This window comes from Actinophytocola oryzae (assembly GCF_004364325.1).
GTDB classification, from domain to species: domain Bacteria; phylum Actinomycetota; class Actinomycetes; order Mycobacteriales; family Pseudonocardiaceae; genus Actinophytocola; species Actinophytocola oryzae.
On sequence record NZ_SOCP01000013.1, the window covers coordinates 115344 to 227842 of the forward strand.

The window sequence follows — 112499 nt, forward strand, 5'->3', positions numbered from 1 at the left end:
CTCGCGCTGGGCTTCGGCACGACCCGTTCGGAGGCGGTGCGGACGGCACGTGCCTCGCTGTCCACCGGCTTCAGGTCGACGTCCGCGCTGTACGCGAAGGGGTGGCAGGAGTACGTCTCCGGCCTGCGCAAGCCGCCGTCGTCGGTGGCGTCGGCCAAGGAGCGTGCGGTGTACCGCAGCTCGCTGCTGGTGCTGGCCGCGTCGGAGGACAAGCGCCACCGCGGCGCGTACATCGCGGCGCCGGGCTTCCCGTGGGCGTTCGGGTTCGACCGGCAGATCGCGCCGGAGTTCGGCTCGTACGCGCTGGTGTGGCCGAGGGACCTGTACCAGATCGCGACGGGGCTGCTCGCCGCCGGCGACAAGGCCGGCGCGAACCGGGCACTGGACTTCATGCTGACGGTGCAGCAGCAGCCGGACGGCCACCTGGCGCAGAACACCCGTGTGACAGGCGAACCGTACTGGACGAGCGTACAGCTGGACGAGTCGGCGGCCCCAATGTTGTTGGCGTGGCAGCTGAAGCGCACCGACAGGTCCACGTTGGACGGACTGCGGCGCGCGGCGGACTTCATGGTGTCGTACCCGAACGCCCCGTTCACCGAACAGGAACGGTGGGAGAACCAGAGCGGCTACTCCCCCGGCACGATCGCCGCGGAGATCGCGGGCCTGGTGTGCCTGGCGGATCTGCTGAACCGCGCGGGTGACCCGGCGTCGGCGAACCGCTATCTGCGGGTCGCGGACGACTGGGAGTCCAAGGTGGAGTCGTGGACGGCGACGAGCACCGGCCCTTTGTCCCCGTCGCCGTACTACCTGCGCCTGACCAAGGACGGCAACCCGAACGCGGGCACGACGTACAACCTCGGCGACAACAACGTCGGCGAGGTGGACCAGCGCGCGGTCGTGGACCCGAGCTTCCTGGAGCTGGTGCGCCTGGGCATCCGCCCGGCGAACGACCCGGTGGTCGAGAACACCGTCGAGGTGGTGGACGAGACGCTGGGCGAGCGGACGCCGGTAGGCCAGCTGTGGCACCGTTTCACGGGTGACGGCTACGGCGAACAGGCCGACGGCGGCCCGTGGAACGTGAACTGGCCGACGCCGACCCGCACGTACGGCCGCCTGTGGCCGATCTTCGCGGGCGAACGCGGCGAGTACGAGCTGCTGGCCGGCGAACCGTCAGCGGCGAACAGCCGCCTGAGGACCATCGCGGCGACGGCCAACAGCGGTTTGATGCTGCCGGAACAGGTGTGGGACGAGCGGGCGCCACAACGCGCCGGCACCCCCACGACGTCGGCGACCCCGCTCGCGTGGACACACGCCCAGTACGTCCGCCTGGCCTGGTCGCTGACGGCAGGCCACCCGGTGGAACAGCCGTCCGTGGTGGCCTGCCGCTACGTCGACGCCTGCTGAGGTGTCAGGACCCGGCCGTCAGAAGCCGCAGTAGTAGCCGCTGCCGAAGTTGTCCAGGAGGTTGTCGCGGCTCCAGCCACGCACGCCGGTGCGGGTGTTCTGCAGGTAGGTCCACGTGAAGCCGTCGTTGCCGACGGTGTAGCAGTAGTAGCGCGCGTCGTCGGTCGCCTGGAGCTGCCCGACGATCGTGCAGTTCGTCGGCGAGCTCGCGATCGTGCCGCTGCGCTGGTTGACCGCGCCGCTCACCGGCGCGTCGGCGTCGATCGAGCCGTCGAGCAGTGGACCCGCGGTGCCACACGGCGCGTGCCTCGGCGTGACGTCGACCGGTTCGTTCTTGGGTGCCGCACTCGCCGGCGACGCGAGGGCGAGCCCGGAAGCGGCGAACGCACATGTCGCCACGGCGACCAGTACCTTTTTCATGATTTCCCCAGTTTTGTGATCGACTGCTGAATGATCGAAATTGCGTCGTCTCCGACACGGGGAAATGCTGCATATGAAGTATCGGTGGGACAAGTATTTCGGGTACGGTGGGACGCTGGGTCGTCCCGTACAGGCCGATCTGCGCGTATCGCGGGCTGGTGGGACGGCGACGGGATGGTGGCCGGGGCGGGGGCCCGGGTCTTGGGGGAAGTGGGGAATTCGTGTCGCGATCCGCGGAGGTACAGCAACTGGCCGCATTTCTGCGAACGTTCAAGAATCGGGCGGACCGAAGTTATGCGGCGTTGGCGAGACGCACGGGCATGAGCAGCTCGACACTGCACCGCTACTGCACGGGAACGCACGTGCCGACCGACTACGGCACGCTGGCACGCTTCGCCGGTGCGTGTGGGGCCACGCCGCCGGAGCTGCGTGAGCTGCACCGGTTGTGGGCGCTCGCCGACGCCGGTCGCGGGCGGGAGGAGCTGCCCGTCGGGCCACCCGTGGCGCGGCGGGGGCCCGCGTTCGTCTGGGCGGTGGGGGTCGCTCTCGTGGCGGGGACCGCCTGGTGGTTCTCAGGCAAGCAGCGTCAGCAGGTGTGACAGCACCTCGCCGTCGCTCACGCGCAGGCCGTCGTGCTGGTGGTCTGCCGTGTGCCACAGGCGGAGGTCACCGATCGCCGCGGCGGTTCGCAGGGACAGGTCGCGACTGACGTACAGGTCTGTGTCGTAGACCGCCGCGGCGACCGGGACCCTGTTGGCGCCCAACCGGTTCACGTCGTACAGCGGCGGCCACTCGATGCGTTCCGCCAGCTCGTCCGCCACCGGACGCAGTGGCGCCATCAGCGGGTCGTCGTCGAACATCCAGGGGTAGATCATCTCGCCGGTGAACAAGACCGGGTCGTCGCCCGCCAGGGACCGGTGGGCGTCGAACGCCGGGAACTCCGCACGAACCCGTTGCGCCGCCCAGGATGTCGCGCCGAACCCCTGGGCGTAGGAGGGCTCGTGCAGCAGGTAGTACAGCGGGCTCGCCGCCGACGACCACGACAGTGCCTCCTGCGTCGCCAGCAGGAACGCGTCCGACAGCTGGTCACCGTCGAACGGCGACTCCAGCAGGTAGTGCAGCTTCGCGTGGCCGTCCCGCCCGCCCAGCAGGGTGCCGACCGACTGGAACGCCGCCACGCTCAGCAGACGGCCGTTCGGCAGCCGCACGTCCGTCGACGCCAGGTGCGCGGCCACCCGCCGCGCCATCACGACATCCTCCGGGTACGCCACGTAGTGCGCCTCGTTCTTCGCCGCCACCACGGGGTACAGCGACCGGTACACGTCGGCCGCGTCCGTCGTCAGTCCCGGCAGGCCACCCGTCACGAGCGCGGACCGCAGTCCGTCCCCGAAGAACGACAGGTACGTCACCGTGCAGAAACCGCCGAAGCTCTGCCCCAGCACCGTCCACGGTGGAGACCGCAGCGCGGCGCGGATCATCTCCGCGTCACGCACGATCGAGTCCGCGCGGAAATACGTCAGGTACGACGCGCCCCTCGCCAGCGCCACCCGGCGCGTCACCGGCGTCGACCGGCCGGTGCCACGCTGGTCGAGCAGGAGCACGCGGTACTCCCGCGACGCACGCCGCAGCCACCCCTCGTCGCCCAGGGGCCGCGGGGACGGGAACCCGGGGCCGCCGTTGAGGAACAGCAGCCACGGCAGCGAGTCGTCGGCCGTGACCTCCCGCGCGTAGAGCGTGATGCGCTCGCCGTCGGGCCGGTCGTGGTCCAGCGGCACGTCGAACGTGTGATCCTCGAACCTCATGCTCCACTTCTCAGGGCCAGGGCCGCGGTGTCCGCCACGGCGGTCGCGACCGTCGACAACGCCGGCAGATCAAGTCTCCACTGCTGCCAGTACAGCGGCACGTCCACCGGCCTGTCCGGCGCGAGCGACTCGAACCTCCCCGGTCGCGACGCGGCCTGCACCTCCGGCACCATCCCCCAGCCCAGGCCCGCGGCCACCGCCTCGACGAACACCTCCGAGGCCGGGACGAAGTGCCGCGCCGCACTCGCCCCTCGACCGCCTAACGACCGCACGAACGCGTCCTGCAGGTCGTCGCGCCGGTCGAACACCACCACGGGTGCCCGCGCCAGGTCCTCGCGCAGCGACCCGGTCAGCCACCGCGCCGCGAAGGCCGGGCTCGCCAGCGGCAGGTACCGCAGCAGGCCAAGCAGTCGGACCGAACACCCCTGCACCGGGGCCGACGACGACGTCACCGCCGCCATCACCCGGCCGTCACGCAGGAGCGTCGTGGTGTGGTCCTGGTCCTCCCGGTGCAGCTCGAAGCACACGTCCGGCACGTTGGCGAGCGCCGGAAGGAACCAGGTGGCGAGCGAGTCGGCGTTGACGGCGATCGGGACGCGGACCGGCTCGTCGGTCATGCCCAACTCGGCACGCGCCTCGTGCTCCAGCGCGGCGAGCCTGCGGGCGAACCGCACCACCACCTGCCCGGACTCGGTCAGCCGCACGGGTTTGGCGCGGGTCACCAGCACGCTGCCCGACCGCTGCTCGAGTGCCTTCACCCGCTGGCTCACCGCCGACGGCGTCACGTGCAGGACTGCGGCCGCCGCGTCGAACGTGCCCTCGTCGGCGACCGCGAGCAGCGTGCGGACCTGGTCGAGCGGCAGATCTGTCATCACGGCCGCTAATGTTACGTAAGAATCCTTAGCTGTACTGTCGACACGTCCGGACCTAGCCTCGGGGACGTGAGAGATGTCCTGCTCGCGGCCATCGCTGGGTTCGGCACCGGCCTGTCCCTGATCGTCGCCATCGGCGCGCAGAACGCGTTCGTCCTGCGGCAGGGCATCCGGCGCCACGGCGTGCTCGTCGTCGTGGCGATCTGCGCGCTCTCGGACGCGGTTCTCATCGCGCTCGGCGTCGGTGGCGTGGGTGCCGTCGTGCTCGCGTTCCCCACCATCCTCACGGTCGTCGGCATCGCGGGCGGCGCCTTCCTGCTGTGTTACGGGTTCCTGGCCGCGCGCCGGGCGTTCCGGCCGTCGGCCATGGACGTCACCACCGCGCCGGGCGGCAACCGGGTCGTGCTCACGTGCCTGGCGCTGACCTGGCTGAACCCCCACGTCTACCTGGACACGGTGCTGCTGCTCGGCACGGTCGCGGCCCACCGGGGCGACCTGCGGTGGGCGTTCGGGGCGGGTGCCGCGGTCGCCAGCCTGTGCTGGTTCGCCGCGCTGGGGTTCGGTGCGCGCCTCCTCACCGGCTTCTTCGCCCGCCCGTCCTCGTGGCGGCTGCTCGACGGCCTGGTCGCCGCCACGATGGTCACCATCGGGGTGACCCTCGTGGCGGGTGCCGCCTGATCGCCGCACCGGGCGCGCGCGTTCACGGCGGTTGGGGTAGGAAACCGGTGTGCAGGTGCCGACGGACCCGGATGTCGATCTCCACGACCCGCGACAGCGGCGGGAGCTGACGCCCACGCTGCTGGCCGTGATCGCGTTGGGCGGCGCGCTGGGGGCGGTGACGCGTTACGGGCTCGCCGAGGCCATCCCGGACGGGCCGTTCGCGATCTGGGTCGTCAACGTCAGCGGCTGCCTGCTGATCGGCGTGCTGATGGTGTTCGTGACCGACGTGTGGCCGGCCCAGCGGTACGTGCGGCCCTTCCTCGGGGTGGGCTTCCTCGGCGGCTACACGACGTTCTCGACGGCCATGGTGGACGTGCGGGACCTGACCGAGGCGGGTCGCGCGGGCCTCGGCCTGCTGTACCTGGGCGGCACGGTCCTCGCGGCGGTGGTCGCCGTGGCCGTCGGCTGGTACGCCACACGCGCGCTCGTGGTCCGGCGGCAGGCGGCCGCCCGATGACCGTGCTCCTCGTGGCCGCCGGCGCGGCGGTCGGCGCGCCGCTGCGCTACCTGCTCGACCGCGCCGTCCAGCGCCGACACGAGTCGGGCTTCCCGTGGGGCACGCTGACCGTGAACGTCCTCGGCTGCCTCGTCCTCGGCGTCCTGGTCGGCCTGCCCGTGGCCGCGCCGCTGTCCTCGCTGCTGGGTGTCGGGTTCTGCGGGGCGCTCACCACGTACTCGACGTTCGCCTACGAGACGCTGCGGCTGCTGCAGAACCGGACCTACCTGCTGGCGGTGCTCAACGTGGTCGTGAGCCTGCTCGCCGGTCTCGGTGCGGCGTTCCTGGGCACCACGGTCGCCGCCGCGCTATAGGGTGTCCTGCCGTGGAACCGATGCCGCTGCTCAGCGACCCGACCGACGCACTCTCGTCCGTGCCAGCCGCGGGCTCACGGCGGGCCACGCCCGTCGTGGGGCACCTGCGCTTCTACTACGGGCCGATGGACTGCGGGAAGTCCACGCTCGCTCTGCAGGTCGACCACAACCAGGCGCGGCAGGGCCGCAAGGGCCTCCTGCTGGTGCACCACGACCGGTCGGGGAAGCCGCAGATCAGCAGCCGGATCGGGATCACGCGCCAGGCGCTGGAGGTGCACGGCGAGGTCGACCTGCGCGACCTCGTGCGAGCGAGGTGGGCCGAGGGCACGCGCGTGGACTACCTGATCGTCGACGAGGCGCAGTTCCTCACGCCCGCGCAGGTGGACCAGCTGGCGGAGCTGGCCGACGACGTGCAGGTCGACGTGTACTGCTTCGGCATCGCCACGGACTTCCGCAGCAGGATGTTCCCCGGTTCGCGGCGGCTGTTCGAGCTGGCCGACGACCTGGAGCCGGTGCAGGTGGACGTGCTGTGCTGGTGCGGGCTGCCCGCAAGGTTCAACGCGCGCGTGGCCGACGGCGTGGTCATGAGGGCAGGCGACACGGTGCTCGTCGCGGACACGGACCGTGAACTACCCGATTCCGCTCCCCCGGCTACCGTCCGTTACCAAGTGCTGTGTCGGCGCCACTTCCGCGTCGGTGATCTCGGTCCGGCGGTGGCAGGCCGCGGCCAGCTCAGCTTCGCCTGAGGGCCATCCTGGGGAACCCTTTCCCCCAAGTGGGGGACGTCCTAGAGCAATACGCGGAGTCGCGCGTCACGAACATGTTTGAGTCATGTCTCTACGGTGGAAGCTATAGAAGCAGGGGTTGCCGCGGGTCACCGTGCGCGACGGAGTGTGGCGGGTGGGAACGTTTTGACGCGCTCTGACGTTGCACATGGTGAGCACCACCCTGGCTCCAGTGTGGGCACTGTGAGCCGAACGAAAGGACGTCGCCATGGCCGACCGTGTACTCCGTGGAAGCCGACTTGGCGCGGTCAGCTACGAGACAGATCGTAACCACGACCTCGCCCCACGGCGGACGATCCGCTACGCATGCCCCAAGGACCACGAGTTCGAGGTCCCCTTCTCCGATGACGCCGAGGTGCCGTCGATGTGGGAGTGCCGGCTGCACGGTACCCCATCGAAGCTCATCGACGGGACAGAACCCGAGACCAAGAAGGTCAAGCCCCCACGGACTCACTGGGACATGCTGCTCGAACGCCGGACCATTCCGGAGCTCGAGGACCTGCTCACCGAACGGCTGCAGGAACTGAAGGTGCGCCGCAGCCGCTCCGCCTAGACCAGCCCTCCCGCGGGCACACACGTCGGATGCCACACCGGTTCGCCCGGTGTGGCATCCGACGTTTTCGGGCCCTTCCCGCAACCACGACTTATCTGGTCTAGACCTATGTCTTGACTGGTATGGACCAATGCTGGGATGGTTGGTGACACTCCGAAGCGACCCTGCCCCGAGGAGTGACCATGAGGAAGACCAAACTGCTGGTGACGCTCGCGTTGCTGGCCTCCCTGTTCGCCGCGAGCACCACCGTCCCGGTGGCCGCCGCGCCGAGACGCGCGTTCGTGGTGTCGCAGGCGCAGTTCAACCAGATGTTCCCCAACAGGAACTCCTTCTACACCTACAGCGGCCTGACCTCGGCGCTGGACAGTTTCGCCGCGTTCGCCGGGACCGGCAGTGACACGATCCGCAAACAGGAGGCGGCGGCGTTCCTCGCGAACGTGCACCACGAGACCGGCGGCCTGGTGTACGTCGTGGAGCAGAACCAGGCCAACTACCCGCACTACTGCGACTGGAGCCAGTCCTACGGCTGCCCCGCGGGCCAGTCGGCCTACTACGGCCGAGGACCCATCCAGCTCAGCTGGAACTTCAACTACAAGGCGGCAGGCGACTACCTGGGCATCAACCTGCTGAACGACCCGTGGCAGGTGCAGAACAACGCGGCCGTCTCCTGGAAGACGGCCCTGTGGTACTGGATGACCCAGCGCGGACCGGGCACCATGACGCCCCACGACGCCATGGTCAACCAGCGCGGCTTCGGCGAGACCATCCGCAGCATCAACGGCTCGCTGGAGTGCAACGGCGGCAACCCCGGCCAGGTCCAGAGCCGGGTGAACAACTACACCCGGTTCGTCGGCATCCTGGGTGTCCCGGCGGGCGGCAACCTGTCCTGCTGAGCGGCGCGGTGCACGGGGGCGGCGTCCGAGTCGCCCCCGTGGCGTCGTGATCAGCGCTTGAAGACGGCCTTCACCTGGTCGCGGCGGCGACGCAGGCCCCACTTCGTGACGCGGATGAGGGCCTCGCGGATCACGTCGACGCCCATCTTCGAGACGCCGAACTCGCGTTCGGTGAAGGTGATCGGGACCTCCACCACCGTGAAGCCCGCCTCGATGGTGCGCCAGCCCAGGTCGATCTGGAAGCAGTAGCCGCGGGAGGCCACGTTGTCGAGGCGGAGCTTCTGCAGGGCCTCGCGGCGGTAGGCGCGGAAGCCCGCCGTCATGTCCTTGACCCGAGCGCCGAGCGCGAGACGCGTGTAGGTGTTGGCACCCCACGAGAACAGGTACCGGTGCTTGGGCCAGTTCACGACCCGGCCGCCGGGGACGTAACGGGAGCCGATCGCCAGGTCGGCGTCGTCCAGCGCGTCCAGCATCCTCGGGAGGTCCTCCGGCGCGTGCGAGCCGTCGGCGTCCATCTCGACCAGGACCGCGTAGTCGCGCTCCATGCCCCATGCGAAGCCCGCGACGTAGGCTGCGCCGAGGCCGTTCTTCTCCGTGCGGTGCATGACGTGGATGAGCTCGTCCGCCGAGGCGAGCCGGTCGGCGATCTCACCGGTGCCGTCGGGGCTGCCGTCGTCCACGATCAGGGCGTGTGCCTTCGGCAGTGCGGCACGTAGCCGGCTCACTATCCGCTCGATGTTGTCCCGCTCGTTGTACGTCGGGATCACCACGAGCACCGGCTCGAGCTGCTCCGCCATTCGTCACCCTCCTCGCCGGCACGCCTTTCGCGCCGGTCACTTCCTGTCGGTCAGTTGCTTGCCCTGCCACGCCGCCGCACGACGATCCCGATGGCGAGCGCGACGAGTCCCACGGCTGCCATGGCCCACTCCGGGGCGGGCCCCAGTTGGTCCGACAGCGTAGTCGTCGACCGTAGCGGTACCCGCTCGACCAGTGCCGCGTCGGTGAACATGCCCGTGGACTGGGTCACAGAACCGTCGGGGCGGATGAACGCGCTCACCCCGCTGGTCGCCGCGACGGCCACCGTCCTGCCGTGCTCGACGGCGCGCACGCGGTCCATCGCGAGCTGCTGGTAGGTCATCTCGGTGTAGCCGAAGGTCGCGTTGTTCGTCGGCACGGCGAGGATGTTCGCACCCTTCACCGACTCGCGCACCACGTCGTCGAACGCCACCTCGTAGCAGGTCGCGAGGCCGACGCGGGCGTTCGCCATACTGAAGTCGACGGCCTTGTCGCCCGGCACGAACTGCCCGGCACGGTCCACTTCCGAGGTGAAGATCCGGAAGAACGACCGCCACGGCATCGTCTCGCCGAATGGCTGCAGTTTGCGCTTGGTGTACTGCTCGACGGGTCCGTTCTGCGGCGTCCACAGCAGCATCGTGTTGCGGGGCAGCCCGTCGTCGCCGACGAGCACCGAACCGACCGCGATGGGTGCCTTGATCGCCCGGGCGGCGTCGTCGATGCGCGACCAGGCGTCCGGGTTGCGGTAGGGGTCGATGTCGGAGGAGTTCTCGGGCCAGATCACCAGGTCGGGCTGCTCGGCGCGGCCTGCCTTGATGTCCCGGGCGAGCCGCTCGGTGCGTGCGACGTGGTTGTCGAGCACCGCGCGCCGTTGGGAGTTGAAGTCGAGCCCGGCCCTCGGCACGTTGCCCTGCACCACGGCCACGACCGCGGTGCCGTCGTTGGCGTCGGTCCCCACCAGCGGCAACGCCCCGAACGCGGCGACCACGGGGAGCAGGAAGGCCAGCGCGGGCGCCACCAACCGTCGAGGCTGCCGGTCCAGGACGAGCGTGCGGACCAGGGAGGCGAGCCCGAACCCACACATGGCGACGGCGAGCCCGATCAGCGGTGTGCCGGCCACCGCGGCGAGGGGAAGGAAGATGCCGTCGGGCTGGGAGAAGGCGAGGCGGCCCCAGGGGAACCCGCCGAAGGGGAAGAGCGACCGCAGGTACTCCCCCGCCGTCCAGACGAAGGCCGCCCACACCGGCCAGGCGGGCAGCACACTGACGACGGCGATCCCGGCGCCGGCGAGGCCCAGGAGCGCGGCCTCGGCGAGAGCGAGCGGCAGCCAGGCGACGACGCCCACGAACTCGCCGGTCCACGCGAGCAGGGGGACGAAGTAGCCGAGGCCGGCACACAGCGTGTAACCGAACCCGGCGCGGGCACGGCGGCCGTAGATGACGGCGCCGAGGATCGCGATCCCGACGGGGGCGAGCCACCAGAGCGTGCGGGGCGGGTTGCCGAGGTAGATCAGGACACCCGCGCCCACGGAGAGAAGGACACGCAGAAGGACGTTTCGCCAGGCAGGCGCACGAACGTCCGTTTTGTCGGACACTGCCGGCTCGTCCGACGAGACTGCGGGTGCGATCACCCGACAAGCGTACGGCGTCGGTTGTTCACTGCGTGTTTCAGCCGGACTCAGCGGGTGGGGGGTTCGGCCGGCGGCCGGTCGGCGCGGCGTTGTCAGGACGGTGGCCAGTTGCGGAGGGTGGTGTCGGCCATTTCCTGGAGTTGGTCGCGACCCACACCATTGGCGGCCTGCACGGCGATACCGGAGGTCAGGACGGTGACGTAGCGGCGAGTAGCGCCGGGTTGGTACACGAGGGCGGGCCGCCGTCGTCGACGGCGCGCTGGAACCGCGCCCGGATGGCGGACAGCCGTTGTCACGGAAGGCGACGGGGAGGTCGCGGACGCCGTGCCCGGAGTCGCTGGTGGCGAGAGTCCAAGCAGGCGCCGGGGCCTGTCGGGCGGGTGGTGGTTAGAGCAGTGTCGGCGAGGATCGGTGGCGACGCCGAGGGCGGTCGCTCGTCGAGGGCGGTCGGCTCGCCGAGAGCGTCCAGGTGAGGTAGGCGCCGGGCCTCCGGTGCAGCGCTCCAGGGCCTTGCGGAACAACGCCTCTCAACCCGCGACGGCCTGTCGCGAGTAGCCACGTCGTCGACGGGATCGACCGAGTGATGGGCTGGCACGCGGATACCGAAAGTCGCCGTTCCGGCGCTCGCAGGGCCCGCGACAGCGAGGAACGCCGGCAGGTCTGCGCGCCACCCGCTGCCGGGCCGTGCCTCAGCAGTTCGCGCGGACGGAGCCCCGCGGTCCGTCCGTTCGGTCAGTCCTGCGGCACGCCGCGGTGGGATGACACTCTGGCAGCGCGTGATGAGGACCAGCAGCGTGCCGATCCCCAATGGCCCGTTCTGGGGTCAGGGGTTCGGGGTGCGGAAGTTGGCGGCGTAGCGGGCGCGTTCCTCGGCGTCGCGGTCGGCGTTTCGGGATTCTCGGGTGGCTCTTGCTATGCCGTGGGCGTAGCCGTGTTTGGCTGCTCTCAGTTCGCAGCTTTCGTCCACGTACGACAGGGAGAAGTAGACGCCCACGATGGCTACCAGCAGGATCATCGCCAGTTTCAGGCCGAGGGGGCCTGGGACCAGCAGGCAGCCTGCCGCTATCGGGGCGAGCACCACACAGCCGCGCGCCGCGTGGCGTAGGGCCCAGGTCTTGGCTGTCACGTCGTGCAGTACCCAGGGCGCCAGGTTGGCGGGCAGTCTGCCGCCGACCGCGTACCACAACCACTGGGCTGGGTTTGGTCGCTTCATGCTTCGTAGCCTAACATTTAGTACACTAACTGTTGAGGTGATCTGAGCCATGCCATCCGTTGATCTCGGACCTGACCCGCTGGCGTTGGACCGGCAGGTCTGCTTCGCCCTGTCGCTTGCCTCGCGGAGTGTCATCGCCATCTACCGGCCGCTCCTCGAGCCCCACGGGCTGACCCATCCCCAGTACCTCGTGCTGCTCGCGCTCTGGGATCGAGCACCCCGCACCGTTCGCGACATCGGTGAGACGCTTCGGCACGAGCCCGCCACGCTCTCGCCCATGCTCAAGCGGCTCGAGGCCCTCGGGTACATCTCTCGGGCCCGGGACCCCCGGGACGAGCGGGCGCTGTCCGTCGACCTCACCGACAAGGGGGTCGAGCTGCGGCGCGAGGCCGAGAAGATTCCCTATCGGGTGGTCGAGGCCCTGGGAATGGAGCTGTCCGAGCTGGAGCAGCTGCACGCCGCCCTGTCGCGGGTGCTCGCCGCCACTCAGAAGACGCCCGGCGACACCAGGCCCGTCTCGTAGGCGACCATCACCGCCTGCGCCCTGTCGCGGATGCCCAGTTTCAGGAAGATGCGGCTGACGTGGGTCTTGATGGTCTGTTCGGCCAGGGTCAACCTGGTCGCTATCTCCGTGTTCGACTCTCCTCTCGCCACCCACACGAGCACCTCTCGCTCGCGTGGGGTCAGTACCTCCAGTGACGGTGGTGTGCTCGCCAGCGCGGGCCTGCTGGCGAAGTGGGCTATCAACCTGCTGGTCACCACCGGGTCCAGCAGCGACTCCCCTGCCGCCACGACTCGCACCGCCGCCACCAGCTCCTCCGGCGTCGCGTCCTTGAGCAGGAAGCCCGACGCACCCGCTCGCAGTGCCGCGTACACGTAGTCGTCGATGTCGAACGTGGTCAGCATCAGTACCCGGGCCCTGGTGTTCGCCAGGCGTCTCGTTGCCTCCACGCCGTCCATCACCGGCATGCGGACGTCCATCAGGACCACGTCCGGGGCGGTCCTCACACATACCTCCAGCGCGGCCTGGCCGTCGGCGGCCTGACCGACCACCTCGAGGTCGGCCTGCGCGTTCAGCAGCGCGGCGAAGCCGGCTCGCACCATGTCCTGGTCGTCGACCACGACGACCTTGGTCGCGTGTTCGAGGGTCATCGGTGCACCCCGCGATACCAGTCATGCCGAACGTGCTCAAGACCTGGGGTGACCTGGTCAAGGCACGGGTGGCCGCCACCAACCAGCTCGCGGCGCACGACCGTCCGGACGCGACAGCCGCGTCGGCCGGGGTCGCCCCAGTCACTGAGCCTTCCGGCGTGGACCGTCCACGTGCCAGTCGCGACCTGGGCCGCGCCTGGATCCGCGTCGTGGGGCGCTGTCGGCAGAACCACCCGTCCTACGACCCCGCCCTGCACGGCGACGCCGAACGCCTCGTCACACAGCCCACCGCCACACGGCCTCGGCCGTTGCCCTGGCCACGACTTCGACCTCGGCCACGGGGGTGGTACGCGGGGTGTCACAGCGGTAGCTCCGCCCTTACTCGCCAGCCTTCGGCCGGTTGGTCCACTTCGAACTTTCCTCCCAGCAGTGTCGCTCGTTCTCGCAGGCCCACCAGACCGTGGCCGCCCCGGGGGGCGGGTTTCGGCGGTACGGGCGGGCGTTCGTTCGTCACCTCTATGTGCAGGGTGTCGTTCGCTCTGGTGATGTCCACGGTCGTCTTCGCGTTGCCGGCGTGGCGGACCACGTTGCTCAGGCCCTCCTGCACGATCCGGTACACGGCCAGCTGCGTGACCTGCGGCAGGTCCTCTGTGTCCGTCTCCACTCTCAGGGTCACCGGGGTGCCTGCCGTCGTGATGCGGTCGACCAGCGCCGGTAGGTCCGCGAGTGTCGGTTGTGGGGTTCGGTTCGGGTCCTCGCTCTCGTCGCGTAGGGCGGACAACAGGCCTCGCAGCTCGGACAGGGACGCCCTCGCCACCTTCGCTATCTCGGTGAACTCGGTCGCCACCGGCTCCGGGAGGTCCTGGTGCCGGAAACGGGCCGACTCGGCCTGGACGGTGATCATGGACATGTGATGGGCCACCACGTCGTGCAGTTCGCGGGCTATGCGGGCGCGCTCCTCCACCACCGAGCGCAGCTCGCGCTCGGCCGCACTGACCTGGCGTTCCTCCGCCAGCTCGACGACCATCGCGCGGCGGCCGTGCACGAAGTCGCCGATGATGATCGCCAGGCCGCACGCCGCCGTGGCCACCGCCGCGGACTGCCAGTCGCTGTGCTCATTGCTCATGAGCAGCAACGACACGACGAGCTGGATGCCGAACATGACACTCGACAGCGTCCGGCGGCCCAGTGTGGCGACCAGTCCGGCCGTCGCCGCCAGGGACCCGATGCTGCTCACCGCCCACGGCCACGGCTCGGATGACGACACCGGGATCGTGATCGACGCCGTCATGAACACGGCGACCAGCTCGATGACCCACGCGGCGACCGGCCACCGGTAGATCACCAGCGGGACCACCCGGAGGTAGGCCAGCACGATCGCCATATCGGTGTGCGTCGCGTAGTGCTGGACCAGGTCGAGGAACCCGAGCACCAGCAGCGCGGCCACGGTCACCCACAGGCCGAGGCGGCGGATCGTCACGGCGCCCATTAGACCGCTTCGACGGGCGCCCTGCCGTTCAGGCGGCGGATCACGGCCATACAGATGACCTGCATCCCGAGCGCGGCCATGGCGTGGATGAACCAGGCGCCGATCAGCGTCGGGCCACCCCAGGCGTTGTGTAAGAGCGGGTCCGAGGTGAACGGGTGGCCGAGTGCGCCGATCGCGTCGGGGCGCAGGGGGTACAGCCAGCTGAACCACACCAGGAACACGATGAGTGCCGCGAACGGGAACGCGGCCAGCGACCAGGCGCGGGGCCGGAAGCCGAGGCGGGCAGCCAGTCGGCCGCGGCCGGGGAGGATGTCGAGGGCGTAGAGGAGGTGGGATGCGGTGTTGTTCATGGCGACTACGTTATGCAGGGGAGGGCTACGAAGCGTCACACTGTGGAGCCAACCTGCACGTAGTACTGGGGTACTACGACAATGGCCGACATGCTACGAGTGGGGTCCACGGTGCTGGGGGTGTCCGACGTCCGGCGCGCCGTCGAGTTCTGGGGCCGAGCCATCGGCTACGTGCCGAGGGACAAGGAGATCGACGAGACCTGGGTGGTCCTCGTCCCGGCGGACGGCGTCGGCCAGAACATCTCCCTGATGCGCAGCGACACCCCGGTCCAGGAGAGACCACGCGTCCACCTGGACCTCTACGCCTCGGAACCCGACAGGGAGATCGACCGGCTGATCGAGCTGGGGGCGTCGAGGGTCGACTGGCCCGACTACCCGCCGAACGCCGACTTCACCGTGCTCGCCGACACCGAGGGCAACCGGTTCTGCGTGATCGACAAGAGCGCCTAGCTCTCCGTCATGAGGTGGCGCCGGACGACCTTCCCGGTCGCGTTGCGCGGCAGGGCACTCACGAAGATCACGTCACGCGGCACGGCGAACCTCGGCAGGTGCGCGTGCACGTAGTCCCTGACCACGCCGGGAGTGATCGCCGCCCCCGGCCGGGGCACGACGTAGGCCGCGAAGCGCTGCCCGAACTCGCGGTCCGGCACCCCCACCACGGCGGCGTCCATGACCTGCGGCAACGTCAGGATCAGCTCCTCGACCGGACGCGGGAAGACGTTCTCGCCACCCGAGATGATCATGTCGTCGTCCCGGCCGGACACGAACAGCCTGCCGTCGGCGTCGAGGTAGCCGCGGTCGCCGGTCACCATCATGTCGGCGTAGACCAGGTTCGTCCCGCCACCCGTGTAGCCCTCGAACAGCATGTCGTTGCCGACGCAGATCCGGCCGACGACCCCGGGCGGCACCGGCAGACCGGTGGCGTCGACGATGCCGACCTTGGTGCCGACCGGACACCGGCCCGCGGTCGTCGGTGCCGCCTTGAGGTCCTCCGGGTCCGCGATGCTCGCCCAGGAGACCTCGGTCGACCCGTACAGGTTGTAGAGGACGTCGCCGAACTCCGCCATGAACGCGTTGACCAGCGACGACGACAGAGAAGCACCGCTGGAGGCCACGATCCGCAGCGACGACGTGTCGTAGTTGCGGATCACCTGGCGCGGCAGGTCGAGGATGCGCCGCAGCATGATCGGCACCACGATCAGCGAGGTGCAGCGGTGCTCCTCGATCGCGGCGAGCGTGGCCTCCGGGTCGAACTTGCGGTGCAGCACCAGCTTCGCGTGCAGCGGCATGCCGATCTGCAGCGCGCCGAGGCCCCACGTGTGGAACAGCGGCGCCGCGATCATCATCCGTTCGCCCGCCTGGAACGGGATCCGCGACAGCAGGGCGGCGGCCGTGCGCATGCCGTGCGGGTTGCGCCGCCGCGCGCCCTTCGGGTTGCTGGTGGTGCCCGACGTCAACACGATGATCTTGCCGGGTGCGGAGGGTGCCTTGATCCGTTCCGGCGACGAGTCCTCGACCAGCCCGTCGATGGTGATGTCGCCCGGCTCGTGCCCCCAGGTCAGTACCCTGACCAGCGACGCGGGCAGGTAGTGCATCAGTGGCAGGAACTCCTCGTCGACGAGGACCGCCGCGGGCCGGTGCGTCATCACCGTGTCGCGAACCTGGTTGGCCGACAGGCTCGTGTTCAGCAGCAGCACGCTCGCGCCGAGCTTCCCGCACGCCACGGTCGACTCGATCATGCCTGCGTGGTTGCGGCACATGACCGCGACACGCCTGCCCTGCCGGACTCCCAGCTCCGCGAGACCGTTCGCGAGGCGGGTCGTGCGCTGGTCGACCTCCTCGAAGGTGAGCGTGCCGAGCTCGTCGGAGATCGCCGCCAGCTTCGGGAACCGCATGCGCATGGCGCGGTAGCCGCCCGCGACGGTCGCACCCCACTTGGCCAGCACGTTCAGCTGCCGCAGCATCTTGTCCGGACGGCCGGGCGTCAGCACCCCGGCCCTGGTCAGGATCCGTGCGACCGTCAGCTGCGACTGACTCTGCGCGGCCTGGTCGATCCCCTTGCGGGACGAGGTGATCGCGATGCCCGCGAGGTGGTGGTGGAACAAGAGGAACGCCTTGCGGACGCGCTTGCGCAGCCAGGTCGCGGAGATCCCGGCGTCCACGTTGGGCAGCGACACGGACAGCTGCACCTCCGTGCGCTCGCCGTCGAGGGAGGTGAACCGCAGGGACACGTGCCCGCCCGGCCAGCGGTCGCTGACGATCACGAAGTGCTCCTGCGGCCGTTTGACCAGCACCTCGATCTCGTGGCGCACGACCGGTCCCCGGTCGACGCTGAACCGCACCTCGTAGCGACCGGCGTCGGTGGGTCCGATGTGCTCACACCAGGCCACCTCCGCGACGAACCGTGGATAGCTCTCCAGGTCCGTCAGCAGCGTCCACACCTCATCGAGAGGGTGGTCGAGGACTTCTGTCACCTCAACGAGATCGGTCGCCATGCTCCTCCGTCCGCGGGGCGAACGCCCGGAGCTAGTGTTACTAGCAGCATGCTCCATTCGGAGCAAGACCCGGTTCCGTGACGTGGACCTTATAGTGCGCGAACGAGCATTTCGGTGAGCACCCCGGGGTCGCTCTCGAGCGGCTCCCTGCGTCCCGTCGGCGCGAACCCGTGGCGCAGGAACAGTCCCCGGGCCGCGTCGTTGCCGTCCGCGACCCGGAGCACCACGCTGGACCAGCGGTTCTCCTTCGCCCACCGGAACACTTCGGTGACCAGGGCGTCGCCGACGCCGAGACCGCGGTGGTCGGGACTCACCCACACGGAGATCAGCATCGGTGTGTCCGGCTCGGACAGGTACAGGCCCGCGAGCCCGGCGGGGCCTCCGGCGTGGACGGCCACGACCCACAGCGCGGTGTCGAGCCTGCGCCGCCAGTCGGCCTCGTCGGACGCAGCCTCGCCCGCCAGCGTCGAGCCGTAGGCGTGGGGGGCGTCGGCGAGGGCCGCCAGCCGCACCTCGCACAACGTCCGCCAGTCGTCGCCAGTCAGTCGTATGACTTCCATGCCGGTCGACGATAAGTCAGGAGCCGGCCGCGTCGCCCCCGGTTTTCGCCGGGACCACGATCGTGGCGGTCGCCCTGGTCGCGACGACGGGCGGGTCGAGCACGTCCGCGGCGGACGGTCCGCGTTCCGGTGCCGCGCGGCAGAGGACGCGGGCCTCGAACGACAGGTCCCGGGAGCGGGTCCCAATACGAGTGACCGACGCGGTCACCTCGACCACGTCACCGGCCTGGATCGGCGCCAGGAATTCCACTTTCGAGTACCCGGCGAGCAGGCTCTCGTCACCGTCGGTGTGGATGGCGAGGTCCGTCGCGACGTCGCCGAACATCGCCAGCCCGTACGCGCCGTCCACGAGGTTCCCGCCGTAGTGAGCGTGCGCGTAGGGCACATATCGCCGGTGTGTCACCGAGAACCCGACCTCGAGACTCACTTGACCTCCTTCATCGCGTGCACCAGGTACGAGGCCACCTCACCAGGCGTGGTGCCCCGGCCGAACACCCGGTCCACGCCGAGTTGGCCGGCCATCATCGGGTCGAACCGAGGGCCGCCCGCGATCAGGACCGGCCGCCGGTCCCCCATGGCCTCGCGGAAGGCGGCCGACATCTCCTGCGTGTTGAGGATGTGCGCGTCCCGCTGGGTGACGACCTGGGACACCAGCACCGCGTCGGCCTTCTCCGTGCGGGCCCGTTTCACCAGCTCGGGGACGGTCACCTGGGCGCCGAGGTTGACCACGCGCAGCTCGCGGTAGTACTCGAGGCCCTTCTCGCCCGCGAAGCCCTTGATGTTGAGGATCGCGTCGATGCCGACCGTGTGCGCGTCGGTGCCGATGCAGCCGCCGACCACGACGAGCTTGCGGCGCAACGACTTCCGGACCTCGCCGTTGACCTCGGACGGTGAGAGCAGCGGGTACTCGCGTTCCACGACCGTGACCGCGTCCAGGTCGACGACGTGCTTCACCGAGCCGTAGACCACGAAGAAGGTGAAGTCGGTGCCGATGCCGTGGGAGTGCACGACCATCGCGGGCTCGATGCCCATCTTGTTGGCGAGCTGCAGGGCCGCGCCCTCGGCCTTCGGGCCGGGTGGTACCGGAAGGGTGAACGACGTCTGGACCATGCCGTCACCGGTAGTGTCGCCATACGGCCGTACGGAATTGGTCATGTCGTCGCCCCGGACTCGAGGAGTTCCGACGCGGGGTTGCGGTAGGCGTCGGCCTTCTCGATCACTCCGTCGGCGCCCTTTCCCTTGTCCGGCGGGCGTTTCATGAGGCCGAAGGTGCCGTCGGCGATGGCGTCGAGCAGGCCGTCGCGGACGATGCGGTCCAGCAGGTCGACCGCCTCGCCGAGCACCTGGTGGGCACGCTTGGCGATGAAGCCGCCGGGTGCCGGGTGGAAGTCCTCCCGCAGGCCCGCTGCCGCGTTGAGCACGTACTTGACGTTGCGGATCGCGAGGTCCCGGTCGGACAGGAACGGCGTCACGACCGCCTCGGTCATCATGCCGACGAGCAGGATGGACTGTCCGGTGAGAACACCCGCGAGGTTGAAGAACCCGTCCAGCAGGTGGCCGAAGAACACGTCGCCGGTCATGTGCTTGGTGGGTGGCATCCACTTGAGCGGCGCGTCCGGGAACAGCTCCCTGGCCAGCAGCGCGTGCGCCAGCTCGAGGCGGAACGACTCGGGGACCGTCGGGTTGATCTCGAAGGCGTGGCCGAGGCCGAGTAACTCGTCCGGCAGGCCCGCCTCGTGCGCGAAGTGCTCGTTGAGCAGCTGTGACACGGTGACGGTGTGCGCGGCGTCCACCGCGTCGGCCGTGGTGAGGTAGTTGTCCTCGCCGGTGTTGATGATGATGCCCGCCCGGGCGTGGACCTGTCGGGAGAACCGCTGGTCGACGAAGGTGCGGATGGGGTTGATGTCGCGGAACAGGATGCCGTACATGGAGTCGTTGAGCATCATGTCCAGGCGCTGCAACCCCCCGAGCACGGCGATCTCCGGCATGCACAGGCCGGACGCGTAGTTGGTGACGCGGATGTAGCGGCCGACCTCCCTGGACACGTCGTCCATGGCGCCGCGCATGATGCGGAAGTTCTCCTGGGTGGCGTAGGTGCCCGCGAAACCGTGGTGTGTCGCGCCTTCGGGCACGTAGTCCAGCAGGGACTGTCCTGTCGAGCGGATGACCGCGATGATGTCGGCGCCGGCACGGGCGGCGCTCGCGGCCTGGACGACGTCCTCGTCGATGTCGCCGGTCGCGACGATCAGGTAGATCCACGGCCGCTGCGGCGGGTCGCCGAGCCTGGCGACGAGCTTGTCGCGCTGGGCGCGGTTGCGGTCGACCGTGCGCAGTCCCTTCGCGACCGCGGTGCGCGCCGCCTTGGCGGCACGGTCGGCGGCGCGGCGGTCGGGGATCCGGTACTGGATCTGGCCCGCTGCGGTGGCCTCCGCCAACTCGGTCAGCGAGCCGAGGTCGTGTTCCCGCATGGCGTGGAAGGCCGGGACGACGACGCCGTGCTCGAGGCCGCAGTGCTCGCGGACGGTGTCGACGACGCGGTTCACCCACGGCACGTCACCCGCGCGGTGGCCGGAGTCGGCGCCGGTGATGCCCGCGAGGCGCAGGGTCGCGCGCTCGACGGCGACGGTGGTGTGCGCTTTGGCAATACGCACGACTGGTTCCGCGGCGCGGGCAGCAAGCTCACGCGCGGTCGCGACGACGTCGGGATCCAGGTCGAGCATCACGGCACCTCGTAGATCGTGTGGCCGGCAAGGACTGTGCGCAGGCAGGTCTCGTCCCGCCAGACGGCGAAGGTCGCGGGCGCGCCCACGTCGAGCATGCCGCCGGTCTCGCGGGCCGCCGCCCAGCCGCCGACCGTGTGCGCGGCGAACGCGCGGTCGCGGTCGAGGCCCTGGCGGGGCGTGCGGTGCTCGACCGCGGCACGGACGGCGGCCCACGGGTCGAGCGGGGTGACGGGTGTGTCCGAGCCGAACGCGAGGGTCACGCCCTCCTCGACGAGCGTCGCGAGGGGGTTGAGGGCGCTGCCCCGGTCCGGGCCCAGCCGCTCGGCGTACATGCGGTCGCGCCCGCCCCAGGTGGCGTCGAACAGCGGCTGCACGGACGCGACCACGCCGAACCCGGCCAGCACGCCCGCCTGCTCGGCCGTGACCATCTCCAGGTGCTCCAGGCGGTGGCGGGCTGCGGCGAGTGTCGACTCCCCCACGACCTCCGCCGCCAGCGTGAACCCGGCCACGACCTCGGCGACGGCGGCGTCGCCGATCACGTGGAAGCCGGCCTGCGTGCCCGCCTCGGTGCAGGCGACCACGTGCTCGGCGATGCGTCTCGCGTCGTGGTAGAGGGCGCCCCTGGTGTCCGGGCGGTCGGTGTAGGGCTCGCGGAGCGCGGCGGTGCGGGAGCCGAGCGCGCCGTCGACGAACAGGTCGCCCGCGAGGCCGGCGACGCCGGCGGGCGCGGCGCCGAACGCACCCCAGTAGCCGATCACCCTTGGCAGGTCACCTGACCTGCCAAGCAGAGCCGCCAGGTCGTCGGCGCCGGAGATGTCGGGGCCCGCGCACTCGTGGACGCAGGCGACGCCCATCGCGGCGGCGTGGCGGAGGAACGCCAGCTGCGCGGCCTCCCGCTGGTCCGGGGTGATCGACGCGAGGGCCGCGCGGCGGACGTCGTGGTGGGCGTCCCTGGCGAGCGGGCCGTCGTCGGTCCAGCCCGGCCGCGTGCGGGCACTCGGGGCGAGGTCCACGAGCGCGGTGGACACGAGCGCGGAGTGCACGTCGATCCTGGACAGGTACACGGGCGTGCCGCCTGCCACGGCGTCCAGCTCGGCGCGGCTGGGTGGGCGGTTCTCCGGCCAGCGGGTCTCGTCCCAGCCGTGGCCCCACAGCAGTACGTCCGTACCGGCCCGTTCGCGGACGCCGTCGAGGAGGTCGGACAGCGACTCGGCCGCCGTGAGGTCGAGGCCGGTGCGCAGCAGGCCCGCCGAGGTGGCGTGCACGTGGGCGTCCACGAACGCGGGCGCCACGTCGGCACCACGCAGGTCGACCGTATTGGTGGCCTGACCGGGGAAGTCGCGGCCGAGCCAGGTGACCCGGCCGTCCTCGACGGCCATGGCGGTCGCGTCGCCGCCACGGATCGCGGCGTTCGTGTACAGCGTGGTCATGGTGTCGCAGTCTGCCGTTCGCGCTGCTCGAACAGCTCGCGCACGCCTGGCGTGGCGCGGAACAGGTCGAGTGCGAAGTCCGCGTGGCCCGGCACGAAGCCGTTGCCGACGATCATGCGGACGTCGGCGGCCAGGCCCTCCGCGCCGAGGGCCGCTGCCGAGAACGACGTGGCCATCGAGAAGAACACGATCGTGCCACCGTCGGCGGTGGCCAGGACCGCGCCGTGTTCGCAGCCGGGCACGTCGACGCACACGATCGTCACGTCGACCGGCGTGCCGACCGCCTCGGCCACCGCGACCGGGTTCCGCGCGTCGGCGACCACCACCTCGTCGGCGAGCCCGGCGGCACGCACGGCTGCCGCCTCGGACTCGGTCGGCACCAGCGCGACCAGCCTGCCCGCACCCGCACGGCGGGCCGAGGCCAGCGACAGGCTGCCCGACTTGCCGCCCCCGCCGAGTACCAGTACGGATGACCCGGAACGGGCCTCGCGGACGACCCGGTCGGTGAGCGCGGGTGCCCCGCACACGTCGAACACGGACAGCGCCAGCTCGTCGGGCAGGTCAGTGGGCAGTACAGCCGCGATGGAGCGGCCGAACAGGATCGCGGTGCCCCGGCACGGCACCTGCTCGCTCTCCCCCGACCAGTCGGCGAGCCCGTCGTCGATCCGCAGCGGGGTGAGCGTGAGCGACACGAGCGTAGCGACGCGGTCACCGACGGTCAGCCCCAACGGGGATTCCGACCCGACCGAGCGAACCGTGCCGAGCAGCATTCCCCCTGATCCGGTGACCGGGTTGTGCATCTTGCCGCGCTCCTCGACGATCCCGGCCACCGCGCGGCGGACCGCGTCGGGTGAGCCGTGCTCCTCGCGTAGCTGACGGAAGGACGCCGCGTCCAGGTTGAGCCGCTCGACGTCGATCAGGACTTCATCAGGCCACAAGCGTGCCTCTGCCGACAGTCGCCACGCTTGCTGGGGCAGGACCCCGGCGGGCTCTAGCACGCGATGCAGTCCGTAGGGGGAGGACGACACGACACCTCTTCCGTAGGATTTACGTCAGCACTACATTCTGGCAGCATATCTTTAGGTCAACTCGGCGACCAGGAGGACGTATGACGGCGTTGCACGATGGGATTGCGGCCGACACGTCGATCTCGGACGCGGTGGACAACTACGCGAGGCAACCGTACGAGTACGTCAGGCGAGAACTGGTGGAGCCGGACTGGCGCCGGTTCCCCGGCTGGCGTGAGGTGACGGACGCGCAGTGGCGGGACGCGCAGTGGCAGCGGGTGCACTGCGTCAAGAACGTCAAGCAGCTGCGCGCGGTGATGGGCGACCGGCTCGCCGAGACGTTCTACGAGGACCTCGTCGCCGACCAGGAGCGGCTGGCGACGATGTCGATGCTGCTGCCGCCGCAGATGCTCAACACGATGGCGCCCGACGTCACGGACAGTGACCTCACGAAGGCGTTCCTGTCCGACCCGGTCCGCCGCTACATGATGCCGGTGGCGAGCGACCGCGACCCGCTGTGGCCGAACCACCCGCACTCGTCGCGGGACTCGCTGCACGAGGCGGAGATGTGGGTCGTCGAGGGGCTGACCCACCGCTACCCCACGAAGGTCCTCGCGGAGCTGCTGTCCACGTGCCCGCAGTACTGCGGCCACTGCACGCGGATGGACCTGGTCGGCAACTCGACGCCGTCGGTCGACAAGCACAAGCTGTCGCTGAAGCCGGTCGACCGCCAGGACCAGATGATCGACTACCTCAAGCGGACGCCCGGCGTGCGGGACGTGGTGGTCTCCGGCGGTGACGTCGCGAACGTGCCGTGGCCCCAGCTCGAGTCGTTCCTGATGCGCCTGCTGGACATCGAGACCGTGCGTGACATCCGGCTCGCGACCAAGGCGCTCGCGGGCCTGCCGCAGCACTGGCTGCAGCCGAAGGTCGTCGAGGGCATGGAGCGGGTCGCCCGCACCGCGCACCGACGCGGGGTCAACCTGGCGATACACACGCACGTGAACCACGCGCAGTCGGTGACGCCGCTGGTGGCGGAGGCCGCGCGGACGGCGCTCGACGTCGGCGTGCGGGACGTGCGCAACCAGGGCGTGCTGATGCGGGGTGTGAACGCGACGCCGGACGACCTGCTCGACCTGTGCTTCGCGCTGCAGGGCGAGGCGAACATCCTGCCGTACTACTTCTACATGTGCGACATGATCCCGAACGCCGAGCACTGGCGGGTCGCCGTGTGGGAGGCGCAGCAGCTACAGCACGCGATCATGGGTTACCTGCCCGGCTACGCGACACCACGCATCATCTGCGACGTGCCCTACGTCGGGAAGCGCTGGGTCCACCAGGTGACGGAGTACGACCGCGACCGCGGCATCTCCTACTGGACGAAGAACTACCGGACCGGCATCGAACGACGCGACAACGACGCACTGACCAGGCAGTATCCCTACTACGACCCGATCGCGACGCTGCCGGAGGCCGGCAGGCGCTGGTGGCGGGACCACTCGGCCGACGAGGAGGCGTGAGCGTGGGGCACAGACTCGGCTGATCGGCGGCTGGTGCTCGGCCGGTTACTCAGCGAGAATCCGGCCTGGTTGACCCTGCGACCGGGAGTTCTCGTACATGCGCATCGGGAGAAGCACGCTGGTGGCCACCATCGCCACCACAGTCCTCAGTCTCGTCCCCTCGGCTCCGGCGCAGGCCGCGCCCGTCGACATCGCGGACCAGCTCGCCGCGATCCCGGGCATGACGGTGGTGTCAGAGCAACCGGCGCCCGGGGCGGGGTTCCGGTTCTTCTTCCTCACCTACCGCCAGCCCGCCGACCACACGAACCCCCGAGGTGGGACGTTCGAGCAGCGGCTGCAGCTGCTGCACCGCGACGTGAACAGGCCGATGATCCTGCACACGACCGGCTACGACATGCCGGAGTTCGCCTTCCGCAGCGAGCCGACCCAGCTCGTCGACGGGAACCAGATCTCGGTGGAGGAGCGGTTCTTCACGCCGTCGCGGCCCAACCCGGCGAACTGGAAGAAGCTCGACATCTGGCAGGCGGCGACCGACCACCACCGGATCACCGAGGCCCTCAAGACCATCTACACCAGGAAGTGGATCGCGACCGGCGCCAGCAAGGGCGGCATGACCTCGGTCTACCACCGCCGTTTCTACCCGCGTGACCTCGACGGCGTGGTCGCGTACGTGGCACCCAACGACGTGGACAACGCCGACGACCACGCGTACGACGACTTCTTCGACTCCGTCGGCAGCACCCCCGCGTGCCAGGACTCGCTGGAGGCCATCCAACGCGAGGCGCTGACGCGGCGCACGGACATGGTGAACCGCCTGCAGGCTCAGGCAGACGCCAACGGCTGGACCTTCGACCAGGTCTTCGGGACCGCGGACAAGGCGTTCGAGATGTCCGTGCTCGACCTCGCGTGGACGTTCTGGCAGTACTCGCTGGAGTCCGACTGCGGCCAGGTGCCGTCGGTGACCGCGTCGAGCGACGAGATCTACACCTTCTTCGACAGCGTCATCGGGATGGGCTTCTACGCCGACCAGGGGATCCTGTCGTACGCGCCGTACTTCTACCAGGCGGCGACCCAGCTCGGCTGGCCGCAGCCGAAGTTCCGGGAGCTGAAGGACCTGCTCCACTACCCGAACCTCTACGTCGCGAACTCGAGCCTCCCGGTCGAGCTGCGGTCGAAGTTCGACGAGTGGCCGATCTCCGACGTGGACAACTGGGTCCGCACGAGCGCCAGCCAGATGCTGTTCGTCTACGGCTCGAACGACCCGTGGGGCGCGGAACCGTTCCACCCCAGCAACAAGGACTCCTACACCTACACCGCACCTGGCTGGAACCACGGCTCGAACATCGCGCGTCTGAACCCCGCCGACGCGGCGGCCGCCAGGGCGACGGTCCAGCGCTGGGCAGGCGTGCCCGCGACGGCGCCCTCGCCGAGGTCCGCGCTCGACTCCCGCAACCCGGACCTGGAGCGCCGCCCGATCTAGTGCGAACGCCCGTGGTGCCGCCCGACGTGATCGACCTCGGGCGGGACCACGGAGCGCGTTCCCTAGAATCATCCCCGATGCGACCGTCGGGATGGCTTGTCCTCTTCCTCGTTCTTGTGGTGGCCACCCTCGGGTTGGGCGGTGACCACGTGTTTCCCGCGCCGAAACCCCTGCCCGGCCCGCCGGAGGACGCGCCGCGCGTCATCGTGGGCATGGGCGACAGCACGATGTCCGGCGAGGGCGCCGGCGACTACGAGCGTGGCACCGACGGCGAGAAGGGCGACTGGTGCCACCGCTCCCCCAACGCCTCGATCAACCAGGTACGGCTGCCGGACGTCACGCGGGCCTACAACCTCGCCTGCTCCGGCGCGCCCTCCGCACAGGTCGGGCTCGGGAAGGTCAAGCAGTACACGGAGAAGTCGCAGTCAGAGCAGCTGGCGCGGATCGCGACCCGCAACCGGGTCGTGGCCATCGCGGTCGCGTCGGGGGCGAACGACGACCCGGCGTTCTCCCACGTGCTGAACTCGTGCGTGCAGGCGTGGGTCGGCAAGGAACGGCCGTGCAGCGCCACGATCGGCCCGCAGTGGGAGCGGCGGATCGACAGGATGATCCCGAAGCTGACGAAGGCGTTGCGGGACATCCAGACGGTGATGAGGAACGCCGGCTACCAACGCGGGGACTACCAGCTGGTCGTCCAGTCCTACGCCGCGCCGGTCGGCCCGGACGTGGCGCGGGACCTGCAGGACCTGTCGGGGTGCCCGCTGCTGTCGACCGACCTGAGGTGGGTCGAGAAGGACGCGGTGCCGGTGCTCACCGCCGGGGTGCGGACCGCGGCGGCCAGGGCGGGTGTCCGCTTCCTGGACCTGTCCCGGGCGGGGGTCGGGCGCGAGGCGTGCTCGTCGGAGCGCGATCCGGACCGGGAGTGGTTCCGCCGCCTAGCGGTGCAGTGGACCGACCTCCAGCACGACGATCGTGCGACACACGCGCTGCAGGAGTCGTTCCACCCGAATGCCGCCGGGCACAAGGAGTTCGGCGAGTGCCTCACCGAGTTCCTCGCGACGACCGACCGCGCAGGCGCGTGTCTGCCCGCCAAGGACGGCAACCTGCACGCGGCCGCGAGCCCGGACTAGGTGACAGCGCAGACCATCCAGCGGGCGCGGCCTTCGAGGTGCCCCAACCGAGTTGGCCCGCGAACGCGCGGACGTCGGTGCGGACGTCGACCATGCACGGCGGCGGGGTCTCCGCGCGGCGGACCAGTCCGATCACGCCCGGCGGTCGGTCAGTCGGTCGACCGCGAGCCATGCCTCGGCGGTGGTGGGGTGGTCGTGGCCGAGCACTCGTTCGGTGTTCTGGGCCAGCTGTCCGGCCAGCTCAAGTGCGTCGTCCACGCGGTTGTCGGCGTCGAGCGCCCTGAGGTAGGTCAGTTGTATCTCGAAGGTGGCGACGTGGTCGGGGCCGTTGAGCAGCAGTGCGTTCTCGACAGCGACCTCGAGCACCGCCGCGGCACCGCGCGCCTCGCCCGCCGACAGCAGTGAGCCGCCGAGGTTCCACTGGGCGTCCACGTACAGGCCCGGCGCCACGGTCGTGTTGTCCGCGTCGTCGAGCAAGGCCTGGTACAGCCCCGCCGCCTCTTCCGGGCCCTCGACCTCGCGTACCCAGACGGCCTCCTCGAACCGCGCCTGGAACGTGATGCCGTGTCCGGCGCCGAGGTGCCGGGTCGCGTCCGCCATCACCGCCCTCGACTCGCGGAGAGCCTCCTCAGGGTCGGACGTGTTGCGAGCCATGATCAACCTGGCCTGCAAGGTGTCCACCGCGGTGGCGCCGTACAGCTCGATGCACTCGGCCACCAGCTCCCTGGCCATGGCGAAGGCGCGTTCCGGCTCACCGCGCCCGCCGAAGACCTGTCCCGTCAGCCAGATCCGCATATGGCCGATCCGCAGCCGCTGCTCGTCGGTGATCGCGTCGCCCGCCGCCGCCACGAGCGCGCCGAGCAGCTCGACCGCCTCCTCGTCGAAACCGACGGAGCCCAGTTCCTCCGCGAGTTGTGCGGCGACCATGAAGTCCTCGTGTGCCAACGCTTTCGCGTACCCGGCGCGCAGGAAGTCGTGCTTGCCGACGAACGCGGCCTCCGCGGCGACCTCCAGCAGTTCCACCGGTGAGGCGAACTCGACGATCGCGGTCCATACCGCGTCGGGGATGGGGTCGGTGCGGTCCAGGAGGTAGTCGAAGGCCAGGTAGCCGTCCGGTACGGGCTCCAGGAGGCTGCTCGTCGCGTGGAGTGGCTCGGTGGCCCACGCCAACGCCGCCTCCCACGGTTCCGGGCGGACGCCCGGCCGCAGGTACGACTCGTGGAGGGTGCGCAGGACCTCGAGCGGGACCGGGCGGTGGCACCCGGCACGCCGGAGGTCGATCGCGGCAGTGACCAGCGCGGCGCCTCGCGCGCGGGTGTCCAGGGCATCCCGCAGCTCCCTGGCCAGCTCCGGCCCGGCCGCCAGCTGTTCGGCGATGCCGTGGCGCTCGGCCGCGACGACGGCGCGCGCGATGCGGGGGTCGCCGTTGTCTGCCGCAGCCGACAGCTCCCGCTCGGTCCACATGCGGTCCAGGTGGATTTCCGTGGTCACGACGTCGAGCAGTTCCCTGCCCGCGCGGGCGAGGCGTCTGTCGAGGTGGTTGCGGGCGGCGTCGTTGCGATGGCTCAGCCGTTCGCGTTCGTGCGTGCGCATCGTCGCCAGCACGAGCGTGTTGGGCATGTCGGTCCGCGTCAGACCGCCGACGCCGAGGTAGCGGTCCAGGTCGTCGAGCCACAACACGCTGGGGCGGTTCACCTTCGCGGCGCCGAGGGCGGCGCGCAGTGTATCCGGGCCGTCCGGGGCGACACAGACGTGGCGCGGGAGGCACAGCCTCATGGCCTCGTAGGCGAGACGGGTCTTGCCAGCCGTCGAGTCGCCGACGACCAGCACGAAGCCGCCCCTGCCCAGTGCGGCGACGAACTCCGGCAGGAGGTCACGCGGGACGAACGGGGGAACCTGGTCGCCTTCCAGCGCCGCGGCGCGGTGTACACCGAGGCGCAACGGGTCGGTGAGCCGGTCGACACGCGTGATCAGCAGACCGGGGGCCGGTCGGCTGGCACTCAGCTGCGTGCGGCCCCGGTCGGCGAGCACACCGACGACCGCGAGCCCGACCGCGATCGCGACGGCGGCGGTCGTACCGGTGTAGAGCCGGGCCACTGCCGACAGGACCGCGGCGGCCGCGGCCGCGGCCGTCAGCACCCACCAGCCGCGCAGCCGGGACCACCACCGGCGCAGGAACCGCATCGGACAATGCTATGGCGACGCTCATCGGTGGTTCATCCCCGGTTCGCCCCCGTGGCCTAGCGTGACGACTCCCTGCTACCACGGAGGTTGCCAGTGCGGCGTTCCCTGCTGCTGCTCACCGTTGTCCTCGGGCTCGTCGGCGGTGCCCTGCCCGCCGGGGCCACGACGCACGAGCGGGTCCGACCACTCGCGCAAGCCCACGCGCACAACGACTACGACCATCCCCGCCCCCTGTTCGACGCGCTCGACCAGGGTTTCACCAGCGTCGAGGCCGACATCTACCTCGTTGGCACCGAACTGCTCGTCGCGCACGACCCGGAGGACCTCGACCCGGCCCGCACGCTGTCCACGCTGTACCTGGATCCCCTGCGGGACAGGGTGGTCCGCAACCACGGCGCGGTCTACCTCGGCCACCGGGACTTCCAGCTGCTGATCGACATCAAGACCGAGGGCGAGTCCACCTACGCCGCACTCGACACGCTGCTGCGAGCCCCGAGGTACGCGTTCCTGTGGACCGCCTTCCGGCACGGGCGGGTTCGGCACGGGGCCGTCACCGCCGTGGTCTCCGGCAACCGGCCGAGGGCCACGATGGAGGCCCAGCCGACACGGGTCGCGTTCTACGACGGGCGCATCGCCAACCCGACCGACCTGGGTCCCGGCTCGGACGCGCGGCTCACGCCACTGGTCTCCGACAACTGGACGACCCTGTTCACCTGGCGCGGCGTCGGCGCCATGCCCGCAGCCGAGCGGGCGAGGCTGCGAGCCATCGTCCGGACCGCACACCGGGCCGGGCAGCGGGTTCGCTTCTGGGAGACCCCGGACGCGTCGGGTGCTGCGCGTGACGCGGTTTGGCGCGAACTGGTCGCCGCCCACGTCGACCACCTCAATACGGACGACCTGGCCGGGCTCGCCGAGTTCCTGCGTCAGTCCGTGAGGTAGCGGTCGACGCCTTCCGCGCTCACGGGGCTGCCCTGCGGGCGCGGAAGGCCGCCGCCTTGACCCGGTTCTGGCAGGCCGTCGAGCAGAAGCGGCGGGTGCCGTTGCGGGAGAGGTCGATGTAGACGCGGTCGCACGCGGGTGCGTTGCACAGGCCCAGCCGTTCGACGGCCGCGTTGCCGAGCACCACCGCGAGCCCGGTCGCCATCGAGGCGGCCCAGCTGATCGCCCACGCGGCGTCCGCGCTGTGGAAGTGCAGGTGCCACGGCTCCCCGCCGTGCCGGGACAGGGTCGGGACGGCGTTCGACTCCCGCATGATCCGGTTCAGCTCGGTGCACGCCGTATCCAGGTCACCCGTATCGACGAGCTCGACCACGTGACGCAGGCGGGCCGCCCACTCGGCCAGCTCGGCCGCCTGTGCCTGTGTCGGCACGTCGGACGGCCGGAACTCGGGCACGGCCTGGCGCACGGCCGCGAGCAGCGCGTCCCCGGTCGGCGCCGCGAACGGGCGACCGTGCCGCTCGCCGGGCGTCACCTCGTTGAGCAGGGCGACGGCCCACTCGACCACACCGCTCGTGTGACTGTCGAAGTCCACTTGACCAGTTACTCCCTTCTCCACTAGCGTCACTGCCATAGAGCCTAACGCCAGTTACGGAGGACCGACATGCAGGTGGAGACCGCGACCAGGTGGCTCGAGCGGTGGGACGCGCAGCAGGAACGGTACGTGCCTGACCGGGAGGAGCGGTTCCGTGTGGTGATCGACGTGGTCCGGGAGGTCGCGGGCACGGGCCCGGCGAGCGTGGTCGACCTGGGCTGCGGGCCCGGCTCGCTGTCGCGGCGACTCGCCGACGCGCTGCCCGGGGTACGGGTCGTCGGTGTCGACGCCGACCCGCTGCTGCTCGGCCTCGGCCGGGCGGACATGAACCCGAGGGTGCGGCTCGTCGAGGCGGATCTCGCCAACCCGGGCTGGCCGGACGCGACCGGCCTGCCCGGCCCCTGGGACGCGGCCGTGTCCAGCACCGCGCTGCACTGGCTGGCGCCCGCGGATCTCGGTCAGCTGTACCGGATCCTCGCGGAGAACCTGCGGCCCGGCGGCGTGTTCGTCAACGCCGACCACATGGGCCTCGGGCATCCCCGGCTCGACGCGCTCGCCGACGCGGTCCGCGAGGCCCGCACGCGCAGGGTCGGCACCGACGCCAACGAGGAGTGGAGCTCCTGGTGGCAGGCGCTGCGGGAGGACGACGACCTCGCGCCGCTGCTCGACGAGCGCTCCGGCGCCGCCATCGCGCACAGCGGCGAGAACGGCCTGACCGTGTGGCAGCACGCCGACCTGCTCCGCGAGGCCGGGTTCGCCGAGGCGGGACCGGTGTGGCAGTTCGGCGACGATCACGTGCTGGTCGCCGTTCGCTAGATGGCGGGGATGCGGCCCTCGTACGGGGTCGACAGCACCACCGTGGTCCGGGTGGACACCTTCGCGGCCTCGCGGATCTGCCGCAGGAGGTCCTCCAGTCCCGCCGGGGAGGTCACCCGGACCAGCAGGATGTAGGACTCGTCGCCCGCCACCGAGTAGCACGCCTCGATCTCGCGGATGTGCTCGAGCCGGTGCGGGTAGTCGTCGGGCGACGCGGGGTCGATCGGCGTCAGCGAGATGAACGCGGTCAGCGGCAGGCCGATCACCTCGGCGTTGAGCTGCGCGTGGTACCCGCGGATCACGCCCCGCTGTTCGAGGCGGCGCACCCGCTGGTGCACGGCCGAGACCGACAGCCCGACCCGTTCGGCCAGGTCCGTGAAGCTGCACCGGCCGTCCGCGGCCAGCTCGCGCGCGATCGCCTGGTCGATCGGCTCCAGCTCCGAGACCGCGCTCATGCCGGCAGCGACACGAGGTCGTGCGGCCGGGTGTTCAGCGGCTCGACGCCGCTCTCGGTGACCACCACGATGTCCTCGATCCGCGCGCCCCACCGGCCCGGCTGGTAGATGCCCGGCTCGACCGAGAAGGCCATCCCCGGCTCGAGCGGCATGTCGTTGCCGCCCACGATGTAGGGGTGCTCGTGCACGTCGAGGCCGATGCCGTGGCCGGTGCGGTGGATGAAGTACTCGCCGAACCCGGCGTCGGCGATCACCTGGCGGGCGGCGGCGTCGACGTCCTGGGCCGCGACACCGGGCCGCACCGCGTCGACGGCGGCCTGCTGCGCGGCCTGCAGGACCGCGTACGTTGCCAGTACGTCCGTATCGCGTGGCTCACCCATGACGTAGGTGCGGGTGCTGTCCGAGCAGTACCCCTCCTCGACCGGGCCGCCGATGTCGATCACCACCACGTCGCCGGCCTCGACCACCCGGTCGGACAGGCTGTGGTGCGGGCTCGCGCCGTTCGGGCCGGACGCCACGATCACGAACTCCGCGACCGTGTGGCCCTCCTCGACGATCGCGGCGGCGATGTCCGCGCCGACCGCCGCCTCGGTACGACCGACTCGTAAGAACTCGACCATCCGCGCGTGCACCCGGTCGATCGCCGCCCCCGCCCTGCGCAGCGCGTCGACCTCGCCGGCGTCCTTGCGCATCCGCAGCTCACGCACGATCGGCCCGGCGAGCACCTGCTCGGCGTTCGGGAGCGCGACACGGAGCCCCAGGACGTGCAGGGCGACCATCATGTCGCCGACCGCCACCCGGCCCGCGCCCGCCACCAGTGACGCGACCAGCGCGTACGGGTCCTCGCCGTCCACCCACGTCGCAATCCCGACCCCGAGCTCACCGGTCGGCACCGCGTCGTAACCGGGGGCCTCCAGCTTCGGCACGACCAGCGTCGGGGTCCCGGCGGCAGGCACGACCAGGCAGGTGAGCCGCTCGAACGAGCCGCCGTCGGCGCCGAGCAGGTACCGGACGTCCGAGCCGGGTGCCATGAGCAGCGCGTCCACCCCGGCCTTCTCGGCCGCGGCGCTCGCCCGGTCCAGGCGCTGCGAGAGGGCAGCGGGGTTGATCGCGGAGACGGTCGTCGACATGGCGGAAAGCCTAGTCCCCGGCCGGTGGAACCGGCGTCAGCGCCGTGTCAGGCCGAGTCAGCGGGATCTCAGTGCCCTGTCAGCGGCCCGGCGCATCGTCTCCTCGACACGAAGTCCTGATCCTTTTCGAGGGGATACCACCATGAACAACGCGGTGCTGGCCGAGGGACTGGCCAAGCGCTTCGGCGAGACGATGGCGCTCGACGGCGTCGACCTCGCGGCACGCGCGGGCAGCGTCCTCGGTCTGCTCGGGCCCAACGGCGCGGGCAAGACGACCGCCGTCCGCATCCTCGCCACCCTGTTGGAGCCGGACGCGGGACACGCGGAGGTCTGCGGCTACGACGTGGTCCGCGACGCACACCAGGTCCGCCAGCTCGTCGGGCTCACCGGTCAGTACGCGTCGGTCGACGAGATGCTGACCGGAGCGGAGAACCTGCTGCTCATCGGCAGGCTGCTCGGCCGGTCGCGCGCCGAGGCCAAGAAGAAGGCCCGCACGCTGCTGGACCGGTTCGAGCTGTCCGACGCCGCGAACCGGGCCGCCAAGACCTACTCCGGCGGCATGCGCAGGCGCCTCGACCTGGCGGCGAGCCTGGTCGGCGACCCACGTGTGCTCTTCCTCGACGAGCCGACGACCGGGCTGGACCCGCGCAGCAGGCTCGAGCTGTGGCAGATCGTGCGTGAGCTGGTCGCCGACGGCGTGACCGTGCTGCTCACCACGCAGTACCTCGACGAGGCCGACCAGCTGGCGAACGAGATCGCGGTCGTCGACCACGGCCGCGTCATCGCCACCGGCACGCCTGCACAGCTCAAGGCCCGCACCGGCGCGCAGCCACTCGTGGTGCGCCCGGCCGACCCGACCGACCTGCCGGTCGTCGTCTCGATCGTGCACGACCTGACCGGCAACGCGCCGCAGGTCGACGGCACCACCGTCACGGCCTCGGTCACGGACGCGGGCCTGCTGCCCGCCGTGGTCCGGCGCCTCGACGACGCCGACGTGACCGTCGCGGAGCTGGCGCTGCGGGACGCGAGCCTCGACGAGGTGTTCCTCAGCCTCACCGGCCACCGTCCCGAGGCAGAACCCAGTACATCCGACCTGGAAAGGACGTCGGCATGACGAGACCAGACCGGGCGCTCCCCGACCGCACCTCGGGGGAACGTGCCGCACACCAGCCACAACTACGTGACCGGGCGGAAACCGTTCGTCGCTCACGTAACCAACACATCGAATCTCGGGGAGGCGGACCGGCATGACCGCCGCTGTTCTCGCGCCGCGGGTACGGCCCGTGGAGGGTCTGCGCCAGAGCGTGTCGCTGTCGTGGCGCACCCTCGTGCAGATCAAGCACAACCCCATGGAGCTGATCGACTTCAGCCTCCAGCCGATCATGTTCCTGCTGCTGTTCACCTACGTGTTCGGTGGCGCGGTCGCCGGTTCGCCCGGCGAGTACCTGACCTTCGCCCTGCCGGGGCTCATCGTGCAGAACGCGTTGTTCGGCACGCTCAACACCGGCGTCGGCCTGTGCAACGACCTGACGAAGGGCGTGTTCGACCGGCTGCGGGCGCTGCCGATCGCCAGGTGGGCGCCGCTCACCGGCCGGATCGTGGCGGACGTCGTGAAGCAGGCGTGGGCCATGGCGCTGCTGCTCGGCCTCGGCGCGATCATGGGCTTCCGGGTCGGCACGAGCGTGGCGGGCCTGCTCGGCGCGTTCGGTGTGCTGCTGGGCGTCGTGCTGGCGTTCTCGTGGATCTCGGTCCTGGTCGGCGTGCTGGTGAAGGAACCGGAACGGGTGATGGTGTTCGGGTTCGCCGTGATGTTCCCGCTCACGTTCGTGAGCAACGTGTTCGTGCCGACCGACACCATGCCCGGCTGGCTGCAGGCCTGGGTGAACGTCAACCCGGTGACGATCGTGGCGGACGCGATCCGAGGGCTGCTGGTCAGCGGCCCGGTCGGATCCCCGGTGACGGGTTCACTGCTCTGGGCGCTCGGCATCCTGGTGGTCTTCGGCCCGCTCTCGGTGCGTGCGTTCCGCAGGCGCGCCTGACACCCGACCGCACTGAAGGACGCCTTCGTAACGCTGGGCGTAAGGAAGGCGTCCTTCAGTGCGCTGGGCGTCGCGTCGGGGTGAGGATCTCGTCGGTGAGTGCGCGGAGGGTGTCGACCGTGGTGGTCATGCCCTTCGCGTACGCCTCCGCGTAGGCCTGCTCCCCCAACTCGTCCCTCGCCGTCGCCGACACCCTGGCGTAGTCGAGGATCGACGTGTCCTTCGCGCCCCGGATGCCCTCGCTCGCGCCGAGCAGTGCGGCGGCGGCCGAGGGCGCACCCTTGTGCAGCGCCAGGTCCGCGACCCCGACCAGCACGAGCGCGATCACCGGCGCGTCCTTGCTGTCGACGGCCAGCGTCAGTGCCTCGCTGTGCCGGGCCGCGGCCTCGGGCAGGTCGCCGGTCGCGGCGGCCAGGTAGCCCCGCGACCCCTCGATCATCGCGCAGAACTGCGGCGCCACCGTCTCGTTGCGGGTGCGGAACACCGTCCACGCCAGCTCGGAGGAGGTCGAGAGCTGGCGCGCGGCCTCCGCGTAGTCGCCGGCGAGCCGCGCGGAGTCGCCCCGCGCGTGTGCGACGGCGGCGAAGCTCTCGACCATGCCGCTGCGCTCGGCGACACGTTGTGCCTCGTCGAGTGCGGCCTCGGCCTCGTCGTGCCTGCCGAGGCGGGCGTGCAGGTCGGCGATCCGCAGCCGGTAACGGACGAGGTCCTCGTTCGTGACGAGCTCGGCGAACAGCGCGGCCGCCTCCTCGTAGTGCCGCAGCGCCGTCTCGTAGTCGCCGCGCCACGCCAGCACGTCCGCGAGAGAGCACAGCACGAACGACATGCCCCAGCGCTCGCCGGTCTCGCGGAACGCGTCCAACGAGATCCGGAAGTCCTCCTCGGCCTCCTCGAGGAAGATCCCCGCGTTGAGCGAGGCGTGTGCCCGCATCACCCGTGCCGCCCCGAGCACCCACTTGTCCTCGTCGTCGAACAGGACGTCCTCCAGGTACAGGCGGAAGCCCTCGGTCGGTCGCCCGTAGATGTGGAGCACCTCGGCCAGCGCCACGACCAACCGCAGTATCGGGTGGTCGCGCGTCCCTTCCGACCTGATGATGCCGATGGCCTCGTTGAACCACGAGATCGCCCACCGCTGGTCGAGGTTGCCGTCGATGGCGAGCATCGCGGCCAGCGCGAGTGACAGCGCGCGGTCCGCGGGCGGCACCTCCCCCGGCATGTCGACGACCTCGGCGGCGAGGTGCGCGCCTTCGATCTTGTGCCCGTGCAGCCACCAGTACCAGCCGACGTTGGCAACCAGACGGGCCGCGACGACGGCGTCGCCCGACGCGATGGCCGCGCGGACCGCGGCGTGCAGGTTGTCGTGGTCCGCCCCCAGCGTGGCGAGCCATTCCAGCTGCTCGGCGCGGCGCAGGTGCGGCTCGGCGGTGGCGGCGAGGCGGTTGAACCAGTCGACGAACGCGTCCCGCACGCGCTCGGACTCCCCCGCCTCCTCGAGCCGTTCCCTGCTGTAGGCCTTGATCGTCTCCAGGAGCCGGTAGCGGTCGCCGACGAGCAGTACGAGTGACTTGTCGACGAGCGCGGTGAGCAGGTCGAGCACCCGGTCCTCCGCCAGGTCCGTGCCGGCGCACACCTGCTCGACGGCCTCCACCGTGGCGCCGCCGTAGAAGACCGACAGCCTCCGCAGCAGCGTCCGCTCGTCGTCGTCCAGCAGGTCCCAGCTCCAGTCGACGACCGCGCGCAGCGTCTGGTGCCTCGGCAGCGCCATGCGGCTGCCGCCGGTGAGCAGCCGGAACCGGTCGTCGAGCCGGGTGGCGATCTGGTCGAGCGACATGGTGCGCAGGCGCGCGGCGGCCAGCTCGATGGCGAGCGGCATGCCGTCGAGCGCCCGGCAGACGTGCACCACCGAGTGCGCGGTGGTCTCGTCGACGGTGAAGCCGGGCCGCACGGCACGTGCCCGGTCGGCCAGGAGCCGGACGGACGAGAAGGTCAGCGCGGTGGCGGGATCGGCGTCGACGGGCGGCAGGGCCAGTGGGGCGACCGGCCAGAGCGTCTCCCCGGTGATGCCGAGCGGCTCGCGGGTGGTGGTGAGGATCCGCAGGCGGGGGCAGTCGCCGAGGAGCCGGTCGGCGAGCTCGGCCGCCGCCGCGACGAGATGTTCGCAGTTGTCGAGGACGAGCAGCAGGGCGCGATGCGCGAGCCCGCTGACGAGGCGGTCGACGGGTGCCTCCACGACCGGCTCCCCCATGCCGCGGGTGCCGCCCGCGATGATCTGGGCACGCATGCCGAGTGCGCCGAGCACCGCCTGCGGGAGGTCGGCGCCGTCGCCGACCGGGGCCAGCTCGACGAACCACACGCCGTCCGGCTGGCGGTCGACCAGCGTCCTGCCGACCTCGGTGGCGAGACGGGTCTTGCCGGAGCCGCCGGGGCCGGTGAGGCTGACCAGCCGCGCCTCGCCGACCAGGGCGGTCACGCTCGCGAGGTCCTCGTCGCGGCCGACGAAGCTGTTGAGCCCGCTGCGCAGGTTGGTCCGGCTGCGCCGCGGTGTCGTCCCGGTGTCCCCGCGCAGCAGCTCGACGTGCAGCGCGGCCAGCTCGTCCGACGGGTCGGCCCCCAGCCCGTCGGCCAGGGACTCCTTGAGCCGGGCGTAGACGGCGAGCGCGTCGGCGGTGCGGCCGGCGCCTGCGAGCGCACGCATGAGCAGGCCCGCGAACCGCTCACGCAGCGGGTGCTCGGCGACGAGCGACTCCAGCTCGGGGACGAGGTCGGCGCTGCCGGCCAGCTCGGCCTCGATCCGGTCGCCGGTGGCCGCGAGCCGCAGCTCGGTCAGCCGCGCCACGGGTGCCTGGGCGAACGCGGCGGTCGCGGCGTCGGCGAGTGCCGGCCCGCGCCAGAGCGCCAGCGCCTCGCGCAGGGTCGCGCTGGTGGCGGCCGGGTCGGTGGCGAGCGTGGCCCTCCCCCGCGCGGCGAGCCGCTCGAACCGGTGCGCGTCGACGTCGTCGGGGGCGAGCACCAGCCGGTAGCCGGTTGGCCGCGACTCGACGGTGAGCCCGGTGCGGCGCAGCCGGGAGACGAGGGCCTGGAGTGCGTTGGCGGCTTCGGCGGGCGGCTCGTCGCCCCAGACGCCGTCGACGAGCGTGCTGGTGGTGACCACGCGGCCGGGCTCGAGGGCGAGCAGGATCAGGAGTGAGCGAAGCCGGGCGCCGGTGATCTCGACCGGCGACCCGTCGTCGGCCCTGATCGACAGGGGCCCGAGCATCGCGACACGCACCCTGCTGATTCTGCCCCCTGGCGTTCGCATGGCAGGCTGACCCACGTGAGTCTTGTGCTGCTGGATTCGGCGAGTCTGTACTTCCGGTCCTACTACGCGCTACCCGATTCGCTGACCGCGCCGGACGGCACGGTGGTGAACGCGGTGCGCGGGTTCGCCGACACGATCGCGCGGATCCTGACCGACCGTCCCACGACCCGCCTGGTGGCGTGCATGGACGCGGACTGGCGTCCGGCGTTCCGGGTCGAGGCGCTGCCGACGTACAAGGCGCACCGGGTCGCGGATCCGGTCAACAACGTCGAGGAGGTGCCGGACACGCTGACGCCCCAGGTCCCGATCATCCTGGAGGTGCTCGACGCGTTCGGCTTCGCGGTGGCGCACGCCGACGGCTACGAGGCCGACGACGTGATCGGCACGCTGGCCCACCGCGAGACGGTCGACCCGGTGGAGGTCGTGACGGGCGACCGCGACCTGTTCCAGTGCGTCCGGGTCGAGCCGACGCCCGCGACGGTGGTGTACGTGGGCCGCGGCTGGGCGAAGGCGGAGGTGCTCGGGCCCCGGGAGCTGGCGGAGCGCTACGGGCTGCCGGAGGTGAACGCGGGCCAGGCCTACGTGGACATGGCGCTGCTGCGTGGCGACCCGTCGGACGGGCTGCCGGGTGTCGCGGGCATCGGTGAGAAGACGGCGGCGAAGCTGATCACGAAGTACGGCTCACTGGAGGGCCTGCTCGAGGCGGCGGTGGCCGACCCGAGTGACGTGCCGCTGCGGGTCCGCTCGGCGCTGTCGGACGCGGCGGAGTACGTGGCGGCCGCGCCGCTGGTGGTTCGGGTGGCGCTGGACGCGGACGTGGTGCAGGACCGGGACGACGTGGTGCCTGCCAAGCCGCGTGACCTGGACCGGGTGCGGGAGCTGCAGGAGAAGTGGGACCTGGGTGCGCCTATCGACCGACTGCTGGCGGCGCTGCCGGGCTGACGCCTGCGAAGCGGGAGAGGTCGGGGCCGTCGCTGTCCGGCCCGCATCCCGCGACCAGGGCGAGCACTACGACGAGGACGGCGGCGGGAAGACGAGGCACGGGGTCACGCTACCGGTTTGGCCTCCGGCCCCCGGTTCCACGCTACCAAGGGGCACCGACAGAACCGGTTTGTCGAGGCCTCCCAGGAGGTCGGCGGGTGGGCTCCGGGCTCGGTGTCCGGCTCCTCCGCGACCCGCGGCCTCGGGTCGGTGGGGGTCAGGCGGCCCGCACCGTCAGCAGCAGGGTCAGCGCCGCTATCGGGTGGCCCACCAGGCGGGTCAGGGCCTTTCGTGCCTTCGCCGGTGCGGTGGTGTCCCGGTGGAGCTGCAACGCGTTGTTCAGGGACAGGATCACGCCTTCTATCTCGAAGACCAGTTGGTCCGCGTCCGTCTCCTCCGGAAGGTCCTTCGCCGCCGTCGCGGTGCGGATCTGGCGGTAGAGGTCGCGGTTCCACACCGACGCGAGGCCCGCGATCGTGTTGCGGACGCGGCCCGGGCGGTCGTCGAACTCCGCCGCCGCCGCGGTGAAGAAGCAGCCGCCGGGGAGGACCCTGCGTTCCAGACAGGACACCCACGCGGCGAGCATCGCCCTCAGTCTCGGCAGGCCGGGGGCCGCACGTTCGGCAGGGTGGGCGACCTCGCGGGCGAAGATCTCCGCCGCCCTGTCGATCGTGGCCAGCTGCAGGTCCTCCTTGGAACCGAAGTGTCCCAGTACACCTGACTTGCTCATGCCGAGATCGGTGGCCAGGCGGCCGATCGTCAGACCCTCGAGACCCTCCATCGACGCCAGGCGCACGGCTTTGGCCAGGATGTCCGACCTGGTCTGGCGGGCCTCGGTGGCGGAGCGTCGCGGACTCACGGACGACAGTGTAGCATTTGGCGACCGAACGTTCGGACGCTAAAGGAGTGCGATGAGCGGATCGCGCATCACCTCGACGGGCCACTACCAGCCGGAGCACGTGCTCACCAACGACGACCTGGCCGGGATGGTCGACACCAGTGACGACTGGATCCGGCGGCGCACCGGGATCGCCACCAGACGGATCGCACGCGACGAGTCGGTCACCGACCTCGCGACCGCCGCCGCGGGCAAGGCCCTCGCCACCGCCGGGCTCGACCCGGCCGACATCGGGCTCGTGCAGGTCGCCACCTGTACGGCCATCGACCGCTGTCCGAGCATCGCCGCGCAGGTCGCCGGGCGGCTGGGCATCCCGGGGGCGGCCGCGTTCGACGTCAACAACGGGTGCGCGGGCTTCACCACGGCACTCGCGACCGCCGACCACGCTCTCCGCGCGGGTGCCGCGCGGCACGCACTCGTCGTCGGGGCCGAGAAGATGAGCGACGTCACCGACTGGACCGACCGGTCGACGTGCGTCCTGCTCGGCGACGGGGCCGGTGCGGCGGTGCTGTCGGCGGCCGAGGCGCCACACGTCGGGCCCGTCGTCTGGGGCTCGGACCCGACGCTGGGCAACGCGGTGCGCATCCTCGACGACTGGCACCCGACCTTCGCGCAGGACGGGCAGACCGTTTTCCGTTGGGCCACAACGACTCTGGTGCCGATCGCGCGGCAGGCGTGCGAGCGCGCCGGCATCCGGCCACAGGACCTCGGCGCGATCGTCACGCACCAGGCGAACCTGCGGATCATCGAGGCGGTCGTCCGGCAGCTCGACGTGCCGGACGTGCTCGTCGCGCAGGACGTCGTCGAGTCGGGGAACACCTCGGCCGCGTCGATCCCCATCGCGCTCGCGAAGCTGGTCGCCCGCGGCGAGGTCACCCCGGGCGCCTCCGTGCTGCTGCTCGGGTTCGGCGGTGGTCTCTCCTGGGCCGGGCAGGTCGTCACGTGTCCCTGATCCGCACCGAGGGCAGGCATCACGTGCCGCCGCACGGGCCGGTGATCCTTGCCAGCAACCATCTCTCGTTCATCGACAGCGTCGTGCTGCGGCTCGCCGCGCCGCGCCGCGTCGCGTTCCTGGCCAAGGCCGAGTACTTCGCGGGCCGCGGGCTGCGTGGCAGGCTCGTCCGCTGGTTCTTCACGGCCGTCGGTTCGGTGCCGGTCGAGCGTGGCCAGCACCGGGCCTCGACGGCGGCGCTCACGACCGCACTGACGGTCCTGGACGGCGGCAACGTGTTCGGCATCTACCCCGAGGGCACCCGCTCGCTGGACGGACGCCTCTACCGGGGACGCACCGGCGTCGCGTGGCTCGCGCTGACCTCCGGCGCGCCGGTCGTCCCCGTCGCGCTGGAGGGCACCGACCGCCTGCAACCCGTCGGCAAGCGGATTCCCCGCCCCCACCGCGTCACCGTCCGGTTCGGACCGCCGCTGCGGTTCACCGGCGACGCCGCGTCGGCCCGCACCCGCAGGGTCGTGACGAACGAGGTGATGTGCTCGATCGCCGAGCTGTCCGGACAGGAGCGGGCCGACCGATTCGCCGCCTAGAACATCGTGCCGTTCCACGCCGGCCGGTCGACCGCGAAGAGCCGGTCGACGGCCGGCAGCGCGGCCGGGTCGGCGACCGAGACCTGGCCGATGCCCGCGAGCGTGCCGGCCCGGTACGTGCCGAAGTACAGCATCGCCAGCACCGACGCGGTGACCGTCAACGCGGGCGCGTCGGTGGTCCGCTCGGTCCCGTGTGGTCCCACCCGGTAGCGACCGGAGTTGTCCGGCAGCAACGAGTCGACGACCTCGATCACGACGGGCTCGCCCGTGCCGTAGGTGCGGGCGGCGAGCGCGGCGGGCACGTCGACCATCCGCAGCCACAGCTCCTCGTCGCGCTCGCTGCGGACCGCGAAGGAGTCGACGAGCATCTCCTCGATCGGGTCGTCGGTCGGCCGCAGGTAGGCGACGACGTCGTCGATCAGGTCGACGCCGATCAGGAACCGCCACAGGTCGTTGGCCGCGCCCTGGTCGGCGGCCTGGAAGTCGAGGACGCGCAGGTTGGGTTGCCCGCGCGGGTCGTCGTCGGACTCGTCGCCGACGACCTGGTAGGTGACCCAGCCGTCGACGGCGCCTTCCGCGCCGTAGTGGGCCGCGACCCGTGTGAACTCGTCGTGCAGGCGACGCCGGTAGACGAACGCCCACCACTCCGACGGCCTGGCCATGGCGCCGACCCGTGACTGCAGCGACGGGTAGGCCGCCTCCAGGGTCGACACGATCTCGTCCTGGTCCAGCAGGCGCACGACGCCGGAGACGGGGACCTCCGGCCGCAGCACCGCTCGCGGCGACCGGACCGTCACGGTGCGGCTGAGCATCGTGAGGCCGTAACCGAACCGGCTGTAGATCCCGGGTTCCGAGGCGTGCAGCACCGCGAGCACGTCACCGCGCGCGGCGCAGTCCTCGAGCTGTGCCCGCATCATGCCCGTGAGCGCACCGCGCCGCCGGTAGTCCGACCGGACGCCGACGTAGGTGACTCCGGCCGCGGTCAGCGTTGCCCCGCCGGGCACCGTCAGGGCCGACGGGAACGACATGGCGGTACCGACCTGGCGGTCCCCGTCGAACGCACCGAACGTGCGGTCGGCACGGTAGCCGTCCTTCAGTATCGCCCATGACTCGTCGGAGGCCGGCTTGATGTGCAGCGCGGCACGGAAGATGTCGTTCGCACCGCGGAGCCCGTCTTCGGCGACGGCGTGGAACGTGAGCCCGGTGGGCAGCAGTGTCTGAGTCACGGCCCAGATGATGCCTGGTCAGCGCGCCGCAATCGAGTGATTTGACCGGCCGGGCCGTGCCGCTACTTGGGCTCCTCCGGGAGCGCGACCTGGTACTGCCCGTCGTCGCTCGTGACGGTGATCTGCACGGTCAGGTCCTTGGGGTCGTCGCCGCCGATCTTCACCGTGCAGTCGAACTTGTTGCCCTGCTTGACCTCCTGGTCGGCCGGGCAGCTGACCGACTCGATGTTCTCGTACTTGTAGTCGTTGACGAGGATCTTCTTCACGCCTTCGTCGCCCTGCAGCGCGCTCTGGTCGAACACCTTGGTGTTGAGGAAGCCCGGCGTGACGAGGCCGAGCACCAGGAACGCGGCGACGCCGAGCACCACGACCACCATGAGCACCCAGATCCACGCGCCGCCGCCCTTCTTGGGCTGCTGTTGCTGCTGGTAGGGGTGCTGGGAGTACGGGCTGGCGAACTCGCCGGACGGCGGCCCGTACGGGTTCTGCGGCTGGCCGTAGGGGTTCTGCGGCTGGCCGTACTGCTGCGTCGGCTGCGGCTGCTGACCGTAGCCGCCGTAGGGCTGCTGGGGCTGTTGAGGCTGACCAGGCTGGTGCGGGTACCCGGGCTGCGCGGGCATCCCACCGGACGGCGTGCCGGGCTGCTGCCCACCGCCGTACGGTTGCTGTCCCCACTGCTGCGGGTCGTTCCCACCGGGCGGCCCGTAGGGGCTGGTCATTGTTCGCCTCCGCCAAATCGAGCTCGTGCCTGCGCGCGATCAAACCATAGCGGGACGTGGGTATCCCGTGTGGTCCGGCACGCTGTTCCGGCCGTTCCCGGCGGTGAATCAGACCGTGCCGAGCGCCACCACGCCCCGGCGCATCGCCTTCACGGCCTCCTTGGCGGCGCCGCCGACGGGTGCGTCGGACCCGACCACGTCGCGCAGCTGGTCCAGCAGGTCGATCACCTGCCGACACCAGCGCACGAAGTCGCCGGCGGAGAACTCGCTGCCCGCGGACTCCGCCGCGGTCATCACACGTTCGAGGGACTCGCCCCGTGCCCAGCGGTAGACCGTCCACGCGAAGCCGGGGTCGGGCTGGCGGGTGCGGTCGAGCTTGTGCCGCCGCTCGTCGGCCTCCAGCGACGCCCACAGCCGCGCGGTCTCGGCCAGCGCGTCGGTGACCAACCCGACCGGCACACGCGGCTCGCTCGGCCCGTCCCGGCGTGCCTCGTAGACCAGCGCCGACACCACGGCCGCGAGCTCGGGTGGGGGCAGCTGGTCCCACACGCCGTGGCGCAGGCACTCCGCGGCCAGCAGGTCCGACTCGCTGTAGAGCCGGGCGAGGCGGCGGCCGTCCGCGGTCACGACGTCCTCGCCGTCCGGCCCGGACTCCAGGTAGCGGCGTTCGGTGAGCAGCCTGCGGATGCGGTCGAAGCCCCGGGCCAGCGAGTGGGTCTGTGCGGCGACCTTCTGTTCCAGCTGTTGGGTCTCGGCGAGCAGGCGGCGGTGGCGCTCGGCCCACCGCGCGTGGGTCTCACGGTCGTCACAGCCGTGGCACGGGTGGTTGCGCAGCGCCCTGCGCAGCGCGGCGACGTCGGCGTCCTCACCGACGACCTCACCGCCGCCGCGACGGCGGTGCCGGGGTGGTTCGATGCCGGTGTTGCGCAGCGTCGAGGCGAGGTCGCGGCGCGACCTCGGCGAGCGGAGGTCGACCTGCTTGGGCAGCTTGACCCGGCCGAGCGCCTCCACCGGCGTCGGGAAGTCGGCGACGGAGAGCCTGCCCGCCCAGCGGTCCTCGGTGATCACGAGCGGGCGGGCGTCACCGGAGGGGTCGAGCCCCGGGTCGACGACGATGGCGAGCCCGGCGCGGCGGCCGGAGGGCACCGCGATCACGTCGCCCTTGCGCAGTGCCTCCAGTGACCGGGCCGCCTCGGCGCGGCGGGCCACGGAGTTCTTGCGGGACAACGCCTTCTCGCGTTCACCGAGCTTCGCGCGGAGCGCGGCGTACTCGCCGAAGTCGCCGAGGTGACAGGTCATCGACGTCGCGTAGCCCTCGAGTGCCTCGCGGTTGCGCTCGATCCGCTTCGAGAGGCCGACGACGCCTCGGTCGGCCTGGAACTGGGCGAACGACTGCTCCAGCATCTCGCGGGCCTGCTGGGCGCCGAGGCGGTCGACCAGGTTGACGGCCATGTTGTAGCCGGGCCGGAACGACGAGCGCAGCGGGTAGGTGCGGGTCGAGGCGAGGCCGCCGACCTGGCGGGGGTCGACACCGGGCTGCCAGATGACGACCGCGTGTCCCTCCACGTCGATGCCCCGCCGACCCGCACGGCCGGTGAGCTGCGTGTACTCCCCCGGCGTCAGGTCGACATGCGCCTCGCCGTTGTACTTGACCAGGCGTTCGAGCACGACCGTCCGCGCGGGCATGTTGATGCCGAGCGCGAGGGTCTCGGTCGCGAACACCACCTTCACGAGGCCGCGGACGAACAGCTCCTCGACGGTCTCCTTGAACGCGGGCAGCAGGCCCGCGTGGTGGCTCGCGAAGCCGCGCTCGAGGGCCTCGCGCCACTCCCAGAACCCGAGGACGCGCAGGTCGGCGTCGTTGAGGTCCTTGGTGTGACTGTCGATGACCCGGCGGATCTCGGCGACCTCGACCTCGGTGTTGAGGCGAAGGCCGGACCGCACGCACTGGCTGACGGCGGCGTCGCAGCCGATGCGGCTGAACACGAACACGATCGCGGGCAGCAGCGCGGCGGCGTCGAGCCGGGTGATCACGTCGACGCGCGAGGGCGGCCGGAACCTCGGGCCGCCTCGGGGTGCGCCGGAGCGGCCGCCCCGCCCGTTGCGTGGCCCCCAGGTGACCTGGCTGCGGTTCTCGTTCTCGGTGCGCCGGAGCAGCTCGGGGTTGACGCGCGGCTCGCCGTCGGCGCCCTCGCCGGTGAACATGTCGAGCATGCGGTTGTTGACCAGCATGTGCTGCCAGAGCGGCACGGGCCGGTGCTCGTCGACGACCACCGTCGTGTCGCCGCGGACCTCGACGAGCCAGTCGCCGAACTCCTCGGCGTTGCTGACCGTGGCGGAGAGGCTGACCAGCCGCACCGACTCGGACAGGTGGAGGATGACCTCCTCCCACACGGCGCCGCGGAAGCGGTCGGCCAGGTAGTGGACCTCGTCCATGACGACATAGCCGAGGCCGTCGAGGGTCGAGGAGCCCGCGTAGAGCATGTTGCGGAGCACCTCGGTGGTCATCACGACGATCGAGGCGTTGCCGTTGATCGAGGTGTCGCCGGTGAGCAGGCCCACCTGGTCGGGCCCGTGCCGGTCGACGAGGTCGGCGTACTTCTGGTTCGACAGCGCCTTGATGGGTGTCGTGTAGAAGCACTTCTGGCCCCTGGCGAGCGCGAGGTGCACGGCGAACTCGCCGACCACGGTCTTGCCCGCGCCGGTCGGGGCGCAGACCAGCACGCCGTGCCCGTCCTCCAGGGCCGCGCAGGCCTGCTGCTGGAACGGGTCGAGCGAGAACGCCAGCACCGAGCTGAACTCGGTGAGCATCGGGTAGCTCGCGCGCTGGCGGGACGCCGCATAGGCGTCGGCCGGAGAAGGGCTGGTAGCCACGTGTTCAAGGTTGTCACACGTGTGCGGGGCGGTGGCGTCTGGACTGACCGAGCAGCGCAGGCGCCGGGAGCGAAGCGACCTCGCCGAGCAGCGCAGGGAGGGAAGACGCCACCGCCCCGCACACCAACGAGCGGAGCGAGTCAAACCAACACCGCGTCACGTGGCCTGGCCGACCACCTTCAGTGCGTTGGGGATGCAGGTCACCTCGACGGGGAGGGGCCCGAGGCGCTCGCCGTCGGCGTAGGCGACCCAGCCGTTGGCCTCACCGATGCGGATCCGCCTCGTTCGTGAGGTGTCGACCAGCGGGCTGTCGACGTGGTTGCCGGTGCGCAGGCCGGGCAGCATCCTGACGAGGTCGAAGCGCGTGGCCCGCCTGACGAGGGTGACGTCGAAGAGCCCGTCGGCGGGGTCGGCGGTCGGGCAGACCGGGATGCCGCCGCCGTAGTAGGGGATGTTGCCGACGGCGATCTGGGTGGCGTCCAGCTCCCGGCGACCGTTGTCGTCCTCGACGGTGAGGCGGCCGTGTCGCAGTCTCGCCAGTTCGGCGAGGATCGCGAGGTCGTAGCGGCGCGGGCCGGACGGCCAGCGCATCCTGTTCGCGCGCTCGTTGACCGAGGAGTCGAACCCGGCGCACAGGACGCCCGCGAACCACGGCCCGTTCTCGACCCTGCCGAGGTCGATCATGCTGCTGCGGCCGTCCCTGATGGCGGTGACCAACGCGTCCGCGGCGTCCAGGGGGTCGCGGGGCGCGCCGGTGAGGGTGCGGGCGAGGTCGTTGCCGGTGCCCGCGGGCACGATGGCGAGTGCGGTGCCCGTGTCCGCGCAGAACTGGACACCCTGGTGGGCCGACCCGTCACCGCCGACGACGACCAGCAGGTCGAGGTCGGGTGCCGCGCGCATGAGGCGCTGGGACTCCTCGACCGTGCCGGCCGCGACGGTGACCAGGTCGTCGACGACGGTCCGCAGCTTCGCGGCGACGGTACCCGCGACACGCCCCGCCCGGCCGAGCCCGGACGCGGGGTGCACGACCATGGCGGCTCTCATGTCACGTCACGTCGTCGGTCTTGTCCGAGAAGTCGTAGTCCTCGGGGTGGTCCCCCCAGCCGTCGGCGACGGCCGCCTTCGCCTTTCCTCGGTCGTGGATGCGGGCGACCTGCACGGCCAGCTCGAACAGGACGGTCATGGCGCCGGCGAGGGCGAGCATGCCGATCGGGTCGGTGCCGGGCGTGGCGAACGCGGCGAACACGAACAGGACGAAGATGATCCCTCGGCGCCACTTCTTGAGGTTGCGGTAGGGCAGGACGCCGATCCGGTTCAGCATGGTGATCACCAGCGGCAGCTCGAAGCTGACACCGAAGATCAGCAGCATCACGAGGATGAACGAGATGTACTCGTTGGCGGCCAGTGCCGTGACGAACTGGTCGCCACCGAAGCTGACCAGGACCTGGAGCCCCTTGGGGACCACGTAGTAGGCGAGCACCGCGCCGCAGGCGAACAGGAAGGAGGCCAGGAGCACGAAGATGCGCGTGAACCTGCGCTCGTTGTCGTACAGCCCGGGGGTGATGAACGCCCAGATCTGGTAGAGCCACAGGGGACTAGTGAAGACCGCACCCGCGGCGAGCCCCACCTTGAACTGGATGAGGAACGCCTCGAACGGCTGGGTCTGGAGCAGCTGGCACTTGCCCGCGATCGGTTCGAACCGAGGGGGCACCGGCAGTTCACAGTAGGGGCCGGTCATGAGCTGACCGAGTGATGGGATCGGGCCGATGCGCCACTGGAACCACAGGAAGCCGAGGATGCAGCCGGCGATGAGGGCAAGCAGGGCCAGCCCGAGCCGATGGCGCAACTCGTACAGGTGGTCACGAAGGGTCATCGTGCCGTCGGGATTGTGCCGACGGCTGCGCAGACGCTTCTTCTCGTGGCGGTTGTCGTCCCGGCGGTGCGAGCGCGCCACCGTTCAGTTACCCGTTCTACTAGACGTTCTTGTTCGGCTGCTCGACGGACTTCGGCGTGACCCCGTTGGTCTGGGCCTGCTGCACGGGCGGCTCGGGAGCCGGCGGCTGGGCCTGGGGAAGCTGCTGCTGCGGTTGGACAGCGGCGGGCTTCTCCTCGGGGGCGTCCTCGTCCTTGCGCAGGCCCTTGGTCTCTTCCTTGAAGGCCTTGGCGGACTTGCCGAGCGAACGCGCCATCTCGGGGAGCTTCCTGGCTCCGAAGAGCAGGATGATCACCCCGGCGATGATCAGCAGCTCGGGCACACCCAGGTTACCCACGGTCTTCCTCCTGTCTCCCCCGGCTGTTCGATGGTACGGCAGCCGGCGTGCGCTTAACCCGTGCCCGGGTCTCCCGTATTGCTACCTGCACGGCAGCCAGCCGTGCCTTGAGGGTCCCGGACTCATGGCCGAAGTGGCTCATCAGGTCGTCGGCAGCCCGGTTGAACGCCCGAACATGCCGCCGCACCCTGACGAGAACGACAACGAGTACCGAAAACCCCACTACGACCAGGATCAAGGCCGGCAGGTACGACATCACGTTTTCTACCGTAGTGGGCGTGAGATGGAGATACGATGCCCGGCCATCCACTTCACACGGATCATACATCGACTGGTAGGCGGGTCGGGGTCTGCGCTGGCCACGGCGGTGGGCGTTCTCGCGGAGGGGAGATGGCCCGAACCGAGGCCGGTGGGGGGCGAGGCGGCAGACAGAGGCGGGGAGACAGCGGGGCAGGCGGAGGGGGCGGCGGAGGGGCGCCCGAGTTGGGCGCCAGAGGTTGGGAGACGAAGGCTCTGGAAGGTTTGCGGTCGGCGAGCGAGGAGCGGGGGCGGGCGGGTCGGACGGGCGAAGGCGGCCAAAGCAGGCGAGGACGGGAAGCCGAACCGAGCGAGCCGAACCGAACCGAACCGAGCGAGCCGAACCGAGGTAGGTGGTCGGCCGGGCTCGGGGGGTCGGTGATCGGTTCGCGGCGGTCGAGGCCGAGGTGTGGGGCCGAAAGGTCGACCGGGTTGGTGGTGTGGAGCGCAGCTGGTTCGGGCGGAGCATCCGAGCACCGGCTGATTTGCGAGGTGTCGTGGGTGGCCGAGTGACGATCGGGTGCTTGTCGGGCGAAGGGTTGAGGCGCTTCAGCATGCTTGCCAGCGCGGCTCAACAGCCCGCCGCGCGTGGTGTTCGCAGCCCTCCAGGGCTTCAACCGTGCCGACCGATCAGCCCACTCCACATGCCGGTCGCTCCCCCACCCCCGGGGCCCCACCCCGGCCCGGCCCCACCAGCCCAGCCGAGCACGCCAGACAGCCAACTCACCGATAGCGAGACAGAGCCGCCGCCGCCCGCTCCCGAACCGCCGACACCAACGGCTGCGGGCCCTCGACCACGACATCCCCGCCCAGCCCGAGAACAAGCCGCACCATCCACGACGGGTCCGCGTAACGCATCCAGACCCGCAGATGACCGTCCGCCAGCTCGGCCGCCTCCTCCATCGGGTAGTACTCCGACACCCACCGCGCGTCCGGGGCCAGCACCATCTGCGCCACCGGCTGCTCGGGCCTCGGCCGGAACAGGCCCGCCGTCGTGTCGGTCTGTTCCGCGTACGGAGGTGGGGCCGCTGCCTCCTCGAGTGCGACCACGTCGTCGATCCGGTCCAGACGGAACAGGCGCACACCCTCGGCCCTACGGCACCACGCCTCCAGATACGCGCGACCCTCCACGATGAGCATCCGCATCGGATCGACGGTCCGTTCGGTTATCTCGTCCTTCGACGCCGTGTAGTACGTCATCCGCAACGCCCTTCCCGCGCGCAGCGCCGACTGCACCACCTCTCGGGCCTTCGCCGTCGTCTTGCCCTCGCGCACGCCAAGGCCCACCGCCACGCCTGCCGGTTGCGCCTGTCCTGCCGCCGCCTCGATCTTGGCCACCGCGCGCCTGACCGCGTCGGCGTCGGCCACGCCGGGGGCGTCCAGGAGCGTCCGCAGCGCTACCAGCAACGCCGTTGCCTCCGAGCCCGTCAGGCGCAGGGGTCTGCTCATGCCCGCGTCGAAGTTGACCGACACCGTGCCGCCCTCGAAGGACAGGTCGATCAGGTCGCCCGGACCGTAGCCGGGCAGGCCGCACATCCACAGCAGCTCCAGGTCCTTGCGGAGCTGCTTGGCCGTCACGCCGAAGTCGGCCGCCGCCTCGTCGACCGCTATGCCCGGGCGGGCGATGAGGTACGGCACGAGCGCCAGCAGTCTCGGCAGGCGTTCCTGCGACGTGTGGTTCACGTTCATGTCACCTCCGCGACGGCCAGGAGGCGCTCGTGCACTGCCTTGCGCAGCACGTCCGGTTCGAGCACGACCGCGTCGGGGCCGTAGCCCGCGATCCAGCTCGCCGCCGAGTCGGTGTGCAGCACCTCCAGCTCGACCAGGTCGCCGCGTTCGCCGTCCATCTCGCTCTCGCCGACGACCTTCGCGCGTCTGCGTAGGCCCGAGGCCCGGTGTTCGGCCAGCCACAGGCGCACCGTGGACGTCTCGCTCGGCTCGTTGCTGCTGCTCGCCACGAACTTCAGCAGGTCGATCTCCTCCGGACGGCTCACGGTGCCCGGTCTGCCGAGGATGCGCACGTCGCCGACTATGCGGGACAGGCGGAAGCAGCGGGGTGCGCCTCGGTCGCGGTCGTGGCCGACCACGTACCAGCGGCCGCGCCACGACACCACGCCCCACGGTTCGAGGGTGCGGCCGCGCAGCTCGGCCGGGGACGGGCGACGGTAGTCGAAGCTGACGGCCTGGCCCGCCTGCACGGCGGCCAGCAGCGGTCCGAACGCCGGCTCCGTCGTACGGACCTTCGGCTCGACCACCGAGGGCACGCCCTGGTCGACGTCCACCCCAGCGGCGCGGAGCTTGAGCAGAGCGCCGTGTGCGGCGCCGGTCAGCTCCGGGGAGTCCCACAGCCGGACGGCCAGCGCGACGGCGGCCGCCTCGTCGGGCTCCAGCTCGATGTCGCCCAGCTCGTAGTCGCGGCGGGCGATACGGTAGCCGTCGACCTTGTCGAACGACCAGTTGCGGCCGATCTCCAACGGGATCCCCAGCTCGCGCAGCTCGGTCTTGTCGCGTTCGAACATGCGGAAGAACGCGTCGTCATTGGGCGCGTCGGCATAGCCGGGAACAATCTTGCGAATGCTCTCGGCAGGCAGGTACTGGCGCGTGGACAGCAGGCACAGCACCAGGTTCACGAGTCTTTCTGCGCGGACGACGGACACGTTTCGAACTCTAGCCCGACTGGGTTGGGGGAGTCCCGTTGGCGCGCCAGGGAGTGCGGACGAAGGCTCCATTGACGTTTCGTTCCGCGCAGGGACGTAACTAGAGTGCCGTCCATGGACCGGACCGGCCGGCCCCGCGACCCACACATCGACAACGCTGTCCTCGAGGCGACGAGCGACGTGTTGTCGCTGGTCGGGTACGCGCGGCTGACGATGGAGGAGGTCGCGCGGCGCGCGGGCACGACCAAGCCCGCCGTCTACCGCCGGTGGCCGAACAGGCAGTTCCTCGTCCTGGACGCGCTCGTCAGGCGGCTCGGGTTGTCGGTGACGCGGGTGCCGGACAGCGGGTGCGTGGTGTGCGACCTCGTCGACGCGGTCGGTGTCTTCCAGACCGCCTACGGGCAGATGCCGCCGGGGGTGCTCGCGGCGCTCCTCGCGGACTGCACCGGACAGCCCGGGCTGCGGTCGAGGTTCATGACGAAGCTGTTCCACCCGCCTAGGGACACGGTCGGACGGGTGATCGACCGGGCGAAGGCACGCGGCGACCTCAGAGCCGACCTCGACGTGGAGTTGGCCGTCGACCTGCTGGGGTCGCTGGTCTACTGCCGGGCCCTGTTCGGCCACGGACCGGCGCAGGGAGAGACGCTGGTGGCGACGCTGTTGCGCGGGATGGCCGCGAACACCCGTGAGTCCACCGGCGACCACCAGCACGCGCTCGACTGAGCCGCGGAACCCCTCCACGGGGTGATATCGGTACCCCGGACAGGTGTCACAACGCTCCTCGGACGTCGATCGCTGCTTTGCTCCAGGGGAATTGATCACGCGTTCCCAGGAGGTCCCGATGGCCGCTGAACTGGAAACTCTCGCCGGACTCCAGGTCGGCGCCGAGACGTCGACCAACTGGTGCGGCTATGTGATCACGGGCGAGGACGACGCGTTCCGCAGCGTGTCCGCGACCTGGCGGGTGCCGAGGGCGCTGGCCGGCCCGTCCGACGAGTACAACACCCTGGCGAGCATCTGGGTGGGGCTCAACGGATCCAGGATCTCCCCGGTCTGCCTCACCCAGGCCGGGTGCAACGTCAACGACTACAAGGAGCCGGACAACCCGCCGGCACCGGAGTACGGCGCCTGGTACGCGATGGAGGTGAACGGTCGGGTGGGCGCGACCGACCTCGGCGACGACTACGCGGCCCCCGCCGGCGACCGGCTCTCCTGCGCCATCACCTACCTCGGCGGGCTCGAGTTCGACATCCGGCTGCGCAACCTCACGCGGGGCTGGACCTACGACAAGGTCCACCACTACCCCACAGGCACCTCGCTGCCCGCCATGAACAGCGCGGAGATCATCGTCGAGGCGCCGGTGATGGCCGGGGTGCAGAAGATCGGCAAGCTGACGAACTTCGGCACCGTCGAGTTCGAGGACGTCAGGGTCAACGGCCTGCCGATCTCCCGGCTGAACGGGCAGGTCACCGGCGTGACCATGGTCGACGACACCGACGAGCCGCCCGACGGGGACAACCTGCTGGCCTCTCCCGGCACGCTCGGCGACTCCTTCGCCGTCACCTGGCACAACCACGGCAGGATGCGCGACTACGACTGACAGCCTGTGGACAACTCCGCACCTGTGGACAGATCTGGTCTGACCAATTGACCTTTAGCATGGTTTGCAGGTACGACTTCTCCTATGGCCCTGCAACCAGTTGCCCGGCGCTCTGTGCCGGATGAAGTCTTCGACCAGATCATCGACGACGTCGTCAGCGGTGAGTTCGCCCCCGGGGAGTCCCTGCCGAGCGAGAGAAAGCTCGCCGAGGTGCTCGGTGTCTCCAGACCGGCCGTGCGTGAGGCCCTCCAGCGGGTCGCGCAGGCGGGGCTCGTCGAGGTGCGTCAGGGAGATGCCACCACGGTCAGGGACTACCGCCGCCACGCCAGTCTCGACCTGCTGCCCCGGCTCCTGCTGCCGCGTGGCGAGCTCGATCCCGCGGTGGCCCGCAGCGTGCTCGAGGCACGGCTGCTGATCGGCCCCAAGGTCGCGGCCATGGCGGCCGAGAAGGCAGGCACCCGCCTGGGGAACGCGCTGATGGAGTCCATCGCGGGGCTGGAGGGCGACGAGGACCCGGTCCTGCGGCAGCGGCACTCGCTCGTCTTCTGGGACCGCATCGTCGACGGCGCCGACTCGATCGTCTTCCGGCTGATGTTCAACAGCCTGCGTGCCTCCTACGAGCCCGCGCTCGCCGCGCTCGCGACCGTGATGGAGGCCGAGGTCGGCAAGGTCGAGATGTACCGGGCGGTCGCGGACGCGATCGTCGCGGGTGAGCCGGGCAGGGCCGGACGGGCGGCCGAGGAACTGCTCACGCCCGCCACCGAGGCGATGCTCGCCGCCATCCGCAAGCTCGAGGCGATGCCGTAGGGGGCGACATGAGCGAGGTTGACAGGCTCGCCAGGGAACGACTTCGTGCCGACGAGGCCAAACGCCGGTCGATCGGACTCGGGGATGCCGCACGCGACTTCTGGCGGCACCCCTCCCCCTGGCTGATCTCCGTCTTCCTGGTCGCGATCGGCGTGACACGGGTGGTCGTCGGGGACTGGCGGTGGTCGGACGCGGTGACACCGCTGGTCATGCTCGCCGTGTTCCCGTTCTTCGAGTGGGTCGTGCACGTGTGCGTCCTGCACTGGCGGCCCCGGCGGCTCGGACCGTTGACCGTCGACCCCCTGCTGTCACGCAAGCACCGTGAACACCACGTCGACCCACGGGACATCCCACTCGTCTTCATCCCGTGGCAGGTGTTCCTGTGGTTGCTGCCCGTGATCCTCGCGATCGGGCTGTTGCTCTTCCCCAGGGCGGGGCTCGGGCTCACGTTCATGACGGTCGTCGGGCTGCTGGGGATCGGGTACGAGTGGACGCACTACCTCATCCACAGCGACTACCGGCCCCGCTCACGGCTCTACCGCGCGGTCTGGCGCAACCACCGCCTCCACCACTACAAGAACGAGCACTACTGGTTCACCGTCACCACCTCGGGGACCGCTGACCGGGTGCTCGGGACCTACCCGGACGCACGGACCGTGGCGAACTCGCCGACCGCGCGGGAGCTGCACTCGTCCTAACGCCTGGCGGTGAGCTGCTCGGACAGCAGCTTCTCCTGTTCCGGGGTCAGGCCGGTGCCCTTGAAGCCGTGGCCGAGAACGATCATGCTCCGCACGATCGTCTGGTCACGCATGTCCTCCGGCAGGTCCCGCAGCGGGCCGTCGAACAGCGTCGCAAGGCCGTGGATGGTCGACCACGCGACGAACTCCGCCATCGGGCGGCGCTCGCGGCTGAGGTAGCCGATCCTGACCAGCTCGTCCACCGCCGCGACCAACATCGTGAACGGGCCGCTGCCGTTGCGCTCCTCCGGCGGCGGCAGCACCAGGCTGTCCGGCGAGAACACCGTGCGGAACAGGCCGGGCTCGGCCAGCGCGAACGCGAGGTAGCCGCGGCCGATCGCGCCGAACCGGACCAGCGCGTCCTGGACCGGGTCGCCCGTCGGCCGCGACCGCGCCTCGACCTCCACGCGCATCGTCTCCGTCAGCGCGTCGAGCGCGCGTTGTTTCGCCGCCGTCAGCAGCTCCTCGTGCCCCGCGAAGTGCCGGTACGCGGCCGTCGGCGTCACACCGGCCTCCCTCGCCGCCGCGCGGATCGTCACCGACCGCGGGCCACCCTTGGCCGCCAGTTCGGCGGCGGCCTCGATCAACGCGTTGCGCAGGTCGCCGTGGTGATAGCCGCGCTTGCCGGGCACCGAGGAGTCCATGAACCGATGTTGACACCAGCTAACATCGCGTGGCAAGTTAACAGACGACAAGTTTACGCATGTACACATTAGTCGGAAAGGAGGCGCGGTGTTCGGACGAATCGGGCGGTTCTCCGCAACCCACGCGCGCGGCGTCCTGGTGGTCACCCTGCTGGTGATGCTGGGTGCGGGCGCGCTGGGCGTCACCGCGTTCGGCAAGCTCGAGACCGACGGCGGCTTCGCCGACCCGGCAGCCGAGTCCAGCCAGGCCCAAGAGCTGGTCGAGCGGCAGTTCAGCGGTGAGACAGACGTCGTGTTCCTGGTCTCCCCCACCTCCGGCGACGTCGACGACGAGGCCGGCCTGCGTGCCGGCGCCGAGCTCTCCGACGAGCTGGCCACCGACCCGGGGCTCACCAGGGTCGTCTCCTACTTCACGACCAGGGCGCCACAACTGCGGGCCGAGAACGGCCGCCACGCGCTCGTGGTCGGCAAGCTCACCGACAGCGGCGACGTCGAGAAGCTGCGCGAGACCTACGGCGGCGACTCGGGTCCGCTGCGGGTCCGGATCGGCGGCGCGGGCGCGATCAGCGTCGACATCGGCGACCAGGTCGGCGGCGACCTCGCCGTCGCGGAGTCGATCGCGGTGCCGATCATCATGGTCCTGCTGGTGATCGCGTTCGGCAGCGTCGTGGCGGCGCTGCTCCCCCTCGCCGTCGGCGCGCTCGCGGTGCTCGGCACGTTCGCGTTGCTCGCCATCCTCGGGTCCGCCACCGACGTGTCGGTCTACGCGATCAACCTGACCACCGCGCTCGGCCTGGGCCTCGCCATCGACTACGCGCTGCTCATGGTGTCCCGCTTCCGCGAGGAGCTGGAGGCCGGCCACGACACCGTCGAGGCGGTCGTCCGCACGGTCCGCTCCGCGGGCCGGACCATCGTGTTCAGCGCGCTGACCGTCGCGGTGGCGCTGGGCGTGCTCATGGTGTTCCCGCTGTTCTTCCTGCGTTCCTTCGCCTACGCGGGCATCGGCGTGGTGGTCATCGCGATGGCGAGCGCGATCATCGTGCTGCCCGCCCTGCTCGGGCTGCTCGGCAGGCGCGTCAACTCCCTGCGCCTGCCCTGGGTGAAGAAGACACCCGGGTCGGCGTCGGCGCTGTGGGCGCGGGTCGCGAAGGTGGTGCTGCGCAGGCCCGTGCTGACCGGGGTGCCGATGGTGCTCGTCCTGGCCCTGGCCGCGGTCCCGCTGCTCGGCGTCCAGTTCGGCACGCCGGACGACCGGGTGCTGACCACCGCCGCCGAGACCAGGTCGGTCGGCGACGTGCTGCGTGCCGACTTCCCCGACGACAACGCCAAGGTGCTCGACGTGGTGACCCACGAGCCCGCGGGCACCAACGTCACCGGCGACTACGCGCTCGAGCTGTCGCGGCTGCCGGGCGTCGAGTCGGTGACCGCGAGCGTCGGCACGTTCGCCGACGGCCGCGCCACCGGGCCCGGCAACCCGAACTACGCCTCGGAGACCGGCCTGCAGCGGCTCGCCGTGCTCAGCGCGTACGACCCGCACTCGACCGAGGGCCAGGACCTGGTCGACACCGTGCGCGCGGCGCCGTCCGAGGGCCTCGACGTGTCCGTCGGCGGGGCCGCGGCGACGCTCGTGGACAGCAAGGACGCGATCGGCAGCCGCCTGCCGCTGGCCGCCGGGCTCATCGCGATCAGCACGTTCGTCCTGCTGTTCCTGTTCTCCGGCAGCCTGCTCCAGCCGCTGCGGTCGCTGCTGTTCAACGTGCTCGGCCTGTCCGCGACGCTCGGCGTGCTAGTGCTGGTCTTCCAGGAGGGCTTTCTGTCGTCGTGGCTGGGCTTCACCCCGCAGCCGCTCGACACGGCGATGCTGGTGCTCTTCTTCTGCATCGTGTTCGGACTGTCGATGGACTACGAGGTGTTCGTGCTCAGCCGGATCAAGGAGGCACACGACAGCGGCGCGAGCATCGACGACTCGGTCACCCACGGGCTGTCACGCATCGGCCGGATCGTCACGATGGCCGCGGTGCTGCTGGCGGTGAACCTGCTGGCGTTCGGCACGAGCGGGGTCAGCTTCATCCAGATGTTCGGCATCGGCAGCGGCCTGGCCATCCTCGTGGACGCTACGCTGATCCGGGGGATCCTCGTGCCACTGGGCATGCGGGTGATGGGCCGCGCGGCGTGGTGGTCGCCACCGTTCCTGCGCCGCCTGCACGAGCGGGTCGGGTTGCGCGAGGAGGAACGGGTGAACGCCTAGAGCGCCGTGGCGGACGAGGCCTCGGTCTCGTCCGCCACGACTCCGTCCGGGGTGATGCCCAGCCGGGACAGCGCCGACCAGGCACTGTCGTTGATCGTGATGGCGCGGTGCGGGTCGCGGACCAGCCAGCCCGCGGCGAGCGCCCTGGTGAGGATCGCGGCGGGCAGGGCGCCGGCCAGGTGCTCCCGGCGTTCGGTCCAGTCCAGGCAGTCGCGGAGCAGGGCGCGGCGGGTGTTCGGCAGTTCGACGCCCAGCTCGGTGAGCGTGTTGCGGCCGTGGCTGGTGACCGCCAGGCCGTCGCGGTCGCTCAGGAGGCCTTCGGCGAACATGCCGTCGCGCAGTGCCACGCCGAGGCGGCCGGCGAGGTGGTCGTAGCAGGTGCGGGCCTCGCCGAGACGACGTGCGCGGACGCTGGCCCGCAGCCCGCGCGGTGCTTCCGGGCCCGCGTGGCTGGACAGCCGCTCGATCAGCTCGGCAACCTGGGGGCCCGCGAGACGGATGTAGCGGTGCCTGCCCTGCTTGAGGGTCCGCACGAAGCCGGCGTCGGTGAGGGTGCGGACGTGCTCGCTCGCCGTGGACGGCGCGACCCGCGCGGTGTGGGCCAGCTCCCCGACCGTCCAGGCCCGGCCGTCGATCAGGGCCATGCACATCGTGGCGCGGCTGTTGTCGGCGAGCACGGCGGCCACCTCGGCGAGCTTCATACCTCGATGCTAGGCAATCGACATGTCGGCGCACGCCGACGCGTCGAGGCGGCAGCCTGGGGTCATGATCATCGAACCGCCCGTCCTCTACCCCGGAACGCCGGTCGTGCTGGTCTCCAGCGTGAACCCCGACGGCACGACCAACCTGGCGCCGATGTCGTCGGCGTGGGCGCTCGGCCACACCGCCGTGCTCGGGCTCGGCGCGGAGGGGCAGACCTACCAGAACCTGTCCGCGCGGCCGGACTGCGTGCTCAACTACGCCAGCGCCGACCTGTGGACCGCGATCGAGCGCCTCGCACCGCTGACCGGCGCGTCCCCCGTGCCTGCCTCGAAGGCCGCCCAGTTCCGGACAGAACGCGACAAGTTCGGCGCGTCCGGCCTCACGCCGGTGCGTGGTGAGCTGGTGGCGGTCGACCGCGTCGCCGAATGCCCGATCCAGGTGGAGGCACGCGTCCTGGACGCTCGGCCACTCACGACCGGCGACGGCTGCGCGGTCGAGGTGGCCGTACTGCGGGTGCACGTACACCCTGAGCTGGCCGAACCGGACCTGCGGCACGTGCGGGTGGACGAGTGGTCACCGCTGTTCTACGTGTTCCGCCACTACGTCGGCAGAGGCGCGGAACTGGGCCGCACCTTCCGCGCCACGACGCCCGCGGTGAGCGCCATGAGCGGCTCCTGACCGGCTCGAAACACACTCAACCGGCGAAGCAGGCCTGCCCGAACGGGCCGAAGCTCCCGAACAGGCCCGGTCAAGCCGTCCCTGCCGACTCAACCCACACCTCACCCCGGCCGTCACCCCGACCACGGCTCGGCAATCGTCAGAGCGAGGCGATCAGGCGCTCCACCCGCTCGTCCACCGCGCGGAACGGGTCCTTGCACAGGACCGTGCGCTGCGCCTGGTCGTTCAGCTTCAGGTGTACCCAGTCGACCGTGAAATCGCGCCCGGCCTGCTGGGCCGCCGCGATGAAGTCGCCGCGGAGCTTGGCCCGGGTGGTCTGGGGCGGTGTGTCCTTGGCGGCCTCGATCTCGCCGTCCTCGGTGACCCGTGCGACCAGGTCCTTGCGTTGCAGCAGGTCGAAGATACCCCGGCCGCGCCTGATGTCATGGTAGGCGAGGTCGAGCTGCGCGATGCGTGGCGACGACAGCTCCATGCCGTGCTTGGCCTGGTAGCGCTCGACGAGACGGTGCTTGATCGCCCAGTCGATCTCGCGGTCGATGCGGCTCAGGTCCTGCGCCTCGACGGCGTCGAGGGTGCGGCCCCACAGCTCGATCACGCGGTCGGCGACCGGGTCCGGGCCACGCTGCGCGACGTGCTCGGCCGCGCGGGTGAAGTACTCGCGCTGGATGTCCAGCGCGGAGGCCTCCCGACCGCCCGCCAGGCGCACCAGGCGGCGGCCCGTCAGGTCGTGGCTGATCTCGCGGATGGCGCGTATCGGGTTGTCCAGGCTGAAGTCCCGGAACTGGACGCCGTCCTCGATCATCTCCAGGACGAGGTTCGCGCTGCCGACCTTCAGCAGCGTCGTGGCCTCGGCCATGTTCGAGTCGCCGACGATGACGTGCAGCCTGCGGTAACGCTCCGCGTCCGCGTGTGGCTCGTCCCGCGTGTTGATGATCGGGCGGGACCGCGTGGTCGCGGACGACACGCCCTCCCAGATGTGCTCGGCACGCTGTGACAGGCAGTACACGGCGCCACGCGGGGTCTGGAGCACCTTGCCCGCGCCGCAGATGAGCTGGCGTGTCACCAGGAAGGGCAGCAGCACGTCCGCGATCCGCGAGAACTCACCCGCACGGGTGACCAGGTAGTTCTCGTGGCAGCCGTACGAGTTGCCCGCCGAGTCCGTGTTGTTCTTGAACAGGAAGATGTCGCCGCCGATGCCCTCGTCCGCCAGCCGTCGCTCGGCGTCGACGAGCAGGTCCTCGAGGATCCGCTCCCCCGCCTTGTCGTGCGTGACCAGCTGCACCAGGTCGTCGCACTCCGCGGTGGCGTACTCGGGGTGCGAGCCGACATCGAGGTAGAGACGAGAACCGTTGCGCAGGAACACGTTCGAGGAACGGCCCCAGGACACCACCCGTCGAAACAGATACCGCGCGACCTCGTCCGGGCTCAGCCTGCGCTGCCCATGGAAGGTACAGGTCACGCCGAACTCGGTTTCGATGCCGAAGATCCGCCGCTGCATCCCTTTAGCCTAGGCTTTTCCCGGCCACGTTTCTTGTGACCGCTCGTGAGTGAGATGAACAAGTCATCGAAGGCTGTCCCATCACGCTTCGTTGGTCCCGCCGGACTCGGAGTCGGAAGGCGCCTCGGGCTCGGCAGGTTCGTCCGTGGCTTCGGGCGTTTCGGCAGGGAGCAGCGCGGCGAGCGCGGCGCCCTCGATCCGTCGGAACGCCCGCTTGGGCCGTGCCCGGTCGAGCACCGCGACCTCGATCTTGCCGACGCCGCTGTCCCCGTTGCCCGACTGGGAGCCCGCCCCGAGAGCCGCCACCGCGAAGCGGAGCGCGGCCGCCAGGTCCATGCCCTCCTCGTAGATCTCCTTCATCTTCGTGGAGACCGGCTCGGTCTGGCCGCCCATGACCAGGTACGACGGCTCGTCCACGATCGAGCCGTCGTAGGTGAGGCGGTAGAGCTGGTCGGCCTCCGGCGTCGCGCCGACCTCGGCGACGCACAGCTCGACCTCGTAGGGCTTGAGCTGGTCGGAGAACACCGATGCCAGGGTCTGCGCGTAGACGTTGACGAGCAGGCGCGCCGAGACGTCCCGGGGGTCGTTGGCAAGGCCCCACAGGTCGACGTGGCGGATGCCGCCGCGGCGAAGGCCGTCGTACTCGCTGTAACGGCCGGTCGCGGCGAACCCGATGCGTGCGTAGATCTCCGACACCTTGTGCAGCGTCGCCGACGGGTTGTCGGCCACGAACAGCACGCCGCCCGCGTACTTGAGAGCCACGACGCTGCGGCCCCTCGCGATGCCCTTGCGGGCATACTCCGAGCGGTCCCGCATCAACTGCTCGGGAGAGGCGTACAGCGGCATGGTCACGGTGGTGGCTCCTCTGTTGGCGCTGGTCGGGGTCGTCAGCCGCGGGGGCGGCTGCCGCGTGCGGTCACCACGGACTCGGTGACCGTCGCGATGCGGTCCTCCGCGACGGCGGCCGCGCCGTCGGCCGCGGTGACCGTGATGATGCTGGGGTAGATCTTGCGGGCGAGGTCGGGGCCACCGGTCGCCGAGTCGTCGTCGGCGGCGTCGTACAGGGCCTCGATCGCGATGCGGATCGCGGTCTCCTCGTCACAGCCCGGGTCCCACAGCTTCTTCAGCGCCGAGCGCGCGAACAGCGAGCCCGAGCCGACGCCGTGGAAACCGGCACGTTCCTCGTAGCGGCCGCCGACCACGTCGAACGAGACGATCCGGCCCGCACGGTCCGGGTCGTCCGCGTCCACGTCGTAGCCGACGAACAGCGGGATCGCCGCGAGGCCCTGCATGGCGGCCTCGAGGTTGCCCCGCACCAGCGCGGACAGCTTGTTGGTCTTGGCGTCCAGTGACAGCGAGACGCCCTCGAGCTTCTCGTAGTGCGACAGCTCGACCTGGTAGACGCGGACCATCTCCAGCGCGATGCCGGCCGTGCCCGCGATCCCCACCGCCGAGTAGGCGTCGGTGACGAACACCTTCTCCATGTCGCGCTGCAGGATGAGGTTGCCCGAGGTCGCGCGGTGGTCACCGGCGATGAGCACGCCGCCGGCGAAGCACACCGCGACGATGGTGGTGCCGTGTGCCGGCTGCTGCATCAGGTCCGACACGTGCCGGGCACGCACCGGCTCCTCAGTGCCCAGTCCACCGCTGCTCGGGAGCAGGTGTGGGGCCTGCACCCGGAGGAAGTCCATGAACGAGGACGTCTCGGCGGTCATGTAGGCAGCCGGGAGCGATGCGCCGGGCATGGCGCGATTCGAGGTGTGTTCCATGCCTGCTTTCAGTCCGTTCGGTGGGGACGGCGAGAAAAACTACTCGCCACCCTTTTGCACGTATGCGCGTACGAAGTCCTCGGCGTTCTCCTCGAGCACGTCGTCGATCTCGTCCAAGATCGTGTCGACGTCCTCGCCGAGCTTCTCGCGGCGCTCCTGACCAGCCGGCGCGGCACCGTCGACGTCGTCGTCGCCGTCACCTTGGCGCTGGGTCTGTTCCTGGGCCATCTCGCCTCCCGGATCGGGGCCTGTCTCCGCCAGATTACCGACAGGCCCTGACATTTTCTTGAACCGACCGGACGATGATCGTGAATCGGGACATTCGCTCTGGGCGAACGCGGTTGTCCGGTCTCCTACTTGCGCGGCCCGCCCGTGAGCGCGTCGACCAGCTCCTCGGCCGTCGCCGACGCCTCCAGCAGCTCCCCGACGTGGGACTTGGTGCCCCGGAGCGGCTCGAGCGTCGGGATGCGGACCAGCGACTCGCGGCCGAGGTCGAAGATCACCGAGTCCCAGGAGGCGGCCGCGATGGCGTTCGGGTAGCGCTCGAGGCACTGGCCTCGGAAGTACGCCCTGGTGTCCAGCGGCGGGGTCGTGATCGCCGCCTGCACCTCCTCCTCGGTGACCAGGCGCTTCATCGAGCCACGCGCGACGAGACGGTTGTAGAGGCCGTTCGCGAGCCGCACGTCCGAGTACTGCAGGTCGACCAGGTGCAGGCGCGGCGCGTTCCACGCGAGGCCGTCACGGGCGCGGTAACCCTCCAGCAGCCGCAGCTTGGCGGGCCAGTCGAGGCGGTCGGCGCACTCCATGGGGTCGCGGGCCAGCGCGTCGAGCGTGTCACCCCAGGTCTGCAGGACGTCCATCGACACCGGGTCCTGCTCGGTGCGGTCGATGTGCTCGGTGATCAGCTCGTGGTAGGCCTTCTGGATGTCCAGGCCGGTGAACTTGTGGCCGTTCGCCAGCTCGACCGTGGCCTTCAGCGTCGGGTCGTGGCTGATCGTGTGCACGGCGCGGACCGGGTCGGCCAGCTTGAGCGCGTCGAACCGGACACCGGCCTCGATCAGGTCGAGGACCAGCGCCGCAGTGCCGACCTTGAGGTACGTGGAGGTCTCGGCCAGGTTCGCGTCGCCGATGATGACGTGCAGGCGGCGGTACTTGTCCGCGTCGGCGTGGGGCTCGTCGCGGGTGTTGATGATGCCGCGCTTGAGCGTGGTCTCCAGGCCGACCTCGACCTCGATGTAGTCCGCACGCTGGGAGAGCTGGAAGCCGGCCTCCTCGCCTGCCGAGCCGACGCCGACGCGGCCGGAGCCCACGACGACCTGCCGGGACGCGAAGAACGGCGTCAGGCCGGCGATCACCGAGGTGAACGGCGTGTTGCGGGCCATGAGGTAGTTCTCGTGGGTGCCATAGCTGGCGCCCTTGCCGTCCACGTTGTTCTTGTACAGCTGCAGGCGCGGCTGGCCCGGCACGGTGGCGGCCCGCATGGCCGCCTCCTCCATGACCCGCTCGCCCGCCTTGTCCCAGATCACGGCGTCACGCGCGTTGGTGACCTCCGGCGCGGAGTACTCCGGGTGCGCGTGGTCGACGTAGAGGCGGGCGCCGTTGGTCAGTATCACGTTGGCCGCGCCGAGGTCCTCGACCTCGGGATCGGACGGGGGCACCCCCGGCGCGCCGAGGTCGAAGCCCCGCGCGTCCCGCAGCGGTGACTCGACCTCGTAGTCCCAGCGGGCCCTGCGGGCACGGGGGATGTCCGCCGCGGCCGCGTAGGCGAGGACGACCTGGGTTGAGGTCAGTACCGGGTTGGCAGTGGCGTCACCTGGGACGGCGATGCCGTACTCCACCTCGGTACCCATGATCCGGCGCATGTTCTAGAGCCTACGGGCCAGCACCGACAGCGTGCTCGGGGCCATACGGGTGCCGCTTCGGGCTACGCCCAGGCGAGCGCCGAGCGGTGCTTCCAGTAGACGGCCGCGGGCTCCGCGAGGCTCGGCAGGTCCACCTCGCCGATCCCGGCCGCGACCAGGTTGCTCGCGAGCTGCTGGGTGCCTGCCGCGCCGGAGAGCACGGTCTCCGCCCAGGGCTGGGCCAGCACGGCGGCCAGCGCCACGGCGTCCGGACCGACGCCCAGCGACCTCGCGAGCGCGGCGACGGGTTCCGGCGGTTCGACGGCGAGGCGGCCGTTGGCCATGCCTTCCTTGACCAGGACGTGCGCCCCGGCCTCGTGGGCCTCGGCCAGCGCGGGGCCGACCGACGGCTCCAGGATGTTCCAGGTCGACTGTACGGCCGTGAAGACGCGGACCCCGTGGCGTTCGAGGGCCAGCGCACGACGTACGACGTCCGCCTGGCCGGGACCCGAGGTGGAGAAGCCGACCCGTACCGGGAGGGCCGCCAGGGCGTCCTGTAGCGCGGGGTCGTCGAAGAGCGGGCTGTCGGGGGTCAGCGAGTGCACCTGGTAAAGGGCCAGGTGGGAGCCGAGCAGAGCGGAGCTCTCGCCCCACTGCGTGCGGAACCGGTCGAGCGTGTGGGACTTCTCCTCGTGGACGGCCGCGTCCAGGCGCCAGTCGCCGACGTAGGCGTAGCCCCACTTGCTGGAGACCGTGACGTCGTCGGGTGAGCGTGACGCGAGCCAGCCTGCCAGGAACTCCTCGGCGAGGCCGTAGGAGCGGGCCACGTCCACCCAGCGCACACCGGCCTCGTAGGCGGCGTCGAGCACCGCCCAGGAGGCGTCACGCATCGCGTCCACAGAGCGCGACGGCGGCAGCTCGGACCGGCCGACGTTGATGTACGCCGGCCGGCCGAGTGCCGCCAGTCCGAGTCCGAGCCTGTTCACGTGTTACAGGTACTGGCCCGTGTTCGTCGCCGTGTCGATCGCCCGACCCGACTCCTGGTTCTTGCCGGTGACGAGGGTGCGGATGTAGACGATCCGCTCCCCCTTCTTGCCGGAGATCCGCGCCCAGTCGTCCGGGTTGGTCGTGTTGGGCAGGTCCTCGTTCTCCGCGAACTCGTCGACGATCGCGTCCAGCAGGTGCTGCACGCGCAGGCCGGGCTGCTTGGTCTCCAGCACCGACTTGATCGCCGCCTTCTTCGCCCGGTCCACGATGTTCTGGATCATCGCGCCCGAGTTGAAGTCGCGGAAGTAGAGGACCTCCTTGTCGCCGTTGGCGTAGGTGACCTCGAGGAACCGGTTGTCCTCGGTCTCCTCGTACATCCGCTCGACCGTGTGCTGGATCATCGCGTCGATCGTGGCCTTGGTGTCACCGCCGAACTCGGCGAGGTCCTCGGTGTGGATCGGCAGTGTCGACGTCAGGTACTTCGAGAAGATGTCCCGCGCCGCCTCGGCGTCCGGCCGCTCGATCTTGATCTTGACGTCCAGGCGGCCGGGCCGCAGGATCGCCGGGTCGATCATGTCCTCGCGGTTGGACGCGCCGATGACGATGACGTTCTCGAGGCCCTCGACGCCGTCGATCTCGCTGAGCAGCTGGGGCACGATCGTGGTCTCCACGTCCGAGGACACGCCGCTGCCCCGGGTGCGGAAGATCGAGTCCATCTCGTCGAAGAACACGATGACCGGTGTGCCCTCCGAGGCCTTCTCCCGCGCGCGCTGGAAGATCAGCCGGATGTGCCGCTCGGTCTCGCCGACGAACTTGTTGAGCAGCTCGGGGCCCTTGATGTTCAGGAAGTACGACTTGGCCTCGTGTGCCGTGCCGTCACCCCGTGCCTCCGCCACCTTCTTGGCCAGCGAGTTGGCCACCGCCTTGGCGATGAGGGTCTTGCCACAGCCGGGCGGGCCGTAGAGCAGGACGCCCTTCGGCGGGCGCAGCTCGTACTCGCGGTACAGCTCCGCGTGCAGGAACGGCAGCTCCACCGCGTCGCGGATCTGCTCGATCTGCCGGAACAGGCCGCCGATGTCCTCGTAGCGCACATCCGGGACCTCCTCCAGCACGAGGTCCTCGACCTCGGCCTTCGGCACCCGCTCGTAGGCGTAGCCCGACTTCGAGTCGACCAGCAGCGAGTCACCCGGCTTGAGCGTCGACTCGCGCAACGGGTCGGCCAGCCAAACCACACGCTCCTCGTCCGCGTGCCCCACCACCAGCGCACGCAGCGGCGGCGTGTCGTCCTGCTCCGCGAGCAGCTCGCGCAGCGTCGACACCTCGCCGATCCGCTCGAACGTGCCCGCCTCGACGATGGTCAGCGCCTCGTTCAGCCGCACGGACTGGCCGCGACGCAGGTCACCCACCTCGACCGCGGGTGAGCACGCCACCCGCATCTTGCGGCCCGCCGTGAAGACGTCCACCGTGCCGTCCTCGTGTCCCGAGAGGAACACGCCGTAGCCGCTCGGCGGCTGCGCGAGCCGGTCGACCTCCTCCCGGAGCGCGAGGAGCTGGCTCCTCGCCTCCCGCAGGGTCTCGACCAGTTTGGCGTTACGCTCAGTCAACTGGCTGACCCGCTCCGACGCCTCGGCCAACCGCTGCTCGAGCAGGCGGGCATGCCGAGGCGAGTCCGTCAGTTTCCGGCGCAGCAGCGCTACCTCTTCTTCGAGAAACCGGATCTGGGCAGCCTCTGATGGCTCGTGCCCAGTACCCGGCTCCGGTCCAGCGCCGTGCTCGTCGGCCTCCTCTGGCCGACCACCGGGACGATCGTGCTGCATGTCGGCACCTCCTCCCGAATTTCTGCTTACCCACACGGTACCGGTGAAGACCGACAAAAGAAGACCATCCACATCTCGGAACCGTCGCGTCATCTAGCGGAAACTGAGTCTGTCGGAAGTGGATTAGGCCATCTCGGCGCTCAACGGAACCTTCGACCCACTACGGTGCGTCAGGTAGTCGACCGCGCGCGTACACGCGCGCGACGACCCGGGAGACTCGGCGGGGGTCCGCCACGACAGAGGGAGAGAAGAGCGATGTCGCAACCGCCGCAGTGGGGTGGGCAGCCGGGGTGGGGGCAGCAGCCCGGCCCAGGTCAGCAGCCTGGTGGCTACCCGCAGCAGGGCGGTTATCCCCAGCAGGGCGGCTACCCGCAGCAAGGCGGCTTCCCCCAGAGCGGACCCGTGCCACAGCAGTACGGCCAGCCTCAGCAGTACGGCCAGCCCGGTGCGTTTGGGCCGCCCGGGTACGGCTATCCGCCGCGGAAGAAGAGCCCGATGCCCTGGATCCTGGCCGGCGGCGGTGTGGTCGTCCTGGCGGTCATTGTGATTCTCGTCGTGGTGCTGACGAGCGGCGCTGACACGTCCAGTCCCGAGGGTGTCGCCCAGGCCGCGGTCGACGCGTTCAACGACAAGGACGCCAACGCCATCAAGGACGTCACCTGCTCGGCGACGAAGGACGCGGTCGAGAAGGCGCTGGGTGGCGAGGGCCTCGGCATCGGGGGCAGCTCGGACGAGTCCTTCGAAGCGACCGCTGAGCTGGGTGAAGTCAGGACCCGTGGCGACGACAGGGCGACGGCGACGATCACCTTCACGGTCACGAAGGTGCCCGCCTCGATGGAGGAGTACGTCAAGGTCGGCGAGTCCCAGGACGAGGAGCTCAACCTCGCCAGGGAGAACGGCGACTGGTGCCTGTCCTCGTTCGGCGCGGGTACCTGAGAGATAACGAAACGGTCAACGCGGCCGTCGTCGGGCGTGTCCCGGCGACGGCCGTTGTCGTGGGGCTCTCCTACGATGGGTCTCGTCCCGTGGGCAGACACCGAAGTTCGTGGGAACGGACGGCGCACGCGCTCCGTCTGGTCAGAGAGACGTGCGTGAGGAGTTCGGGGCCCCAAGATGACGTATCCACCGCAGCAGCCCGGGCAGTCGCCCTACCAGGGCCTCGGCACGTACTCGGGCGGCCCGGAGAAGAAACGCAACCGCGGCCGGATGGTGGCGATCATCGCGATCGTCGTCCTGGTGGTCGCGGGCGGGGGCGTCGCGACCTACTTCCTCACCAAGAGCGACGACAAGTCGAGCGACACCGCGTCCTCCGAACGGAGTAGCGGCGACTCCACGAAGGACACGGGCAGCGACCACAAGTCCTCGGATCCGTCCGACGACGCGTCATCAGATCGTGACCAGGGTCAAGGCGGCGACGACTCGAACGCCAGCAACTCTCCAGACGACGTACGCGACGACTACATGGCGGCGTACGAGAACAACGACTTCTCGGACGTCGTGGACAACTCGTGCGGGGCGTACAAGAAGAAGTTCGGCACGGACACGACCGAGCTGGAGTCCAAGCTGCGGGACTACGACATCACGGCGACGCCGGACGGTGACGTCGACGTCGACAGCAAGAACCCGGACACGGCGACCGCGAAGATCGACCTGGCGTTATCGGGCCCGGACGACACGCAGGACGCCAAGATCCTGATCAAGATCGTCGACGAGAACGGCAAGTGGCGGTTCTGCGGCGAGGACGAGGCCTGACCATCCACCGACAAACATCGGAGCCACAGTCATGACGTACCCGCCGCAGGGGGGCCAGCCGGATCCGTACGGCCAGCAGAACCCGTACGGCCAGCAGCAGGGCCAGCCCCAGTACGGGCAGCAGCCCGGGCAGTACGGTCAGTACGGTCAGCAGCCCCAGTACGGCCAGGAGCCGCAGTACGGTCAGCCCCAGACGGGCCCCCAGCCGCAGGCAGGGCAGTACGGTCAGTACGGGCAGACCAGCCAGTTCGGTCAGGACCCCTACGGGCAGCCGCAGTACGGCGGCCAGCCGGGCTACCCGGGTGGTCAGCCCCCGAAGAACAACAAGGGCATGATCATCGCGATCGTGGTGATCGCGGTGCTCGTCCTCGGCGGCGGTGGCGTCGCGGTGTGGTTGCTCAACAAGGACGACGACAGCGGCAACAACGCGGCGCAGGAGACGTCCCAGCCCGCCGACACCGGCGGCAGCGAACCGTCCACCGACGAGGACACGCCGTCGGAGGAGCCGACCGACACCGATACCGACACGGGCGGCGGAGGCGACCAGGCGGACCTGACCCAGACGGCCAAGGACTACGCGAACGCGGTCAACGGCCAGCAGCGCGACGCCGCGGTCAACCTGACGTGCACCAAGGCCGACGCGGGTGTCGTGTACGAGCAGCTCGCCGGCACGGTCCAGGTGGACGCCGGCGCGGTGAACATGATCTCGGACGAGTCGGCGACGGTGGACTTCACCGTGCAGGGTGGCGGCAGCCAGGCCATCCCGCTGCTGTTCGAGCTCAAGGACGGATCCTGGTGTGTCTCCGTCTGACGCGCAGAAGCCGGAGGCGGACGAGCCGTTAGCCGCCGACCAGACCGAGACCGGCGAGACCGACACCGGGCAGAGCGAGACTGTTCGGACCGACGGCGGTCAGACCGTCGAGGCGGAGGCGGCTCCCCCGGCTGAGCCCGCGGCTCCGGCCGAGCCCGCCGCTTCCGAGAGTTCGACCGCGAACCGGCGTAGAACCTTGCTGTTCTCGGCCGCCGCGGTGGTGGTGCTGGTCGTCGCCGGACTGGTCGTCTTCCTGGTCACCAGGGGCGACCCGGCCGACGAGGCGGGCGGGCCGTCGGTGCCCGCGATCACCGACGCGAACTCGCCGAGCAGTGGGGCGCCCGCGCCGCCGCCGTCCTCGGCGACCGGGACGGTCACGGCACCGTCCACGGGCACCGCGGGCTCGACCGGCGGGGACGCGGATGCCGCCCAGTCGGTCGCCGAGCAGGTGGCCGACGCCATCACGGGTGCCGACGCGGCCACGCTCGTCCAGCTGAGCTGTGAGCCCGGCACGGTCGACGACAGCGAGGACACGTTCGACGCGGGCGCCAAGGTCGAGGTCATCGGAGAACCCCAGGTCGACGGCGACACCGCGACGATCAACGTGCGGGTCACGATCGAGGGCGCCGACCCGGCGGAGGTGCCCATGCCGCTGACCAAGCGGGACGGCCGCTGGTGCATCCCCTGACGGGCCGGGGTTACGTCGTCGTCTGACGGCCCCGCCGCTGCGGGCGCGGGGTCACAACTCCGTCCGCGAGGCGGCGGGCCGTCAGCAGGAACGCGGTGTGCGCGACCATCCGGTGGTCCGGGCGCACCGCGAGGCCGACCACGTGCCACGGGCGCATCAGCGTCTCCCAGGCTTCCGGCTCGGTCCAGCACTGCTGCTCACGCAGCGCCTCGGTCACCCTGGACAGCTGCGTCGTGGTCGCCACGTACACGACCAGCACGCCGCCGGGGATGAGGTTGGCCGCGACGGTCGGCAGCACCTCCTCCGGCGAGAGCATGTCGAGGATGACGCGGTCGACCTCGCCCTCGTGCGTGGCCAGGTCGTTGATCCGCAGGTCCCAGTTGGCCGGGCGCTCGCCGAAGAACGCGGTGACGTTGCGGACGGCGTGCACGGCGTGGTCGTCGCGCACCTCGTAGGAGGTCACGCAGCCGCTGGGGCCGACCGCCCGCAGCAGCGAGCACGTCAGCGCGCCCGAGCCCGCCCCCGCCTCGAGGACCCGCGCGCCGGGGAAGATGTCGCCCCACATCACGATCTGCCCGGTGTCCTTCGGGTAGATGACCTGGGCGCCGCGTGGCATGGACAGCACGTAGTCGGCGAGCCGCGGCCGCAGCGCGAGGTAGGCGGTGCCACCGACGGACGTGACCAGCGAGCCCTCCGGACTGCCGATGAGGTCGTCGTGCGCCACCGCGCCGCGATGGGTGTGGTAGTGCTCGCCCTCCGTGAGCACGAGCGTGTAGTGCCGTCCCTTCGGATCGGTGAGCTGCACCCGATCGCCGACCCGGAACGGTCCGCTCGCCCTGACCTCCGCCACCCGGTTCCCTTCTTCGTGTCCGATGTCCGCAGATCGTCCCAGACCCGGTCACGGCCGTTGTCGGTGACCGCCTCTACGCTGACCGGGCGAGCCGAAGGCCGATCAAAGGGGGATCATGACCTACCCACCTCAGCAGCCGGGGCCGTACGGTCCACAGGATCCCTACGGCCAGCAGCCGTACGGACAGCAACCCCAGTACGGCCAGCAGCCGCCCTACGGTCAGCAACCCCAGTACGGGCAGCCCCAGTACGGGCAGCAGCCGCAGTACGGCGCGCCCCAGTGGGGACAACCCGGCTACCCGGTCGGCCCACCGCCCAGGAAGTCGCGGACCGGCCTGATCACGACCCTCGTCATCGTGGCCGTGCTGGTGATCGGCGGTGGGGTCGCGGCCTTCTTCCTGCTGCGTGACAACGGGTCGGGCAGTGCCGAGAACCCGCGTGCGGCGGCGGACAGCTTCGTCAAGGAGCTCGGCACGCAGCTCAGCAAGTCGGTCGACTCCGTGGACCTCAGCGCGCTCAAGCCGCTGACGTGCTCGTCGGACTACGACAAGCTCAACGCCGAACTGAAGGACGCGAAGGAGCAGCAGAGCACCGCGACCAAGAAGGCCGGGGCGAAGAAGGTGTCCTTCTCGATCTCGGACTTCAAGGAGTCGAACGGCGGCGCCACGTTCACGATGACGCCGAAGTCCGAGGACGGGAAGGGCGAGAACCCGCTGGACATGACCGTCCAGAAGAGCGGCGACAACTTCGTCGTGTGCGGGCTGTACGGCAAGCAGGGCGAGGAGCCGGGCGGGGGCTCGACCGGCGGGGAGACGTCGTCGAGCGGCGGTGACGACGACGGCGACGGCGGGAACGGCGGCTCGATCCCGAACCCGATCCCCAAGACCAGCTAGAACGGTCGGCGACCGGACAGGCCGGCGCGCAGGTCCTCGCGGTGGAGCACCCCCGAGGGCCTGCCGTCGGAGTCGACGACGAGGAACTGCCAGGCGGCGGTCTCCTGGACCCGCTCGGCGATGTCCTCCCCCGGCTCGGAGTCCAGGAGTACGGACTCCGGCCGGATCGGCTCGGCGGCCTGCTCGGCGGGAGCCATCGGTGACCGCTCGGCCAGCCGCTCGGCGGCGACGGGATCGAGCAGCCCTGCGGCGACGCCGTCGGCACGAACGAGCACGACGCCCCGGCCCGCGGCGGCGCTGAGCGCGTCGGCCACGGGGCTCTCGGCAGGCAGTTGCAGAACAGGACGGACCAGGTCGGCGAGTACGAGCCCGTCCGGCCAGGACCTGCGCTGGTCGGCGGCCAGTTCGCCGCGCGCCCCGGACACGACGAACCACGCCGTGAGCCCGCACACGCCCAGGCGGAGCCAGCGGTCCGGACTCTCGTCGGCGAGACCCCAGAGCGCCCAGAACATCAGCAGGGCGGCGACGACCCAGCCCCCGGCGACGGCCGCACGGGTGCCGGTCCCCCGGTCCCCGAACACGGCCCAGACGCCGGCCCGCAGCATGCGCCCGCCGTCGAGCGGCAGGCCGGGCAGCATGTTGAACACGGCGACGGCCACGTTGGCGACCGCGCACTCCAGCACCAGCAGCCAGATGGGCCCTTCGGCGGGCATGAACAGCAGGATGAACCCACAGAACCCGGCGAGCACCGCGGACACGACGGGCCCGGCCGCGGCGATCATGCCCTCCTGGGCGGGTCTTCGTGGCGTACGGCTGATCTCGGCGAGCCCGCCGAGCAGGAACAACCGCAGCCGGCGGACGGGGATGCCGAGCTTGAGCGCGACGACACAGTGACCAAGCTCGTGGGCCAGGACGGACGCCCCGAGCAGCACAGCGAACGCGGCAGCGAGCGACAGCGAGACGACGGCCCCGGCCTCGGGCAGGAACCGCTCGACGAGCGGCGCGTACAACACGATGATCGCCACCGACCCGATCCACCAGGACGGCGACAGGAGCACCGGCACCCCCCGAAACCGGAAGAGCAGGAGACCGCCGTCGCGATCAGTCCAGCTCGTCCCGTTCGTCATGCGTTGCAGAGTAGGGGGAATTGTGTGGGAACGCGGTGTGACGGGTGGTCCTTTCAGGGGATTCAGCCAGCCGGCCGCCACCTGGACAACCACCCAGCACAAGCGCACCCCCCAACCCGACCACCGCTGGGAAAGACACCACCTACCCGGCAACCCCACAGCAACCGTGAGTAACCACCACCGACCCACGACAGACCACCGCGAATCACGGTAGCCGAGGGATGAGACGCGCCGAGCAACACACAGGAAGGATGCCGAGCCCACTCACCAACGAGCACAGAAACGACCGCCCCGGCCGGAGCGAGGAAAGCGAAGGCTCCGGGAAGGCTGGCTGCACGAGCGAACACAGATCGTGCAGCCAGGCAACACGTGCTGCCGACTTCTGGCCTGAAGAGAGATCCCCGCGCGAGGACCGCCCCAGGGACTTCCGCGCACATGGGGGAAGACGTCGGATGAAGTCCCGCTCACCAGCAAGCGGGGCAAGCTATCGGCGCAAGGAACGAGCCCAAGGAGCTACCGTCCGCACGAGGGAGAACACCAGGAGCAGGCCCCGGCGGCGAGCCACTATCACAATGCGGGCCAGTACCTACATCGACGAGCACGAGGCCAGGGAAAACGACCCTTGAGGGCGCGACCACGGAGAGCGGACTCCAGACCAACGCCCCGCTCCAAAGCGAAGAGACCGTGCAACCACGCAACACGTGAGCGGGCCGCCGGCGTCTGGACTGACGAGCACGAAGGTCCCTGCGCGAGGAACGAGCCCAGGGACCTTCGCGCACAGGAGGGAAGACGCCGGGAACAGGCCCGCTCACCAGCGAGCGGAGCGAGCCAATGTCACCGTGAGCGGGCCGCCGGCGTCTGGACTGACGAGCACGGAAGCCCCTGCGCGAGCGAAGCGAGCCCAGGGACTTCCGCGCGCAGGAGGGAAGACGCCGGGAACAGGCCCGCGAACCAGCGAGCGGAGCGAGCCAAACCAACACCGTGAGCGGGCCGCCGGCGTCTGGACTGACGAGCACGAAGGTCCCTGCGCGAGGTACGAGCCCAGGGACCTTCGCGCGCAGGAGGGAAGACGCCGGGTGAAGGCCCGCGAACCAGCGAGCGGAGCGAGCCAAACCAACACTGTCGGGGGTCTGCCCTACTGTCTGGGCCATGACGCAATCCCCTGCTGCTACCGAGACGGAGGTCGTTCGGCGGCCCGCGCTGTCGCCGTCGCGGGCTGGTGACTTCAAGCAGTGCCCTCTGCTCTACCGCTTCCGTGCGGTGGATCGGCTGCCGGAGACGCCCACTACCGCGCAGGTTCGGGGTATCGCCGTGCATGCCGTGTTGGAGGAGCTGTTCGGGCTGCCCGCGGCGGAGCGGGTGCCCGACCGGGCGCACGCGTTGTTGGCGCCGGTCTGGGCGCGGCTGCTCGAGGAGCGTCCCGAGCTGGCGGAGCTGTTCGCCGACGACTCCGAGGGTCAGGACGAGTGGCTGGCGACGGCCGACCGGATGATCGACTCCTACTTCACGCTGGAGGACCCGCGCCGTTTCGACGCCGAGGCCCGCGAGCTGCTGGTGGAGACGGAGCTGGCGTCGGGGGTGCTCCTGCGTGGCTACATCGACCGGTTGGATGTCGCTCCGACGGGTGAGATCCGGGTGGTCGACTACAAGACCGGTGCCGCGCCACGTGAGGTCGGCGAGGCTAAGGCACTATTCCAGATGAAGTTCTACGCTCTGGTGTTGTGGCGCCTGCGTGGCGTGGTGCCCAAACAGCTGCGACTGATGTACTTGGCCGACCGCCAGTCGCTGACCTACACCCCGGACGAGGCCGAGCTGCTCCGGTTCGAGCGGACGTTGGACGCGGTGTGGCAGGCGATCCTGCGTGCCGGCAGGACAGGCGACTTCCGGCCGAACAGGAGCAGGTTGTGCGACTGGTGCTCGCACCAGGCGCTGTGCCCCGAGTTCGGTGGGACCCCGCCGCCGTACCCGGGCTGGCCGGAACCGGACGCGGGCGAGGAGACGGTGTTGGACAGGGCGGACTGAATGTTCTACGAACCACTCGGCGACGGCCGGTTCCGGTCGACCGTGCACACGACCGGCCCCTGGTCGCCGCTGACCCAGCACCTCGGGCCGCCGTCGGCGCTGCTCGTGCGGGCGATGGAGCAGCTGCCCGCACCGGTGCCGATGATGATCGCCAGGGTGACTGTGGAGATCCTGGGACCGGTGCCGGTCGCCGAGGTGTCGATCTCGGCCGGTGTCGAACGGGCCGGGCGGTCGGTCGAGCTGTTGGGGGCCTCCCTGTCCGCTGGCGGGAAGGTGGCGGCGCGGGCCAGGGCGTGGCGGATCGTGCGGTCGGACTCCCGGGCGGTCGCGGCGGATGTCGACTCGCCGTTGGCCGGTCCTGACGCCGGGACGGCGATGAGCCGCCCGGAAGGGTGGGGTGGCGGGTATCTGGACGTGATGGAGTGGCGGACCCTCAAGGGGTCGTTGGGCGAGCCTGGGCCTGCGACGGTGTGGGGGCGGCAGAGTGTGCCGCTGGTCGGGGACGAGGTGCCGACGGGGGTGCAGCGGTTGCTCGTGGTGGCGGACTCCGGGAACGGGGTGTCGAACCGGTTGGATCCGCGGAAGTGGCTGTTCATCAACGCTGATCTGACCGTGCACGTGTACCGGGAGCCCGTTGGGGAGTGGATCGCCCTCGACGCCGCGACCGCGATCGGGCCGGACGGGGTGGGGTCGGCTTTCTCGGTGTTGCATGACACGTCGGGGGCGGTTGGGCGTGGGGCTCAGGCTCTTCTGGTTCGGCCTCAGTAGTTCTTCGGGTGGGGCCCTCGGGGCCGGGCGGGGACGACCGCTTGTCGGGGAGAGGGCTGGGTTGGGCGGAGCGGCTTGGAGGCCTTTCGGGGGCTCGTTCACTTCTTCCGCGTCGCCTGCGGGTTGGCCGGGGCGACGCCGGCCCGCGGCCGGGTGCACGTGTCGGACGTGTGGGTGGTGGCCCGGCGGCTCCTGCTCGTCCAGGCGGCCGGCTCGCGCTCGAATGCACTGAAGGACGCCTTCGTAACGCTGGGCGTTACGAAGGCGTCCTTCAGTGCGGGGCGGCTAGAGGCGGCAGGAGCGGAGGTCCGAGGCCAGTACCGCCTTGGCGCCCAGAGCCGCGAGACGGTCCATGACCACGTTCGTCTCCTTGCGGGGGACCATCGCTCGGACGGCCACCCAGTCCGGGGACGCCAGCGGGGCCACCGTCGGGGACTCGAGGCCCGGGGTCAGTGTGATGGCCTCGTCCAGGAGTGTCTTCGGGCAGTCGTAGTCGAGCATCAGGTACTGCTGCGCGAACACCACCCCCTGCAGACGCCCCGCGAGCTGTTCCTTCGCCGGTGTGTCCGCCGCGTTGGTGCCGTGCACGAGCACGGCCTCCGACTCGCAGATCGGGTCGCCGAACACCGACAGGTTGTGTTGGCGCAGTGTGCGGCCCGAGTCCACCACATCCGCCACCGCGTCGGCCACGCCCAGTTGCACGGAGATCTCGACCGCGCCGTCCAGGCGGATCACCGTGGCCTCTATGCCGCGTGACGCCAGGTCCTGCTTCACCAGGTGGGGGTATGACGTGGCCAGGCGTTTGCCTGCCAGGTCGGAGACCTTCCAGTCCGTGCCCGTCGGCGCCGCGTAGCGGAACGTCGACGCGCCGAAGCCCAGCGACAGGCGTTCGCCGACCGGGGCGCCCGACTCCAGGGCCTGGTCTCGGCCCGTTATGCCCAGGTCCAGCTCTCCTGAACCCACGTAGATGGGGATGTCCTTCGGGCGTAGGAAGAAGAACTCGACGTCGTTGGTCGGATCGAGGACAGTCAGGTCTCGCTGGTCGTAGCGTTTCCGGTAGCCGGCCTCGGCCAGCATCTCCGCGGCCGGGGCGGACAACGCGCCCTTGTTCGGCACGGCAACCCGCAGCATCAGATCTCCTCAGAGGTGGCGGTAGACGTCGTCGAGGGTCAGGCCCCGGCCCAGCATGAGGACCTGCACCCGGTACAGGAGCTGTGACACTTCCTCTGCCAGGCGTTCGTCTGACTCGTGCTCCGCCGCTATCCAGACCTCGCCGGCCTCTTCCAGTACCTTCTTGCCCTGCGCGTGTACCCCTGCGTCGAGCGCGGCGACAGTGCCGGAGCCCTCTGGACGGTTGGCCGCCCGGTCGCGGAGTTCGGCGAACAGCTCGTCGAACGTCTTCACAGGTGTTGATCCTGCCATCACGCGCCAGCCACTTTCGGGTCAGTCATGGCTGCGGTGAGGTCGGCCACGGTCAGGCCCTCCAGCGAGGTGCGGAACACTCGGCGTTCTCCCTGGTCGACGGGCACCTCGCAGGGGACCACGATCACCGTGCAGCCCGCGGCGACCGCTGACGCGACGCCTGTCGGCGAGTCCTCCACCGCCACGCACGACCGGGGCGACACGCCGAGCAGCCGTGCCGCTTTCAGGTACGGCTCGGGCAGCGGCTTGTTCAGGCCGTCGACCTCGTCGCCGCATACTGTCACCCGGAAGAGTGATCTTCCGATCGTGTCCAGGGCGATTTCCGTCAGGTCGCGCTGCGTCGAGGTCACCAGAGCCATGGGCAGGCCTGCGGCGTGCACGCGGGCCAGCGCGTCCGCCGCGCCCGGCCGCCACGGCAGCTCCTGGCGGAACACCTCCGCCATCCTGCGGTCCACCCACGCCGCGCTGTCGGCCAGCTGGTCCGGTGTGGGGTCGGGTATGCCCACCTCGGTGTAGATGAGACGCAGTGTGACCATGACGTTCGTGCCGACCATGGCCGCCCTCGTCTCGGCGGACAGCTGGCCGCCGAGCTTCTCGGTCAGCTCGAACAACGGGATGTCCCAGAGTTTCTCCGAGTCGAGGAGGGTGCCGTCCAGGTCCCAGAGGACGGCGGCAGGGGTGTCAGGGGACCTCGGAAGGGTCTCGGCCGGCATGCGAACCAGCCTACGATCTCCGGCCGACACCCTCGGGTCGTAGGCTTGCCCAGTGACCGATCCGGACCTGCAGCCAACCGCACCCGACCCGCGACCAGAATTAGTCGAACCTGTGGTCGTATGCGCATTCGAAGGATGGAACGACGCGGGCGACGCCGCGACAGCCGCCATCGAGCACCTGCAGCTTACCTGGAATGCCACCGAGCTCTCCGAGGTCGACCCGGACGACTACTACGACTTCCAGGTCACCCGCCCCACGGTTCGGCTGGTCGACGGCGTGACGCGCCGGGTCGAGTGGCCGACCACCCGCCTGTCCATCTGCCGCCCGCCCGGCGCCACCCGGGACATCGTGCTCGTGCACGGCATCGAGCCGAACATGCGCTGGCGCAAGTTCTGCACCGAGCTCATCGGCCAGCTGGAGGAGCTGGGGGTGACCACGGTGATCACGCTCGGCGCCCTGCTCGCCGACACGCCCCACACCCGGCCGGTGCCGGTGACCGGCACGGCCTACGACGCGGCCTCCGCCGCCCAGTTCGGGCTGGAGCGCTCCCGGTACGAGGGTCCCACTGGCATCGTCGGCGTGCTGCAGGACGCGTGCGTGCAGGCGGGCATCCCGGCGATCTCCATCTGGGCAGCCGTGCCGCACTACGTGTCGCAGCCGCCCTCGCCCAAGGCCACGCTCGCACTGCTGCACCGCGTCGAGGAGATCCTCGACGTCGAGGTGCCGCTCGACGACCTGCCCGACCAGTCCGAGGAGTGGCAGCGCACGGTCAGCGAGATGGCCGAGGAGGACGAGGACGTCCGCAACTACGTCCGGGCGCTCGAGGAGCGCGGCGACGCCGACCTCGAGCTGAACGAGACCAGCGGCGACGCGATCGCCGCCGAGTTCGAGCGCTACCTGCGGCGACGCAGGCCGGGGCCGGGCCGGGGCCAGTCGGGCGTCTGACCAGCGCATGGCGCCGCGCAGCGCCGATCGTGACCGGCTGGTCCGGGCGGGGCTCTACGCGGGCGGGTTCCTCGGTCCGTTCGGCGGCAGCATCACGACCTCGATGCTCCCCGAGCTGGCGCACGACTACGACGTCACCGTCAACGCCACGTCCGCGACGATCACCGCGTACTTCATCCCGTTCGCGACGTTGATGCTGTTCTCCGGCACGCTCGGGGCGCGCTGGGGCACTCGGCGGTGCGTGCTCGGCGCCTATGTGGTGTCGTTCGTCGGGTCCGTGCTGTGCGCGGTGGCCCCGGTGTTCCCGGTCCTGCTCGTCGGGCGGGGCGTCCAGGGCATGGCCAACGCGTTCACCACTCCCCTGCTGCTCGCGACCATCGCGGCGACCACGCCCCGTGCCCGGCTGTCCCGCGCCCTCGGCCTGTTCGCGTCGCTGCAGTCGGCAGGACAGACGAGCGGACCGCTGGTCGGCGGGCTGGCGGCCGAAGCGACGTGGCGGCTCGCGTTCGTCGGGGTCGGCGTCGCCGCGGCGGTGCTCGCGTTCGTCGGGCTTCCCGACACGCCCGAGCGGGGGCAGGCCGAGGTCGTCCGGCTGCGGTCGGCGTGGCGACCGGAGGTGCTGCGTGCCGCGGCGGTCGCGCTGGTCGGCTGGGGGTGCCTCGGCGGTCTCACGTTCCTGGTCGCGTTCCGCGCGGAGGACGCGTTCGGGCTGTCCTCCGGCCAACGCGGCCTGCTGCTGACCGCGTTCGGCGTGGTCGGCATGCTCACCGCCGCGTTGGCGGGGCACGCGGTCGACCGGATCGGCGGGCGGCGCGGCGCCATGCTCGGCACCGTCGCCTCGGCCGTGCCCGTGCTGCTGGTCGGGGTGCTCCCGTGGCTGCCCGCGGTGGCCCTGATGTGGGCGCTGTGCGGGTTCTGCGCCCAGTTCGTGCAGGTCGGACTCAATACACTCGTATTGACGAGTCAGGACAACCCCGCGGGCGCGGTCTCGGTGGTGCAGGCCTTCCGCTTCATCGGCACGTCGGCGGCGCCGATCGCGTTCACAGCGCCATACCACGCCTCGCCGGTGCTCGGCTTCGGCATCCCGGCCGTCCTGCTCGCGGTCGCGGCGCCGATCGCCCTGCTCCGCGCGGGTCGTGCGAGGGTGGGCCCATGACCGACGACTGGGAGACGCGCACGGCGCAGGCGTGGACACGGCTCGACGACCTGACCGAGGAGGACTTCCGCGCCGAGATCGACCGGCTGGCGGCCGAGCTGCCGGACGGCTCGGCGGTCGCCGACTTCGAGCGCGCGTGCGCGTGGGACTCGACGGGTCACTCGGACAAGGCCGTCCCGCTGTACGAGCGGGCGCTCTGGACCGGCCTGACCGGCATCCGGCGGCGGCGTGCGGTGATCCAGATGTCCAGCTCGCTGCGCAACGTCGGCCAGGTCGAGCGTGCCGTCGAGCTGCTGACCGAGGAGATGCACGCGGGCTCGGACGAGCTGGACGACGCCGTCCGGGCCGTGCTGGCCCTCGCGCTCACCGACGTGGGCCGGGAGCGGGAGGCTGTGTCGCTGGCGGTGGGCGCGTTGGCCAGGCACCTGCCGCGCTACCAGCGGTCCATGGCCAACTACGCCCGCCTCCTCGTCGAGCCCGAGTAGCTACAGCGCCACCCCGAGCAGGGCGTCCACCGCGTCGCGGACCGCGGCGGGAGCCTGCGCGTCCGTGCCGCCCACCGACAGCGCGGCCTCGGCCCACGCGTCGACAGCGGCCAGCGCACCGACCGTGTCCAGATCATCCGAGAGGTGGTCACGCAGCCGGGTGACCAGGTCCTCGGCGGGCGGCGCGGCGGCCACCTCGACCGCCGTGCGCCAACGCGCCAGCCGGGCCTCGGCCTCGGCCAGGACCTCCTGGGTCCACGCGCGGTCCGACCGGTAGTGGCCGGAGAGCAGACCGAGCCGGACGGCCATCGGGTCGACCTTGTCGGCACGCAGCCGCGACACGAACACCAGGTTGCCGCGCGACTTGGACATCTTCTCGCCGTCGAGGCCGATCATGCCCGCGTGCGCGTAGTGCCGCGCGAACGGGTGCTCGCTGGTCAGCGCCTCGGCGTGGGCCGCGCTGAACTCGTGGTGCGGGAAGATCAGGTCCGAACCGCCGCCCTGCACGTCGAAGCCCATGCCAAGGCGGTTGCGTGCGATCACGCTGCACTCGATGTGCCAGCCGGGACGGCCCGGGCCCAGCTCGCTCTCCCAACTCGGCTCGTCCGGCCGCGCGGCACGCCACAGCAGCGCGTCGAGCGGGTGGCGCTTGCCGGGCCGGTCCGGGTCGCCGCCGCGCTCGGCGAAGAAGGTGGCCATCTCCTCCGGCGTGTAGTGCGACACCTCGCCGAACCGGCCGGACGCCTGGTGGGAGAAGTAGATGTCCGGGTACTCCTGGTCGGGCACGCGGTAGGCGACGCCCGCGGACAGCAGCTTCGCCACCGACTCGACGATCTCCGGGATGGACTCGACCGCACCCAGGTACTCCCTCGGCGGCAGTACCCGCAGCGCGGCCATGTCCTCGCGGAACAGGGCCGTCTCGCGCATGGCGAGCACGACCCAGTCGTCCTGGTCCCGGATGGCGCGCTCGAGCAGCGGGTCGTCCACGTCGGTGACGTTCTGCACGTAGTGGACCTCGTGGCCGTTGTCGAGCCACTGGCGGTGCACCAGGTCGAACGCGAGGTAGGTCGCGGCGTGCCCGAGGTGGGTCGCGTCGTACGGGGTGATCCCGCAGACGTACATCGTCGCGACGGGGCCGGGCGACGTCGGGCGGACCTCGCGGGCCGCCGTGTCGTACAGCCGCAGCGGGCGAGGGGTGCCTGGCACCCTGGGTACCGGGGTGGATGGCCAGCTCTGCATGCCTTTGACGATAAACGTCCCGCTCGCCAGGTTGATCCAGGCCGGATTCTGTGAAGCCCGTTACACCACATGCTGGGACAGCGAACTCCTCGCAGATGGCTGCCGGCTCTCTTTGCCGGGCACGGGTGTTGGGGCAGGATTGGCACAAGCGCTCTGACCGGATTCACCGAGGAGGCCACGTGGCGGAAGAGCAGGTGGTCATCTCGGTGGCCGACGACCGGTTCGGCGACATGGCCGCCGTCGTGGAGGCGCTCCGCCACGCGGGTCTGCGGGTGTCGGAGGTCCTCGACAGCGTCGGCGTGCTGACCGGCACGGTCGACGGGGATGCGCTGGGCTCCCTGTCGACCGTGCCGGGTGTCGCCGAGGTCGAGCGGTCGCGGGTCTACCAGCTACCCGACTAGCGCGGCGATCTCCTTCAGCTGTTCCTCGGTCAGCGGGCCGTGGGCCAGTGCACCCGCGTTGTCCTCGGCCTGGGCGACGCTGCGGAAGCCGGGGATCGGGATCGTGCGGTCGCTGCGGGCCCACAGCCAGGCCAGCGCGCCCTGGGCGAGGCTGCGGCCGTCGCTGGTGAGGATGTCGCGCAGGTCGTCGACTCTGGTGGCCCACTCGTTGGTCGGCACGCCGTCGGCGAAGAAGCGGAGCCACTCGGGGGCGACCGAGCGGATGTCGGTGCCGGTCGTGCGGCTGGTGTGGTCGCGACGGCCGAGCAGGCCCATGGCCAACGGCGTGCGGTTGACACTCGCCAGGTCGTGCTCGTCGCACAGGGCGAGCAGCTCCGGCGCGTCGTGCAGGACGCTGCACTCGTGCTGCAGCGCGACACAGCCGGGACGGCCGGCCCAGGCCGCGGCGCGTTCGGGGTCGTCGGTGCTCCAGGCGTAGCCGCGGATCAGGCCCTCCTCGATGAGGTCCTCGGCCGTGTCGGCCAGTGCCTCGGCGTCCTCGACGGACGGTGCGCTGTGGAGCTGGTAGAGGTCGAGGTAGTCGGCGCCGAGACGGGTGAGGGTGGCCCGGATCGCGCTGCGCATGTACTCGGGCGTGTTGTTCGGGCCGATGCGGGTCCTGGTGTCCTCGTCGAACATGTTGCCCCACTTGCTGGCGACGACCACCTCGTCGCGGTGGCCCGCGATGGCCCGGCCGAGCACGCGCTCGCTGTGTCCGGCGCCGTAGAGGTCGGCGGTGTCGAAGAACGTCACGCCGAGGTCCAGCGCCCGCCGGATCGCCGCGATCGACTCGTCGTCGTCGACCTCGCCCCAGCCGAGCGGCCTGCCCTCGTCGTCGGAGAATGGCCCGCCGATGGCCCAGCAGCCGAACCCGAGCGCGCTGACCTCGCGTTTCCCGATGACTCTGTGTTGCATTGCCTCGCTCCGCTCGGCGGTTCGCGAGCCTGTACGCGGCGCCTCCGCTGCTCCCTCACTGTTCATACCTCGTCATCGTGCCGGGTGGAGCGCGCTCCAGGTCCAGTCTATTTTCGAGGACATGCGCAGTGAGGTGAGTCCGAAGCGGGTGCGGGTGTACGCCGGCGGGCAACTTGTGGCGGACAGCTACGCGCCGGTTCTCGTGTGGGAGGTCCCGTACTACCCGACCTACTACCTGCCGGCCGCTGACGTCCGTGCCGAGCTGAAACCCGGTGGTGGCGACACGTACGACGTGGTCGCCGGGGGCGTGACCCTGCCAGGCGCCGCACGCAGGCACGAGGACCTCGTGCGGCTGGAGTTCGGTGCGATGGACGAGTGGCTGGAGGAGGACGAGCCGATCTACGTCCACCCGCGCGACCCGTACAAGCGGGTGGACATCCTGGCCAGCTCGCGGCACGTGGAGGTCCGCGTCGACGACGACGTGGTGGCGTCGTCCAACCAGCCCCGGATCCTGTTCGAGACGAGTCTGCCCCCGAGGTACTACCTGCCGCTGCCGGACGTCCGGATGGATCGGCTGCGCCCGTCGGACACCCGGACCTCGTGTCCCTACAAGGGAACCGCGTCGTACTGGCATGTCGGCGACCACGAGGACATCGTGTGGATCTACCGCACCACCCTGCCGGAGAGCCAGAAGGTCACCGGCATGGCCTGTTTCTACAACGAGAAGGTCGACCTCTACCTGGACGGCGTGCTCCAGGAGCGCCCGAAGTCCCCGTTCAGCTGACCGAGATGATGGGTGGGTGCGTGAACTCGTCTACCTGTCCGAACGCAAGCTGCGCCAGTTCCGGGCACCGAGGAAGAGACGCTTCTCCATCAGGGAGATCGGCATCCCGGGCGTCGGCCAGGTGGGCATCGAGCCGCAGGCGGTCTCGCACCTGGACGCGGTGGTCGAGCACCTGGACGGCATGGCCCGCTGGTACGAGGAGAAGGTCCCGGTCGGCGGCTGGGTGCACTTCGAGGCACGGCTCGGGCAGTGCATGGTGGACAGCGGCGAGTCCGGGCTGCGGGTGGTCCTGTTCGCCGAGCCGCCCGGGCACGCCGGACCGCCGCGGCTGGTGCTGCACGGCGCGCCTGACCACCTGCTCGGTCGCGTGACCGAGCCCGCCGGCGGTAGGGACCACGTGCCCGCCTCGGAGAGCTGGATGGTCCGGCCGCTGATCTGGCACCTCGCGACCGAGTTGGACGGCAAGACCTCGCACGGGGACTACCACAGCGACCTCCCGGTGTTGAACGAGTTCCTCGACCAGCACGTGGACCCGCACACCGCGGCGTGGATGGCCGGCTACGCGCGCGTCACCGTCGACACCGGCGACCTGCCGCTCGTGGTCGCGAGCCCGCTCTTCGTGGAGTACGTGTCGGCGCCCGATCAGTAGCCCAGGGCCTCGTCGATGGCCCGGTAGATGCGTTTCTCCGACACCGGGTACGCGGTTCTGAGGGTCTGGGCGAAGTAGCTCACGCGCAGCTCCTCGATCATCCAGCGGACCTCGACCAGACCCGGGTGGTCAACCAACTGGGCGCGGGCCTCCTCGTAGGCCTCCCACACGCCCTGGACCGCGTAGGTCCAGTCGGCGTCGCGGGCGGGACGTTCCGGGAGCTTGTCGATGCGGCGCAGGATGGCCGTCAGGTAGCGTTCCACATCGGACAGCCGCGTGTAGCCGGTCGCCGTCACGAAGCCGTTGAACACCAGGCGCTTGCGCTGGGTTCGCATGTCCTCGACCGACGACGCGAAGACCTTGCCCGTCATGCGGGACAGTGCCGCGTCCAGCGTCGCGTGGACCGTCAGCACACCTCTCGTGCGGGACAGCACGTCGTACAGCGTGTCGTGCACGTCCTGGCGTACCTTGTCACACAGGGTCTTGAAGGCGGTCGCCGTCCACACCGGACCGCCAGCCTGCGCTATCAGGTGGTCTGCCGCGCAGTTCAGGCAGTCCTCCAGCAGGCCGGGGACACTGCCGTGCGGGTTCGCCGACAGCGCCAGCTTCGCCGCGTTGTCCAGGCGGCGGACCACCTGTTTCACCGGCGAAGGGACGGTCAGCAGCACCAGCCTGCGGGTGCCCCGGGCCATCTCCCGGCGCTGCTCGGTCGGGTTGTCGAACAGCCGGACCGCGACCGAGCCGCCCTGGTCCACCAGTGCCGGGTACGCCGTCACCTGCTGGCCCGCCCTGCGCAGCGATACCGAACGCGGCAGCTCGTCGAGGTCCCACGTCGTCAGACCGTCGCGGGTGATGCCGTCCTCCCCCGACGCCAGCGACTCGCGGACCCGCTCGGCCAGCTCTCGTTTGAGAGCCCCGAGATCCTTGCCCTGGACGATCGGGGCGCCCGACGACTCCTCGACGACCTGGAACGTCGTGCGCAGGTGCTCTGGCACCTGGTCCAGCTGCCACGCCTCCGGCGGCACGACGACACCCGTGAGGTCACGCAGCACCGAGGCCACGTCGTCGACCGTCGGTTCAGCCACTGTGGACAGCCGGTCGAGCACCGCGACCACGTGGTCGGGAACCGGGACGAAGTTGCGGCGCACCGGTTTCGGCAGCGAGCGGATCAGCGCGGTCACGAGCTCCGGGCGCATGCCGGGGACCTGCCACGGCAGCCCGTCCGCGCTCACCCGGTTCAGCAGCGGCAGCGGCACCTTGACGGTCACGCCGTCGGTCGCCTCGCCCGGCTCGAACCGGTACGTCAGCGGGAGCTGGATGTCGTTGTGCCGCACGGCATCCGGGAAGTCCCGTTCGCTCACGCCGATCGACGGGTTCACCAGCAGGTCACGGGTGAACGTCAGCAGTTCCGGCTCGGTCTGGCGGGTCTTCTTCCACCACGTGTCGAAGTGCCTGCCGGACACCACGTCCTGGCCTACGCGTTCGTCGTAGAACTGGAACAGCGTCTCCTCGTCGACGACGATGTCCCGGCGCCGCGCCTTATGCTCCAGCTCCTCGACCTCTTCGAGCAGGGCCGCGTTGCGGGCGAGGAACTTGTGCCTGCTCTCCCACTCGCGCTGCACGAGCGCGTGCCGGACGAACAGCTCCCGCGCCACCGGCGGGTCGATGCGGCCGTAGTTCACCGAGCGGTCGACCACGATCGGCACACCGAGCAGCGTCACCCGCTCGGTCGCCATCACCGCGCCCCGCTTCTTCTCCCAGCGTGGTTCGCTGTAGGTCCTGCGCACCAGGTGCCCGGCGAGCGGCTCGATCCAGTCCGGCTCGATGCGTGCCACGATCCGGCCCCACAGCCGGGTCGTCTCGACCAGCTCCGCGGCCATCACCCAACGCGGCTGCTTCCTGAACAGCGCCGACCCGGGGAAGATGCCGAACCGCGCGTTGCGGGCGCCCAGGTAGTCGTGCTTGGCGGCGTCCTTCAGACCGATGTGGGACAGCAGGCCGGCGAGCAGCGACCGGTGCACGGCGTCGGGCTTCGCGGGTGTCTCGTTCGGCACCACGTCGAGGCTCCTGGTCATCTGCTTGAGCTGCCCGGCGACGTCCTGCCACTCCCGCACCCGCAGGTAGTTCAGGTACTCCGACCGGCACAGCTTGCGGAACCGGTTCGCCGACAGGTCGCGCTTCTGCTCGGTCAGGTACTCCCAGAGCTTCAGGTAGGACATGAAGTCCGACTCGGGGTCCCGGAAGCGGGCGTGCTGCTGGTCGGCCTGCGCCTGCTTGTCCACCGGCCGCTCACGCGGGTCCTGGATGGACAGTGCGGCGGCGATGACCGTGACCTCGCTGACGCATCCGTTGCGGTCGGCCTCCAGCACCATGCGGGCCAGACGGGGGTCGACCGGGAGGCGGGACAGCTTGCGGCCCAACGGGGTCAGGCGCGGTGTGGTGTCCTTCGTGGACGTCTCCAGCGCGCCGAGCTCGTGGAGCAGGTTCATGCCGTCGGTGATGTGCCTGCGGTCCGGCGGCTCGACGAACGGGAACTCGGCGATGTCACCGAGGTCGGCGGCGGCCATCTGCAGGATGACCGACGCGAGGTTGGTGCGCAGGATCTCCGGGTCGGTGAACTCGGGGCGCGCGTCGAAGTCGTCCTCCGCGTAGAGCCGGACGCAGATGCCGTCGGACGTGCGGCCGCAGCGGCCCTTGCGCTGGTTCGCCGACGCCTGCGAGATCTTCTCGATCGGCAGCCGCTGGACCTTCAGCCGGCTGCTGTACCGGGAGACGCGGGCGAAGCCGGGGTCGATGACGTACTTGATGCCAGGCACGGTCAGTGACGTCTCCGCCACGTTCGTTGCCAGCACCACGCGGCGGCCGCGATGTGACTGGAACACCCGGCGCTGCTCGCCTGCGGACAGCCGCGCGTACAGCGGCAGGACCTCGAGGCCCGGTTTCTCCAGGGCGACCAGGGCGTCCGCGGTGTCGCGGATCTCCCGCTCACCGGAGAGGAAGACCAGCACGTCGCCGGGGCCCTCGGCGGACAGCTCGTCGACCGCGTCCAGGATGGCCTGCGTCTGGTCACGCTCCGAGTCGGCGTCCGGGTCGTCGGGATCCACGATCGGGCGATATCGGACCTCGACCGGGTAGGTCCGGCCCGACACCTCCACGATCGGCGCGTCGTCGAAGTGCCGCGAGAAGCGCTCCGGGTCGATGGTGGCCGAGGTGATGATCACCTTGAGGTCGGGCCTGCGTGGCAGCAGCCGCCGCAGGTACCCCAGGATGAAGTCGATGTTGAGGCTGCGCTCGTGCGCCTCGTCGATGATCAGCGTGTCGTACTGGTGCAGCAGCCGGTCGGACTGCAGCTCGGCGAGCAGGATGCCGTCGGTCATGAGCTTGACGTACGTGCGGTCGCTGACGTCGTCGGTGAACCGGACCTTCCAGCCGACGGCGTCACCCAGCCTGACGTCCAGCTCGTCGGAGATCCGCTCGGCCACCGTGCGTGCCGCGATCCGGCGCGGCTGCGTGTGCCCGATCATCCCCCGCACGCCCCTGCCGAGCTCCAGGCAGATCTTCGGCAGTTGCGTCGTCTTGCCCGAACCGGTCTCCCCCGCGACGATCACGACCTGGTGCTCGGCAATCGCCCTGGCGATGTCGTCGCGGCGCTGGCTGATCGGCAGCTCGGCCGGGTAGGTGATCTTCGGGAGGGCCGAGGCGCGGGCGGCCACCCGGTTCGCCGCCTTGTCCACCTCCGCCGTGATCTCCTCGACGCGTGCCTGCCGCACCCGGTCGTTCTTGATCTTGCCGAGCCCGTCGATGCGACGGCTCAGGCGACGCTCGTCGCGCAGCATCAGCTCGGGGAGGCGGGCACGCAGGCCGGAAGGCGTAGTCATCTCGTTACGAGCCTAACGGCGGACACGACCGAGTTATTTCGACACCGGCCACCGCGGTCACGTTCGGTGACGAGTGATCACTCGAAGCGCGTGAGGTCACCGGCGCCCTCCCTGATGACCTCCATCTCGTCCTCGGAGAAGTCGATCACGGTGGTGGGCTCGGTGCCGCAGTCGCCGGAGTCGATCACCGCGTCCACCGAGTGGTCGAGCGCCTCCTTGATCTCCCAGCCCTGCGTCATGGGCTCCTCCTCCCCCGGCAGCAGCAGCGTGCTGGACAGGAGCGGCTCGCCGAGCTCCTCGAGGATGGCCTGGGTGACCACGTGGTCGGGGATGCGGACGCCGACCGTCTTCTTCTTGGCGTGCATCAGCCTGCGCGGCACCTCCTTGGTGGCGGGCAGGATGAATGTGTACGGCCCCGGTGTCGCGGCCTTGACCGCGCGGAAGACCGTGTTGCTGAGGTAGACGAACTGGCCGAGCTGCGCGAAGTCGCTGCAGACCAGCGTGAAGTGGTGGCGGTCGTCGAGGTGGCGGATCTGGCGGATGCGCTCCAGACCGTCCTTGTTGCCGAGCTGGCAGCCCAGTGCGAAGCATGAGTCGGTCGGGTACGCGATCAGGCCACCGCGCCGGACGAGGTCCACGACCTGGCCGATCGACCGGCGCTGCGGATTGTCCGGGTGCACGTCGAAGTACTTCGCCACCCGGCGCAGCCTAGCCCGCCACCCCTCGCCACCAGGAACGAGGCGTACTACATCTGCACCAGCGTGGACATGAGGCGGCCGAGGTCCACGTCGGGGTCGTCGGTGAGGCCGGTGTGCGCGGGCGAGGTCTGCAGGATGGTGCTGCGGGGGGCCGTCAACCAGCGGAAACGCTGCCCCACCGAGCTCTGCGCCATCGGACCGGAGCCCTCGCACGCCTGGTGGAGCGAGCGGAGGGCGTCCTCCAGCACCTCGAGGTCCAGCTCCGGGTCCAGGGCGCGGAGCCGGTCGCGGTCGACCTCGACCGCGCAGCGCAGGTAACGCAGCGGCGCGCAGTAGACGATGGCGCCGACGTTCATGAACTCGCCGCGCTCCGGGCGCGGCACGGCACGCACGAGTGCGTGCTCAAACACGTGCGGCACGGGTCTCCTCCAGCGCGGCGACCCAGTTGGACGCGTCGGCAAGGCGTGCGGTGAAGTATGCCGCGTAGGCCGCCCGCACCTGGTCGGGCGACCCGAACTCGGGGTCGAGCCAGTCGTCCGGGACGAGGCCGACGATCTCCTCGACCAGCTCGCGGGTGATCTTCGGGCGCAGCTCGGCGTCGACGCCGGTGATCGACGCCGGGTTCGCGGCCATCATGACGTGGTCGGCTGCGTCATACCGGTAGGTCGCGGCCGGTCGCCAGCCGGGGAGCCAGCGGTGGTGGAAGATCAGCGACGCGCCGTGGTCGATCAGCCAGGCCTGACGGTGCCAGAGCAGCAGGTTCGGGTTGCGCCAGCTGCGGTCGACGTTGAGGACGAGGGTGTCGAACCAGAGCAGGCGCGCGGCGAGCTCCGGCCCGGGGTCGCGGACGCGCGGGTTGAAGTCGAACGAGCCGGGCAGGTAGTCGATGCCGAGGTTGACCCCGGCGCTCGCGTGCAGCAGGGCCTGGATCTCCTCGTCCGGCTCGGACCGCGACAGCTCGGGGTCCAGCTCGACGAGCACGATCTCGGGCACCCGGAACCCGAGCCTGCGGGCCAGCTCCCCGACGATGATCTCCGCGGTGAGTGCCTTGAGCCCCTGTCCGGCGCCCCGGAACTTGAGGACGTACATGCCGAGGTCGTCCGCCTCGACCAGCCCGGGCAGCGAGCCTCCCTCCCGAAACGGCGTCACGTACCGGGTAGCCGCCACGGTCCGCAAACCACGCTGATCCACGACAGCATGATGACAGGTCGGTTTCCATCCGTCGACCGACCCGGACCGGTCCGCCGTCCACAGTGGACGAGCGGGAGGCGGCGTGACCGTGCCCGGGGGACGGTGAGCACGGCCACGCCGCGGGACTTCAGTGCGAGGACACGGTGATCACACTCTCGTGACTGTTCGCCTGGCGGCGTCGAACCGTTCGACCGCGTCCGCGCCGTGCAGGTCGACCAGGTACTCGCGGCCACGCAGTGCCGCGGTGGGCTGCAGGTGCGAGAGCAGCGGGTTGTCCACCACGACGGTGTTGTTGCCGCGGAACTCGTAGGCCCGGATCGGTGTGGTGAGACTGAGGTTCACCACCGTGTGCGCCCAGCCCTTCTGGATCGGCAGGAGGTCGCCCCGGTGCTGGACCGCCTCGTACTCCAGGTTGTCGCCGAACAACGTGAGCGCACCCTCCTCCCCGCACTCGTAGACGAGGACGATCACGTCGGTCTCCGTGTGCCAGTGCGCGTTGGCGATGAACCCTGCGGGCACGTCGAGACCGCCTGCGCAGATACTGATCTCCGGAGCATTCCCGTCCGGACGCCCGTCGACCAACGGTCGGATCCGATGCCCCTGCGGGGTGAGCACCGGGTCGATCGACTCAAAAGGGATCGCTGTCGGGGGTTTGGTCAACATGGCGAGGTCCTCTCGGTGGGCGTACCTGTCCGGGGCGCATCTCCCCAGACCGGCGAGTAGCAGGCCAGCCATCCCTGTCCTTACGCGGTGCCGTCCAACCGAGTTTGAAGGTTCCAGGGAAATAACGGGAGACGTGAAGCCATTTTGTTGAGTAGAAGTTGCCAATGCAACGCCGGTACGTCACATAAGTGCGAGCTGATTGTTTGCCGCCAGGCAACCAGTGCGTGCACGCGCCGTCTGCACGTGCAGAACAGGTGCCGAATTGTAGCGGCTAAAGTATTGCGCTGTGGTCAGATAGACAGGTAAGACCGGGGCACCGGCATTGACAAATGCCGGCCGAACATATCGGTTCGGTAACCGAACGACAATTGTCCTCGGCATTCCCGCTGGCCAGCCGTCAAATGCGCGCCAGTGCCGGTCTCGGGGGTGGGCGCGAGCGGAACGCCATGTCGCGGCCGCGCGGTCTGGTCACCGGTGATGCCCCGCAGTGTGGTAATCACGTTCCGTGCGGACCTCGTTGGTCGCGGACGGATGACGAGACGATCTCGGTAGTATTTCCCCGTCGTCCTGGAATGCCGCTGGAATCCATGGGGAAACCCTACCGTGGCCCAGTCGCGATGGGCGGGACCCCCACCGGCGGGCGAGTGTCATGGTCCTGTGCCACCGTGACTTGATCCTCTTCCGGGGTGTCGGGCAGGCGTGGCGGCGGCGTCGGAGTGGGTGCGCCTGATAATCATCGGGAATATCCGGCGCGTGGATACATCGTTCGCGCTGGCAGGGCGGCGGGGAATACGGGTGGGGTCACGAGGCGTGACGTCAATGCGGGGCGAAGATCAACGACCTGGGTGCACGCCCGTGGCGGGATAGGCGGGGGCGGGTGCCATCTGCCGGGGCGTGTCGGCTGTCGTGGGCCGCGGTGGGAGGAGCGGATCGTCACGAGGGGTTGTACCCGATCGGGTGACTGCCGGATCTTGCCGGTGGGCGTCGTCCGCTGCCGGCAAGATCCGGCAGTTCTGCTGGTGTCGCTGTCGTGATCGTTTTGTTTCCAAAATGGACGTATGGTCCATAGAGTGGTGGCATGGGTTGGGAGGAGTGCCGCGGGTGGGGTGGCGGACGTGGTGGGGAGAGTCGTTGCCGGGCCGGGACGCGGTGATGACGGCCGGGTCCGCCTTGACGCAGGGCGGGGTTGGCGGATTTCTGGGGGTCGGTGACACAGCTTGGCTTCTCGTCGTGGCGGGGGTGGCGGGATCGGGTGGGAGACGGCGGTTACGGCGTGCGTGGGGAGTGGCGGGGTGAGCGTGGCGGTCCTTGTCTCGGCGGTGGTCCGGTTCGCTTCGGCCGACCGGCGCACCACTACAAGCCGCTCCAGCCGGAAGCGCGCGCCAGGCAGGCGGCGACACGACTTCTTGCTGCCCGATTCGGGCCTCGGCATGGCGGGAGGCGCGGGCCACGATGAGGCCGTGCGTGGTGACCGGCACGGTGAGCACGGCGTCCCGTACCACGGCCACGACGATGACCTCGCCAGCGATCGAGGCGGAAACGTCCGCGGCGGGGATCCCAGCAGGCATCCCGGCAGTGATCTCGGCAGGCATACCGGCGGCAGGGATCACCGCAGGCGCCTCGGCAGCAGGTATCGCCGCAGCGAACCCGGCGGGCACCTCGGCGGCAAGCATCGAGGCGGAGATCTCGGCGGCGAGGAACTTGGCAGGGACCTCGAAGGAGTATCGGCGGGGATGTGAGGTGGGGTCGTGAAAGCTGTGGTTTATCGGGCGTACGGCGAGTCGCCCGTCGTGACCGAGGTGCCCCAACCCACCGCGCCTGACGGTGGCGCGGTGCTCGAGGTCAGGGCGACCGGCGTGTGTCGGTCGGACTGGCATGCGTGGCGTGGGCACGAACCCGTCGCGCTGCCGCACATCCCGGGGCACGAGTTGGCCGGTGTGGTGGCCTCGGTCGGTGCGGGAGTCACGCGGTGGCGGGTCGGCGACCGGGTGACGGTGCCGTTCGTGTGCGGGTGTGGGGTGTGCGAGTTCTGCCTCGCAGGCGACGCCCAGGTCTGTCCACACCAGACACAGCCGGGGTTCACCGGGCCCGGGTCGTTCGCGGAGTTGGTGGCGATCCACGCGGCGGACACGAACCTGGTGGCGCTCCCCGAATCGGTCGACTTCGTGACGGCCGCCTCGCTCGGCTGTCGGTTCGCCACGGCGTTCCGGGCGGTCACCGTGCACGGTCGGGTCCGGGCGGGCGACTGGTTGGCCGTTCACGGCTGCGGCGGCGTCGGGCTCTCCTCGGTCCTCATCGGGGTGGCTCTCGGCGCGCGGGTGATCGCGGTCGACGTCTCGGCCGCGGCACTCGACCGGGCACGGGCCCTCGGTGCCACCCACACCGTCGACGCCGAACCCGTCGCCGCGATCCGCGCGCTCACGGCGGGCGGTGCCACTGTGTCGATCGACGCGCTCGGCTCGCCGGAGACTGCCGCGGCGTCCGTGTCGTGCCTGCGTCGCCGTGGTCGCCACGTGCAGGCTGGTCTGCTGCTGGACGGCCCGACCCCACTGCCGATGGACCTGGTCGTCGCACGCGAGCTGTCCATCAACGGGTCGCACGGCATGGCCGCCGCCGACTACCCGGACATGCTCGCCCTCGTGGCGGACGGGACGCTGCGGCCCCAGCTGTTGGTGGGCAGGGTGATCGGCCTCGCCGAGGCGCCTGCCGCGCTGACCGCGATGGACCGGCCGCCTACGACAGCGGGCATGACAGTCATCGACATGCATCACCCGGCGACTGGATAGTCGCCGCCTATTGGTCCGGTGCGCTCCTCGAACTCGATCAGCTGTGCCACATGACAACTGCCCTGGACAACAATTCTTCTTTCGAAATTTGTCACCAGCGGACAGATTTGCCGGGCAGAGGGCCTGGGCGCGTTGACTCGACGACGTGAACGGATTGCTCCACATACCGCCCGCGCATTTGGCGGATTCGACGTTTCTGCAGGCAGATCGGGTTGTGGGATCTTGGAGGTGTCATTCGCCGACCGTGTCACCTGTACGGTTACTCGCGAGTAGGGTGGCACCTTGGCCACACTCGACGGGTCTCGTCGCCGGAAAAGCGGAATTACCACAATTTCGCGGAAACAACACCGCCGGACGCGTTTGGTGTCGGGTTGCGGGTGGTATCCGCCGCCAGGACGCCGAGACGGGCCGGGCGGACAGCGCGGTTGCTCCCCGGGTACGAAGTGAGGTTCGTGCCATTGGGACCAGCGGCGCGGGGCCGCAGACGTGGTGGTCGCGCCCGTCTCGGCGTCTACTGTGGATGGAGCATGAAGTGTGGCGACCCCGTCACCGTATCCCTGTAGTTGGTCGTGGCGTTAGTGTCGGTCCATGCGGGAACGGCGGGTTGTCGAGGCTCTCGTGACCTGGCTCGGACCGGAGCCGGACCCACGGGTGCTCACCTCCGTGATCGGCTCGGCTGCCGGGGCGACCGGCTGCGCCCTGACTGTCGCGGGTGAACGCTTCCAGTGGGGCGACGGTGACGCGTGGGTGTCGTTCCAGGTCACCTACGACGGCGAGGCCCAGGGCACGCTCGACCTGGCGCCCGCGTCGGTCGGGCCGATGCCGGAGGTCGTCGCCGTCCTCGGCGCTCCCCTGGCGCTCGTGCGCCTGCGCATCGAGACCGAACAACTGCGCCGTGCCGGTGACAGCGCGGCCCGCCAGCTCGTGGACGACCGCTGGCGTGCCGCCGCCGAGATGGAGCAGGAGCGGCGCGGGCTGGAACGCGACCTCCACGACGGCGCCCAGCACCACCTCGTGGCCCTGCGGATGGCCTTCGCGATCGCCGAGCACTCCGGTGGCTCCGTCGACGACCTGCTGTCCCGGCTCGACACGGCCGAGCGCGTGCTCGTCGACACCGCGGCGGGTGTCCTGCCCGTCGCACTGGTGTCGCAGGGGCTCGCGGCCGCGCTGAAGGCCGAGCTGGCCAACCACGACGACGTGGCGCTCGACATCGACGGGCTGCGCAGGCGGTACCCGGCGGTCGTCGAGTCCGCGGTCTACTTCGTGTGCATGGAGGCCGTGAACAACGCGCACAAGCACGCGTCCGGCGCCCACATCACGGTGTCGGCGCGCGACAGCTACCGGGGACTCGAGTTCGCGGTCACCGACGACGGGCCGGGGTTCGTCGTGTCGGCGACCGGCTCCGGGCTGCACAACCTGACCGAACGCGCCGGTGCCGTCGGCGGCACGGTCGAGGTCAGCTCCACGCCCGGCGAGGGCACCACGGTCCAGGGCTTCGTGCCACTCTGAACCCGGGTCAGGACCTCAGGATGCCCTCGGCCGTGCGGGCCAGTACCTCGCACGCGAGGCGGTCGCGGCCACCCGTCGCCGGGTGTTCCGCCTGGGTTCGCCAGTGCGTCGCCGCCTGCTGGGCCGCCGCCCGGATCTGCGGCTCGTCCGCGTCCTGCGGCAGGCCGAGCCGGGTCCGCGCGTCCGTGCCGTGGGTGCCGAGCAGCCTCGCGGCGTCCACCGTCATGCCGCGCAGCAGCTTGGTGTCGCCGCGCTCGATGGTGTCCAGCAGGTCCAGCTCGGCCAGCTCGTGTGCCTCCGTCGCGGTCCGGTCCACCGACCAGCGCAGCGGGTGACCGTCCGGCAGTGCCCGCACGAGCCTGGTCATCTCGATCAGCGCGCGCCGGGCCGCCAGCACCGGCCGCCAGGCGGCGAGCCTGTCGGTCAGCTGCTCGACCGTGGCCGACTCGCTCAGCTCCACCCGCTGCCGCGCCAACCGCAGCGCCGCGCGGAACGCGTGCGGCGGCGGGACGAGGCACAGCACCGCGTCGACACCGTCGTCGGCCGCCAGCCGCTGTGCCAGCGACCTGTTCGCGGGGCCGGGGAACACCGTCACCCCGGCCGAGGACTCCGGTGAGCCGACCACCGCGATCCTCGGCGGGTCCAGCAGGCGCCGTGCCACCGCCTCCCACTCGGGGCCGCCCACCGCCTCCTGTCCCTGGCGCACGAGGTCACGCACCTGCCGGTACAGCGGGCTGTGGTCCAGCGGCGGCGCCGGGCCCACGGCAGGCTCGATGCGGTCCGCGACCGTCACCCGCACGACCGCCGTCCCGTCGCTCACCGAGCACTCCATCGCCCCGCCGAGCACCGAGATGCGTTCCGCGTCGTGGGCCAGTGCCGCGTCCAGGTCGTCGGCGGGCGCGGGTGCCGTGATGCGGACACGCAACGCGTCGTCGCGGTGGAAGTGAACCTCCACCAGCCCGTCCACGACGTTCAACACCGCGGCCACCGCGTGGTAGAGGCCCGACTCGACCTGCCAGCCGACGCGCCTGCCCAGCGTGCCGGTGAAGTGGACCGGGTAGGGCAGCGTCGCCGCCAGCTCCTCCAGCGCCTCACGCGGGCCCCGGTCGGGCAGCATCGCCGGGTACACGCCGCGCACCACCGTGCGGAAGTTGTCGATCAGGTCGTCCAGCGCGCCGCGCGCACGCGCCGGGCCCGACCGCAGCCGGGTCCGCACCTCCGCCAGGTCACGCAGCGTCGTGGTGGTGATGGCGCCGACGAGCCGCCGGCGCTCCAGGTCGCGGACCTGCGCCAGGCGTTCGCGGGCGGTCGTCAGCTCGGCACGCAGGCCGTCGGCGCGGGACCGCGCGTGGTGGTGGTCGGAGCGCAGCCACGACAGGCGGTGCGCGATGCCGAGCCACAACGCGGTCTCCCGCAGCAGCGCCTGCCGGGCGTCGCTCCAGCGCCGCACCTCGGCGACGATCACCACCCCGCCGCCTGCCACCTGCTCACGCGCGGCCTCCGCCCCGAGGCTCGGGCCGAGCGGCCAGGACGCGACGCTCACGAGCCCGGTCGCGGACGGCATGCCGTAGACGGCCTGGCCCTCCACGGCCTCGGCGAGGTTGCGCACCAGCGCGTGGACGAGCTGGTGCGGTGGCGCGACGGTCGCGAGCTCGTGCGGGCGGACGCCCTTCATGTGTCAGCCGTCGATCTTCTGGGCCCGCAGGTAGGCGAGCACCGCCAGCACCCTGCGGTGGTGCACGGTCTGGTCGCCCGGCAGCGTCAGCTTGCTGAAGATCGCCGCCGTGTGCTTCTCGACCGCCTTCGGCGACACGAACAGCTCCTTCGCGATCGCGTTGTTCGCGCGTCCCTCGGCCATCAGGCGCAACACGTCCAGCTCGCGTTCCGACAGCGTCGACAGCGGGCTGCCCGCGCGCCCGGCCGGTGCCTGCACCAGCCGCTTGGCCAGCGCCGGCTCGATCACGATCTCCCCGGCCGTGATCCGGTCCAGCGTGTCGGCGAGCACCTGGACACCGGCGACGCGCTCCTTGAGCCGGTAGCCGATCCGCTCGGCGCCGATCTCCAGGATCCGCATGAGGTAGTGCGTCTCCGCGTAGTGCGACAGCAGCAGCAGGCCGGTCGAGGGGCGCATCGCGCGGATCCGCTCGGCCGTGACCAGGCCGCCGTCCGGCTCGGGCGGCATGCGGATGTCGAGGATCGCGACGTCGACGTCCGTGGTCGCGACGATCGCGAGCAGCGCGTCGCCGTCGCCGACGCAGCCGACGACCTCGTGGCCCGCGGCCTCCAGCAGCATGACCAGGCCCTCGCGGAACAGGGCGCCGTCCTCGGCGATGGCTACGCGCATCGGAACACCGCCCGGTGGTGGCGCGTGCTGCGGTCCGGCTGGGCGTCGGTGATGTGCACGCGCACGAACCGCGCGCCACGCACCCGTACCCGCACCGAGCTGCCCGGGCACAGTGTCCGCAGGTGGTCCACCACCAGCAACCCCGTGCGGGAGCGGGCCTCCACGCCCAGCTCGCGGCGGGGCAGGTCCAGCCGCAGCCGCAGTTCCCGGCGCTCCGCGACCGCGGTCAGCGCCGGTCCCAGCCCCGCGCTCACCAGCACCGGCGGGTACAGCGCGGAGCCGATGCCGCGCAGGTCGTCGATAGCGCGGCGCAGCATGTCGAGCGCCGCCTCGATCCGGGCACCGGTGGTTGGGTCGTCAGCCGCCATGGAGATCAAGCCTAGTTCGAGGGCGAGCGCGGACATGTCCGCGGCCGCACCGTCGTGCAGGGTACGTTCGAGGTCGAGTCTCATCCGGGTGACGTCCCGGTCGGGTGCGCGCAACCACGTGGCCGGCCTCGACCACGCACGTACACCTCGCTCCACCGCACCAGCGTCGTTGCCCGAACAGGCACCAGGCAAGGGTGCCGGCCCCACCGGTGGGTAGGGACATCCCCACCTGCATTTAGGATCTGACCGGCTGTCGCCGACCGGACGCGGGGAGTTGCGCTATGCCGTACGGAGTGGGCATCGATCTCGGGACGTCGTTCACCTCGGCGGCGGTGCTCGCACCCGACGGGACGAAGATGGTGGCGCTCTCCCCCGACGTGGTCACCCCGTCGGTGGCGTACGCGACGCCGGGTGGTGGCCTGCTCACCGGCGACGCCGCCGAGCAGGCGGCGCGGGGCGGCGAGGCCAACCGGGTGGCCAGGGGCTTCAAGAGACGCCTGGGGGACCCGACTCCCCTGGTCCTCGGTGGTGCCGCCTACTCTCCCGCGGCGCTGATGGCCGCACAGCTGCGTGACGTGCTCGGCCGGGTGAGCACCCTGCTCGGCGAGCCGCCGTCGACGGTCGTGCTGACCTGCCCGGCCATCTGGGGCCCCTACCGGCAGGAGCACTTCGCCGAGGTCCCCCGGCTCGCGGGCGTGCCCGCCAGCCGGCTGATCACCGAGCCGGAGGCGGCGGCGACGCACTACTCGGTGGAGCGGCGGCTCGGCGACGGCGAGGTCGTCGCGGTCTACGACCTCGGCGGGGGCACGTTCGACTCGACCATCCTGCGGATGCGCGCACACGGGATGGAGATCCTCGGCACGCCGGAGGGCATCGAGCACCTCGGCGGCGTCGACTTCGACGAGACCCTGCTCGCGCACGTGGACGAGCGGCTCGGGGGCGCGATCGGCACGCTCGACCGGTCCGACCCGGCACAGGCCAGGGCGCTCGCCGACATCCGGGCGGTGTGCGTGCGGGCCAAGGAGGAGCTCTCGACCGAGCCCGACGTCGAGCTGACCGTGCCACTGCCGTCGGGGCCGCGGCAGCTGTTGGTCACCCGGCTACAGTTCAACGAGATGATCCGGCCCGCGGTCCGGCTGACGACCGACGGGCTGCGCCGCACGATCGCGTCTGCCGGGCTGCGGCCCGAGGAGCTGTCCGCGATCCTGCTCGCGGGCGGTTCGTCGCGGATCCCGCTGGTCGAGCAGTTGGTGCGGGACGAGTTCGGCACGCCGGTGCGTGCCGCGCTGCACCCGAAGTTCACCGTGGCGCTCGGCGCGGCGGCCGTGTCGTCCCGGCCCGCGACGGCGTCGGCCTCCCGGGGGCTCGCCGTGGGGACGAACGCGGAGACGGCGGAGATCCCCCGCACGGTGTCGGTGACGCCGAGGACCGGGCGCGGGCGGCGGCGCAGGTGGCAGGTGCCGACGGTCGCCGCGGCGCTGGTGGTGGTCGCGGCCGTGATCGGGACGTTGGTCGCGACCAACGAGCCGAGCCCGAGCCCGGGGCTCGACGTGGCCGCCGGGTCGACGTCCACGTCCGACAGCCCCGCGCCGTCGCTGGCGCCCCCGGTCGGCGGCACGGCCACGACGTCGAAGAAGACGGCCGCGGTGGCGCTGCCGACGCTGTGGGTCTTCGACGGCGGCCCGGTGGCGCCGTTCCACAGTCTGATCGCCTCGACGGACAACTGGGCGGGCATCGACTTCGGTGAGGGCGGCGCCAGCCAGCACCCGATCTCGGCCATGCCCGACGAGGCGGGCGACCTGCGGGTGCGGTGGGCTGGTGGCTCGCCCGGCCAGATCTACCTGCAGAACATCGCCGACGCGCGGGACCTGACGTCGTATGTGGACAACGGCGGCGCGCTCGTGTTCGACACGGTGGTGCACACGCCGCCCGCCGCGCGGACGACGGTCGCCGTGCACTGCATCTACCCGTGTGCGGCGGAGGTCGAGGCCACCGCGTTGTTCCGCGGCCTGCCCACCGAGCAGAAGACGACGCTGAGGATCCCGTTGAGCTGTTTCGTCGACAAGGGACTCGACGCGGAGATGGTGAACACGCCGTTCCTCGTGTACACGGCGGGCGTGTTCGACGCGACGTTCTCGGACGTCCGCTGGGAGGCGCACGTGTCGGACGCGACGCCCTGCAAGGACCTGACCTAGGTTCGCACTCCGGGGGCGACCGTGTAGTTGGCCGGTCGCATGTCCATCGGCAGGGAGGCCACGAAGGCGCCGACCTCGGACAACGCCACGCCGGGTCCGATGTGCAGTGTGCGGCCCCTGGTGCGCGCGGTGGCACGCAGCGGCGTGATGTCCGGGACGGGCTGTCCCGCGCGGTGGATCACGGCGCCGTCGGAGGTCGTCGTGACGACCAGGCCGTCGCAGGGCCGCCGGTCGCGGTGGCGCCAGACGTCGCCGAGCGAGATCATCCCGCCACGCAGTGCGACGGACTCCCAGACGTTCGCCATCGTGCCTCCTCGCCCCCTGTCCCGCACACGGCTCGTGGGGCGCGGGAGGTTCACGGGTGGGGATAGCCCTACCCGTGGCGGCGGGACAGCCCTCCCGACAGGAGGGACAGACCCAGCGATTTCACTGCCGTGATCGGCCAGGCTCATCCCAACGAAACAAGACCGTTCCCAAGCAAAACAACTGGGAAAGGGACAGCGAATGGCCACCATGGACAGCGTTGTTGCGGCACACGGACCCGCCCTGCTGGCGTACGCGACCCGCCTCACCGGCGGCGACCGCCACGCCGCGGAGGACGTCGTGCAGGAGACCTGGTTGCGGGCGTGGCGACACGTGGACCGGCTGACCGAGGACCGGGGGTCGGTGCGTGGCTGGCTCATGCGGGTGGCCCACAACATCGCCATCGACCAGCACCGGGGGCGCCGCGCGAGGCCGACCGAGGTGGAGCTGCCCGAGCTGGACGTGCCGGGCGCCCCGGTGATCCCGGCGCCCAGCGACGAGGTCGAGACCCGCGTGGTGGTCGACGCGGTGCTGGACAACCTGTCCGCCGAGCACCGCACGACGCTCGTGGAGGTCTACTTCGCCGACCGCACGGCCACGTCCGCCGCTTCGGTGCTCGGTGTGCCGGTCGGCACGGTGAAGAGCCGGGTGCACCACGCCCTCAACACGCTGCGGTACGTGCTGCCCCAGCGTCAGCTCGAGGCCGCCTGACGCCTGCGGGACACCACACCCGGGTCGATCGCCCGATCGCCCGGGTGCCGTCGTGCCCGGCCGCAACTTCCGGCGTCTGGGAGCGCTCCTAAATGCGCCGACAATCATGATAGAGTTCACTGTGGAACCATTATTCCGATAGTTTTCGGAAATTTTCGGGAACAGGACATTCGAGATATCTCAACGAGGAGATCTCGTGATGATCAGAAAGAGAATCCTGAGCTGGCTGGGCGCCGCCCTGCTGGCCGCCGGGGTCATGGTGGGGCAGGCGGCGACACCCGCGTCGGCGGCGTCGCTGGTCGAGGTCACCAACTTCGGCACCAACCCCAGCGGGCTTCGGATGCACCTGTACGTGCCGGACGGCGTGGGGTCGAACCCCGCGGTCGTGGTCGCCGTGCACTACTGCACCGGGACCGGGCCCGCGTTCTACAGTGGCACGGACTTCGCCAGGCTGGCCGACCAGTACAAGTTCATCGTGATCTACCCCTCCGCGACGCGCAGCGGGCAGTGCTTCGACGTCTACACCGCGGAAGCGCTGCGGCGCAACGGAGGCAGCGACCCGGTGGGCATCAGGTCGATGGTCGGCTACGTGCAGCAGCGCTACAACGCCGACTCGAACCGGATCTACGTGACCGGTGCGTCCTCCGGGGCGATGATGACCAACGTCCTGCTCGGTGACTACCCGGACGTGTTCAAGGCGGGCGCGGCGTTCATGGGTGTGCCCGCCACGTGTTTCGCGACCACGCCGCCGAACACGTGGAACAGCGACTGCGCCAACGGGAACGTCATCAAGTCGGCGCAACAGTGGGGCGACGCGGTTCGAAACATGTATCCGGGATATTCGGGTGCGCGACCACGAATGCAGGTGTGGCACGGCACCACGGACCCGACACTGCGATATCCGAACTTCGGTGAGGAGATCAAGCAGTGGACCAACGTGCTCGGCGTGAGCCAGACCCCGTCGTCGACCGACACCCCGCAGTCCGGCTGGACGCGGACCCGGTACGGCGGCACGGGCACGACGGCGCCGGTCGAGGCCATCAGCGTCAACGGTGTGGGGCACAGCCTGCCGATGAGCGGCATGGCCGCCATGGCCATCGCGTTCTTCGGGCTCAACTCGAGCACACCGCCGCCCGACGACCCGCCGTCGGACGACCCGCCGCCGACCGGTGGACCGTGTGCCGTCGAGTACACGGTCAGCTCGTGGAACACCGGCCTGACCGCCAACATCAAGGTCACCAACGCGACGACTGCCGCGGTGAGCGGCTGGACGCTGCGGTTCACCCTGCCGAGCGGCCAGACCGTCACGAGCAGTTGGGGTGCCTCGTACTCGCCGACCAGCGGCGCGGTCACGGCGACCCCGGCGTCCTACAACGCGACGATCGGCGCGGGCGGCTCGGTGAGCTTCGGCTTCCAGGCCAACCACACCGGAAACGCCGCTGAGCCGACCTCGTTCGCCCTCAACGGAACCACCTGCACGGTGGCGTGACCCCCTAGTGGACCGGGGCCAGGCATTCGCCGGGGCCCCGGTCCGCGTTCACGGGTACAGCGACGGCGCCACCATGTCGGGTTCGAAACCGAGCGACTGCCAGAGCCGGGGCCCGAGGCTACTTTCCCACGTCGACCCGGCATGGCCCCGTCGCAGGGGCCACGGCCTCAGACGGCGCTGAGGAACTGGTCGGGCCGCAACGCACGCGAGACGATGCGCGTGTCGCCGATCCAGCCGTAGAAGCCCTGGCCGAACTGCTCGGCGAACTGCGTTCCGCCGATCACGAACGGCTTGCCCAGCGTGGAGATCCCCCGCGACTCCTCCGCCGCGTTGCGGGCGATCTTCGAGCCGTCGACGTAGATCACCGTGTGCCGGCCGTCGTTCACGACCGCGACGTGCATCCAGCGGCCGACCGGCAGCGCGTGGCTCCACGACGTCGGGTCCGCGTCGCCCGGCACCGGGTACACGACGAACTGCAGGAACCGCTCCCCCGACAGGTTCAGGCTGCACGTCGGCTCGTCGGGGGACCAACCGCTGTGCTTGCCGGCGTCGCCGGAGCGGCCCTCCCAGCTCAGGATGCCCATCCACGCGTGCTCGCCGACGAACGGGTCCGGCAGCTTGAGGAACGTCTCGATCGTGTAGCCGGACTCGAACCTCATGCCGTTGACGGGCGCGTTCGCACCGGTGCGCAGCACGGCACCCCGGTCGGGGCCCTGGCCGCCGTCGAAGCGCAGGCTGGCGTGGGCGGGTGCCGCGTCGTGGTGGTCGCCCGACCATGTCAGCACCTCGGCCGGGCCGTCGTGCAGGCGCGTGACGGTGAGGTCGTTGCCGTTGCCGGTCAGGTCGCGGGCCACCGCCCCCTCGGCGACCGGCGTGCCGTCCGCGCCGGGCGCGGTGAGGCCGGCGGAGTCGAAACGCCAGTACGCCACGGTTCCCCTCGGCATCACCGCACGCGGCGGCCGGGGCGCGGGCAGCTCGGGTGGGGCGAAGCCCGCGAACCGCTCCCGGAAGTCGATGGCGATGCCGAACCGGTCGACGTCGCTCGTCAGCTCGACGTTCTCGGCCTCGAGCTGGTCGCGATCGGTCTTGGCCAGCAGCCACGGCGACAGCGTCTCGACGTCGATCGTGTCCCTGGCGAGGTCGAACGCGTACAGGCGGACCATGCCGGCGCCGCCGTAGTAGCGGTCCTGGTAGTTCGTGAGGTGGACGTGGACGTCGTTGCCGTGGTCGTTGCGGAGCGTCACGCGCCCCGGGGGCCAGTAGTGACCGCCGAGCGCGAGGAAGATCTGGTCGTTGCCCCGGATCAACCCGTCCCACAGGCGTTGCCCGTGCTCGGACAGCTGGGCGTTGCCGTCGTCGTCGGCCCACGCGACGTCGTGCGTCGTGAGGATCACCGGCAGGTGCGGGTGGTCGCTCACGACCCGTTGCGCCCAGCGGAGTCCTGCGTCGGACACGCGCCAGTCCATGGCGAGCACGAGCCACTCGCGGCCGGCCGCGGTGAAGACGTGGTAGCTGTTGTAGCCGCCCGGCGACGAGCCGCGGTAGGTGGGCACGTTCGCGAACCGCCTCGGCCCGAACGTACGCAGGTACTGCGAGTCGCCGCGCTGGTCGTCGGTGCCGGAGTCGATGTCGTGGTTGCCGGCAAGGACGCTGTAGGGCATCTTCGGGACGTACACGCGGTCGGCGGCGCGCATCTCGGTCTCGGTGCCGTGCTCGGTGATGTCACCGAGCTGGGCCATGAACACGACACCCGCCCTGGCGAGGTAACGCAGTGTCTCGCGCACGGGCTCGTGGTCCGACCCACCCTCGTCGAGCAGGTACTGGGTGTCCGGCAGCACCGCGACGATGAACCGCTCGGCACGGGTGTCGGCCTTCCTCGGCTCCGGCTCGGCGGTCGCGGGGACCACGGTGCCGGACACGACGGCGGCGAGCGGGGCGCTCGCGGCGGCCCACAGCAGGTTACGGCGGGAGACGTTGTCCACGGCCGACAGCCTCGACGGGCTCCCTGGCGTGCCGGTGACGGGGGGCGGAACACCAGCCGAACTCGTCGCGGCGGTGAGAAATGCGCACGTTGCTGGATGTCTGGACCAATCGGTGTGCAGCATCCTTCGGTGGCGGGCCGCGACGGTCACGAAAGGGGCGTCATGAGGCAACAGGTGGGGGAAATCAGGATTACCGAGCGGGACCTGCGGGTCGGGCGGCAGGTGTACCCGTTGTTCACGATCGCGCGGGTGCAGGTCGTGCCGCTGTTCGTCCCGCGAGGTTCGCAGCGCAGGCGGGTCTTCTGGCTCGTCGTGCTCGCGCTGGTCACGGCTGTGTTGGCGTGGTGGGGCCTTCTCCTGGTGGCGTGTGTTCCCGCGCTGTGGGCACTGCTGTTGCTGCCACGGACCGTGCGGCACGCGATGACGCCCCGGCGGTACGGGATGTTCGTGGAGGCGGCGGGGATCCGGTACGCGACACTGTCCGCGGGCGACCCGTACGAGCTGCGCCGCCTCGCGGAGCTGGTGCGGCGCGCGTTGCGTGAACCCCCTGAGACCGACCAGGTCCTGCCCGTCAGCGCGGATGTCGCACTGGTCTAGGCCAGTGGGGCGAGTGGACCGGGATACCGCGCGGGGAACAGGCAGCTGTCGAGGCCGTCGACCACCGAGCAGACCGCGGGTGGACCGACCGGGAGGTAGCCGTTCGGCACGCCGTGGTCGGCGATCAGGCTCCGGTAGGTGGCGACCGCGTCGGTGGGGCGGCGGGTCAGCGCCGGGTCGGCCAGCGCGTCCACTGTGTACAGTCCGAAGCGCGGGCGATAGCTGCCCCACTCGTAGTTGTCCGTGATGCTCCAGTAGTTGTAGCCGATCACGTCGATGCCGTCGGCCTTGGCGCGCTGGAGCCAGTAGACGTGGTCGCGCAGGTGGTCGGAGCGGGTGTAGCCGTCGGGGCGGGGCAGGCCGTTGTCGGTCGGCATGCCGTTCTCCACGACGTAGATCGGCAGTGTGGGGAACTTCCTCGCGTAGTAACGCATCGCGTAGTAGAGGCCGTCGGGCTGCGGGTCGATCCTCCAGAACTCGCCGCCCGCGCCGTGGACGGCGGAGAGGTTGTCGAGGCTCGCGCCGTAGTAGTAGTCGAGGCCGAGGAAGTCGAGCTTGTCCCGGACGCGGTCGACGAACGTGGCGTCGAAGCCTGCCTGCACGCCCGCGGGGAGGTAGGCGGTGTTGCTGGAGACCATGGTGCCCGGGTCGAGCCGGTGGATCAGGTCGTAGGCGCGGCGGTGCACGGTGACCAGGCGCGACAGCATCCAGGGTGCCTGCCACGCCTCGATGCCACCGTTGCCGATCTCGTTCTGCACGTACACGGTCGGCTCGTTGACCGTGATCCAGATGGCGTTCCTGCCCTTGTAGCGGTCGACGACCCGGCGGGCGTTCGCGAGCCAGTCGTCGACGGTGGCGTCGGCGTCCCAGCCACCCTGGTCGGCCACCCAGCCCGGGTAGACCCAGTGGTCGAGGGTGATCATCGGCCGCATGCCCGCGTCGACGACATGGTCGACCACGTCGTCGTAGTAGGCGAGTTCCTCCTGGTCCAGAACGCCTTTCGTAGGTTCGATCCGCGCCCACTCGACGCCGAACCGGAACACCCTGACCCCCATGGCCTTCGCGTTGGCGATGTCCTCGGCGTACCGGTGGCGGAAGTCGACGGCGTCGGCGTAGGGGTCCTTGATCGAGGAGGTGTGGGCCTGCTCGTACCGGCGCCAGTTGCTGTCCGGCGCGCCGCCTTCCGACTGGTAGCCGGACGTGGCGACGCCCCACAGGAAGCCGTCGTCGGTCTGGGCCCGCGCTTCGACCGACGTGACGACACCGGCAAGCAGTGCGAGTACGGCTCCGAGGACGGTGCTGCGGCGCATGGGAACCTCCCGCCGCGTGATGCTACTCGCGAGTAGCCATCCCTGGCCAGGGTCAGGTGGACACCTGGATCATGGCGTGGGTGCCGTTGGTGCGCCACGGTTCGCCGGTCGCGTCCAAGCGGGCCAGCATCTCCGGCCGGACGCCGGTCACCACGTCGGACTTCAGCGTGCGGACGGCGGCCACCGGGCCCGGGAAGTACTCCGTGACCGTCCTGAACGGAATGTCGGCCGGCCATGCCCTGTCGCCCACGAGGCGGCGGTAGTTCAGGTCGCCCTTCATGATCGTGACGGAGGCCGTGGCGAAGTCCTCGGCCAGGTCGGCCGGTGCGTCGTGGTAGGAGAACGGGGTCACCGAGAACGGGTGCGCCCTGACGGTCAGGGCTCCGGTCCTCACCGCCTGCCACAGGCGTTTGCCCGCAGGGTCGTCAGCCAGACGACGCAGGCACGCCAGCACGTCGGCCATCGTGGCGTCGGAGGTGAAGTACGGGTACGCCTTGACGTGCAACAGGATGCGGGTGGCGCGGCCGGTCTCCAGCAGACGGTCGGCCAGCAGCAGGTCCGGGATCAGCTCCCTGCCCGCGTTGTCGGCCACGATGCACACCGTGCCGTTCAGCAGCGGCCACAGGCTCGCCGAGTCGTCCGCGACCAGTGCCGTCGACCGTCCCCCGTCCGTCTGGCTCAGCTGGAAGCCCAGATCCGCCTGGTTGCCCCACAGGGACGCGGTCAGCAGGCCTTCGTCCCGTTGGCCGGGCGGCAGTTCGGACAGCAGTGCCAGTTCCTCGGCGAGGGCCGCGCCGCGTAGTTCCGGGGACTTCGCCGGTTCGAAGGGGTCGACGCCCTGCCACGGGCCGGGGCGGAAGTAACCGACCGCTTCCAGGAGCTTGCGGTAGAAGTAGCTTTCCGCGAACAGGAACGGCACGTCGTACCAGGACTCGCCGACGTAGTCGCGGCTCCATTCCGTCCACGTGCCGGCATCGTGCGCGTCCGGTGGCAGCGGCCGGATCGGGCCGGTGATCTCCGACGCCAGTGCGTCCAGTGCACTTAGCCGGTCCGGCGAGTACGGGAGGCCGTCGCCGACCTTCGCGATCAGTGCCGGGTGGCGGTCGTGCAGGACGGTCCACGGGAACGAGCCTGGCGGGCTGGTCAGCACGGAGTTGGGCACGACCGAGTGTCACACACCGGGCTCACGGCCCAGATGCTGGTACGGCGCCCAGGAGGTCGGCTCGTACGGGTGGCCCGCCGTGCTGATGGCCTCGCTTGTGACCTTGGCTCAACGCGGGTGCACGAGGCCGGTCCGGTAGGCGAGGACCACGGCCTGGACCCGGTCACGCAGGTCGAGTTTCGTGAGGATGCGTGACACGTAGGTCTTGACGGTCTCGTGGCTGATCACGAGTGCCTCGGCGATCTCCGCGTTGGACAGGCCGTCCGCGATGAGCGTCAACACCTCGCGTTCGCGGGCCGTCAACCCACGCAGTGGCCGGTTCTCGGCCTCCGACGGGCGGACGCGGTCGGCGTAGCGGCCGATGAGCTTCCTGGTCACCGCGGGCGCCAGCAGCGACTCCCCCGCCGCGACCGTGCGCACGCCGTTGATCAGCTCGGGTGGCGGCGCGTCCTTGAGCAGGAAGCCGCTCGCGCCTGCACGCAGCGCGTCGTAGACGTACTCGTCGAGGTTGAAGGTGGTCACGACCAGCACCTTCGCGGGAGTCTCGACGTCGGGGCCCGCCAGGCGGCGGGTGGCCTCGATGCCGTCGAGGACCGGCATGCGGATGTCCATCACCACGACGTCCGGGCGCAGTGACCCGACGAGCCGGACCGCGGTCTCGCCGTCCCCCGCCTCGCCGACGACCGACATGTCCGGCTGGGCGTTGAAGATCGTCACGTAACCCGCGCGCACGAGTGCCTGGTCCTCGCAGACCACGACGCGGATCACGACATCGCCAGCGGGATGCGGGCCTGGACGGAGAAGCCGCCGTCCGGGCGGGCACCGGCCCGCAGGTCGCCGCCGACGACGCTGACCCGTTCGCGCATGCCGAGCAGTCCTCGGCCGCTGCCCCGGCCGAGGCTCGGGCGGCCGGGGCCGTCGGTGGTGACCTCGAGGTCGAGCCACTCGTCGCCGTGGTGGAGGCGAACGACCGTGCGCTCGCCCGCGGCGTGCTTCAGCGCGTTGGTGAGCGCCTCCTGGACGACGCGGTAGGCGGCGGTCTCGGCGGCGCCGGCCATGGGGCGCGGCTCGCCGTCCTCGACGAGCTCGACGGGTTGTCCCGCCGCGCGGGAACGGGCCACGAGGTCGGGCAGCGCCTCGGGCTTCGTGACCGTGTCGGCGTTCCCGTCGAGCGCGCCGAGCAGGTACCGCAGGTCGGTGAGCGCCCGGCGGCCCTCCTGGCTGATCGCGGGCAGGCTCGCGGCCCCGTCCGGGGTGTACTGCGCGGCGTCCGCCTGGACGACCATGGCCGTGACGTGGTGGGTGACCACGTCGTGCAGCTCGCGGGCGATCCTGGCGCGCTCGGCGGCGACCACGGCCTCCTCGACACGTCGTCGCTCCCGCGCGACCAGTTCGACCCGGTTCCGCATCCAGGCACCCGCACCCCAGATCACCCCGAGCGCCATCAGGAAGGTCAGGTAGTCCGAGGTCGTGGCGGGCGAGCCGGCGACACGCAGTCCGACGGCCAGCGACACGTACGCCGCCACCGCCGGGACCGCGTGTTTCCAGGTCAGGTACCGGCCCGCGGTGAAGAGCAGCACACCGACAGCGACCCCGGCGAACGGCGGGGCGTACCGAAGGAGCTGGCAGGCCGCGAACGCGAGGCACACGACCGCGAGGCAGGTGGCGGGCCAGCGGCGTCGCAGCGCGACCGGGACGACCATGGCCGCGACGAGCAGCCAGCCGAGCCAGTCGAGCGGGCGCCCGTCCGGGAACTCGGCGAGGTCGGTGCCCTTGTCGGACAGCCCCGGCACGAACGAGAGCAGGACGATCAGGACGGCGAGCGCGACGTCTCCGTACCCGCTGCTGAGGCGGGCGGGCAGGCGGGCGCTGGACACAACGCGCAGGGTAGCGAACTCGGTCGCGCGTCCTGGTGTCGATCCAGGCATCCCGGGGTTATGAGCTCCGGGTGGCCGCCGGGCCACGCGCGTGGTCGATGGGTTCTCTGGCGCGGAGGATGCAGGATTCGAACCCGCGCGGCTTTCACACCGACTGCCGTTTTCGAAACGGCTGCCTTACCTGACTCGGCCAATCCTCCTTGTCCGGCAACGGGTTCGTCGCCGGGGTGGGGCGCGGAGGGCGCGCGGATCGAACGCGCGCCGGGACGTCGTCCCGGACCACGGGGTAGCAACCCGGTGCCTTGCCTCTCGGCCAGCCCTCCATCGCTGCCCGTCGAGGGGTCGAACCTCGGTCTCCGGAGTCAGAGTCCGGCGTCCGTGCCACTGGACCAACGGGCATCGCCGATCCCGGTCCAGGGGTCGAACCTGGGCTGTCGGCTTCAAAGGCCGCTGTGCTGCCTCTACACCAACCGGGAACGGTGCCCCCACCAGGATTCGAACCTGGACTGGCCGGATTCTGAGTCCGGCGCCTCTACCGTTGGGCTACGAGGGCATTGTTTTCGAATACGTGCGGTCGCGGGGATTCGAACCCCGACTGGCCTGGTTCTCGACCAGGTGCCTCTCCCAGTTGGGCTACAGCCGCGGGCGGAATGCATTTCTCGCGCACCCCGAACGAAGAAAGCCGCCCTGGTCGGTTTCCCGACGGGCGGCTCCCGTGTCATGACCCTCTACGTCATGGCGGGGAGCCTGAGCTGCCAAGAAGCTGTCGCAGCAGGGAGGAGGGACTCGACGACACGAGCATGCCGGAAGCCGCGACCGCCATGGCCCGGCGCCGCGTCACCTGCTCCCGCTCGTTCGTCATGCGTTCATCATCACCGAAACGCGCGGGCACGTCAATCATTATTTCGCGGAAATCAGTTCGCCGCGACGAGCTGGTCACCGAGTGCGGTCCGCTGATAAAGAACTGCGCGGCCGTCCCGGCGCGAGGAAAGGATTCCGGCGGCCCGCAGCGACCTCAGGTGCACGTTGAGTGTCGGCGCGGCCAGCGCGAGCTGTGCGGCCAGCTGCGTGGTCGACATCGGCAGCTCCAGCAGCGCGAGGATGGTGGCCCTGGTGCGGCCCATGACGTCGGCGAGCGGTGAGTCGGTGACGTCGGGCGCCGACTCCCACAGCCTGCCGAGGCCCCGCGGCGAGTAGGTGAGGCTCGGGAGGGGGTCGGCGGTGCTCACGAGTACGTCCGGCCACGCGAACGCGCAGGGGACCAGCAGCAGGCCGCGTTCCCGCAGTCGCGCGCGGCCTTCGTAGTACTTGACGATCGTGAGCAGGTCGCCGCGCATGGCGACCGACGGGTGCAGGGTCGCGAAGAGCCGTGCGACACCGCCGGTGGCCAGCTCGTCGAGCCGGTGGGTGAGGTCGGCCCGCAGCAGGGCGTGGATGCGCGGCCAGTGCGGCTCGACCGCGGCGCGGAAGTACGCGGCCAGCTCGTCGACGATCCGGCCGCGGGCTCGCGCGGGGTCGGCGAGCAGCTCACGCATGAGGTCGGCGCGTCGCTCCCGGCCCGGTCCCCGCTGGGCGACCTCGTGCCCGGCGAGGTGGGACAGCTCGTGGACCACGGTGTCCATGTCGGTGTCGGCCACCTGGGCGAGGCTCGCCGCCATGCTGGTGGTGCGGCCGGGCGGGGTGGGGACGAGGAAGTCCGGAACGTAGCCGGTGGGTCGGACGAGTGCGGTGAGCAGCTCCATGTCCACGCCGCCGAGCCGGTCGGCGACGGTGGTGAGCCACGGGCCGTGCAGGCCGTTGCGGCGGCCGAGGGAGTACGCACGCAGGCTCGCCACGGCCTCGGCGACCGGCGAGAACGCGAACCGGATCCGCCGGTAGTCCTCTGGCGTGAACTCCAGCTCGATCACGAGGCGTGAGATTAGCCGTGTGCCTAATCGTCGGCCGGGTCGCGAAGCGCCTGTCATCGTCGTGCTCGTGTGCGACGACCTCTTGACGGCCTACGAACGGCTGCACGACGCGGGCCCCGAGTTCGGTGGGGACGAGGAGGGCGACCACGGGCTGACGAACCACGGCCCGATGGCGGCGGAGGTGGTGGTCCGGCGTGGCCTGGACCTCCGGCTCGACAGGTGGCTCGACCGGTACGTCGAGCGGCTGACCCCACTGCCGTCACCTGGTCAGCCGATCACCGACTGGCGCGCCGCGCTCGGTGATCCCCGCCGCCTCGCCGACTGGACGGCGTTCTTCCGGGCGGAGGTCCGGTCGCGGCCGTGGCGGGAGGTGCTCGCGTCGTGGTGGCCGCGTC

At 70.6% G+C, this 112499-nt stretch carries 110 protein-coding genes and 6 tRNA genes (2 of these 116 cut by a window edge); 47 read left to right on the forward strand and 69 right to left on the reverse strand.

From position 1 onward, the window contains the following. On the forward strand, positions 1 to 1404 hold the 3' portion of the coding sequence (locus tag CLV71_RS31030; RefSeq protein WP_133906425.1) for a glycoside hydrolase family 15 protein. The gene continues 705 nt to the left of window position 1, outside the view; only the last 1404 of its 2109 coding nucleotides appear in the window; its start codon lies beyond the left edge, outside the window; its stop codon occupies positions 1402 to 1404. An 18-nt stretch (positions 1405 to 1422) separates the two neighbouring features. Here the strand turns inward: CLV71_RS31030 and CLV71_RS31035 are convergent, their stop codons facing one another. After that, on the reverse strand, positions 1423 to 1824 hold the full coding sequence (locus CLV71_RS31035; RefSeq protein WP_133906426.1) for an SH3 domain-containing protein: 402 nt from the start codon (positions 1822 to 1824) through the stop codon (positions 1423 to 1425). A 221-nt stretch (positions 1825 to 2045) separates the two neighbouring features. Between CLV71_RS31035 and CLV71_RS31040 the strand changes: the two genes are divergently transcribed. Then, positions 2046 to 2423 carry a helix-turn-helix domain-containing protein gene (locus tag CLV71_RS31040; protein ID WP_133906427.1) on the forward strand — a complete coding sequence of 126 codons (378 nt, stop codon included), beginning with the start codon at positions 2046 to 2048 and terminating at the stop codon, positions 2421 to 2423. Here CLV71_RS31040 and CLV71_RS31045 read toward each other — a convergent pair. Beyond that, on the reverse strand, positions 2397 to 3626 hold the full coding sequence (locus tag CLV71_RS31045) for an alpha/beta fold hydrolase (protein WP_133906428.1): 1230 nt from the start codon (positions 3624 to 3626) through the stop codon (positions 2397 to 2399). The two genes, CLV71_RS31040 and CLV71_RS31045, sit on opposite strands and share 27 nt — an antisense overlap. Further along, the gene (locus tag CLV71_RS31050; RefSeq protein ID WP_208297831.1) at positions 3623 to 4498 is read right to left on the reverse strand and encodes a LysR family transcriptional regulator ArgP; all 876 of its coding nucleotides are present in this window, start codon (positions 4496 to 4498) and stop codon (positions 3623 to 3625) included. The genes CLV71_RS31045 and CLV71_RS31050 overlap by 4 nt, the downstream gene beginning before the upstream one ends. Positions 4499 to 4567: 69 nt before the next feature. Here CLV71_RS31050 and CLV71_RS31055 point away from each other — a divergent pair, with 69 nt between their 5' ends. The 6 genes from CLV71_RS31055 (at position 4568) to CLV71_RS31080 (ending at position 8259) form a co-directional block, all read left to right on the forward strand. Further along, positions 4568 to 5176, forward strand: a complete 609-nt coding sequence (locus tag CLV71_RS31055; RefSeq protein ID WP_133906430.1) for a LysE/ArgO family amino acid transporter — start codon at positions 4568 to 4570, stop codon at positions 5174 to 5176. 49 nt (positions 5177 to 5225) lie between these two features. Further along, positions 5226 to 5675, forward strand: a complete 450-nt coding sequence (locus tag CLV71_RS31060; RefSeq protein ID WP_133906431.1) for a fluoride efflux transporter FluC — start codon at positions 5226 to 5228, stop codon at positions 5673 to 5675. Then, on the forward strand, positions 5672 to 6028 hold the full coding sequence (gene crcB, locus CLV71_RS31065) for a fluoride efflux transporter CrcB (RefSeq protein ID WP_133906432.1): 357 nt from the start codon (positions 5672 to 5674) through the stop codon (positions 6026 to 6028). The genes CLV71_RS31060 and crcB overlap by 4 nt, the downstream gene beginning before the upstream one ends. Before the next feature lie 20 nt (positions 6029 to 6048). Further along, entirely contained in the window at positions 6049 to 6774 is a 726-nt protein-coding gene (locus CLV71_RS31070) for a thymidine kinase (protein WP_133906556.1), read from the forward strand. 247 nt (positions 6775 to 7021) lie between these two features. Next, complete coding sequence (locus tag CLV71_RS31075; RefSeq protein ID WP_133906433.1) at positions 7022 to 7366, forward strand: RNA polymerase-binding protein RbpA; 345 nt, start codon at positions 7022 to 7024, stop codon at positions 7364 to 7366. 182 nt (positions 7367 to 7548) lie between these two features. Continuing rightward, complete coding sequence (locus CLV71_RS31080) at positions 7549 to 8259, forward strand: chitinase (RefSeq protein ID WP_133906434.1); 711 nt, start codon at positions 7549 to 7551, stop codon at positions 8257 to 8259. Between the two features lie 50 nt (positions 8260 to 8309). Here CLV71_RS31080 and CLV71_RS31085 read toward each other — a convergent pair whose 3' ends face one another. The 3 genes from CLV71_RS31085 to CLV71_RS31095 all read right to left on the reverse strand — a co-directional run bounded on the left by CLV71_RS31085 (position 8310) and on the right by CLV71_RS31095 (position 11897). Continuing rightward, entirely contained in the window at positions 8310 to 9056 is a 747-nt protein-coding gene (locus CLV71_RS31085) for a polyprenol monophosphomannose synthase (RefSeq protein ID WP_133906435.1), read from the reverse strand. Positions 9057 to 9106: 50 nt separating this feature from the next. Then, positions 9107 to 10582, reverse strand: coding sequence for an apolipoprotein N-acyltransferase (gene lnt, locus CLV71_RS31090; RefSeq protein WP_243866819.1), 1476 nt, complete (start codon positions 10580 to 10582; stop codon positions 9107 to 9109). Between the two features lie 925 nt (positions 10583 to 11507). Next, entirely contained in the window at positions 11508 to 11897 is a 390-nt protein-coding gene (locus tag CLV71_RS31095) for a DUF5313 family protein (protein WP_133906437.1), read from the reverse strand. A 49-nt stretch (positions 11898 to 11946) separates the two neighbouring features. On the opposite strand from CLV71_RS31095, the gene CLV71_RS31100 reads away from it, so the two are divergent. Beyond that, complete coding sequence (locus CLV71_RS31100) at positions 11947 to 12420, forward strand: MarR family winged helix-turn-helix transcriptional regulator (protein WP_133906438.1); 474 nt, start codon at positions 11947 to 11949, stop codon at positions 12418 to 12420. Here CLV71_RS31100 and CLV71_RS31105 read toward each other — a convergent pair. The 3 genes from CLV71_RS31105 to CLV71_RS31115 form a co-directional block, all read right to left on the reverse strand. Then, positions 12384 to 13049 carry a response regulator gene (locus tag CLV71_RS31105; protein WP_133906439.1) on the reverse strand — a complete coding sequence of 222 codons (666 nt, stop codon included), beginning with the start codon at positions 13047 to 13049 and terminating at the stop codon, positions 12384 to 12386. The two genes, CLV71_RS31100 and CLV71_RS31105, sit on opposite strands and share 37 nt — an antisense overlap. Before the next feature lie 358 nt (positions 13050 to 13407). After that, positions 13408 to 14529: a sensor histidine kinase gene (locus CLV71_RS31110; RefSeq protein WP_166664321.1), complete on the reverse strand. Its 1122-nt coding sequence runs from the start codon at positions 14527 to 14529 to the stop codon at positions 13408 to 13410. A gap of 8 nt (positions 14530 to 14537) precedes the next feature. Continuing rightward, positions 14538 to 14888, reverse strand: a complete 351-nt coding sequence (locus CLV71_RS31115) for a hypothetical protein (RefSeq protein WP_133906441.1) — start codon at positions 14886 to 14888, stop codon at positions 14538 to 14540. 90 nt (positions 14889 to 14978) lie between these two features. Between CLV71_RS31115 and CLV71_RS31120 the strand changes: the two genes are divergently transcribed. Continuing rightward, entirely contained in the window at positions 14979 to 15338 is a 360-nt protein-coding gene (locus tag CLV71_RS31120) for a VOC family protein (protein WP_133906442.1), read from the forward strand. Here CLV71_RS31120 and CLV71_RS31125 read toward each other — a convergent pair. The 7 genes from CLV71_RS31125 to kdd all read right to left on the reverse strand — a co-directional run bounded on the left by CLV71_RS31125 (position 15335) and on the right by kdd (position 23124). Continuing rightward, on the reverse strand, positions 15335 to 17383 hold the full coding sequence (locus CLV71_RS31125) for an AMP-binding protein (RefSeq protein WP_133906443.1): 2049 nt from the start codon (positions 17381 to 17383) through the stop codon (positions 15335 to 15337). The genes CLV71_RS31120 and CLV71_RS31125 overlap by 4 nt on opposite strands. Before the next feature lie 89 nt (positions 17384 to 17472). Next, positions 17473 to 17943 (reverse strand): GNAT family N-acetyltransferase, encoded by a 471-nt coding sequence (locus CLV71_RS31130; RefSeq protein ID WP_133906444.1) that lies wholly within the window; start codon positions 17941 to 17943, stop codon positions 17473 to 17475. A 16-nt stretch (positions 17944 to 17959) separates the two neighbouring features. Beyond that, positions 17960 to 18370 (reverse strand): 3-aminobutyryl-CoA ammonia lyase, encoded by a 411-nt coding sequence (kal, locus tag CLV71_RS31135; RefSeq protein WP_208297832.1) that lies wholly within the window; start codon positions 18368 to 18370, stop codon positions 17960 to 17962. After that, on the reverse strand, positions 18367 to 19098 hold the full coding sequence (gene kamE, locus CLV71_RS31140) for a lysine 5,6-aminomutase subunit beta (RefSeq protein WP_133906445.1): 732 nt from the start codon (positions 19096 to 19098) through the stop codon (positions 18367 to 18369). Before kamE ends, kal begins: the two co-directional genes overlap by 4 nt. Further along, positions 19095 to 20663, reverse strand: a complete 1569-nt coding sequence (gene kamD / locus CLV71_RS31145) for a lysine 5,6-aminomutase subunit alpha (RefSeq protein ID WP_133906446.1) — start codon at positions 20661 to 20663, stop codon at positions 19095 to 19097. The genes kamE and kamD overlap by 4 nt, the downstream gene beginning before the upstream one ends. Further along, positions 20663 to 22096, reverse strand: a complete 1434-nt coding sequence (locus tag CLV71_RS31150) for an amidohydrolase (protein WP_133906447.1) — start codon at positions 22094 to 22096, stop codon at positions 20663 to 20665. Before CLV71_RS31150 ends, kamD begins: the two co-directional genes overlap by 1 nt. Next, positions 22093 to 23124: an L-erythro-3,5-diaminohexanoate dehydrogenase gene (gene kdd, locus CLV71_RS31155; protein ID WP_133906448.1), complete on the reverse strand. Its 1032-nt coding sequence runs from the start codon at positions 23122 to 23124 to the stop codon at positions 22093 to 22095. The genes CLV71_RS31150 and kdd overlap by 4 nt, the downstream gene beginning before the upstream one ends. Before the next feature lie 80 nt (positions 23125 to 23204). Between kdd and CLV71_RS31160 the strand changes: the two genes are divergently transcribed. From CLV71_RS31160 to CLV71_RS31170, 3 genes are all read left to right on the forward strand, one after another. Next, on the forward strand, positions 23205 to 24623 hold the full coding sequence (locus CLV71_RS31160) for a KamA family radical SAM protein (RefSeq protein WP_133906449.1): 1419 nt from the start codon (positions 23205 to 23207) through the stop codon (positions 24621 to 24623). Positions 24624 to 24720: 97 nt separating this feature from the next. After that, complete coding sequence (locus CLV71_RS31165) at positions 24721 to 26103, forward strand: S28 family serine protease (RefSeq protein WP_133906450.1); 1383 nt, start codon at positions 24721 to 24723, stop codon at positions 26101 to 26103. Between the two features lie 77 nt (positions 26104 to 26180). Then, a complete protein-coding gene (locus tag CLV71_RS31170) occupies positions 26181 to 27233 on the forward strand; it encodes a GDSL-type esterase/lipase family protein (protein ID WP_133906451.1) in 1053 nt (350 codons plus the stop codon). A 132-nt stretch (positions 27234 to 27365) separates the two neighbouring features. On the opposite strand, the gene CLV71_RS48765 is transcribed toward CLV71_RS31170, so the two are convergent. After that, complete coding sequence (locus CLV71_RS48765; protein WP_208297833.1) at positions 27366 to 29417, reverse strand: hypothetical protein; 2052 nt, start codon at positions 29415 to 29417, stop codon at positions 27366 to 27368. 93 nt (positions 29418 to 29510) lie between these two features. Between CLV71_RS48765 and CLV71_RS31185 the strand changes: the two genes are divergently transcribed. Further along, a complete protein-coding gene (locus CLV71_RS31185) occupies positions 29511 to 30356 on the forward strand; it encodes a phosphatidylinositol-specific phospholipase C/glycerophosphodiester phosphodiesterase family protein (protein WP_243866822.1) in 846 nt (281 codons plus the stop codon). Between the two features lie 19 nt (positions 30357 to 30375). On the opposite strand, the gene CLV71_RS31190 is transcribed toward CLV71_RS31185, so the two are convergent. Next, on the reverse strand, positions 30376 to 30948 hold the full coding sequence (locus CLV71_RS31190) for a CGNR zinc finger domain-containing protein (RefSeq protein WP_243866823.1): 573 nt from the start codon (positions 30946 to 30948) through the stop codon (positions 30376 to 30378). Between the two features lie 69 nt (positions 30949 to 31017). Between CLV71_RS31190 and CLV71_RS31195 the strand changes: the two genes are divergently transcribed. Then, a complete protein-coding gene (locus CLV71_RS31195; RefSeq protein ID WP_133906455.1) occupies positions 31018 to 31764 on the forward strand; it encodes a class I SAM-dependent methyltransferase in 747 nt (248 codons plus the stop codon). Here the strand turns inward: CLV71_RS31195 and CLV71_RS31200 are convergent. After that, positions 31761 to 32219 (reverse strand): Lrp/AsnC family transcriptional regulator, encoded by a 459-nt coding sequence (locus CLV71_RS31200; RefSeq protein WP_133906456.1) that lies wholly within the window; start codon positions 32217 to 32219, stop codon positions 31761 to 31763. The two genes, CLV71_RS31195 and CLV71_RS31200, sit on opposite strands and share 4 nt — an antisense overlap. Next, the gene (locus CLV71_RS31205) at positions 32216 to 33349 is read right to left on the reverse strand and encodes a M24 family metallopeptidase (protein ID WP_133906457.1); all 1134 of its coding nucleotides are present in this window, start codon (positions 33347 to 33349) and stop codon (positions 32216 to 32218) included. Before CLV71_RS31205 ends, CLV71_RS31200 begins: the two co-directional genes overlap by 4 nt. 142 nt (positions 33350 to 33491) lie before the next feature. Between CLV71_RS31205 and CLV71_RS31210 the strand changes: the two genes are divergently transcribed. Together CLV71_RS31210 and CLV71_RS31215 are read left to right on the forward strand one after the other, a co-directional pair. Beyond that, on the forward strand, positions 33492 to 34463 hold the full coding sequence (locus CLV71_RS31210) for an ATP-binding cassette domain-containing protein (RefSeq protein WP_133906458.1): 972 nt from the start codon (positions 33492 to 33494) through the stop codon (positions 34461 to 34463). Positions 34464 to 34596: 133 nt separating this feature from the next. Beyond that, entirely contained in the window at positions 34597 to 35388 is a 792-nt protein-coding gene (locus CLV71_RS31215) for an ABC transporter permease (protein WP_133906459.1), read from the forward strand. Between the two features lie 55 nt (positions 35389 to 35443). Here CLV71_RS31215 and CLV71_RS31220 read toward each other — a convergent pair whose 3' ends face one another. Then, positions 35444 to 38656 (reverse strand): ATP-binding protein, encoded by a 3213-nt coding sequence (locus CLV71_RS31220; RefSeq protein WP_133906460.1) that lies wholly within the window; start codon positions 38654 to 38656, stop codon positions 35444 to 35446. Between the two features lie 45 nt (positions 38657 to 38701). Here CLV71_RS31220 and CLV71_RS31225 point away from each other — a divergent pair, with 45 nt between their 5' ends. After that, complete coding sequence (locus CLV71_RS31225; RefSeq protein ID WP_133906461.1) at positions 38702 to 39628, forward strand: 5'-3' exonuclease; 927 nt, start codon at positions 38702 to 38704, stop codon at positions 39626 to 39628. A gap of 256 nt (positions 39629 to 39884) precedes the next feature. Here the strand turns inward: CLV71_RS31225 and CLV71_RS31230 are convergent, their stop codons facing one another. Then, positions 39885 to 40526, reverse strand: a complete 642-nt coding sequence (locus CLV71_RS31230) for a TetR/AcrR family transcriptional regulator (RefSeq protein ID WP_133906462.1) — start codon at positions 40524 to 40526, stop codon at positions 39885 to 39887. A 52-nt stretch (positions 40527 to 40578) separates the two neighbouring features. Here CLV71_RS31230 and CLV71_RS31235 point away from each other — a divergent pair, with 52 nt between their 5' ends. Together CLV71_RS31235 and CLV71_RS31240 are read left to right on the forward strand one after the other, a co-directional pair. Then, complete coding sequence (locus CLV71_RS31235; RefSeq protein WP_133906463.1) at positions 40579 to 41517, forward strand: beta-ketoacyl-ACP synthase III; 939 nt, start codon at positions 40579 to 40581, stop codon at positions 41515 to 41517. After that, the gene (locus tag CLV71_RS31240) at positions 41508 to 42104 is read left to right on the forward strand and encodes a lysophospholipid acyltransferase family protein (RefSeq protein ID WP_243866824.1); all 597 of its coding nucleotides are present in this window, start codon (positions 41508 to 41510) and stop codon (positions 42102 to 42104) included. Before CLV71_RS31235 ends, CLV71_RS31240 begins: the two co-directional genes overlap by 10 nt. Here CLV71_RS31240 and CLV71_RS31245 read toward each other — a convergent pair. The 9 genes from CLV71_RS31245 to CLV71_RS31280 form a co-directional block, all read right to left on the reverse strand. Then, on the reverse strand, positions 42101 to 43330 hold the full coding sequence (locus tag CLV71_RS31245) for a GNAT family N-acetyltransferase (protein ID WP_166664323.1): 1230 nt from the start codon (positions 43328 to 43330) through the stop codon (positions 42101 to 42103). The two genes, CLV71_RS31240 and CLV71_RS31245, sit on opposite strands and share 4 nt — an antisense overlap. Positions 43331 to 43392: 62 nt before the next feature. Then, on the reverse strand, positions 43393 to 44049 hold the full coding sequence (locus CLV71_RS31250) for a DUF4333 domain-containing protein (RefSeq protein WP_133906465.1): 657 nt from the start codon (positions 44047 to 44049) through the stop codon (positions 43393 to 43395). Between the two features lie 108 nt (positions 44050 to 44157). Beyond that, positions 44158 to 46860 (reverse strand): DEAD/DEAH box helicase, encoded by a 2703-nt coding sequence (locus tag CLV71_RS31255; RefSeq protein WP_166664328.1) that lies wholly within the window; start codon positions 46858 to 46860, stop codon positions 44158 to 44160. 219 nt (positions 46861 to 47079) lie between these two features. Further along, positions 47080 to 47967, reverse strand: a complete 888-nt coding sequence (locus CLV71_RS31260) for a diacylglycerol/lipid kinase family protein (RefSeq protein WP_133906467.1) — start codon at positions 47965 to 47967, stop codon at positions 47080 to 47082. A gap of 1 nt (position 47968) precedes the next feature. After that, entirely contained in the window at positions 47969 to 48877 is a 909-nt protein-coding gene (gene tatC / locus CLV71_RS31265; RefSeq protein ID WP_243866825.1) for a twin-arginine translocase subunit TatC, read from the reverse strand. Positions 48878 to 48896: 19 nt separating this feature from the next. Next, positions 48897 to 49184: a Sec-independent protein translocase subunit TatA gene (tatA, locus tag CLV71_RS31270; protein ID WP_133906560.1), complete on the reverse strand. Its 288-nt coding sequence runs from the start codon at positions 49182 to 49184 to the stop codon at positions 48897 to 48899. A 1-nt stretch (position 49185) separates the two neighbouring features. Next, positions 49186 to 50046, reverse strand: a complete 861-nt coding sequence (locus CLV71_RS50720; RefSeq protein ID WP_424923923.1) for a bacteriophage holin — start codon at positions 50044 to 50046, stop codon at positions 49186 to 49188. A 167-nt stretch (positions 50047 to 50213) separates the two neighbouring features. Further along, positions 50214 to 51179: a helix-turn-helix transcriptional regulator gene (locus CLV71_RS31275; RefSeq protein ID WP_133906468.1), complete on the reverse strand. Its 966-nt coding sequence runs from the start codon at positions 51177 to 51179 to the stop codon at positions 50214 to 50216. After that, the gene (locus CLV71_RS31280) at positions 51176 to 52147 is read right to left on the reverse strand and encodes a helix-turn-helix transcriptional regulator (RefSeq protein ID WP_133906469.1); all 972 of its coding nucleotides are present in this window, start codon (positions 52145 to 52147) and stop codon (positions 51176 to 51178) included. Before CLV71_RS31280 ends, CLV71_RS31275 begins: the two co-directional genes overlap by 4 nt. Before the next feature lie 114 nt (positions 52148 to 52261). On the opposite strand from CLV71_RS31280, the gene CLV71_RS31285 reads away from it, so the two are divergent. The 4 genes from CLV71_RS31285 to CLV71_RS31300 all read left to right on the forward strand — a co-directional run bounded on the left by CLV71_RS31285 (position 52262) and on the right by CLV71_RS31300 (position 55252). Then, positions 52262 to 52870, forward strand: a complete 609-nt coding sequence (locus CLV71_RS31285) for a TetR/AcrR family transcriptional regulator (protein ID WP_133906470.1) — start codon at positions 52262 to 52264, stop codon at positions 52868 to 52870. 118 nt (positions 52871 to 52988) lie between these two features. Continuing rightward, positions 52989 to 53747, forward strand: coding sequence for a G1 family glutamic endopeptidase (locus tag CLV71_RS31290; protein ID WP_133906471.1), 759 nt, complete (start codon positions 52989 to 52991; stop codon positions 53745 to 53747). 114 nt (positions 53748 to 53861) lie between these two features. Next, complete coding sequence (locus CLV71_RS31295) at positions 53862 to 54554, forward strand: FadR/GntR family transcriptional regulator (RefSeq protein ID WP_279588765.1); 693 nt, start codon at positions 53862 to 53864, stop codon at positions 54552 to 54554. Positions 54555 to 54562: 8 nt separating this feature from the next. Next, a complete protein-coding gene (locus CLV71_RS31300) occupies positions 54563 to 55252 on the forward strand; it encodes a sterol desaturase family protein (RefSeq protein WP_133906473.1) in 690 nt (229 codons plus the stop codon). Here the strand turns inward: CLV71_RS31300 and CLV71_RS31305 are convergent. Continuing rightward, positions 55249 to 55935 carry a TetR/AcrR family transcriptional regulator gene (locus CLV71_RS31305; protein ID WP_133906474.1) on the reverse strand — a complete coding sequence of 229 codons (687 nt, stop codon included), beginning with the start codon at positions 55933 to 55935 and terminating at the stop codon, positions 55249 to 55251. The genes CLV71_RS31300 and CLV71_RS31305 overlap by 4 nt on opposite strands. Positions 55936 to 56023: 88 nt before the next feature. Between CLV71_RS31305 and CLV71_RS31310 the strand changes: the two genes are divergently transcribed. Further along, on the forward strand, positions 56024 to 58183 hold the full coding sequence (locus tag CLV71_RS31310) for an MMPL family transporter (RefSeq protein ID WP_133906475.1): 2160 nt from the start codon (positions 56024 to 56026) through the stop codon (positions 58181 to 58183). On the opposite strand, the gene CLV71_RS31315 is transcribed toward CLV71_RS31310, so the two are convergent. Then, the gene (locus CLV71_RS31315) at positions 58180 to 58884 is read right to left on the reverse strand and encodes an ArsR/SmtB family transcription factor (protein ID WP_133906476.1); all 705 of its coding nucleotides are present in this window, start codon (positions 58882 to 58884) and stop codon (positions 58180 to 58182) included. The genes CLV71_RS31310 and CLV71_RS31315 overlap by 4 nt on opposite strands. Before the next feature lie 64 nt (positions 58885 to 58948). Here CLV71_RS31315 and CLV71_RS31320 point away from each other — a divergent pair, with 64 nt between their 5' ends. Then, positions 58949 to 59563, forward strand: coding sequence for a flavin reductase family protein (locus CLV71_RS31320; protein ID WP_243866827.1), 615 nt, complete (start codon positions 58949 to 58951; stop codon positions 59561 to 59563). A gap of 139 nt (positions 59564 to 59702) precedes the next feature. Here the strand turns inward: CLV71_RS31320 and pafA are convergent, their stop codons facing one another. The 7 genes from pafA to arc form a co-directional block, all read right to left on the reverse strand. Beyond that, positions 59703 to 61061, reverse strand: a complete 1359-nt coding sequence (gene pafA, locus CLV71_RS31325; RefSeq protein WP_133906478.1) for a Pup--protein ligase — start codon at positions 61059 to 61061, stop codon at positions 59703 to 59705. Between the two features lie 81 nt (positions 61062 to 61142). Continuing rightward, positions 61143 to 61913: a proteasome subunit alpha gene (gene prcA, locus CLV71_RS31330; protein WP_133906479.1), complete on the reverse strand. Its 771-nt coding sequence runs from the start codon at positions 61911 to 61913 to the stop codon at positions 61143 to 61145. Between the two features lie 35 nt (positions 61914 to 61948). Continuing rightward, positions 61949 to 62830 carry a proteasome subunit beta gene (prcB, locus tag CLV71_RS31335; RefSeq protein WP_133906480.1) on the reverse strand — a complete coding sequence of 294 codons (882 nt, stop codon included), beginning with the start codon at positions 62828 to 62830 and terminating at the stop codon, positions 61949 to 61951. Between the two features lie 39 nt (positions 62831 to 62869). Next, the gene (locus CLV71_RS31340; protein WP_133906481.1) at positions 62870 to 63058 is read right to left on the reverse strand and encodes a ubiquitin-like protein Pup; all 189 of its coding nucleotides are present in this window, start codon (positions 63056 to 63058) and stop codon (positions 62870 to 62872) included. 125 nt (positions 63059 to 63183) lie between these two features. Then, complete coding sequence (gene dop / locus CLV71_RS31345) at positions 63184 to 64692, reverse strand: depupylase/deamidase Dop (RefSeq protein ID WP_133906482.1); 1509 nt, start codon at positions 64690 to 64692, stop codon at positions 63184 to 63186. A gap of 62 nt (positions 64693 to 64754) precedes the next feature. Next, positions 64755 to 65657: an aldo/keto reductase gene (locus CLV71_RS31350; protein WP_133906483.1), complete on the reverse strand. Its 903-nt coding sequence runs from the start codon at positions 65655 to 65657 to the stop codon at positions 64755 to 64757. A gap of 3 nt (positions 65658 to 65660) precedes the next feature. After that, a complete protein-coding gene (arc, locus tag CLV71_RS31355; protein WP_133906484.1) occupies positions 65661 to 67475 on the reverse strand; it encodes a proteasome ATPase in 1815 nt (604 codons plus the stop codon). Between the two features lie 255 nt (positions 67476 to 67730). On the opposite strand from arc, the gene CLV71_RS31360 reads away from it, so the two are divergent. From CLV71_RS31360 to CLV71_RS31375, 4 genes are all read left to right on the forward strand, one after another. Beyond that, positions 67731 to 68411, forward strand: coding sequence for an Rv0361 family membrane protein (locus CLV71_RS31360; RefSeq protein ID WP_133906485.1), 681 nt, complete (start codon positions 67731 to 67733; stop codon positions 68409 to 68411). Between the two features lie 177 nt (positions 68412 to 68588). Next, entirely contained in the window at positions 68589 to 69227 is a 639-nt protein-coding gene (locus tag CLV71_RS31365; protein WP_133906486.1) for a hypothetical protein, read from the forward strand. A gap of 31 nt (positions 69228 to 69258) precedes the next feature. Next, the gene (locus CLV71_RS31370) at positions 69259 to 70038 is read left to right on the forward strand and encodes a flagellar basal body-associated FliL family protein (protein ID WP_133906487.1); all 780 of its coding nucleotides are present in this window, start codon (positions 69259 to 69261) and stop codon (positions 70036 to 70038) included. Next, the gene (locus tag CLV71_RS31375; protein WP_133906488.1) at positions 70025 to 70726 is read left to right on the forward strand and encodes a hypothetical protein; all 702 of its coding nucleotides are present in this window, start codon (positions 70025 to 70027) and stop codon (positions 70724 to 70726) included. The genes CLV71_RS31370 and CLV71_RS31375 overlap by 14 nt, the downstream gene beginning before the upstream one ends. A gap of 10 nt (positions 70727 to 70736) precedes the next feature. Here the strand turns inward: CLV71_RS31375 and CLV71_RS31380 are convergent, their stop codons facing one another. After that, positions 70737 to 71576 carry a tRNA (adenine-N1)-methyltransferase gene (locus CLV71_RS31380; protein ID WP_133906489.1) on the reverse strand — a complete coding sequence of 280 codons (840 nt, stop codon included), beginning with the start codon at positions 71574 to 71576 and terminating at the stop codon, positions 70737 to 70739. 115 nt (positions 71577 to 71691) lie between these two features. Between CLV71_RS31380 and CLV71_RS48770 the strand changes: the two genes are divergently transcribed. Beyond that, on the forward strand, positions 71692 to 72468 hold the full coding sequence (locus CLV71_RS48770) for an Rv0361 family membrane protein (RefSeq protein WP_208297834.1): 777 nt from the start codon (positions 71692 to 71694) through the stop codon (positions 72466 to 72468). Here the strand turns inward: CLV71_RS48770 and CLV71_RS31390 are convergent. Then, positions 72465 to 73595, reverse strand: a complete 1131-nt coding sequence (locus CLV71_RS31390; protein WP_133906490.1) for a site-2 protease family protein — start codon at positions 73593 to 73595, stop codon at positions 72465 to 72467. The two genes, CLV71_RS48770 and CLV71_RS31390, sit on opposite strands and share 4 nt — an antisense overlap. Before the next feature lie 1149 nt (positions 73596 to 74744). Here CLV71_RS31390 and CLV71_RS31395 point away from each other — a divergent pair. Both CLV71_RS31395 and CLV71_RS31400 read left to right on the forward strand, forming a co-directional pair. Further along, positions 74745 to 75617, forward strand: a complete 873-nt coding sequence (locus CLV71_RS31395) for a RecB family exonuclease (protein WP_133906491.1) — start codon at positions 74745 to 74747, stop codon at positions 75615 to 75617. Then, the gene (locus CLV71_RS31400) at positions 75618 to 76385 is read left to right on the forward strand and encodes a thioesterase family protein (RefSeq protein WP_133906492.1); all 768 of its coding nucleotides are present in this window, start codon (positions 75618 to 75620) and stop codon (positions 76383 to 76385) included. 285 nt (positions 76386 to 76670) lie between these two features. Here CLV71_RS31400 and hisG read toward each other — a convergent pair whose 3' ends face one another. Genes hisG through CLV71_RS31415 form a run of 3 tightly spaced genes read right to left on the reverse strand, consistent with a single transcriptional unit; the run spans position 76671 to position 78520 of the window. Beyond that, positions 76671 to 77516: an ATP phosphoribosyltransferase gene (gene hisG / locus CLV71_RS31405; protein WP_133906493.1), complete on the reverse strand. Its 846-nt coding sequence runs from the start codon at positions 77514 to 77516 to the stop codon at positions 76671 to 76673. Positions 77517 to 77525: 9 nt separating this feature from the next. Continuing rightward, entirely contained in the window at positions 77526 to 77789 is a 264-nt protein-coding gene (locus CLV71_RS31410; protein WP_133906494.1) for a phosphoribosyl-ATP diphosphatase, read from the reverse strand. Between the two features lie 17 nt (positions 77790 to 77806). Continuing rightward, on the reverse strand, positions 77807 to 78520 hold the full coding sequence (locus CLV71_RS31415) for an HAD family hydrolase (protein ID WP_133906495.1): 714 nt from the start codon (positions 78518 to 78520) through the stop codon (positions 77807 to 77809). 52 nt (positions 78521 to 78572) lie between these two features. On the opposite strand from CLV71_RS31415, the gene CLV71_RS31420 reads away from it, so the two are divergent. The 3 genes from CLV71_RS31420 to CLV71_RS31430 are packed head-to-tail and all read left to right on the forward strand — an operon-like array spanning position 78573 to position 81107. Next, a complete protein-coding gene (locus CLV71_RS31420) occupies positions 78573 to 79466 on the forward strand; it encodes a PAC2 family protein (protein ID WP_133906496.1) in 894 nt (297 codons plus the stop codon). Positions 79467 to 79473: 7 nt separating this feature from the next. Beyond that, positions 79474 to 80622 (forward strand): MFS transporter, encoded by a 1149-nt coding sequence (locus CLV71_RS31425; protein ID WP_133906497.1) that lies wholly within the window; start codon positions 79474 to 79476, stop codon positions 80620 to 80622. After that, on the forward strand, positions 80619 to 81107 hold the full coding sequence (locus CLV71_RS31430) for a tetratricopeptide repeat protein (protein WP_133906498.1): 489 nt from the start codon (positions 80619 to 80621) through the stop codon (positions 81105 to 81107). The genes CLV71_RS31425 and CLV71_RS31430 overlap by 4 nt, the downstream gene beginning before the upstream one ends. Here the strand turns inward: CLV71_RS31430 and mshC are convergent, their stop codons facing one another. Beyond that, on the reverse strand, positions 81108 to 82346 hold the full coding sequence (gene mshC, locus CLV71_RS31435; protein ID WP_133906499.1) for a cysteine--1-D-myo-inosityl 2-amino-2-deoxy-alpha-D-glucopyranoside ligase: 1239 nt from the start codon (positions 82344 to 82346) through the stop codon (positions 81108 to 81110). Between the two features lie 179 nt (positions 82347 to 82525). Here mshC and CLV71_RS31440 point away from each other — a divergent pair, with 179 nt between their 5' ends. Beyond that, positions 82526 to 82747: a hypothetical protein gene (locus CLV71_RS31440; RefSeq protein WP_133906500.1), complete on the forward strand. Its 222-nt coding sequence runs from the start codon at positions 82526 to 82528 to the stop codon at positions 82745 to 82747. Here the strand turns inward: CLV71_RS31440 and CLV71_RS31445 are convergent. After that, positions 82736 to 83701 carry an aldo/keto reductase gene (locus tag CLV71_RS31445; RefSeq protein WP_133906501.1) on the reverse strand — a complete coding sequence of 322 codons (966 nt, stop codon included), beginning with the start codon at positions 83699 to 83701 and terminating at the stop codon, positions 82736 to 82738. The two genes, CLV71_RS31440 and CLV71_RS31445, sit on opposite strands and share 12 nt — an antisense overlap. A gap of 121 nt (positions 83702 to 83822) precedes the next feature. On the opposite strand from CLV71_RS31445, the gene CLV71_RS31450 reads away from it, so the two are divergent. Both CLV71_RS31450 and CLV71_RS31455 read left to right on the forward strand, forming a co-directional pair. Continuing rightward, the gene (locus tag CLV71_RS31450) at positions 83823 to 84485 is read left to right on the forward strand and encodes a DUF427 domain-containing protein (RefSeq protein ID WP_133906502.1); all 663 of its coding nucleotides are present in this window, start codon (positions 83823 to 83825) and stop codon (positions 84483 to 84485) included. Between the two features lie 16 nt (positions 84486 to 84501). Beyond that, complete coding sequence (locus CLV71_RS31455) at positions 84502 to 85134, forward strand: SAVMC3_10250 family protein (RefSeq protein ID WP_133906503.1); 633 nt, start codon at positions 84502 to 84504, stop codon at positions 85132 to 85134. Here the strand turns inward: CLV71_RS31455 and hrpA are convergent. The 5 genes from hrpA to CLV71_RS31480 all read right to left on the reverse strand — a co-directional run bounded on the left by hrpA (position 85128) and on the right by CLV71_RS31480 (position 91564). After that, positions 85128 to 89012: an ATP-dependent RNA helicase HrpA gene (hrpA, locus tag CLV71_RS31460; protein WP_133906504.1), complete on the reverse strand. Its 3885-nt coding sequence runs from the start codon at positions 89010 to 89012 to the stop codon at positions 85128 to 85130. The genes CLV71_RS31455 and hrpA overlap by 7 nt on opposite strands. Positions 89013 to 89089: 77 nt before the next feature. Beyond that, complete coding sequence (locus CLV71_RS31465) at positions 89090 to 89710, reverse strand: L-threonylcarbamoyladenylate synthase (protein WP_133906505.1); 621 nt, start codon at positions 89708 to 89710, stop codon at positions 89090 to 89092. 47 nt (positions 89711 to 89757) lie between these two features. Then, positions 89758 to 90129 carry a DUF3037 domain-containing protein gene (locus tag CLV71_RS31470; RefSeq protein ID WP_133906506.1) on the reverse strand — a complete coding sequence of 124 codons (372 nt, stop codon included), beginning with the start codon at positions 90127 to 90129 and terminating at the stop codon, positions 89758 to 89760. Further along, positions 90113 to 90901, reverse strand: coding sequence for a HipA family kinase (locus tag CLV71_RS31475; RefSeq protein WP_208297835.1), 789 nt, complete (start codon positions 90899 to 90901; stop codon positions 90113 to 90115). The genes CLV71_RS31470 and CLV71_RS31475 overlap by 17 nt, the downstream gene beginning before the upstream one ends. A gap of 147 nt (positions 90902 to 91048) precedes the next feature. Then, positions 91049 to 91564: a cupin domain-containing protein gene (locus CLV71_RS31480; protein WP_133906507.1), complete on the reverse strand. Its 516-nt coding sequence runs from the start codon at positions 91562 to 91564 to the stop codon at positions 91049 to 91051. A 1460-nt stretch (positions 91565 to 93024) separates the two neighbouring features. Between CLV71_RS31480 and CLV71_RS31485 the strand changes: the two genes are divergently transcribed. The 3 genes from CLV71_RS31485 (at position 93025) to CLV71_RS31495 (ending at position 95859) form a co-directional block, all read left to right on the forward strand. Next, a complete protein-coding gene (locus CLV71_RS31485) occupies positions 93025 to 93303 on the forward strand; it encodes a hypothetical protein (protein WP_133906508.1) in 279 nt (92 codons plus the stop codon). A gap of 9 nt (positions 93304 to 93312) precedes the next feature. Beyond that, positions 93313 to 94350: a zinc-dependent alcohol dehydrogenase family protein gene (locus CLV71_RS31490; protein WP_133906509.1), complete on the forward strand. Its 1038-nt coding sequence runs from the start codon at positions 93313 to 93315 to the stop codon at positions 94348 to 94350. A 588-nt stretch (positions 94351 to 94938) separates the two neighbouring features. Further along, a complete protein-coding gene (locus CLV71_RS31495) occupies positions 94939 to 95859 on the forward strand; it encodes a sensor histidine kinase (protein ID WP_133906510.1) in 921 nt (306 codons plus the stop codon). Positions 95860 to 95866: 7 nt separating this feature from the next. Here the strand turns inward: CLV71_RS31495 and CLV71_RS31500 are convergent, their stop codons facing one another. The 3 genes from CLV71_RS31500 to CLV71_RS31510 are packed head-to-tail and all read right to left on the reverse strand — an operon-like array spanning position 95867 to position 98655. Further along, complete coding sequence (locus CLV71_RS31500; RefSeq protein ID WP_133906511.1) at positions 95867 to 97534, reverse strand: hypothetical protein; 1668 nt, start codon at positions 97532 to 97534, stop codon at positions 95867 to 95869. A 3-nt stretch (positions 97535 to 97537) separates the two neighbouring features. Further along, complete coding sequence (locus CLV71_RS31505; RefSeq protein WP_133906512.1) at positions 97538 to 98203, reverse strand: response regulator transcription factor; 666 nt, start codon at positions 98201 to 98203, stop codon at positions 97538 to 97540. Next, entirely contained in the window at positions 98194 to 98655 is a 462-nt protein-coding gene (locus CLV71_RS31510) for a histidine kinase (protein WP_133906513.1), read from the reverse strand. The genes CLV71_RS31505 and CLV71_RS31510 overlap by 10 nt, the downstream gene beginning before the upstream one ends. A 197-nt stretch (positions 98656 to 98852) precedes the next feature. Here CLV71_RS31510 and CLV71_RS31515 point away from each other — a divergent pair, with 197 nt between their 5' ends. After that, complete coding sequence (locus tag CLV71_RS31515; protein WP_133906514.1) at positions 98853 to 100766, forward strand: Hsp70 family protein; 1914 nt, start codon at positions 98853 to 98855, stop codon at positions 100764 to 100766. Here CLV71_RS31515 and CLV71_RS31520 read toward each other — a convergent pair. Beyond that, positions 100763 to 101071: a hypothetical protein gene (locus CLV71_RS31520; RefSeq protein ID WP_133906515.1), complete on the reverse strand. Its 309-nt coding sequence runs from the start codon at positions 101069 to 101071 to the stop codon at positions 100763 to 100765. The two genes, CLV71_RS31515 and CLV71_RS31520, sit on opposite strands and share 4 nt — an antisense overlap. A gap of 208 nt (positions 101072 to 101279) precedes the next feature. Between CLV71_RS31520 and CLV71_RS31525 the strand changes: the two genes are divergently transcribed. Together CLV71_RS31525 and CLV71_RS31530 are read left to right on the forward strand one after the other, a co-directional pair. Next, positions 101280 to 101780 carry a sigma-70 family RNA polymerase sigma factor gene (locus CLV71_RS31525; RefSeq protein WP_243866828.1) on the forward strand — a complete coding sequence of 167 codons (501 nt, stop codon included), beginning with the start codon at positions 101280 to 101282 and terminating at the stop codon, positions 101778 to 101780. A 199-nt stretch (positions 101781 to 101979) separates the two neighbouring features. Further along, positions 101980 to 103269, forward strand: a complete 1290-nt coding sequence (locus tag CLV71_RS31530) for an extracellular catalytic domain type 1 short-chain-length polyhydroxyalkanoate depolymerase (protein WP_133906517.1) — start codon at positions 101980 to 101982, stop codon at positions 103267 to 103269. Between the two features lie 167 nt (positions 103270 to 103436). Here the strand turns inward: CLV71_RS31530 and CLV71_RS31535 are convergent, their stop codons facing one another. Beyond that, on the reverse strand, positions 103437 to 105251 hold the full coding sequence (locus CLV71_RS31535) for a LamG-like jellyroll fold domain-containing protein (RefSeq protein ID WP_243866829.1): 1815 nt from the start codon (positions 105249 to 105251) through the stop codon (positions 103437 to 103439). Positions 105252 to 105413: 162 nt separating this feature from the next. On the opposite strand from CLV71_RS31535, the gene CLV71_RS31540 reads away from it, so the two are divergent. Next, positions 105414 to 105848 (forward strand): DUF6232 family protein, encoded by a 435-nt coding sequence (locus CLV71_RS31540; protein ID WP_133906519.1) that lies wholly within the window; start codon positions 105414 to 105416, stop codon positions 105846 to 105848. Here the strand turns inward: CLV71_RS31540 and CLV71_RS31545 are convergent. The 12 genes from CLV71_RS31545 to CLV71_RS31595 all read right to left on the reverse strand — a co-directional run bounded on the left by CLV71_RS31545 (position 105845) and on the right by CLV71_RS31595 (position 112104). Then, on the reverse strand, positions 105845 to 107158 hold the full coding sequence (locus CLV71_RS31545; protein WP_133906520.1) for a family 1 glycosylhydrolase: 1314 nt from the start codon (positions 107156 to 107158) through the stop codon (positions 105845 to 105847). The genes CLV71_RS31540 and CLV71_RS31545 overlap by 4 nt on opposite strands. Before the next feature lie 52 nt (positions 107159 to 107210). Continuing rightward, positions 107211 to 108320 carry a damage-control phosphatase ARMT1 family protein gene (locus CLV71_RS31550; RefSeq protein ID WP_133906521.1) on the reverse strand — a complete coding sequence of 370 codons (1110 nt, stop codon included), beginning with the start codon at positions 108318 to 108320 and terminating at the stop codon, positions 107211 to 107213. Between the two features lie 108 nt (positions 108321 to 108428). Next, positions 108429 to 109088: a response regulator gene (locus CLV71_RS31555; protein WP_208297836.1), complete on the reverse strand. Its 660-nt coding sequence runs from the start codon at positions 109086 to 109088 to the stop codon at positions 108429 to 108431. Continuing rightward, a complete protein-coding gene (locus CLV71_RS48775) occupies positions 109085 to 110197 on the reverse strand; it encodes a sensor histidine kinase (RefSeq protein WP_243866830.1) in 1113 nt (370 codons plus the stop codon). Before CLV71_RS48775 ends, CLV71_RS31555 begins: the two co-directional genes overlap by 4 nt. A 113-nt stretch (positions 110198 to 110310) precedes the next feature. After that, positions 110311 to 110397: transfer RNA gene (locus tag CLV71_RS31565), tRNA-Ser, on the reverse strand. A gap of 35 nt (positions 110398 to 110432) precedes the next feature. After that, a tRNA-Ser gene (locus CLV71_RS31570) sits at positions 110433 to 110520 on the reverse strand. A gap of 4 nt (positions 110521 to 110524) precedes the next feature. Beyond that, positions 110525 to 110596: transfer RNA gene (locus CLV71_RS31575), tRNA-Gln, on the reverse strand. Between the two features lie 6 nt (positions 110597 to 110602). Next, positions 110603 to 110673: transfer RNA gene (locus CLV71_RS31580), tRNA-Gln, on the reverse strand. Between the two features lie 4 nt (positions 110674 to 110677). Then, positions 110678 to 110750: transfer RNA gene (locus tag CLV71_RS31585), tRNA-Leu, on the reverse strand. A gap of 16 nt (positions 110751 to 110766) precedes the next feature. After that, a tRNA-Leu gene (locus CLV71_RS31590) sits at positions 110767 to 110840 on the reverse strand. A gap of 90 nt (positions 110841 to 110930) precedes the next feature. Beyond that, a complete protein-coding gene (locus tag CLV71_RS50195) occupies positions 110931 to 111059 on the reverse strand; it encodes a hypothetical protein (protein ID WP_279588766.1) in 129 nt (42 codons plus the stop codon). Between the two features lie 52 nt (positions 111060 to 111111). Further along, positions 111112 to 112104 (reverse strand): DUF5937 family protein, encoded by a 993-nt coding sequence (locus tag CLV71_RS31595; RefSeq protein WP_208297837.1) that lies wholly within the window; start codon positions 112102 to 112104, stop codon positions 111112 to 111114. A 67-nt stretch (positions 112105 to 112171) separates the two neighbouring features. Here CLV71_RS31595 and CLV71_RS31600 point away from each other — a divergent pair, with 67 nt between their 5' ends. Then, positions 112172 to 112499, forward strand: the beginning of a protein-coding gene (locus tag CLV71_RS31600; RefSeq protein ID WP_208297838.1) for a questin oxidase family protein. The gene runs 707 nt beyond the window's last position; 328 of the gene's 1035 nt are visible here — the first part of the coding sequence; its start codon is at positions 112172 to 112174; its stop codon lies beyond the right edge, outside the window.

Coding starts and splice junctions, on each gene's coding strand:
- CLV71_RS31035 (WP_133906426.1), bottom strand. CDS start 1,824: ATGAAAAAGGTACTGGTCGCCGTGGCGACATGTGCGTTCGCCGCTTCC.
- CLV71_RS31045 (WP_133906428.1), bottom strand. CDS start 3,626: ATGAGGTTCGAGGATCACACGTTCGACGTGCCGCTGGACCACGACCGG.
- CLV71_RS31050 (WP_208297831.1), bottom strand. CDS start 4,498: ATGACAGATCTGCCGCTCGACCAGGTCCGCACGCTGCTCGCGGTCGCC.
- crcB (WP_133906432.1), top strand. CDS start 5,672: ATGACCGTGCTCCTCGTGGCCGCCGGCGCGGCGGTCGGCGCGCCGCTG.
- CLV71_RS31070 (WP_133906556.1), top strand. CDS start 6,049: ATGCCGCTGCTCAGCGACCCGACCGACGCACTCTCGTCCGTGCCAGCC.
- CLV71_RS31075 (WP_133906433.1), top strand. CDS start 7,022: ATGGCCGACCGTGTACTCCGTGGAAGCCGACTTGGCGCGGTCAGCTAC.
- CLV71_RS31080 (WP_133906434.1), top strand. CDS start 7,549: ATGAGGAAGACCAAACTGCTGGTGACGCTCGCGTTGCTGGCCTCCCTG.
- CLV71_RS31085 (WP_133906435.1), bottom strand. CDS start 9,056: ATGGCGGAGCAGCTCGAGCCGGTGCTCGTGGTGATCCCGACGTACAAC.
- CLV71_RS31095 (WP_133906437.1), bottom strand. CDS start 11,897: ATGAAGCGACCAAACCCAGCCCAGTGGTTGTGGTACGCGGTCGGCGGC.
- CLV71_RS31100 (WP_133906438.1), top strand. CDS start 11,947: ATGCCATCCGTTGATCTCGGACCTGACCCGCTGGCGTTGGACCGGCAG.
- CLV71_RS31105 (WP_133906439.1), bottom strand. CDS start 13,049: ATGACCCTCGAACACGCGACCAAGGTCGTCGTGGTCGACGACCAGGAC.
- CLV71_RS31115 (WP_133906441.1), bottom strand. CDS start 14,888: ATGAACAACACCGCATCCCACCTCCTCTACGCCCTCGACATCCTCCCC.
- CLV71_RS31120 (WP_133906442.1), top strand. CDS start 14,979: ATGCTACGAGTGGGGTCCACGGTGCTGGGGGTGTCCGACGTCCGGCGC.
- CLV71_RS31125 (WP_133906443.1), bottom strand. CDS start 17,383: ATGGCGACCGATCTCGTTGAGGTGACAGAAGTCCTCGACCACCCTCTC.
- CLV71_RS31130 (WP_133906444.1), bottom strand. CDS start 17,943: ATGGAAGTCATACGACTGACTGGCGACGACTGGCGGACGTTGTGCGAG.
- kamE (WP_133906445.1), bottom strand. CDS start 19,098: ATGACCAATTCCGTACGGCCGTATGGCGACACTACCGGTGACGGCATG.
- kamD (WP_133906446.1), bottom strand. CDS start 20,663: ATGCTCGACCTGGATCCCGACGTCGTCGCGACCGCGCGTGAGCTTGCT.
- CLV71_RS31150 (WP_133906447.1), bottom strand. CDS start 22,096: ATGACCACGCTGTACACGAACGCCGCGATCCGTGGCGGCGACGCGACC.
- CLV71_RS31160 (WP_133906449.1), top strand. CDS start 23,205: ATGACGGCGTTGCACGATGGGATTGCGGCCGACACGTCGATCTCGGAC.
- CLV71_RS31165 (WP_133906450.1), top strand. CDS start 24,721: ATGCGCATCGGGAGAAGCACGCTGGTGGCCACCATCGCCACCACAGTC.
- CLV71_RS31170 (WP_133906451.1), top strand. CDS start 26,181: ATGCGACCGTCGGGATGGCTTGTCCTCTTCCTCGTTCTTGTGGTGGCC.
- CLV71_RS48765 (WP_208297833.1), bottom strand. CDS start 29,417: ATGCGGTTCCTGCGCCGGTGGTGGTCCCGGCTGCGCGGCTGGTGGGTG.
- CLV71_RS31195 (WP_133906455.1), top strand. CDS start 31,018: ATGCAGGTGGAGACCGCGACCAGGTGGCTCGAGCGGTGGGACGCGCAG.
- CLV71_RS31200 (WP_133906456.1), bottom strand. CDS start 32,219: ATGAGCGCGGTCTCGGAGCTGGAGCCGATCGACCAGGCGATCGCGCGC.
- CLV71_RS31205 (WP_133906457.1), bottom strand. CDS start 33,349: ATGTCGACGACCGTCTCCGCGATCAACCCCGCTGCCCTCTCGCAGCGC.
- CLV71_RS31210 (WP_133906458.1), top strand. CDS start 33,492: ATGAACAACGCGGTGCTGGCCGAGGGACTGGCCAAGCGCTTCGGCGAG.
- CLV71_RS31215 (WP_133906459.1), top strand. CDS start 34,597: ATGACCGCCGCTGTTCTCGCGCCGCGGGTACGGCCCGTGGAGGGTCTG.
- CLV71_RS31235 (WP_133906463.1), top strand. CDS start 40,579: ATGAGCGGATCGCGCATCACCTCGACGGGCCACTACCAGCCGGAGCAC.
- CLV71_RS31250 (WP_133906465.1), bottom strand. CDS start 44,049: ATGACCAGCCCCTACGGGCCGCCCGGTGGGAACGACCCGCAGCAGTGG.
- CLV71_RS31255 (WP_166664328.1), bottom strand. CDS start 46,860: ATGCTCACCGAGTTCAGCTCGGTGCTGGCGTTCTCGCTCGACCCGTTC.
- CLV71_RS31260 (WP_133906467.1), bottom strand. CDS start 47,967: ATGAGAGCCGCCATGGTCGTGCACCCCGCGTCCGGGCTCGGCCGGGCG.
- CLV71_RS50720 (WP_424923923.1), bottom strand. CDS start 50,046: ATGCTGAAGCGCCTCAACCCTTCGCCCGACAAGCACCCGATCGTCACT.
- CLV71_RS31275 (WP_133906468.1), bottom strand. CDS start 51,179: ATGAACGTGAACCACACGTCGCAGGAACGCCTGCCGAGACTGCTGGCG.
- CLV71_RS31285 (WP_133906470.1), top strand. CDS start 52,262: ATGGACCGGACCGGCCGGCCCCGCGACCCACACATCGACAACGCTGTC.
- CLV71_RS31290 (WP_133906471.1), top strand. CDS start 52,989: ATGGCCGCTGAACTGGAAACTCTCGCCGGACTCCAGGTCGGCGCCGAG.
- CLV71_RS31300 (WP_133906473.1), top strand. CDS start 54,563: ATGAGCGAGGTTGACAGGCTCGCCAGGGAACGACTTCGTGCCGACGAG.
- CLV71_RS31305 (WP_133906474.1), bottom strand. CDS start 55,935: ATGGACTCCTCGGTGCCCGGCAAGCGCGGCTATCACCACGGCGACCTG.
- CLV71_RS31315 (WP_133906476.1), bottom strand. CDS start 58,884: ATGAAGCTCGCCGAGGTGGCCGCCGTGCTCGCCGACAACAGCCGCGCC.
- CLV71_RS31320 (WP_243866827.1), top strand. CDS start 58,949: ATGATCATCGAACCGCCCGTCCTCTACCCCGGAACGCCGGTCGTGCTG.
- pafA (WP_133906478.1), bottom strand. CDS start 61,061: ATGCAGCGGCGGATCTTCGGCATCGAAACCGAGTTCGGCGTGACCTGT.
- prcB (WP_133906480.1), bottom strand. CDS start 62,830: ATGGAACACACCTCGAATCGCGCCATGCCCGGCGCATCGCTCCCGGCT.
- CLV71_RS31340 (WP_133906481.1), bottom strand. CDS start 63,058: ATGGCCCAGGAACAGACCCAGCGCCAAGGTGACGGCGACGACGACGTC.
- dop (WP_133906482.1), bottom strand. CDS start 64,692: ATGCGCCGGATCATGGGTACCGAGGTGGAGTACGGCATCGCCGTCCCA.
- arc (WP_133906484.1), bottom strand. CDS start 67,475: ATGCAGCACGATCGTCCCGGTGGTCGGCCAGAGGAGGCCGACGAGCAC.
- CLV71_RS31360 (WP_133906485.1), top strand. CDS start 67,731: ATGTCGCAACCGCCGCAGTGGGGTGGGCAGCCGGGGTGGGGGCAGCAG.
- CLV71_RS31365 (WP_133906486.1), top strand. CDS start 68,589: ATGACGTATCCACCGCAGCAGCCCGGGCAGTCGCCCTACCAGGGCCTC.
- CLV71_RS31370 (WP_133906487.1), top strand. CDS start 69,259: ATGACGTACCCGCCGCAGGGGGGCCAGCCGGATCCGTACGGCCAGCAG.
- CLV71_RS48770 (WP_208297834.1), top strand. CDS start 71,692: ATGACCTACCCACCTCAGCAGCCGGGGCCGTACGGTCCACAGGATCCC.
- CLV71_RS31390 (WP_133906490.1), bottom strand. CDS start 73,595: ATGACGAACGGGACGAGCTGGACTGATCGCGACGGCGGTCTCCTGCTC.
- CLV71_RS31395 (WP_133906491.1), top strand. CDS start 74,745: ATGACGCAATCCCCTGCTGCTACCGAGACGGAGGTCGTTCGGCGGCCC.
- CLV71_RS31400 (WP_133906492.1), top strand. CDS start 75,618: ATGTTCTACGAACCACTCGGCGACGGCCGGTTCCGGTCGACCGTGCAC.
- hisG (WP_133906493.1), bottom strand. CDS start 77,516: ATGCTGCGGGTTGCCGTGCCGAACAAGGGCGCGTTGTCCGCCCCGGCC.
- CLV71_RS31415 (WP_133906495.1), bottom strand. CDS start 78,520: ATGCCGGCCGAGACCCTTCCGAGGTCCCCTGACACCCCTGCCGCCGTC.
- CLV71_RS31425 (WP_133906497.1), top strand. CDS start 79,474: ATGGCGCCGCGCAGCGCCGATCGTGACCGGCTGGTCCGGGCGGGGCTC.
- CLV71_RS31430 (WP_133906498.1), top strand. CDS start 80,619: ATGACCGACGACTGGGAGACGCGCACGGCGCAGGCGTGGACACGGCTC.
- mshC (WP_133906499.1), bottom strand. CDS start 82,346: ATGCAGAGCTGGCCATCCACCCCGGTACCCAGGGTGCCAGGCACCCCT.
- CLV71_RS31445 (WP_133906501.1), bottom strand. CDS start 83,701: ATGCAACACAGAGTCATCGGGAAACGCGAGGTCAGCGCGCTCGGGTTC.
- CLV71_RS31450 (WP_133906502.1), top strand. CDS start 83,823: ATGCGCAGTGAGGTGAGTCCGAAGCGGGTGCGGGTGTACGCCGGCGGG.
- hrpA (WP_133906504.1), bottom strand. CDS start 89,012: ATGACTACGCCTTCCGGCCTGCGTGCCCGCCTCCCCGAGCTGATGCTG.
- CLV71_RS31480 (WP_133906507.1), bottom strand. CDS start 91,564: ATGTTGACCAAACCCCCGACAGCGATCCCTTTTGAGTCGATCGACCCG.
- CLV71_RS31495 (WP_133906510.1), top strand. CDS start 94,939: ATGCGGGAACGGCGGGTTGTCGAGGCTCTCGTGACCTGGCTCGGACCG.
- CLV71_RS31500 (WP_133906511.1), bottom strand. CDS start 97,534: ATGAAGGGCGTCCGCCCGCACGAGCTCGCGACCGTCGCGCCACCGCAC.
- CLV71_RS31505 (WP_133906512.1), bottom strand. CDS start 98,203: ATGCGCGTAGCCATCGCCGAGGACGGCGCCCTGTTCCGCGAGGGCCTG.
- CLV71_RS31510 (WP_133906513.1), bottom strand. CDS start 98,655: ATGAGACTCGACCTCGAACGTACCCTGCACGACGGTGCGGCCGCGGAC.
- CLV71_RS31515 (WP_133906514.1), top strand. CDS start 98,853: ATGCCGTACGGAGTGGGCATCGATCTCGGGACGTCGTTCACCTCGGCG.
- CLV71_RS31520 (WP_133906515.1), bottom strand. CDS start 101,071: ATGGCGAACGTCTGGGAGTCCGTCGCACTGCGTGGCGGGATGATCTCG.
- CLV71_RS31525 (WP_243866828.1), top strand. CDS start 101,280: ATGGACAGCGTTGTTGCGGCACACGGACCCGCCCTGCTGGCGTACGCG.
- CLV71_RS31530 (WP_133906517.1), top strand. CDS start 101,980: ATGATCAGAAAGAGAATCCTGAGCTGGCTGGGCGCCGCCCTGCTGGCC.
- CLV71_RS31540 (WP_133906519.1), top strand. CDS start 105,414: ATGAGGCAACAGGTGGGGGAAATCAGGATTACCGAGCGGGACCTGCGG.
- CLV71_RS31545 (WP_133906520.1), bottom strand. CDS start 107,158: ATGCGCCGCAGCACCGTCCTCGGAGCCGTACTCGCACTGCTTGCCGGT.
- CLV71_RS50195 (WP_279588766.1), bottom strand. CDS start 111,059: ATGACGAACGAGCGGGAGCAGGTGACGCGGCGCCGGGCCATGGCGGTC.